At 45.2% G+C, this 115343-nt stretch carries 93 protein-coding genes, 6 pseudogenes and 2 riboswitches (1 of these 101 only partly in view); of the genes and pseudogenes, 56 read left to right on the top strand and 43 right to left on the bottom strand.

Features of this window, described 5'->3' with window-relative positions:
- Nucleotides 1-272 carry the 3' portion of a Uma2 family endonuclease gene (locus tag QUA24_RS05820; RefSeq protein WP_333161561.1) on the top strand. 352 nt of this gene lie to the left of the window's left edge, so 272 of the gene's 624 nt are visible here — the last part of the coding sequence; its start codon lies off the left edge, out of view; its stop codon occupies nt 270-272.
- Nucleotides 273-378: 106 nt separating this feature from the next.
- Here QUA24_RS05820 and QUA24_RS05815 read toward each other — a convergent pair whose 3' ends face one another.
- From QUA24_RS05815 to QUA24_RS05800, 4 genes are read right to left on the bottom strand one after another with little or no spacing between them, the layout of a single operon-like run.
- On the bottom strand, nt 379-714 hold the full coding sequence (locus QUA24_RS05815; protein ID WP_333227951.1) for a XisI protein: 336 nt from the start codon (nt 712-714) through the stop codon (nt 379-381).
- Entirely contained in the window at nt 702-1118 is a 417-nt protein-coding gene (locus QUA24_RS05810) for an element excision factor XisH family protein (protein ID WP_333227949.1), read from the bottom strand. Before QUA24_RS05810 ends, QUA24_RS05815 begins: the two co-directional genes overlap by 13 nt.
- 48 nt (nt 1119-1166) lie before the next feature.
- A complete protein-coding gene (locus tag QUA24_RS05805; protein WP_333227947.1) occupies nt 1167-1514 on the bottom strand; it encodes a XisI protein in 348 nt (115 codons plus the stop codon).
- Nucleotides 1490-1651 (bottom strand): hypothetical protein, encoded by a 162-nt coding sequence (locus tag QUA24_RS05800; protein ID WP_333227945.1) that lies wholly within the window; start codon nt 1649-1651, stop codon nt 1490-1492. Before QUA24_RS05800 ends, QUA24_RS05805 begins: the two co-directional genes overlap by 25 nt.
- Here QUA24_RS05800 and QUA24_RS05795 point away from each other — a divergent pair.
- Nucleotides 1642-2181, top strand: a complete 540-nt coding sequence (locus QUA24_RS05795) for a barstar family protein (RefSeq protein WP_333161553.1) — start codon at nt 1642-1644, stop codon at nt 2179-2181. The genes QUA24_RS05800 and QUA24_RS05795 overlap by 10 nt on opposite strands.
- Nucleotides 2182-2265: 84 nt before the next feature.
- Here QUA24_RS05795 and QUA24_RS05790 read toward each other — a convergent pair whose 3' ends face one another.
- Nucleotides 2266-5136, bottom strand: coding sequence for a zinc-dependent metalloprotease (locus QUA24_RS05790; protein WP_445242585.1), 2871 nt, complete (start codon nt 5134-5136; stop codon nt 2266-2268).
- Nucleotides 5137-5242: 106 nt separating this feature from the next.
- Nucleotides 5243-8767: a hypothetical protein gene (locus QUA24_RS05785; protein ID WP_333227941.1), complete on the bottom strand. Its 3525-nt coding sequence runs from the start codon at nt 8765-8767 to the stop codon at nt 5243-5245.
- 336 nt (nt 8768-9103) lie between these two features.
- On the opposite strand from QUA24_RS05785, the gene QUA24_RS05780 reads away from it, so the two are divergent.
- The 3 genes from QUA24_RS05780 (at nt 9104) to QUA24_RS05770 (ending at nt 14150) form a co-directional block, all read left to right on the top strand.
- Entirely contained in the window at nt 9104-9328 is a 225-nt protein-coding gene (locus QUA24_RS05780; protein ID WP_333227940.1) for a hypothetical protein, read from the top strand.
- A 425-nt stretch (nt 9329-9753) separates the two neighbouring features.
- Entirely contained in the window at nt 9754-12879 is a 3126-nt protein-coding gene (gene ppc / locus QUA24_RS05775) for a phosphoenolpyruvate carboxylase (protein ID WP_333227939.1), read from the top strand.
- Nucleotides 12880-13013: 134 nt separating this feature from the next.
- Entirely contained in the window at nt 13014-14150 is a 1137-nt protein-coding gene (locus tag QUA24_RS05770; protein ID WP_333227938.1) for a phosphodiester glycosidase family protein, read from the top strand.
- Nucleotides 14151-14293: 143 nt separating this feature from the next.
- Here QUA24_RS05770 and QUA24_RS05765 read toward each other — a convergent pair whose 3' ends face one another.
- The 9 genes from QUA24_RS05765 to recN all read right to left on the bottom strand — a co-directional run bounded on the left by QUA24_RS05765 (nt 14294) and on the right by recN (nt 27668).
- The gene (locus QUA24_RS05765) at nt 14294-14851 is read right to left on the bottom strand and encodes an HPP family protein (protein WP_333165414.1); all 558 of its coding nucleotides are present in this window, start codon (nt 14849-14851) and stop codon (nt 14294-14296) included.
- A 395-nt stretch (nt 14852-15246) separates the two neighbouring features.
- Nucleotides 15247-15813: a diheme cytochrome C gene (locus QUA24_RS05760; protein ID WP_333227935.1), complete on the bottom strand. Its 567-nt coding sequence runs from the start codon at nt 15811-15813 to the stop codon at nt 15247-15249.
- 20 nt (nt 15814-15833) lie between these two features.
- Nucleotides 15834-16742 carry an MBL fold metallo-hydrolase gene (locus QUA24_RS05755; RefSeq protein ID WP_333227933.1) on the bottom strand — a complete coding sequence of 303 codons (909 nt, stop codon included), beginning with the start codon at nt 16740-16742 and terminating at the stop codon, nt 15834-15836.
- Nucleotides 16743-17255: 513 nt separating this feature from the next.
- Nucleotides 17256-17768 (bottom strand): inorganic diphosphatase, encoded by a 513-nt coding sequence (locus tag QUA24_RS05750; RefSeq protein ID WP_006634582.1) that lies wholly within the window; start codon nt 17766-17768, stop codon nt 17256-17258.
- Between the two features lie 245 nt (nt 17769-18013).
- Nucleotides 18014-19519: a serine/threonine-protein kinase gene (locus QUA24_RS05745; protein ID WP_333227931.1), complete on the bottom strand. Its 1506-nt coding sequence runs from the start codon at nt 19517-19519 to the stop codon at nt 18014-18016.
- A gap of 142 nt (nt 19520-19661) precedes the next feature.
- Nucleotides 19662-20969: a serine/threonine-protein kinase gene (locus QUA24_RS05740; protein WP_333227929.1), complete on the bottom strand. Its 1308-nt coding sequence runs from the start codon at nt 20967-20969 to the stop codon at nt 19662-19664.
- A gap of 159 nt (nt 20970-21128) precedes the next feature.
- Complete coding sequence (locus QUA24_RS05735; RefSeq protein ID WP_190656946.1) at nt 21129-21677, bottom strand: inorganic pyrophosphatase; 549 nt, start codon at nt 21675-21677, stop codon at nt 21129-21131.
- A 454-nt stretch (nt 21678-22131) separates the two neighbouring features.
- The gene (locus QUA24_RS05730) at nt 22132-25317 is read right to left on the bottom strand and encodes a GAF domain-containing protein (RefSeq protein WP_333227925.1); all 3186 of its coding nucleotides are present in this window, start codon (nt 25315-25317) and stop codon (nt 22132-22134) included.
- A 596-nt stretch (nt 25318-25913) separates the two neighbouring features.
- Complete coding sequence (recN, locus tag QUA24_RS05725) at nt 25914-27668, bottom strand: DNA repair protein RecN (protein ID WP_333227923.1); 1755 nt, start codon at nt 27666-27668, stop codon at nt 25914-25916.
- A gap of 157 nt (nt 27669-27825) precedes the next feature.
- On the opposite strand from recN, the gene QUA24_RS05720 reads away from it, so the two are divergent.
- Nucleotides 27826-29157: a TAXI family TRAP transporter solute-binding subunit gene (locus tag QUA24_RS05720; protein WP_333227921.1), complete on the top strand. Its 1332-nt coding sequence runs from the start codon at nt 27826-27828 to the stop codon at nt 29155-29157.
- A 135-nt stretch (nt 29158-29292) separates the two neighbouring features.
- On the opposite strand, the gene ruvB is transcribed toward QUA24_RS05720, so the two are convergent.
- On the bottom strand, nt 29293-30390 hold the full coding sequence (ruvB, locus tag QUA24_RS05715; RefSeq protein WP_333227919.1) for a Holliday junction branch migration DNA helicase RuvB: 1098 nt from the start codon (nt 30388-30390) through the stop codon (nt 29293-29295).
- Between the two features lie 71 nt (nt 30391-30461).
- Between ruvB and QUA24_RS05710 the strand changes: the two genes are divergently transcribed.
- The 13 genes from QUA24_RS05710 to QUA24_RS05650 all read left to right on the top strand — a co-directional run bounded on the left by QUA24_RS05710 (nt 30462) and on the right by QUA24_RS05650 (nt 52427).
- On the top strand, nt 30462-31001 hold the full coding sequence (locus QUA24_RS05710; protein ID WP_333227917.1) for a hypothetical protein: 540 nt from the start codon (nt 30462-30464) through the stop codon (nt 30999-31001).
- A 181-nt stretch (nt 31002-31182) separates the two neighbouring features.
- Nucleotides 31183-32034, top strand: coding sequence for an ABC transporter permease (locus QUA24_RS05705; protein WP_333227915.1), 852 nt, complete (start codon nt 31183-31185; stop codon nt 32032-32034).
- A gap of 134 nt (nt 32035-32168) precedes the next feature.
- A complete protein-coding gene (locus QUA24_RS05700; RefSeq protein ID WP_333082265.1) occupies nt 32169-33581 on the top strand; it encodes an ABC transporter ATP-binding protein in 1413 nt (470 codons plus the stop codon).
- Nucleotides 33582-33596: 15 nt separating this feature from the next.
- The gene (locus tag QUA24_RS05695; RefSeq protein ID WP_333227913.1) at nt 33597-35117 is read left to right on the top strand and encodes a methyltransferase; all 1521 of its coding nucleotides are present in this window, start codon (nt 33597-33599) and stop codon (nt 35115-35117) included.
- A gap of 46 nt (nt 35118-35163) precedes the next feature.
- Nucleotides 35164-40491 (top strand): glycosyltransferase, encoded by a 5328-nt coding sequence (locus QUA24_RS05690; RefSeq protein WP_333227911.1) that lies wholly within the window; start codon nt 35164-35166, stop codon nt 40489-40491.
- A 138-nt stretch (nt 40492-40629) separates the two neighbouring features.
- A complete protein-coding gene (locus QUA24_RS05685; RefSeq protein ID WP_333082268.1) occupies nt 40630-41358 on the top strand; it encodes a class I SAM-dependent methyltransferase in 729 nt (242 codons plus the stop codon).
- A gap of 80 nt (nt 41359-41438) precedes the next feature.
- Nucleotides 41439-42719 (top strand): glycosyltransferase family 4 protein, encoded by a 1281-nt coding sequence (locus QUA24_RS05680; protein WP_333073645.1) that lies wholly within the window; start codon nt 41439-41441, stop codon nt 42717-42719.
- Nucleotides 42720-43015: 296 nt separating this feature from the next.
- Nucleotides 43016-43180: an AAA-like domain-containing protein gene (locus tag QUA24_RS05675; protein ID WP_333227910.1), complete on the top strand. Its 165-nt coding sequence runs from the start codon at nt 43016-43018 to the stop codon at nt 43178-43180.
- 216 nt (nt 43181-43396) lie between these two features.
- Entirely contained in the window at nt 43397-44185 is a 789-nt protein-coding gene (locus QUA24_RS05670) for an SAM-dependent methyltransferase (protein ID WP_333227908.1), read from the top strand.
- A gap of 87 nt (nt 44186-44272) precedes the next feature.
- Nucleotides 44273-45130 carry a tetratricopeptide repeat protein gene (locus QUA24_RS05665; RefSeq protein WP_333227906.1) on the top strand — a complete coding sequence of 286 codons (858 nt, stop codon included), beginning with the start codon at nt 44273-44275 and terminating at the stop codon, nt 45128-45130.
- Nucleotides 45131-45195: 65 nt separating this feature from the next.
- Entirely contained in the window at nt 45196-46593 is a 1398-nt protein-coding gene (locus tag QUA24_RS05660; protein WP_333227904.1) for a tetratricopeptide repeat protein, read from the top strand.
- Between the two features lie 97 nt (nt 46594-46690).
- Nucleotides 46691-46969, top strand: a complete 279-nt coding sequence (locus QUA24_RS05655; RefSeq protein WP_333227902.1) for a hypothetical protein — start codon at nt 46691-46693, stop codon at nt 46967-46969.
- A gap of 112 nt (nt 46970-47081) precedes the next feature.
- Complete coding sequence (locus tag QUA24_RS05650) at nt 47082-52427, top strand: AAA family ATPase (protein ID WP_333227900.1); 5346 nt, start codon at nt 47082-47084, stop codon at nt 52425-52427.
- A 448-nt stretch (nt 52428-52875) separates the two neighbouring features.
- Here QUA24_RS05650 and QUA24_RS05645 read toward each other — a convergent pair whose 3' ends face one another.
- Complete coding sequence (locus QUA24_RS05645) at nt 52876-54309, bottom strand: ABC transporter substrate-binding protein (RefSeq protein WP_333227898.1); 1434 nt, start codon at nt 54307-54309, stop codon at nt 52876-52878.
- Between the two features lie 901 nt (nt 54310-55210).
- On the opposite strand from QUA24_RS05645, the gene QUA24_RS05640 reads away from it, so the two are divergent.
- Both QUA24_RS05640 and QUA24_RS05635 read left to right on the top strand, forming a co-directional pair.
- The gene (locus QUA24_RS05640) at nt 55211-56122 is read left to right on the top strand and encodes a heme A synthase (protein WP_333227896.1); all 912 of its coding nucleotides are present in this window, start codon (nt 55211-55213) and stop codon (nt 56120-56122) included.
- A 119-nt stretch (nt 56123-56241) separates the two neighbouring features.
- Nucleotides 56242-57219, top strand: a complete 978-nt coding sequence (locus QUA24_RS05635; protein WP_333215046.1) for a heme o synthase — start codon at nt 56242-56244, stop codon at nt 57217-57219.
- A gap of 165 nt (nt 57220-57384) precedes the next feature.
- Here the strand turns inward: QUA24_RS05635 and QUA24_RS05630 are convergent, their stop codons facing one another.
- Complete coding sequence (locus QUA24_RS05630; RefSeq protein WP_333227894.1) at nt 57385-57966, bottom strand: antibiotic biosynthesis monooxygenase; 582 nt, start codon at nt 57964-57966, stop codon at nt 57385-57387.
- 107 nt (nt 57967-58073) lie between these two features.
- Nucleotides 58074-58238 carry a DUF433 domain-containing protein gene (locus QUA24_RS05625; protein ID WP_333215038.1) on the bottom strand — a complete coding sequence of 55 codons (165 nt, stop codon included), beginning with the start codon at nt 58236-58238 and terminating at the stop codon, nt 58074-58076.
- A gap of 171 nt (nt 58239-58409) precedes the next feature.
- Here QUA24_RS05625 and QUA24_RS05620 point away from each other — a divergent pair, with 171 nt between their 5' ends.
- From QUA24_RS05620 to QUA24_RS05600, 5 genes are all read left to right on the top strand, one after another.
- Entirely contained in the window at nt 58410-58619 is a 210-nt protein-coding gene (locus QUA24_RS05620; protein ID WP_333227892.1) for a hypothetical protein, read from the top strand.
- Entirely contained in the window at nt 58609-58809 is a 201-nt protein-coding gene (locus QUA24_RS05615; protein ID WP_333215034.1) for a DUF2283 domain-containing protein, read from the top strand. Before QUA24_RS05620 ends, QUA24_RS05615 begins: the two co-directional genes overlap by 11 nt.
- 104 nt (nt 58810-58913) lie before the next feature.
- Nucleotides 58914-59150 carry a DUF433 domain-containing protein gene (locus QUA24_RS05610; RefSeq protein WP_333227890.1) on the top strand — a complete coding sequence of 79 codons (237 nt, stop codon included), beginning with the start codon at nt 58914-58916 and terminating at the stop codon, nt 59148-59150.
- Between the two features lie 186 nt (nt 59151-59336).
- Nucleotides 59337-60083 (top strand): uracil-DNA glycosylase family protein, encoded by a 747-nt coding sequence (locus QUA24_RS05605; protein WP_333227888.1) that lies wholly within the window; start codon nt 59337-59339, stop codon nt 60081-60083.
- Nucleotides 60084-60227: 144 nt separating this feature from the next.
- Nucleotides 60228-60419 carry a hypothetical protein gene (locus tag QUA24_RS05600; RefSeq protein ID WP_333227886.1) on the top strand — a complete coding sequence of 64 codons (192 nt, stop codon included), beginning with the start codon at nt 60228-60230 and terminating at the stop codon, nt 60417-60419.
- 292 nt (nt 60420-60711) lie between these two features.
- Here the strand turns inward: QUA24_RS05600 and QUA24_RS27290 are convergent, their stop codons facing one another.
- Nucleotides 60712-60834, bottom strand: a complete 123-nt coding sequence (locus QUA24_RS27290; RefSeq protein WP_445242584.1) for an IS1/IS1595 family N-terminal zinc-binding domain-containing protein — start codon at nt 60832-60834, stop codon at nt 60712-60714.
- A 72-nt stretch (nt 60835-60906) separates the two neighbouring features.
- Nucleotides 60907-61584 (bottom strand): DUF2834 domain-containing protein, encoded by a 678-nt coding sequence (locus QUA24_RS05595; RefSeq protein WP_333227884.1) that lies wholly within the window; start codon nt 61582-61584, stop codon nt 60907-60909.
- Nucleotides 61585-61839: 255 nt separating this feature from the next.
- Here QUA24_RS05595 and QUA24_RS05590 point away from each other — a divergent pair, with 255 nt between their 5' ends.
- Genes QUA24_RS05590 through QUA24_RS05580 form a run of 3 tightly spaced genes read left to right on the top strand, consistent with a single transcriptional unit; the run spans nt 61840 to nt 64144 of the window.
- Nucleotides 61840-63003: a baeRF3 domain-containing protein gene (locus QUA24_RS05590; protein WP_333227882.1), complete on the top strand. Its 1164-nt coding sequence runs from the start codon at nt 61840-61842 to the stop codon at nt 63001-63003.
- Between the two features lie 33 nt (nt 63004-63036).
- Nucleotides 63037-63714 carry an SRPBCC family protein gene (locus QUA24_RS05585; protein ID WP_333227880.1) on the top strand — a complete coding sequence of 226 codons (678 nt, stop codon included), beginning with the start codon at nt 63037-63039 and terminating at the stop codon, nt 63712-63714.
- A 55-nt stretch (nt 63715-63769) separates the two neighbouring features.
- Nucleotides 63770-64144 carry a signal peptidase I gene (locus tag QUA24_RS05580; protein WP_333227879.1) on the top strand — a complete coding sequence of 125 codons (375 nt, stop codon included), beginning with the start codon at nt 63770-63772 and terminating at the stop codon, nt 64142-64144.
- Here the strand turns inward: QUA24_RS05580 and galK are convergent.
- A complete protein-coding gene (gene galK / locus QUA24_RS05575) occupies nt 64134-65213 on the bottom strand; it encodes a galactokinase (protein WP_333227877.1) in 1080 nt (359 codons plus the stop codon). The two genes, QUA24_RS05580 and galK, sit on opposite strands and share 11 nt — an antisense overlap.
- 270 nt (nt 65214-65483) lie before the next feature.
- On the opposite strand from galK, the gene rsmA reads away from it, so the two are divergent.
- Nucleotides 65484-66305 carry a 16S rRNA (adenine(1518)-N(6)/adenine(1519)-N(6))-dimethyltransferase RsmA gene (rsmA, locus tag QUA24_RS05570; protein WP_333215018.1) on the top strand — a complete coding sequence of 274 codons (822 nt, stop codon included), beginning with the start codon at nt 65484-65486 and terminating at the stop codon, nt 66303-66305.
- A gap of 244 nt (nt 66306-66549) precedes the next feature.
- Here the strand turns inward: rsmA and QUA24_RS05565 are convergent, their stop codons facing one another.
- Nucleotides 66550-68076, bottom strand: a complete 1527-nt coding sequence (locus QUA24_RS05565) for an ATP-binding protein (RefSeq protein ID WP_333227875.1) — start codon at nt 68074-68076, stop codon at nt 66550-66552.
- Nucleotides 68077-68166: 90 nt separating this feature from the next.
- Between QUA24_RS05565 and ispE the strand changes: the two genes are divergently transcribed.
- The 8 genes and pseudogenes from ispE (at nt 68167) to QUA24_RS05530 (ending at nt 73910) form a co-directional block, all read left to right on the top strand.
- Nucleotides 68167-69144 (top strand): 4-(cytidine 5'-diphospho)-2-C-methyl-D-erythritol kinase, encoded by a 978-nt coding sequence (gene ispE / locus QUA24_RS05560; protein WP_333227873.1) that lies wholly within the window; start codon nt 68167-68169, stop codon nt 69142-69144.
- A 183-nt stretch (nt 69145-69327) separates the two neighbouring features.
- Entirely contained in the window at nt 69328-69681 is a 354-nt protein-coding gene (locus QUA24_RS05555) for a DUF3082 domain-containing protein (RefSeq protein ID WP_333215012.1), read from the top strand.
- Nucleotides 69682-69756: 75 nt separating this feature from the next.
- Nucleotides 69757-70383, top strand: coding sequence for a DUF488 domain-containing protein (locus tag QUA24_RS05550; RefSeq protein WP_333227872.1), 627 nt, complete (start codon nt 69757-69759; stop codon nt 70381-70383).
- On the top strand, nt 70361-70813 hold the full coding sequence (locus tag QUA24_RS05545) for a DUF488 domain-containing protein (protein WP_333215009.1): 453 nt from the start codon (nt 70361-70363) through the stop codon (nt 70811-70813). Before QUA24_RS05550 ends, QUA24_RS05545 begins: the two co-directional genes overlap by 23 nt.
- 58 nt (nt 70814-70871) lie before the next feature.
- Nucleotides 70872-70955, top strand: a complete 84-nt coding sequence (locus tag QUA24_RS27285; protein WP_445242586.1) for a dual OB domain-containing protein — start codon at nt 70872-70874, stop codon at nt 70953-70955.
- A 180-nt stretch (nt 70956-71135) separates the two neighbouring features.
- Nucleotides 71136-71552 (top strand): annotated as a pseudogene (locus tag QUA24_RS05540) (dual OB domain-containing protein); the annotation flags it as partial.
- A 105-nt stretch (nt 71553-71657) separates the two neighbouring features.
- Nucleotides 71658-72392, top strand: coding sequence for a hypothetical protein (locus QUA24_RS05535; RefSeq protein WP_333215005.1), 735 nt, complete (start codon nt 71658-71660; stop codon nt 72390-72392).
- A 358-nt stretch (nt 72393-72750) separates the two neighbouring features.
- Nucleotides 72751-73910 (top strand): annotated as a pseudogene (locus QUA24_RS05530) (ISAs1 family transposase).
- A 368-nt stretch (nt 73911-74278) separates the two neighbouring features.
- On the opposite strand, the gene queC reads toward QUA24_RS05530, so the two are convergent.
- Entirely contained in the window at nt 74279-74953 is a 675-nt protein-coding gene (gene queC / locus QUA24_RS05525) for a 7-cyano-7-deazaguanine synthase QueC (protein ID WP_333215003.1), read from the bottom strand.
- A gap of 239 nt (nt 74954-75192) precedes the next feature.
- Nucleotides 75193-76533 (bottom strand): cytosine deaminase, encoded by a 1341-nt coding sequence (locus QUA24_RS05520; RefSeq protein ID WP_333227868.1) that lies wholly within the window; start codon nt 76531-76533, stop codon nt 75193-75195.
- Nucleotides 76534-76945: 412 nt separating this feature from the next.
- Between QUA24_RS05520 and QUA24_RS05515 the strand changes: the two genes are divergently transcribed.
- The 3 genes from QUA24_RS05515 to QUA24_RS05505 all read left to right on the top strand — a co-directional run bounded on the left by QUA24_RS05515 (nt 76946) and on the right by QUA24_RS05505 (nt 80609).
- The gene (locus QUA24_RS05515) at nt 76946-78193 is read left to right on the top strand and encodes a GTP cyclohydrolase II (RefSeq protein ID WP_333227866.1); all 1248 of its coding nucleotides are present in this window, start codon (nt 76946-76948) and stop codon (nt 78191-78193) included.
- A gap of 89 nt (nt 78194-78282) precedes the next feature.
- Nucleotides 78283-79365 (top strand): adenylate/guanylate cyclase domain-containing protein, encoded by a 1083-nt coding sequence (locus QUA24_RS05510; protein WP_333227864.1) that lies wholly within the window; start codon nt 78283-78285, stop codon nt 79363-79365.
- On the top strand, nt 79362-80609 hold the full coding sequence (locus QUA24_RS05505) for a URC4/urg3 family protein (protein ID WP_333227862.1): 1248 nt from the start codon (nt 79362-79364) through the stop codon (nt 80607-80609). Before QUA24_RS05510 ends, QUA24_RS05505 begins: the two co-directional genes overlap by 4 nt.
- Before the next feature lie 98 nt (nt 80610-80707).
- On the opposite strand, the gene QUA24_RS05500 is transcribed toward QUA24_RS05505, so the two are convergent.
- Complete coding sequence (locus QUA24_RS05500; RefSeq protein WP_333227860.1) at nt 80708-81280, bottom strand: DUF4360 domain-containing protein; 573 nt, start codon at nt 81278-81280, stop codon at nt 80708-80710.
- 600 nt (nt 81281-81880) lie between these two features.
- Between QUA24_RS05500 and upp the strand changes: the two genes are divergently transcribed.
- A complete protein-coding gene (upp, locus tag QUA24_RS05495; RefSeq protein WP_333214988.1) occupies nt 81881-82516 on the top strand; it encodes a uracil phosphoribosyltransferase in 636 nt (211 codons plus the stop codon).
- A gap of 321 nt (nt 82517-82837) precedes the next feature.
- Complete coding sequence (locus tag QUA24_RS05490) at nt 82838-82984, top strand: hypothetical protein (protein ID WP_332946242.1); 147 nt, start codon at nt 82838-82840, stop codon at nt 82982-82984.
- 306 nt (nt 82985-83290) lie between these two features.
- Here QUA24_RS05490 and QUA24_RS05485 read toward each other — a convergent pair whose 3' ends face one another.
- Nucleotides 83291-85213 (bottom strand): hypothetical protein, encoded by a 1923-nt coding sequence (locus QUA24_RS05485; protein WP_333227859.1) that lies wholly within the window; start codon nt 85211-85213, stop codon nt 83291-83293.
- Nucleotides 85214-85247: 34 nt separating this feature from the next.
- Nucleotides 85248-86591, bottom strand: a complete 1344-nt coding sequence (locus QUA24_RS05480) for a glycosyltransferase family 4 protein (protein ID WP_333227857.1) — start codon at nt 86589-86591, stop codon at nt 85248-85250.
- A gap of 76 nt (nt 86592-86667) precedes the next feature.
- On the opposite strand from QUA24_RS05480, the gene QUA24_RS05475 reads away from it, so the two are divergent.
- The 8 genes and pseudogenes from QUA24_RS05475 to QUA24_RS05440 all read left to right on the top strand — a co-directional run.
- Complete coding sequence (locus tag QUA24_RS05475) at nt 86668-87138, top strand: tetratricopeptide repeat protein (RefSeq protein WP_333227855.1); 471 nt, start codon at nt 86668-86670, stop codon at nt 87136-87138.
- 150 nt (nt 87139-87288) lie between these two features.
- On the top strand, nt 87289-88236 hold the full coding sequence (locus tag QUA24_RS05470) for a glycosyltransferase (RefSeq protein WP_333227988.1): 948 nt from the start codon (nt 87289-87291) through the stop codon (nt 88234-88236).
- A 371-nt stretch (nt 88237-88607) separates the two neighbouring features.
- Nucleotides 88608-89216: pseudogene (locus tag QUA24_RS05465) on the top strand (SulP family inorganic anion transporter).
- Between the two features lie 4 nt (nt 89217-89220).
- Nucleotides 89221-90043: pseudogene (locus QUA24_RS05460) on the top strand (IS5 family transposase).
- Between the two features lie 1082 nt (nt 90044-91125).
- Nucleotides 91126-92256 (top strand): sodium-dependent bicarbonate transport family permease, encoded by a 1131-nt coding sequence (locus tag QUA24_RS05455; RefSeq protein ID WP_333227853.1) that lies wholly within the window; start codon nt 91126-91128, stop codon nt 92254-92256.
- 98 nt (nt 92257-92354) lie between these two features.
- Entirely contained in the window at nt 92355-92687 is a 333-nt protein-coding gene (locus tag QUA24_RS05450) for a P-II family nitrogen regulator (RefSeq protein WP_333227851.1), read from the top strand.
- 128 nt (nt 92688-92815) lie between these two features.
- Nucleotides 92816-93633: pseudogene (locus QUA24_RS05445) on the top strand (IS5 family transposase).
- A 142-nt stretch (nt 93634-93775) separates the two neighbouring features.
- Nucleotides 93776-94900, top strand: a pseudogene (locus QUA24_RS05440) (SulP family inorganic anion transporter); the annotation flags it as partial.
- Nucleotides 94901-95107: 207 nt separating this feature from the next.
- On the opposite strand, the gene QUA24_RS05435 reads toward QUA24_RS05440, so the two are convergent.
- Together QUA24_RS05435 and QUA24_RS05430 are read right to left on the bottom strand one after the other, a co-directional pair.
- Nucleotides 95108-95587, bottom strand: a complete 480-nt coding sequence (locus tag QUA24_RS05435; RefSeq protein WP_333227986.1) for a DinB family protein — start codon at nt 95585-95587, stop codon at nt 95108-95110.
- A gap of 80 nt (nt 95588-95667) precedes the next feature.
- Nucleotides 95668-95949: an antibiotic biosynthesis monooxygenase gene (locus QUA24_RS05430; RefSeq protein ID WP_333227849.1), complete on the bottom strand. Its 282-nt coding sequence runs from the start codon at nt 95947-95949 to the stop codon at nt 95668-95670.
- A 205-nt stretch (nt 95950-96154) separates the two neighbouring features.
- Here QUA24_RS05430 and QUA24_RS05425 point away from each other — a divergent pair, with 205 nt between their 5' ends.
- Nucleotides 96155-96853, top strand: a complete 699-nt coding sequence (locus QUA24_RS05425) for a diacylglycerol/polyprenol kinase family protein (protein WP_333227847.1) — start codon at nt 96155-96157, stop codon at nt 96851-96853.
- A 571-nt stretch (nt 96854-97424) separates the two neighbouring features.
- Complete coding sequence (locus tag QUA24_RS05420; protein ID WP_333227845.1) at nt 97425-97994, top strand: dihydrofolate reductase family protein; 570 nt, start codon at nt 97425-97427, stop codon at nt 97992-97994.
- A gap of 3 nt (nt 97995-97997) precedes the next feature.
- Here QUA24_RS05420 and QUA24_RS05415 read toward each other — a convergent pair whose 3' ends face one another.
- The 13 genes from QUA24_RS05415 to QUA24_RS05355 all read right to left on the bottom strand — a co-directional run bounded on the left by QUA24_RS05415 (nt 97998) and on the right by QUA24_RS05355 (nt 112361).
- The gene (locus QUA24_RS05415; RefSeq protein WP_333227843.1) at nt 97998-98846 is read right to left on the bottom strand and encodes an ABC transporter ATP-binding protein; all 849 of its coding nucleotides are present in this window, start codon (nt 98844-98846) and stop codon (nt 97998-98000) included.
- 136 nt (nt 98847-98982) lie between these two features.
- On the bottom strand, nt 98983-99849 hold the full coding sequence (locus QUA24_RS05410; RefSeq protein ID WP_333227841.1) for a methyltransferase domain-containing protein: 867 nt from the start codon (nt 99847-99849) through the stop codon (nt 98983-98985).
- Between the two features lie 19 nt (nt 99850-99868).
- Nucleotides 99869-100309, bottom strand: a complete 441-nt coding sequence (locus QUA24_RS05405) for a hypothetical protein (protein ID WP_333227839.1) — start codon at nt 100307-100309, stop codon at nt 99869-99871.
- A gap of 157 nt (nt 100310-100466) precedes the next feature.
- Nucleotides 100467-100611, bottom strand: a riboswitch (cobalamin riboswitch).
- A 38-nt stretch (nt 100612-100649) separates the two neighbouring features.
- Complete coding sequence (locus QUA24_RS05400) at nt 100650-101228, bottom strand: Uma2 family endonuclease (RefSeq protein WP_333227837.1); 579 nt, start codon at nt 101226-101228, stop codon at nt 100650-100652.
- Nucleotides 101229-101476: 248 nt separating this feature from the next.
- Entirely contained in the window at nt 101477-102898 is a 1422-nt protein-coding gene (locus QUA24_RS05395) for an ABC transporter substrate-binding protein (protein WP_333227835.1), read from the bottom strand.
- 193 nt (nt 102899-103091) lie between these two features.
- The gene (locus QUA24_RS05390) at nt 103092-104567 is read right to left on the bottom strand and encodes a leucine-rich repeat domain-containing protein (RefSeq protein WP_333227833.1); all 1476 of its coding nucleotides are present in this window, start codon (nt 104565-104567) and stop codon (nt 103092-103094) included.
- A gap of 69 nt (nt 104568-104636) precedes the next feature.
- A complete protein-coding gene (locus QUA24_RS05385; RefSeq protein ID WP_333227831.1) occupies nt 104637-105851 on the bottom strand; it encodes a leucine-rich repeat domain-containing protein in 1215 nt (404 codons plus the stop codon).
- Nucleotides 105852-105905: 54 nt separating this feature from the next.
- Nucleotides 105906-106568 (bottom strand): leucine-rich repeat domain-containing protein, encoded by a 663-nt coding sequence (locus QUA24_RS05380; protein ID WP_333227829.1) that lies wholly within the window; start codon nt 106566-106568, stop codon nt 105906-105908.
- A 99-nt stretch (nt 106569-106667) separates the two neighbouring features.
- A complete protein-coding gene (locus QUA24_RS05375) occupies nt 106668-108761 on the bottom strand; it encodes an SPFH domain-containing protein (protein ID WP_333227827.1) in 2094 nt (697 codons plus the stop codon).
- Nucleotides 108762-109161: 400 nt separating this feature from the next.
- The gene (locus QUA24_RS05370; protein ID WP_333227825.1) at nt 109162-110265 is read right to left on the bottom strand and encodes a DUF2207 domain-containing protein; all 1104 of its coding nucleotides are present in this window, start codon (nt 110263-110265) and stop codon (nt 109162-109164) included.
- A gap of 243 nt (nt 110266-110508) precedes the next feature.
- Nucleotides 110509-111309 (bottom strand): cobalt ECF transporter T component CbiQ, encoded by an 801-nt coding sequence (gene cbiQ / locus QUA24_RS05365; RefSeq protein WP_333227823.1) that lies wholly within the window; start codon nt 111307-111309, stop codon nt 110509-110511.
- Nucleotides 111306-111638 (bottom strand): energy-coupling factor ABC transporter substrate-binding protein, encoded by a 333-nt coding sequence (locus QUA24_RS05360; protein WP_333227820.1) that lies wholly within the window; start codon nt 111636-111638, stop codon nt 111306-111308. Before QUA24_RS05360 ends, cbiQ begins: the two co-directional genes overlap by 4 nt.
- A gap of 6 nt (nt 111639-111644) precedes the next feature.
- Entirely contained in the window at nt 111645-112361 is a 717-nt protein-coding gene (locus QUA24_RS05355; protein ID WP_333227984.1) for an energy-coupling factor ABC transporter permease, read from the bottom strand.
- A gap of 61 nt (nt 112362-112422) precedes the next feature.
- Nucleotides 112423-112569, bottom strand: a riboswitch (cobalamin riboswitch).
- A 174-nt stretch (nt 112570-112743) separates the two neighbouring features.
- Between QUA24_RS05355 and QUA24_RS05350 the strand changes: the two genes are divergently transcribed.
- From QUA24_RS05350 to QUA24_RS05340, 3 genes are read left to right on the top strand one after another with little or no spacing between them, the layout of a single operon-like run.
- Nucleotides 112744-113442: a Uma2 family endonuclease gene (locus QUA24_RS05350; protein ID WP_333227819.1), complete on the top strand. Its 699-nt coding sequence runs from the start codon at nt 112744-112746 to the stop codon at nt 113440-113442.
- A gap of 20 nt (nt 113443-113462) precedes the next feature.
- On the top strand, nt 113463-113681 hold the full coding sequence (locus tag QUA24_RS05345) for a hypothetical protein (protein ID WP_333227817.1): 219 nt from the start codon (nt 113463-113465) through the stop codon (nt 113679-113681).
- Between the two features lie 9 nt (nt 113682-113690).
- Entirely contained in the window at nt 113691-115265 is a 1575-nt protein-coding gene (locus QUA24_RS05340; RefSeq protein ID WP_333227815.1) for an FAD-dependent oxidoreductase, read from the top strand.
- Nucleotides 115266-115343: the final 78 nt, after the last annotated feature.

Raw genomic sequence — 115343 nt, 5'->3', positions numbered from 1 at the left:
AAGTTGTCAGTACGAATTGGCGGGATGATTACCGCATCAAATTGAATGAGTATGAAACTTTAGGAATCCTGGAGTATTGGATCGTTGATTATGCAGGGTTGGGAGGCGTTCAGTATATTGGTTCTCCAAAACAGTCTACCGTGACCATCAACCGCTTAATCGATGGTGAATATCAGGCACAGCGATATCAAGGAGAAGCCATTATTGTTTCTCCAACGTTCCCTCAGTTGGTATTAACCACCGCTCAAATCGTTGCGATGACAGAAGTTTAGCGTTTGCAAATTATTTGTAGGGTACTCTGTATTGCCCAAAAAATTATTAAGGTGCGATATACGCTACCAAGCTGATATTATCTAAAATCTCGGTCAAGACGAGAAGCTATGCGATCGCATATCCAGTGTACTCTCGGACTTCCGGTGGATGAAAAGCCAGAACAATGTGGTCTTTGGGCACACCAGCCGCGACGAGTTCAACGGTGATGCCGTCTTCGATGCCGTCATAGTGAATCCAAATTTTTTCTCCGATAATTTGGACATGGGTGACGCAACCGTGAACGCGCTTTTTACGATCCCAACCTTCATTGAAGAGTAGAAAATGAGCTCGATCGGCATCAATGATGACATATTGCTGAATGTCGCCATGACTATAAGAGATAGCAGCATGATCTTTAAGAATTTTCTCAATTGTATCTTGATAAAATTTTAGTCTATCCATTGAACAATCTCCTCTGTTTCTGAATCAAAAATAATCAGGTTAATGCTTTTTTTACGAAGTACCATTTGACATATCTCTTCTGAGAAAAAACCTGCAAATACGGTTTGGGCTATCGCTAGGTAAAGGACTCGTTCTGGATCTTCATCCTCCATAATCAGATAATACAAATCGTATTGACCGAGTGCCTTTTCTAACTCGCTTACAAGTGATGGATCGAGAAAGCTTTTGATTTCTACGGCAATTTTGCGCCCTTGCTTCTCGGCTGCGAAGAGCTTTTTTGCGCCCAAATCAACGTAGACTGAACGTCCGCCAACTCTGAGCTTGAAAGGATCGTTAGTAATTGTCCAACCGTCTTTGATGAGGGCGGTGCAGACAGTATCGTGATAAAAGTCTTTGGCAGGCATAGGGGCTGTTATGTTTATCTATCATATACCACATAAGTTCCGCAGAGGTTACGCGATCGCATATCCAGTGTACTCTCGGACTTCCGGTGGATGAAAAGCCAGAACAATCCGATCTTTGGGTACGCCAGAGGCGACGAGTTCACCAGTGATGCCGTCTTCAATACCATCATAATGAATCCAGATTTTGTCATTGCGAATTTCGGCATGAACCACATAGCCATGAACTCGCAGATGATTTTCCCAACCTTCATGTATCAGTATAAAATGGTTGCGATCGCGGCTGACCACCACATAGGTAATCACATCCCCATAAGTATAAGGAATATCCGCATAGTATTGGAGAATTTTCTCCAACGTCTCACGCCATTCGTCTACGGGTTGATTTGCGGTTGCCATTGAATAATCTCCTCCGTGTTTGGGTCAAAAACTATTGAAAGTTCGATCGCTACATCCTCAACGCCCTGCAAGAACGCCACCAACCTAGACTTCCAACCACCCAACCTACTGAAAAAGGTTTCAGACAATGGCATCATTTCCATTTCCCCCGCAATCTCTCAATGAGTGGTGCCCTCTCGACGAGGCGGGCCGCCGATCGTGGCTCACCTATGCCTCGCAACGTTTTTTCGACATCGGCGGTGTGTTAGTGTCAAAAGCTCCTGGTCGCGTAATCGTCCTCGATGGAAGCCTTTTCGATACACTTCTTGGCTTCTATTGTGCGATCGGGGAAGCTGTGAACGGGCCGGGTGGCTACTTCGGTAATTCGATGATGGCTTTCGATGACTGTCTCTTCAGAGGCTTCGGACTGGAATACCCGTACACCATCGTTTGGAGGGAGTCCCAGCGTTCCCAGTGCGTTCTCGATGTGCTAGCCCTGCTGAAATACCTTGACGACGAATGTTCCTGCGACTGGCCCTTTGAGCGTTTCGCAGACGACATAGGCTTGCGCGAACAAAGAAGAAGGGAGGTTCTCGCGGGCGATCAAACAATGTTCGACGAAATCGCAGAGACTATCCGAAGCGTTCCAGACCGTAATGGTGGATCGGTAACGCTTGTACTTGAGTAGGGTAAAGTCGCCATTAGATTAAGCCTATGGTAGTTCGCCAACGACAATGAACAATTAAAGCTGTAAAAGGGAGTTTAGACCAAATTAATTCGACTGAATTTGCGAATTCAAAACCTTAGAAATTCGATCGCGCGTTTCCTCCAAATGAGCCCGCGTATAAGCATCCGCATTCCGATCCAAATTCCGAATACTCTTGCTCAAACCCTCCCGCAACTGTCGCAACTCGTACCAAGCCAAACTCCGCGCATCCTCTGGAACATTCGTTTTTCGCAGCACCATTCCGATCAAAATTGCTAAATGTTCCCGCTGCAAAGAACGCCGAAAAGTTGAAATTTGCATCTTCTTTTCCGGCTGCAAAACCTCTTGCCAAATATCCTTTTGCACAGTCTCCAACACTTCCGGCAACCTCAAAGCAGTTTCCGGCGCTGATTTTAACTCGGCATCCCGCAGCCTCGCCAAGCGCGTCGGAGATAGCAAAACTCGCAACACAAACCGCTGCAAAAAAGTAATTCGATCGCCGATCGGGTAATCTAGAGGAAACACCAAAGCCGGACTTCCCCAGTGTTCCCAGCGCGAAGGCGCCAATTTATTCAGCAACTCCGGCGCAAAACTAAACGCATCCGGTGCAAAAACGTACTTTTCAAGGGTTGCTAAAGCTTCTCGCTGCTGAGAAAGTTCGATCGGCACAAACGGCAACTTCGCATTAGTATCTCCAGGGCGAATCCGACTAAACGACTGTCCCCCCACATACAAAGTAGCATTCATCACTTGGTTGACATAATACCCGAACACCGAATCAAACATCACCCGCAGTTCGTTATAACCGTCTTCCCCAACCGGAATTCGCTTTTCCAAACGCTTCCACATCGCCCTAGCATTATCCAATTGCCATTGCGAATACCTCAGCATATTGGCGCTGAGATCAAAGGTATTTGCAGCGGGATCGAGATCGACAGAATCCTCATCCGGCGCGTAAGCTAATTGGGCTTGGGCAGCGCGGCTGGCAATTTGTTGCAGCGCTGGTAAGTCGCTGTTCGGGTTTACGCCGCCAATCACCTTGTAACCGTACTCGATCGCCCAATCGTCATAAGGCCCTACAATCGTTGGATAATAGTCGCCCTGCACAGTTCCGGCAGGTGCCAAATTAATCGGTACATAATCCATCACCGACGCAATCATACCTTGCGTGCGAGTTACCTGAGTATTGTTCAAATCCTCCGGTTGCAGCATCGTACTCCCGTGAAAATTGTGCCTCAAACCAAGAGTGTGACCGACTTCGTGCGCCGCCAAATATCTGATATATTGATTAACATAATTGTCAATCGCCCCACTGCTAGGCGCTGCATTTTCCAACAGATCCATCGACATTGCCCCCATCGCAAACTGGCGGCTCGATTCCAACCCAAAACACATATCCGAACTCGACATCAACCGCGATAAAGGCGAGCGCTTTTGCTCTTGGTATCTTTCTACCAAAGTCGGCAAATCATCAGCCATTCCACCTTGAGCATTTTCCCCGTTGCTTTTTCCTAAATCCCCATTTTCTAGCACATTCAAATAGCGAGAATACATCCCGAACTGACAGGGATTGGTATTAGAACCGTTTCGCCCTTGAAAACTCTTAGATAGCGATCGATTTTGTTCCACCAAAGACCGATAACCCTGTTTGATTTCCCGGACAACATTAGCATCCAACAGAATGTCAGCATCCAAAATTTCCCCCGTCAGCGGGTTAGTGCGAGACGGCCCGATGCCGGCAAACTGAGGCTCAAAAGAACTCGACCAGCGGATAGTATTGTAGCGAACATCAGCCGGGTCCCATTTAGCATTGTCCGGCATTTGTTTAACCTGAATTGCCTCAGTAAAGCCTGCCTTTTCAAAAGCTTTGTTCCACTCCAAGACTCCCTCGCGAATTGCATTTCGGTATTCGGGAGGCACATTATTTTCAATCCAAAAGACGATCGGCTGCACCGGAGGCGACATCGGCGCTGTCGGGATTTGCTTTTGCAAATGCCAGCGATTGATATAGCGCACAAAAGGCTCCCCGCTACTCTTGTCAGAAAAGTCCTTATATGCTGTGAGAAAATAGCCCACTCGCTCGTCCGCAAGTCTGGGGCGGTAGCCGTTATTTAGCGGCACTTCCGAGAAACTATAGTGAATGCGGAGGTTAAAAGCCCGACTGTCAGGAATCGAAGGTAAATAGTTAAGTTCACTGTCATTATCGCTAGAAAAACCATAGACAGAAGCAATCTCCACATTCAGCGGAAACGCTTTAACATCTTTAAAAGAAGACTTGTCTGCATCGATCGAGTACGAAGCGCCCAAAAGCATCGGCAAAATCGCTTTTACCCCTGGTAAATCGCGTTTTTCGCTCATCAGCAAATCTCCTAAATCGATCAGCAGAGTTTGTCTTTGCGGATCAATGCTTTTGAGAGGCAAAGAATAGAGAATCGAGTCGCTAAATCCCCGTGCTACTGAACCTGCTTGCGGGTCGCCCGGACTTGTGCGAAAATTTATATTTGGGATCACAAACTGCACGTTATTTTGGACGCGCCGCAGTTGAAACAAGAAATCGCCGATCGGCATTCCGCTCAAAATGCCTGCTTCCCCCAAACCCGATGCCAATGTCACAAAGCACAGGAACTTTTTGTCGAGTTGTTGCGGTTTAATTTCCAGATATACTTTATCAGTTGCTTGATTGCGGTAAAGAGTAAATAGTCCCTCTAACTTTTTCGCATCTTTGACAACCTCTTCAAAGGGTGCCAGAGTTTGCTGTTCGCTACTTTGTTCGTTGCTGGGCGGCCCAGATGATAAAGCTACAGGTAAGAAGAAACCTTTATACAAACTGAAACAGAAAAATGCTAAAGATAATATAAAAAATATCAAAGGCAGATTTTTTCTAGGCTTTTTTATCTGTGTATTTTTGCTATTTTCAGGAAATATCAATCTTTTCATTTTCAGTATTTAGCCGCAGGAAAGAATAGTTTTGAGATAGTCGCGCCGCACTCGCAACGTTAGGATCATTTAACTTCTAAAATAACTCAAAACTCAAAATTAAAAACTATTGTTTCGCTGGCCAGGGAATCATGGGATCTTGAGCCAACCGTTTAGACACTGCAACAGCACCGTAACGGTTGAGGTGGCTGGGGTCGGAAAAAGATTCTCGCGCCTGGGGCCACAATAAACTCTTATCTAGGAAAATTAGTCCGCTTTGAGCTGCTAATTCTTGCATATATTGGCGGAATTCTTGTTCGTAACCTGTCCGCACCGGGTCTAAATAATCTTCAGTCAGAGGCATATTCACAAACACGAGATTGATGTTGCGAACCTTGGTAAATTCGATCAGATTTTTGAGTGCTAGAGCTTGTTCGCCTACTAATTTAAAATTTTGATAGTCGGAGTCGTAATAACCAGATACTTTCGGGTGCTTCTGAAAGTATGTTTCGGGATTGAAGCGTATATCGATCGGCAAAAAGCCATTTGGTTGATACTCGCTGACTGGTTTACTCGCAGCAGTGGGCTGAACGTTTTCAGTTGTTTGTTCACCCAGGGCTGCGGTTTGGGGGCTGTCGGTGGCAACAGGGGCTAATGAGGGATTAACGATCAATCGCAAAAACCCTTTAAGTCGATCGCGTTTTTTGTAAGTTACAGAACCCTCAACCAACTTTTGACTCACCAATTGCTGAACATTAGCTTGAGCTTCTCCCAAATTGTTCACCAATTCAGTCGCAGTCGCCACCGGATTGTTGGCGCTTTCCTTCGATGTTTCGGATTCTAATTGATTGGTGCGGATCAGAAAACTACCCCGGCTCAATTGCCTGTAACCTTCCGAAGAAGCGATCGCACTAAAAGTCAAATCCGGCCGCCCGCTGTTGAGAGCCCTCGCCCCGTCAGCCAACACCAGCAATTTCGGCAGTTGTTGCGGCGGCAAAATCCGGCGGATGAGCGAATCTACAACTTGGAGAGTAGCTCCATTAACCCCAAAATTGTAAGCCCTCAGCCCCGGATAGCCCGAAGCTGCCAAAGCGGTTTCCAAAACCGCCGGGTCGATACCGCGCAGCGCCCTCGAACTACCGACAATTAAAATATCCGGCGGTTTTTTGTGCAGGTGGATATACTCTTGATAGCGCGCTATTTGGTCGTCAAGCTGCTCGCTCCTCAAAGTCGGGAACACCGGAGGAGCAGAAACATCAGCTACAGGAACGCTAGTATTGCCCGGTTTCGTAAACCCAGAGCCATTAAAAGCTTCTTCCCGGTTGGCTTCCGGCGACGGCTGCAACGGAGTTTGAGGCAAATTCACCTCCTCAGCAGGGGGAACTGGTTTCGGGGTTGCCTTCGGAAGTGGGGCTGTAACGTCGTCCACAGCCTTGGGGGATGAATTTTGACAATTTGGGCCGCTGCAAACTTCGGAAGCGCTAGGAGCTTGAGTGACCGTCGCAGATTGCAGAAATTGACCGAGGAGCCAATCGGTATTGAAAGTCAGCAGACAGCCGGCGATCGCCCAAATCAAAGCCATTCGCGCCGCGCGATCGGCTCTCACACCCCCCGGCGCAGCAGCATTCGTTGATAAACCATCGTTGGGAACAAACAAACCCGAAGCTACAAGCGGTTGCACCGCAGCTTGAACTAATTGCTCGCCCAGATTGTATCCGGGGAGTCTGATTTTGAAGCGGGGCCGCCAGGAGTTGGGCGCCGGAGCATCGAACACCAAATTGTCGCCCAAACCCGAAAAACTCCCATCCTCCGCCGGCGCAAACTCCGGCACCGGTTCCTTTTCCAACACAGCCACTTGGGAGGGAACTGGTGCGGGTACCGTCGCTGATTCCTCGTCAACAGCCGTTCTGAGGTCGATTGCGTAGCGCCACAGGGGCAGTTTCTGGCCGGCACGGCGTCCGTAGACTCGCAGCCCTACCACTCCCGGAATTTGTAAGTGTCGCAAAAATTTCGCCACCGGCGGCCCGACCTTCGACTGAGAAGGGCAAGTCAGAGCTTCTGTCATGACGTGCAGCACGTTGGCTTTTTGCAGCACGACAGCCCGAATTCCTCCTGTTTCCAGCTTGCGTTTGAGATTGGGGTTGAGCAACCTGTTCAATAAAAAAGTCAGAGCCAATTGGTCGCCCTCGACTGCCAGCGTTCTAGCGTTTGCAGCCAAGTCGGGGTGGTGGGCTGCAGGCAAGTCCACCCAGTCTATCCACACGGGGGACTCAGGCGCCGCCTGAGAGTCCTTGGCTGGTTCTACGCCGTAGATAGTAGCTGCGCGGATGCCTTGGGGCGCAAAGGAGGCTAACAAAGGGGCGATCGCGTCGGTGGTTTGCTGCTTGTCGGGGTATTCTTGCCGTTTAGGCTTTTGTCCTTTTTTGGCAGTTTTGCTGCAAAACAGGTGGAGGGTTGCTTCTTTGAGGGTGGCCCGCACTTCGACTCTTGATGCAGCCAAGTGTTGATTTAGCAGTTTGGCGATCGACTGTACGTCTCCCCACCTGGCCCATTCCTTGAGAATTTTGTCCGGCGAAGTCAAATCCACCCGCAGCAGCCAGTCCGGTTTCGCTTCGCCGCTGACTTGGCTGGCTATCACTGCTTCCCGGAAATCCTCTAGTTGCAGTTTCCGCAGCCTGCCGGCGATGGGTTCTGCCAGCAAGGAGGGGTCGGGGCTGTAAGCTGACTCGCACAGCACTAGCAGTCGCCGTTCCTTGGGCTTGATATTTTCCGGCCCCACCGGCAGGGTTTCTCCGCTGCTTTTGAGTTCTTTTTCGCGAATGCTGACTTTCACCGAAACTCCCATCGGCCCGAGGATTTCGCTGAGATAGCTGGCGATCGCATCTGGATAGCCCCGGCGCGCCAAAGTTTCCGGCGAAACCGTCAATGTTCCATCGCGATCGCCCTCGCCTGAGCCGGCTTCGGGGGATTGAATCAAAGCCACCGCGCCACGGTTCGCTTTCTGCTGCGGGGGAACGGCGGAACCGACAACTTCCCGCATCGCAGCAGCCGAAGTGTCGATCGTCACGGGGGAAGTTTCAAAAGCTTCTGGGTATTGAATGCGGGAGGCGATGGGCAGACTTTCGGCGTCAAAATCCAGTTCTTCCCGTACTTGCGGCGGGTGGGCTGCTGTTTCTATCGGTTTTGGTGTCTGTTTGAGTTTCTGGTTGTCATTCTTAAATTTGCCGAAAAATCCGCCTCTTTTAGGGCTTGCTGGCGGTTCGTCGGGGGAACTCGCTGGCGGCGGTACTTCGGCAACTTTTGGTTCCGGTTGCTGTGGCTGTGGCTGTTGCTGTCGCTTGGGACTGCTGCAATCGAGCCGGACTGTCCAGTCATTTTGTCGGGAACCGATTTTGCGGCCGCACAGAAACAACTGGTAAATTTTAGGTCGATCGGGCAGCAATCGCGTTAAATCAGTGTGTTCGAGGGCATTGGTAAATCTCGCCGTCACCAATTCTTGAGACGGACACTGCGCTGCTTCGCACAAAATGTGCAGATGATTTCCCCGCAAACGCGCTTGTACTTGAACTTCGGGAAGCCCTAAAGCTTCTTGCGCCCACTGCGAGGCGCTTGATGGATTGTCTGCCAATATGCTCCCGTTCGCATTTAACATGAAACTCTAAATTTTGCCAAAGCTGGTTTTGTTTTCTAGAAATAGCACAGTTACAGATTTTACGGACAATTATTGGATTTGCCGAGCCTAACGGTTTTGTCTGGTTTAAGCCATGCTGGACTTAGAGTCTTGCCTTTTATCTCCTCGGCTTCGAGCCGTTGGGGAATATTTTTTTGATAATACCTCGACATTTTGGCACAGATAAGTCCAAATTAAGCCAAGCCACAAGTTATTCGTCACCGGATTTGATCTCAGAAGTTATTAGTCAGAAAGCAGCGGTCAAGATCATTATTTGGCTTGTAAACTGAGGATTATGGATTGACACAGGAGGAATTTATGCCGTCGGAAAACCAAGACTTGCTCAAAAATCAAACACCTGAGAGTCCAAAGTTGCCAGTTCCCTCAGACATTTTATTGAGCTTCGTCGCCTTACCCATGCTGGGCGGGTTGGTGGCGGCTAAAGCTGCTGCTGAGTTTGTTGCGTCGATCGGCGTTGAAAGCGAAGAAGTCTTTCGGGGTTCGCGCCTTCCCGTACTCAACTTTCCTCAATCACAGGATTAGAAAGCCCAAGTCCGGATGCTGCAGCTAGAAGTTAAATTTTGTGACCCCGCCCAAAAACGGATACGGTGCCACGTACTCCTTCCTGTCGGGGACAGATAAAAATTTTCGACCCTAGTTCAACATCCCAGATTCATCTTTGGAGTAAATCTCAAATTGTTCGACTTAGCGCGACTCTACTGACCGCTGGCCGATCGTCTCACGCCGATCGTCTAAAATCTAAAATCGCAAGTCAAGTGATATGAAAGCTTGACAATACGTACAATCTGTGGTCTAAGAATTAATCTCTCCTTATACTTTGTACATAAGTGCCTTCTACTTTCTACGTTGCAAGAAGTTGTCTCAAATTTGACTGCAAACAAAAGTGTTTTAGGCGAAACTAAACCATACAATTTTCTAGACACCCGCAGCTATTGAGGAACAGCCCGATGAGTTCAGTCCTCCAGTCTTCAGAACAGGCTATTGATACAACATCTATTTCCCATTCTCCCGCTTACTCAAAATCAGACCTGTTTCTGCGAAATCGCCTCAAAGTAGTAGAGGACTTGTGGGAATCGGTGCTGCGACAGGAGTGCGGGCAGGAATTGGTGGATTTGCTCCAACAAATGCGATCGGTCAATTCCGCCGAGGGACAGGCCACTCACTTTCGCGAGTCGAATGTCGTACAGCTAATCGAAAAGCTCGACCTCAACGCCGCCATCCGCGCCGCTAGGGCTTTTGCACTGTATTTTCAGTTGATCAACATTGTCGAACAGCACTACGAACAGCGAGACCAACAGCTAGCTTACGCTAGCAGCAACGATGCTGGTGGGCGGATGTTTTCTAAGCTGCCAGGACAAGCAACTGATGCCCCCGATCGCCCACGCCACCGGGAAGGCCCAGTCCCAGCCCAAATGGCTTTGAGCAAGGCAGACAGCAACGAGATGATCACTCGTGATGCCGGCACTTTTCACCAACTGTTCCCGATGCTGCTGCGCTTGAACGTGCCCAGCCAGCAAATCCAGCGCTTGATCGATCAGTTAGACATCCGCTTGGTATTCACCGCTCACCCGACGGAAATTGTTCGCCACACGATCCGCACCAAACAGCGACGAATGGCGAAGATTCTCCAACAGCTAGACCAAGTTGACGAGAAATTTCAGGTACTTGGGGCCGACTCTCAAAGCCCCTACCCGGTGTCTTGCTGGGAAGCAGCCGCTCTCCAAGAGCAACTGATGGAAGAAATTCGCCTATGGTGGCGCACTGACGAACTGCACCAGTTCAAGCCGACTGTACTTGACGAGGTGGAGTACACTCTCCACTACTTCGAGGAAGTTCTGTTTGATGCTATTCCGGAACTCTACCACCGCTTAAAGCAAGCTCTGCACGCTTCTTACCCTTATCTGAAACCGCCTAGTTACAATTTTTGCAAGTTCGGTTCTTGGGTGGGTTCGGACAGGGACGGCAATCCTTCTGTGACTCCGAAAGTTACTTGGCAAACGGCTTGCTATCAGCGCCACTTAGTGCTACAGAAGTACATCGCTGCAGTGAAGCGGTTGAACGAACTTTTGAGTTTGTCGCTGCACTGGAGTGACGTACTGCCGGAATTGCTCGAATCTCTCGATCGCGACAAATCGGAATTCCCGGAGGTTTACGAGCAATGGGCAATCCGCTACCGCCAAGAACCTTATCGGTTGAAGTTGGCCTACGTGCAGCAGCGACTGGAAAATACGCGCGATCGTAATTGGCGGCTCTACAAAGGAGACGAGTTGCAGCGGGAACGCGAAGCTTTGTCAGAACATCCCGGAATGACCGGTCTTTATCGATCTGGTACTGAGTTTTTGACCGAGTTGCAGCTCATCGAGCGCAATTTAGTGGAAACAGGTTTGAGCTGTCGGGACTTGGAAAATCTGCTGTGCCAAGTAGAAATTTACGGATTTAATTTGGCTTACCTTGATATCCGCCAAGAGTCAACAGTACACTCCGACGCTTTGAGCGAAATTGCTGAATACTTGCAAATTTTGCCCAAGCCGTACAATCAAATGTCAGAATGCGATCGAATTATTTGGCTGGCAACGGAACTGCAAACTCGTCGCCCTTTAATTCCAGCAGAATTGCCCTTTTCTCCCAAAACTTGCGAGACCATCAATACCTTCCGAATATTGCGGCAAATGCAGCAGGAGTTTGGTCCTGAAATTTGCGAAACTTATGTCATTAGCATGAGCCACGATGTCAGCGATTTACTGGCAGTTTTGCTTTTAGCAAAAGAAGCAGGACTTTACGATCCGGCGACAGGAATTAGCAGTATTCAAGTAGTTCCCCTGTTTGAAACAGTGGAAGATTTGAAAAAAGCGCCGGAAGTTATGCAGCAAATATTTGATTTGCCACTTTATCGAGCTTTGCTAGCAGGAGGATACGCGCAGGAACTAGCGGTAAAAAATGCAGAAGATCTCAAATGCCCAATCGAAAATATCAAATTGCAAGAGGTGATGCTCGGCTATTCCGACAGCAATAAAGATTCGGGTTTTCTCAGCAGCAATTGGGAAATCCACAAAGCTCAAAAGGCTTTGCAAATGGTTGCGGAAAAATACAATGTAGAGTTGCGGATTTTTCACGGCCGAGGCGGTTCAGTAGGGCGCGGCGGCGGGCCTGCTTACAAGGCAATTTTGGCTCAGCCTGGAAAGAGTATTAGCGGGCGAATTAAGATTACCGAACAAGGCGAGGTTTTGGCTTCTAAATATTCTTTGCCGGAGTTGGCGCTTTACAATTTGGAAACAGTGGCGGCGGCGGTAATTCAAGCTAGTTTGCTGCATACTGGTTTTGATGGCATCGACCCTTGGAATGAGATTATGGAGGAGTTATCGGCGAGATCGCGATCGCACTACCGCCATTTAATCTACGAACAGCCGGATTTAGTCGATTTCTTCCACCAAGTTACTCCGATTCAAGAAATCAGCCAGTTGCAAATTAGTTCTCGTCCGGCCCGGCGTGGGGGTAAAAAAGACATCAGCGGTTTGCGAGCAATTCCGTGGGTGTTTAGCTGGACTCAAAGCCGCTTTTTGCTGCCTTCTTGGTACGGTGTCGGCACAGCTTTGCAAGAGTTTTTGCTGGAGGAACCGGAAGAACACATGAAGCTTTTGCAGTATTTCTACTTAAAATGGCCATTTTTTAGAATGGTAATTTCTAAAGTGGAAATGACTTTATCTAAGGTGGATTTGCAGATTGCAGAACACTACGTGCAGGAGTTAGCTTTGCCTGCTGACAAGGAGCGTTTTAAGGCTTTATTTGATCAAATTGCTGCCGAATTTCACTTGATTCGCGATTTGGTTTTAACGATTACCGGACACCAACGTTTGTTGGACGAAGATCCATCGCTGCAGCGATCGGTGCAGTTGCGAAATGCGACGATTGTGCCTTTGGGTTTGTTGCAGGTTTCGCTGCTGAAACGCTTGCGGCAGCATGGTAGTGGCGGGGTTCCGGGGGTGATTCACTCGCGTTACAGCAAGGGTGAATTGTTGCGGGGAGCTCTGCTGACGATTAATGGAATTGCTGCGGGGATGCGGAATACGGGCTAGGCAAATAGTTTTGAGTTGTGAATTAGTGGTGAGGTGCGCGATGGAGCACCTTGCTACTGGTAGTTTCCGAATTCGCGCGCCCATTGTAGTCACAGCCATAGGAAACTGTTCCCTATCCTAGCTGAGATTTTTGTATGTTTAAACGCAAACAGTCTAAAGCTTGTCGCCCGATGCTGCGGCGAACTTTTTTATTTTTAACGGGCATCGCTTTGGCGCGGGCTGCGGCTGACTATTTTGCGATCGCCCACAACCGAGATAGTTTCTTGACTCTCGCGGGTCAAGTGTGGCAAAAGTCACTCGCTTTTTTATCAAGTATACAATCAAATCACACTCCTCAACCTCTCCCTAACAATCCCATTGTAAAATCGGGAAAAAACAATCAACCTCTGCCGACTAATCCTATTGTCAAAGCGCCAGAAAATTATCCTGCTACGCAACCGTCTCAACCTCAAATTATCAAACGTTCTGCTAAGCAAGCAAAACCAGTACAAGTCAGCCGCCAAAAGGTAGCTGGCGCAAGTTTTTATTTAACAACTATTGACCTCGCCGATCCAGAAATTTATCTCACAATTGGGTTAGCTAATAATGCAGATTTTGCAAACACTTCTAAAGTCACGCGGGGCGATGAACCTTTTGAAAATATGGTGGCGCGTTACCGGGCTGCTATTGTTGCTAACGGGACTTTTTTTGGTAAAGATGAGCAGAAATCAGTGCTGGGAAATATGGTGGCGGGGGGTAAGTTTCTGAAATACAGCCGATGGGAAAATTACGGCACGACTTTGGGAATTAAAGCGGGAAATCAATTGGAAATGGTGACGGCTAGAACTGAAGGTAAGCCGGATTGGAGTCAATATTGGTTTTCTCTGACTTGCGGGCCGAGATTGGTTAAAGGGGGGAAAGTTTGGCTGTCTCCTTTGTCGGAAGGTTTTAAAGATTCTCATGTTTTGGGCGTGGGTTCGAGAACGGCGATCGGCTTTCCGGCTTCGAGAGATAAGTTGTTTTTGGTGACTTTTCTTGATAGTTTGTCTTTGGAAGCAGAAGCTAAGGTTATGCAGGCGATGGGCTGTTTTGAAGCGATGAATTTGGACGGGGGCGCTTCCGTGGGTTTGGCTCATCAAGGGGAGATTTTATTGCCGCCGGGACGGAATTTGACGAATGTGCTGGTGGTTTACGATAAAGAATATCCAGCGCCGGCTCAGTTAAAGGAGTCCTGGGAACGCTTTCAACAGGGATTTCGACCAACGCCTGACAAATCAGTGTTTTTTGATTGATCTAGCAGAAGGAAGTTCGGCAACTCGCAGTCAATCGGGATGTAACGGATGGCAGAAAGAACGAAAAAGGAAGAAGGAATCGAGGGAGCATCCAGATTTTGGGTAGTGCTCCCAAGGGAAGGATGAGAGAATTAGAGACAATGCTATAACCAGTGGTTGGGATACGTCCTTTCTGCCGCTAAATTATTAAAGATGACGGCGCACAAGACCAAGATTATTGATCCCTCAAAAGCAGGTGTTAGCAAAAATTTCCAGTCTGGTTGGGTCATCATGACGACTAAGGCAACTGCTCCCGAAGGCGGATGTAGAGTTCGGGTAATCTGCATAATGCCGATCGCACTAGAAACAGCCATTCCCATCGCCCAGGGAGAAGAACCGACAAAATGCAGAATCATTAAACTGGTGAGAGCAGCTAAGAAATTGCCCCCAATGACATTCCGGGGTTGAGCCAAAGGGCTGTCAGGGACACCAAAGATCAGAACGCTTGTAGCGCCAAACGGAGCCATTAGTAAAGGAGAATTAGTTTTTACGGCAAGATAGGACGTTGCAGTAATTGCCAAAAAACTGCCAATCCAACTCCAAAAAATATGTCGAGGATGAGGTCTGTCTACGGGGCAGCTCAATGGACACGATCGCCATCTTCCAAAGGTTTTAAACCAATAACTTTCCCATTTCAGTTGAATTTTTTTAGGGTCAATCATAAATCAGGTTACTTGATAACCAGGCTTCTTAAATTGTCTGAACTAGCCTCCGGTAAAGTTAAGATATCATAACAATTGGTCAAAAGGTAGTTAAAAGCACAGATTTTTTACTTCTATGCCACTAGATCAGCTAACCACTCGGTTGGAACCGACTAGCAAGTTTGGTCGGTTTGGCAAAAGACGTTATCGGCAGTGGCACAACTTCACCGTTAGCCGTCAGAGTTATTGATGAGGGTAAAGCGAGAGGTTTTTGTAAGGTGCGATACCCAGTAAGAATGAATTGAAAGATCGCACCCACACTTTGGATAAGTCTCTAGTGGAGAATGCGATCGCCGTTTTCTGGTTAGTGCGAGCGAGACGATCACACTTGGATATAATTACGAACTTAATCTGCGCTAGGGAGAGTTTTCCCACTCGGCGGTAAGCTTGCGGAAATTGTATTGAGATGCGCCGGGGTGACAAGTAACGCAACTGCTGATATTTGCGGGTTGCGACATTTTGACTTTGGGGTGCAGTGCTTTGAAATAACGAGAACTGGCGACTCGGTAGGCGATTTCTTCCTCTTTTGCTTGGGAACGAGAAAAAGTTTGCAGGTAGTTCCAGACTAGCAGGCGGGGCGGGTCTACTAGCAGTTTGATGGTTTGTCCGTAATGTTGGGGATCTTGCAGCAATCTGCGCCAAGTTTCTGTAGGTAATACTTGCGGCGGTAAAGCGATGTGACAGGTGGCGCAGTTTTCTAGGTACAGTTGCTGTCCGAGTTGGTAGCGTTCGGGGATGCGATCGACCGTACCAGTATCCTCGATCGAAGAAACCTGAGCAAGTCGCGCGGGAGTGCGAGAATAGGCAGTCTGAGCTGCAACCCATCCGCCACAGGTACAGCAGATAATTATCAACACTAGCAACGTTGAGTAAAGCCCCCGCAAGCCTACTCTGCGACGTTTGCGGGGTTTTTCCTGTTTCATAATTCTGAATTTATTTTTGGTTAAATTACTGGTATGCTCATGCCTTCGCGGGCTAAGCAGCTATTGGCGAACGCTGCCTGAACCTCTGCTTCTGTATGATCGAGAAAATTGTCGTCGTGGCCCGGATCATGGTGAAACATCACGATTTTTTTGACTCCAGCAGCTTTGGCTATTTCTACTCCTGCTTGCCAAGTCGAGTGTCCCCAGCCGACTTTTGGGGTTTTGAAGTCGTAATACTCTTCGTTGGTGTAGTTAGCGTCGTAAATCAGCACGTCGGCGTTGCGAGCTAGGTGTAATACGTTGTCGTCGAGGCGATCGGGAAAATGTTCTGTATCGGTGCAGTAGACGGCTGTGTGTCCCTCCCAAGTGACTCGATATCCGATCGCGGTATTGGGATGGTTCAGCAGTGCCGTTTCGATTTTCACATCGTCGAGTTCGAGAATATCCCCAGGGGTCAAATCGTTGAATTTCAGGTCTGACTGCATCACTTGGATGGGGACGGGAAAATTGGGGTGCACCATTTGGTCAGCAAGACGGTGTTTGATTGTAGTGCCGTTGGGGGCGATCGCACCGTAAATGTGAAAGCAGTTCCCTGGGATAAAGGCGGGAGTAAAGAACGGAAAGCCTTGAATGTGATCCCAGTGAGTGTGGCTGAAAAACATATGGGCTTCCACTGGCATTTGCCGCAGCAAGTTTAGGCCCAGAACTCGCAGACCGGTACCGCCGTCAAAAATCAGGCGTTTTTTGCCCAAGCGCATTTCTACACAGGAGGTGTTGCCTCCGTAGCGCAGTGTTTTGGTGCCGGGGGTGGCGATGCTGCCCCGCACGCCCCAAAACTGAACGACAAACTCGGTCAAAGGACTATTTTCCATAGTGGGTTTGTGATCGGAAGGCTGTGGATTGGGTAGAGAGGGTGCGGAATCTGGCATTTTTTTTAGTTTTGGCGGCAGGAACTTGGGAGTTGAAATCTTAGTTTTTACTTTTTAGTTTTTAGCAATCTGTACTATAATAAAGCCCTTGATCGGGAAACTATTCGAGTGCCTAATACTTGGGCTGTTAGAATTCTCAACCTTACCGATTCGTGTAGGAGACGTCACGCTTAAGAGATTATTTTTTGCATCATGCGGGCTGCCCGCCGTGTTATGTGTTCTGAGATTAAGATAGCGCCGAATAAGAGTGTTCGGGTAGAACTTCCTCCACCGTATAACTCATTCTCCAGAGGTAGAATTTGCGCTTCATCTTACTCTATGAGTAGTATTTTTTTCAAGATTGGGGCCGGGGCGGGGTTTTCAGGAATGCTGTTCCGGTGACTCGGCATTTACGAATGATTTGACATTCTACCCATCTGTTCCTCGACTGCATCGCCTCACGTGCAGCATCGCCTTAAGTTCTGCCCCCTGAGTTTTTAGTGGGGTTGCAGTCGAGGAGTGCGGGCTAGGAGCTTATTTGCGATCGGCTGCGATGCACTTTTCCACTAAGGGCATTACTTGATCGACATCTTGCCAACCCAGAATTTCCGTGACTTTTTTCTCCAAATTTTTGTAGGTTCTAAAAAATTCGGCTATTTCGTCCAAGCGGTGGGGTGCTACGTCTTTGAGGGACTTATAGTGAGCATAGCGGGGGTCTTTGTCGGGAACGCACAAAAGTTTTTCGTCCCTGTCGCCTCCATCGATCATTTCCAGCATTCCGATCGGACGGGCTGCGATAATGCACCCTGGAAATGTGGGCTCATCCATCATTACCATGCCGTCGAGGGGGTCGCCATCATCGGCTAAGGTATTGGGTATGAAGCCGTAGTCGCATGGATATTGGACTGAGGAAGAAAGCACCCGATCGAGAGCAAAGGCTTGCAAGTCTTTATCAAATTCGTACTTGTTTTTGCTACCGGCGGTAATTTCGATGAGGACGTTGAGCAGTCCTGGTTTCGGCTGTGCCGGAATTAGCGATAAGTCCACAACAATATCTCCAAGTTAACAGATGATTGGGATGAGTGCTACTTGCCAAATCCCTTTGATAGCATTTTACGGGCGATCGGGCTCGATGCTCCATGAGATTGACCGAAAGCGGGGGAGTCTGTCGCCGGCTGGGAGAATAAACTCGACGGGCGAGACGCCCATCCCACACAAGAGAGAGGGGACGGGCGGGACGCCCATCCCACAGTTTGACAGGGGAATGCTTTGTTTGGGCGAGGGAGATATTTTCAGAACCATTTATTCTGTTTACCGTCTGTCAAAATTATTTTAATTTTCAAACCCAACCACTGGCTCAGTTCTGTTGCTAACCACTTGATTTCTGATTCACTTAGTCCCTCCTTCTCTCCTAACTGATATTTGTGGTTGCCTGCTTGAACTATCATTTGATAGACTTTCCCTAATCTCACTTCCGAGTGGCTTTCCTGCATAAGTAATGATGCCGTTTGATATAACTCTCTAGGGATTGAAAAAGCAAAAATCATAACTTTTATAACTTTTACACCAATACCGCTGTTTCTATATTCACGTTGTTGAATTTCCAACTGGCAAATCTCGTTCCTGGGAGATGGCTTGGCATGATTCCATCTCAACCCCAGTAGATGGCTGCTACAGGAGATTTGCTGGCGATCAATTCTGAGGCGCCTTTCCCTAAATAGTGCAAATATCAACTTTAGTCCTGCCATACATAACAAACTTCCTGATATTATTATAAAAAATTGGGAATTTATCTTTAACGCATCGCTCAACATATCCCTTGCTATAAATGAGACAGGACTCGCAGATACCACAGCCGAAAGCGTGGCAATTAAACCAAAACCGATGCCTGGTGGCGGAATTACAATTTCTATAAACTCCGAATTTTTTGTAAATTTAATATCGCTGCCTTGTGGCTGCAGCACCACCATAGGATTTTTGTTGATAAGGCGGGGATTTTTAAGCCCTCGCCATGCTTCCCCAGCCGAAGATAACCGTTTGGAAAAACTTGGTTCTGTCATCCACTCCAGCCAATCTATTAAATTAGGATTGAGCTGCGGTACCCGATCGGCAAATTGAATTTTCAAATCCTGCTGCGACAGTTCGGTGGGATGCAAACCCGTTACCAAATAAATTAAAGTTGCACCTAAACCGTAGAGGTCAGAAGCCGGAACTGAGCGCCCGCCAAATTGTTCCGGTGCCATATACCCGTAAGTTCCCACTACTGTAATTGTGCCGCCAAATTTTGCCGCTTGGTTCTGCACCGAACCGAAATCAACTAAATAAACTTGTCCGACCGAGTTACCTGATCTGCTGTGCAGTAAAATATTACTGGGTTTAATGTCACGGTGAATAACAGGCGGATTTTGCTTGTGCAAATAATTCAAAATTGCTAACAGCGATTTAGCTAATTGTTTTACCTCGCTTTCGCTAAAAGTACGCCCCGATCGCAAATGCTCTTGCAAAGTTTTTCCCTCTACATAAGTCTGTACCAGCGCAAAGCTTTTACTATTTAGTTCGTCAATTTCCAGGTAATCGAGGTAGCGCGGAATTGCTGGGTGAGAAAGTGCTTTTAAAGTTTCCGCTTCCCGTTCAAATAGCTTGAGGTCTTGCCATTCAAAATCGCTGCCGAGGAATAGCTGTTTGATGACAACTAATTCTTTAGTTTGTAAGTCACGAGCCAGCAGCGTTTGGCGACCAGTTTGTTTTCCTAGTTGTCGCTGCACTTCGTAGCGTTCTGCTAATATTTTGCTGGTCATATTTTTTTACATTAATTTGAATTTGAGGGGAGCGTCGGGGTTCAGAAACCGGGTTGTTTAGCGAGTCTGGCGGTTGTAATGCGTCTTTTCGTAAAAACCAAGTTTATTTGCTCGGAGTGCATCCATAACTGTAAATTTTAGATTACAGTCCACTTTCTTTTTGATACCACCGGGCAATAGACTTGCTACTTGCCCCCATTGACAGTCCTGCAATTAGGGACGGTGCTAGCACGAAAATAATCTCAACACTCAAGTCGTTTAGCTTATTCCAATCCACTATCCGAAAGTAGACGATGCTTATCGAGGTACAGAGTACGATACTAATTGCAGTTAAAACCTGTCGGTGAAGTTTGGGATTAGTTAGGGGAAAAAACCACAAGCGCGTCACAATTCCTACGATTATTCCATTCCCCAACCCCAGCAGCAAGCCGAGAAAAAGACCGATAAATCCTCCTAAAATTGTCGCCACTACCGGAAAAATAAAGGTTCCGTAAATTGCTGCACAAGATCCTACGCCTAGAGTTCCCATCCAAGTGCTGCGCCCGATCGCATTCTTGAACAACCTAGAGGTATCTAGCGTTTTTCCCAGTCTCAATGTCTGGGAATATTTATTTATTTCCTGTGGTTTTTCTAGAACTTCTTTGGCTATTTGGACTGAGGCGGGACGGCATTCTAAACTCGGATGCGTCAGCCACTTCAGCCAATTGGTAAAACCGGGACTTAATTTGGTCAATTGCTCGAATTCAATCTGCAAATCTTGCTGTGGCAAATCGGCAGGATGCTGCTTGGTAATTAAGGCGATTAATGTTGCTCCCAAGCCGTACAAGTCGGAAGCGGGAACCGCCCTCCCGCCAAATTGTTCTGGTGGCATATAGCCATACGTGCCGACAACGGTGACTGTTTTCCCTTGTTGGGTTGCTAGGGTTTGAACTGCACCGAAATCGACTAGGTATACTTCGCCGACGCTGTTTCCCGATCGATTCTTGAGTAAAATATTGCTGGGTTTAATGTCGCGATGAATCACCGGGGGCTGTCGCTGGTGCAGGTAGGCGAGGATGTCTAATAATGCTGTGGCTAATTGTTTGACTTCGCTTTCGCTGAAAGTGCGGCCGTCTGAAAGATATTCTTGTAGGGATTTGGCTTCGATGTAAGTCTGAACTAGGGCGAATCCTTTGCGGTTGGGGGTGTCGATTTCAAAGGAGTCGAGATATCGGGGAATTGCGGGATGGGATAGGGATTTTAAGGTTTCGACTTCTCGCTCGAACAGTTTTAAGTCTTCCCAGTTAAAGTCGCTGCTGAATGAGAGGAGTTTGACTACTACTTGCTGTTGGGTTTTTAAGTCGCGGGCGAGTAAAGTTTGCCTTCCTGCTTGCTTGCCGAGCCGCCGATCGCACTGATAGCGATCGGCTAATATTTCTTTTGACAAATCGCCGATGTTTTGTCCGCTCATGTTCTCTTGCCCTAGAACCGATTAAACCTAGTGTAGTTGACAAAAGTGCAATAATCGGAAATGTTCGGGATACGGCAAAAAAATTTTATGTCAAAGAGCAACTGCCTTTAAGAGCCAGCAATCTGGCACAATAAAGACGCCCCTGAATAAAGCTGGAATTTAATTTTGGATTTGCTTGTAAATTGACTGCACTACGTCGAGTAGGCTCAAGACTTGCTGCCATTCGGGGGCATCGGGGTTGTAGCTTTTGGCGCGCTGAGTTTTCAAACTGTGGTGCAATAGGGAAAGCAGCGCATCTGGAGACTGTGAAGAATTGTCATCTTCATCTGCTGGGGTTTGGGCTGCATTTTCTTCGATATCTTCTTTAATTTTTTGTGCTCGATCTGCCAGGGCTAAAGATCTGCCTGCAAGGTTTTCCGGCATTTTGGGCTGTTCGGACAAAGACGCGCTGGTTAGTTCTACCAATAGTTGGCAGACTCGATCGACCCATTCGTGATCGTTTACTGAAAAGGAACCAGATTTGAACACTTGCCCATCAGGTCTTTGCTGAATGCTTTGTACCTTCTGGATCAGAGGGATAGCCTTAACAGTGATGTTTTCCGGGATTCTGGGGATATCTGACAGGGAGCTTCGAGCAATCTCCAGCAATAGTTGGTAAACCTGATCTACCCACTCAACATCTCCCGATTGCGAATTCCAATTATTCATAACTGACGCTAGTGGTTTTTTATATCTAAGACTAGAACATTGACTATCTGCGAAGTCAGCTCTTTTCAGGAGCCACTAACGCTATGAAGACTTACGCGGGCGGGGTGATAAACCCGGTTTTTGAGCGGATGTTTCGTCGCCTTTCTCCAAGATTTTTCTCAGAAACCGGGTAACGCTGCCGCCAGTCATAACTATTTTTAAGCGCTTCAAATAATAGAAGTGCTAAGTTTGTTGCGGTAGGTAGTGCGAACGAAACACCTAGGGCGAAACCGCCGGCATCTCGCTGGCCAATTCAAATCCGGTTATATAACCATAATACCTGTTGGAGCTTATTTACAATTACCTCAATAGGATATTCAGGTTAATTGGTGGTGGGATGGGAGGCGCACCCCCGATCGCGATCGCCCCCACCTGGAACCCTGACACCACCGCGAGGATTTGCTGTGGGCCACTGCTATTTTTCTGTGAGATTCCACACCCCATCCCAGTTGAGTGCGTCTGAAAACCCATGCTGAAATAACATACAGCGATCGACGTGCAATTTAGCTGCCTTATTTTTCGGGTCAACATCCAGAACGGCGTTAAATTCGCGAGCGGCGTCTGTAAAAGCTTGCTTGGCTTTTGGTTCTAAGGCTTTCTTAAACTCGTTCAGCACTTTTTTAACTTGATCTAGTCCCAGATTTTCAAATTCCTCATCTAACATTTCTGCAACTGTCTCCGAGGCCCGACTTTTAATTTTAGCCTGCAATAGCCGCCTGATCTCTGCGGCTTTCAGCCTCTTGATTTTGGGATTTGATGGTTCTAAGATGTCTGCTTCCAACAGCTTTTTGACTTCGCCTTCTTGCAAGTATTTAATTTCGTCTGCTGATAGCGGCTTGATTTTTGCTTGCAGCAGCATTTTGGCTTCGTCTTCCGAGAGATTTTTGATGCCTTCCAATTTCAACAGTTGGATTTCTGTCTGCAACAGTACGATGAGTTTGTCTGCTTCGGACAGGTTTTTCGGGTCGTACTCTGACAGCTTTTTCAGTTGATGTAACAGGTTCTTGAGCTCGTGTTCCAACTGTTGCTCGACATTGTATAAGGGCAGTTTTTTAATCTCTGCCTCTGGCATTTCGGCGACCTCATTTAAGATGTTTTTTACCTCACTTTCTGAGAGTCTTTGGGTGACTGGAGTTTTGTAATGTTCGCGCCCCTTGGTGTAATGTTCTATAATTTTTTCCTGTTTTGCGGTTAGTGACTTGCCCACTGGCGAGCATCCCTCGCGGATGCCGACGAGTTCGTAAACGATTACGGGTTCGCTTTTGCCTTTTACAGTAATAAAGTCGAGTTCTCGCACGTAGAGTCTATCTTTGTATTCTCTGTAAGTATTGTCGCTGATGATCAAGTCGGTGCCGTACTGCTTGCTGGCGCCTTCTAAGCGAGAGGCGAGGTTTACGCCATCTCCGATCGAAGTCAATTCCATGCGTTTGCTACTACCGATGTTGCCGCTGACAACTTCATCGGAATGTACGCCCATACCGATGCCGATCGGCAGTTCGCCATTTGCCACGCGATCTCGATTAAACTCAGCCAATTTTTCCCGCATTTTCACCGCCGTTTGCATGGCGCACCAAGCATGATCCTCTAGGGGCGCTGGAGAGCCAAAAACTGCCATCAGAGCGTCGCCGATGTATTTGTCGAGAGTCCCACCGTACTCGAATACGACATCTACCATCACTTCAAAATATTTGTTGAGCATCACTACCACTTCTTCGGCTTGCAATTTTTCCGTAAGTGTGGTATAGCTGCGAATGTCTGAGAACAGCACCGAAACGTTTTTGCGCTTACCGCCCAATCCAGTATCCCCTGAAGCTAACAAAGCTTCGGCTACTTCTGGAGTCATATAACGGTACATCAAGTTTTTGACTTGCTTGGCACTGCTAATATCTTCCATGACAACTAACGCCCCGTTGACTTTGTTGGGGTCGGTAGCGTCAGTCATTGAATTAATCGAGAGATTGATACTCTGCGATTCTCCTTCCAAAGAAAGCAAAACTTGATCTGGGTAATACTGCTGGCGGTCGTTATCGTCTTCGGGAGACAAAGACGCATCAAACCACTTGGCAAAATCGCCTTTTTCTAACTTAATTAACTCGCGCAAAGATTGACCTTCGGCTAATTCTGCATCGCTGACACCCAGTAATTTTTTGGCACTGGGATTGGTCGCTACTATATTGCCTTTTTTATCTGTAGAAATCACGCCGTTAGTCAAGGCGTGCAGCATATCTTTTTGTCTTTGTTCTTGCTGTTTGACTTCGGCAAACAGTTTGGCGTTTTGTAGGGCGACTCCTGCTTGGATGTTAAACGCCTTCATAAATTCCATGTCATTGCGATTGAAACTCGCTTTCCACTGTTCGGGGGCGTGAGGCCAATCTTGGGGGTTGTAGGGGGGGAATTCTCCTTGTCGTTTTTTATTAACTAATTGGGTGACGCCAATCAATTTTTTGTCCGAGTTAAAGACTGGCATACAAAGCATACTGCAAGTGCGGTAGCCCGACTTTTGATCTACTTCTTTGGAAGTGGCTGCGCGGGGGTCGTCGTACACGTCAAACGGAATCAGCAGCGGTTCGCTAGATTGGGCGACGATGCCTGCAAAACCGGCGGTTCTGGGTATGCGAATTTCTTTCAAGTTGCCCGCCATCGGGATTTTCGTCCACAGTTCGTCTTTCTCTTCGTCGATCAGCCACAGGGTGCTGCGATCGGCGTTCATGAGTTCTTGGGCCTGATCCATCACCCTTTTTAGGGTATCTTCTAAGTCTAAACTGCTCTGAGAAAGAGCGTTGACGGCATTCATCAGCGCCGTTGCTGCTCGTTGTCTCTGAGTTGCTGCGTAGAAAGATTTGGACGATTCTAGAATTAGGCGAATCGAGGGAGCAAATTCTTTAAAAACTTGTTCGTCTTCTTTAGTAAATCCGTGCCTGTCTATTTGTTCGTCTAAAGTTGGGTATTTTTCGTGATTTGGTCTTAATTTATTAATCAGTTGAACAACTGCTACTAACTCTTTTGTGTCTTCATTAATCAGGGGCATTGCCAGCATTGTATAAGTGCGGTAGCCCGTTTTTTCGTCAAATTTTTTGGCGTTAGCCGATCGTTCGTCGTTGTAAAAATCGTAAGGGATATTAACCACTTTTTGGAACGTGGCTACTTCTCCGGCAATGCCTACATGGGCGGGAACTCTGATTTCTAGGTTTTTGCCATTTTCGTCTTTAGCAACGATCGCCCAGAGTTCATTTTTTTCGTCGTCTAATAAAAATATCGTGGTGCGATCAGCATTCAGCAATTCCCCTGTTTTGAGGGTAATCGACTGCAACATCTCGTTGAGTATGGCATCAAATCCCTCGCTCTCCAGGATATTGTCGAGCATTCCCAGGGTTTGATTGACAACCTTAAGTTTGTCTTCTACTTCCTTAACTACTACTGTGAAACTTTGCTTATTTAGAAGGTCAAGAATGCCAGAGAGGTTTCCTTGGCGCGGGATAATTGCACTGCTCCTAATTTCCGGGGGAGAATAATGTTCCTGATGATGATTTTCACCGCCGACAACAGCGACATCAATCACGTTGTCCAGAGAAGAGTAATTGGTGGAAGATGCAGATTTCATAGACCTTTACAGAAGCTTAAGTGTAAGGGTTAGTCTCTAAGCCAAGAGAGCGGGGAAGTTGATTAGTGAGTCACTTGTCGCACAAGACTCAAGTATGTGTGAAAGTATTTCCCAGTTTACAGAACTCCGGCCACAAGACAAGGGAAATTCAGTTGACCTTGTTGCTGAAAGGAGGGTGGGAGAGTAACGAGGCGGTGGGAGTGCTGCAATCTTTTTACAGAGCGCCAATCTTGTTTAAAAGGTTTATTAACTGATTTTGACATTGTGCGTGCCTGGTTTGAGTATGTTCTACCGAGCTTTGAGCCGATCGCCCGCAGAAGAATGGGTACTGGCGGGAAGACTGCTGAAAGAGGGGTAGCCTTGTGGGACTAGCCGCAATTGTGACACTACCAGTTGCTAGTGATGTGTGCCCTTCTCTACACAATTGTGGTTTTTAACTAGAATTTCTCTCTATTTTGCTGCTGTTAGCTTTTATCCCACTAAATTCACGGGGTTTTCAGCTTTTTTTTGTAAAATTTGCGGTTGATATTTTTAGTGTAACCTCCGACTCTGAAAAAACTCCGCCTTTTGGCCCCCCGATCGGCTTGAGGGTGTGATCAGGGTTGAGCCGACTGAGTTTGGCGCAATCCGGCGGCTTCGACAAGCAGGGATTCGGCGAAGGCGATTGCTTCTGTTGCTGAGCGGCCACTGGCGAGTTGGGCGAGTTCTTCCCGCCGCTGCTCACTGTTGAGGGCGGCAACTCTGACTACTGTACGTTCGACAGGTTCGGAGTTGGCTGCGGGTTCCTCGATACTTGGTTCTGCTTCGATCGTCTGTTTGTTGACGCGAAAATGAAAATCAGCCATCGCGGCGATCAGTGGCTGGTGGGTGACACAGAGAACTTGGTGTTTGTCGGAAAGTTGGTAGAGTTTTTTGGCGATCGCCCCGGCGACTCTCCCGGAGACTCCGGCGTCGATTTCGTCAAAAATCAGCGTACCGGCACTTTCTATTTGGGAAAAACAGGCTTTGATAGCGAGTAGAAAGCGGCTCATTTCTCCCCCGGAGGCGATCGCCCCCAGGGGTTGCAAAGGTTCCCCCGGATTCGGGCTGAAACAAAAGGCGATTTGGTCGGCACCAGTAGCGGTTGGGGTACAAGGCGATATCTCGACTTGAAATTGCACTTTTTCCATTGCTAACGGCTTAAGTTCTCCTACGAGGTGCGTTTCTAGTTTGAGGGCTGCTTCGCGTCGCAGGGTGGTGAGGTGGCTGCAAGCATCTTTTAATTGCTCTAAAGCGTTCTGATATGCGAGTTCTAAGGCTTCCATTGACTCGCCTCCTTCTAAAAGTTCATTTAGTTCGTTTTGAATGCTTTGGTAGTAGGCGATCGCTTCTTTGAGCGGCCCGTATTTGCGACAAATTTGTTTGAGTTCGCGAATCCGATCTTCTACTTCTTCGAGTCTTTCGGGATCTGCTTCTAATTGTTCGCCGTAGCTGCTAATTTGCCTGCTGGCTTCTGTGGCTTGAGCTAAAGCATCGCTGACCATTTCTAGGATTGGTTGCAACTGCACATCGTAAACGGCCATGTCGCTTAAAATTACTTCGGCTTTGCTCAACAAGTCGGCGGCTGATGCGCTGTCGCCCTCGTTTTGGTACAGGGCTTGGTGGACTTGGTAACTCTGCTGCTGCAATTCGACTACGTGGCCCAGCCGGATTGATTCGTGTTCTAGCTGTTCGAGTTCGTCGGCGTCTTCGATCTGGGCTTCGCCGAGTTCTCGGACTTGGTATTCTAACAAATCAAGTCTTTGCAGTCGCTGCTGTTCCGACTGACGCCTGCGTTTGAGGGCGGTTTTTGCGCTGTTGGCTCCCAGCCACGCGGAGGTGATGCTCGATCGCGCTTCAGTGAGCTTTTTGCCGCCGTATAAATCGAGCCATTCTCGCTGGAGGGTTTCTTGTCCGAGGTGGACGGTTTGGCCTTGGGCGGTAATTTCGACAAGCTGATCGCGCAGTTGATCCATTAACTGGCGGTTGACCAGAATTCCGTTCAAGCGGGATCTGGTGCGTAGAGCACCGCTCGATGCGTTAATTTCCCGGCTGCAAACGGCTAAATTTCCGTCTATGGGTTCGATTTCTTGCTCGCCCAGCCACAAAGCTGCGGCTTTGTCCAATTCAAAGGTAGCTTCCAATATTGCTCGCGCTGCTCCGGTGCGAATTGATCGGCGATCGACTTTCCCGCCCAAAACTGCATCGATCGCATCTAGGATAATCGATTTACCAGCGCCGGTTTCCCCTGTAAATACGTTCAAACTCGGGCCAAATTCTATATCCAGGCAGTCAATTAAGGCAAAGTTTTCTATTCTGAGGGATATTAACATAGGGGATTAGGAATTGGGAATTGGGAATTGGGCATCGGGCATCGGGCATCGGGCATTGGCTCCTCCACTATCGGGCGCGTCGAATTTCCGGAGTCCAATTTTCATTTTCAACTACAATACTTTTGATTTTGCCATTATTGATGGAGTCTCAACCTTAATGCAAAATAAATTTCTGTTTCCCATTGCTCTATTAAGTGTTGTCTTGATTGGAGCTTTTGGGTGGAATCTGCACCAAGACAAACAGCGAGTCCATGAATTAACCCTGGCGACTGGAACGAAAAGCGGGAATTATTATCCTTTCGGGCAGGCAATTGCTGAGGTAGTTACCCAACAAAATCCGCGTCTACGAATTCGAGTTATTGAGACTCAAGGTGCTGAGGAAAATATGCGCCTGCTTCAGGCAAATGAGGTGCAGTTAGCGATCGTGCAGAACAATACAGAGGGGGGGCCTTCTGCGAGGGTAGTGGCTGCTTTGTTTAAGGAGGTTTTTCACTTAATTGTTTCAGAAAAGTCTGGTATTCAAAATGTTGCTGATTTACAGGGAAAAAATATTGCGCTGATGGCTGAAGGCAGCGGTTCTTACACTTCTTTTTGGTTGGTCAGCAAACATTACGGTTTGAAAGAAAGCGATTTTAAGTTTACTGCTGGCTCTTGGGATGACGCTACTAAGTTGTTTGCTAGTGGCGAGGTTGATGCTATTTTTAGGGTGCTACCTCCGGGGAGCAATGTTGTTAGCGATTTGTTGCAAAATACCCTGGGCAAGTTGGTGCCGATTGACCAAGGAGCTGCGATGAGAATTAAAGTGCCTTATCTGGAAGCTGATGTGATTCCCAAAGGTACTTACAAGGCAGATCCTGCGGTTCCCGATGCGGATTTACCCAGCGTTGGAGTGCAGGCTAATCTGCTGGCTGGGGAGGATCTAGATCCGATAATCGTCAAGGAAATTACGCGAATTTTGTTCGAGCATCGCCGCAACTTGGTAGCTGCTAATTCCCTGGGAGCTATGATTAGTCAGCCGGGAGGCAGCGGGAGTTTGTCTTTGCCCGTTCATGAGGGGGCTCAGGCTTATTACGATCGCGAAAAGCCGGATTTTGTTGCTGCTAATTCTGATGCTATCGGTTTGTTTTTGTCCATCGGCACTCTTTTGGCTTCTTGGCTTTGGCAGTTGCGATCGCGCTTTTTGCAGAAACAAAAAAATCGAGCTGATAAATTTAATTTGGATATTTTAAGTTTGATCCAACAAATTCGCCAAGCGCAAACTTTGGAAGAAATCGATCGGTTGCAGGCAGAGTTATTTAATATTTTTAATCAAGTGATTGTGGATTTGGATGAAGATCGGATTGATTCTGAATCTTTTCAATCTTTTACTTTTACTTGGGAAACTGCGATTAAGATTGCAGGGGAACGAGAAAAAATTCTGCGGAATGTGCAGTTTGTTTCCAATTGTGTAGAATCTGATGCCACTATTATCAAAGAGCGGGAGATTTAATTTATATTCCTCGTTGGCACTTGGGCTGGAACGCCGAGAGGTTCGTAGTTGCTATCTTTGCGCCCCAAAGTTTGTAGTTGAGATCAAGTCCTAAAGCGCAACTACAAACGGAATGGCTGCGTAATTCAGCAATTTCTACTCCTTTGAGCCGATGAAGCCTAAGTGTTTCCAAGCAGCGGCTGTAGCAATTCTGCCGCGACTTGTTCGCTGCAAAAATCCGATTTGCATTAAATAAGGTTCGTATACATCCTCAATTGTTTGAGTGTCTTCTCCTGTGGAAGCTGCGAGAGTTTCTAAACCCACCGGGCCGCCGTTAAAGTTTTCGATCATTGCTGTCAAAAGGCATCGATCTGTCCAATCCAAACCTAGCGGATCGACGTTGAACAATTCGAGGGCGACTGATGCAATTTCGGCATTAATTGGCTTTAAATTTTTGACTTCGCTGTAGTCTCTAACTCGCCGCAGCAAGCGGTTAGCGATCCGGGGGGTTCCGCGGGCTCGGCGGGCAATTTCTGTGGCTCCTTCTGGGGTGATTTGAGTGTCGAGAACTTGGGCACTTCTTTGGACAATTAGACTAAGTTCGTCTATTTCGTAGTACCGCAATCTTTGGATCAATCCGAAACGATCGCGCAATGGAGATGTCAGCGATCCGACTTTTGTAGTTGCTCCTACTAAGGTAAAGGGTTTGAGGGGAATGCTGCGAATTTTGGCACTTTTGCCTTGACCGATCGTAATATCTAACCGACAGTCTTCCATCGCCGGATAGAGGATTTCTTCTGTAACTTTAGATAAACGGTGAATTTCGTCGATAAACAGCACGTCGCCTGCTTTGAGGTTGATCAGCAATCCGACAATATCTCGCGGTTTTTCTAAAGCTGGGGCGGTGGTGATTTTGCATTCAACTTCCATTTCTGCTGCTAAAATTAGCGACATTGTAGTTTTTCCCAACCCTGGAGGCCCGTAGAGTAACAGGTGATCCATAGGTTCGCCGCGAGATTTGGCTGCTGCAATTGCGATCGCCAAAACTTCTCTCAAGTCTTTTTGCCCGATGTATTCAGCTAGCCGTTGGGGTCGGATTTTGTCGTCTTGTTTACTGTTGATTTCGTCGGGTAACTCTTGCGATTCTAGCAAAGATTCCGCCTGGGGTTTGGCGGCTTTTTTGCGACGGGCCGGGGCTATGTCTTCAGGTAGATTTGGATCGGGAGGCTGTTGTTTGGAGGATATAATAGCCATATTTATCTGCGTTCGGGCAGCGGGAATTGTTTACACTTGTTAGCAGAATCTTTAAAATTATTGAGTTCGTTATGAGTATTCCATCTTCTTTATTAGCATCCGAAAGCATAACTTTTGAGGGGGCGATCGAGCTGACTCAATCTTTACTGTCGTTCATGGAGGCCGATCGACTTTTACAAGCCGACATCCAGCAAGCTGTTACATCTCTGGTGAAAACACAGAACGGTGCTAGGGGGTTTTTTGTCACCTATCTAACGGACGATCGACAGGAGGCAGATCATCCGTCACCCGGAGTAGTCGAGGCGCTGCGATCGGCTCCTGAGATCGTAGCAGAACTGCTGGTGAAAAATTTGGCGATGTCGGCGGCAATGGTTGTGCATCATTCGCGCCAGCAAAAGCAGGAAATGGCGGCCGATTCTGCTAGAGTGCAGGAGCGATCGCGCAATTTAATTCAAATGCTGCAAATGCCAGCCTGTCAAACTATAGCGTCGCAAATGCTAGAAAGTTTGCAGAGTGCCAACGGCGAGTATGAAAAATTTTTCCAGCGGTGGGGGTACGACGACGAGCAAAAACTAGCGATCGGTTCGGCAGTTCGATCGGCGATCGGCTAAAATAACCTCCGAAGGAAGGGGAAAGAAGAAAGAAGGAATAAGCCCAAGCCGGGGTGGCAGATGCTTGATCAAAACGACGGGGCTGTGGAATAATTGCGGTTTAACAAAAGCTGCACAATTGTAGCTTGAGTTGATTTAGGTGTGAAGGTAGTGAACGAGGGCGAAAAAATTGCTGAGAACGGTGAAAGGAGTTGCCCAAAAGGCCCGAAGGGTGCGCGGCCGGCGGCCGGCAAGTACGCCCCGGCGGTGGGCGAAGCTGAATCTGCTGGCAACACTGGTGCGCCGGGACTTGGAATCTCAATACAAAGGCTCGATTCTGGGCAATTTGTGGCCGCTGCTGAATCAGCTATCGCAATTGGTGATTTACACATACGTATTTTCGATCGTCCTCAAGGTAAAGCTCAGCCTTGCAGGCTTCCCAGAAAACAGCGACATTACATTTGGAGTCTGGTTGTTTGCAGGTTTGCTGCCTTGGACTGCCTTCACCAGCGGTTTGATCAAGTCGGCAGTATCGGTGGTTGGACAGCCGAATTTAGTCAAAAAAGTGGTATTTCCTCTCGGTTTACTGCCGCTAGTGCCGATTTTTACAGCTTTTCTTGAAAGTTCTCTGGGTTTAGCAGCTTTGATTGTGATAGTAGCAGTGTCGTCGCAAAAGCTCAACGCTACTTTATGCTTGCTGCCGCTAGTGTGGATACCTCAGTTACTGATAACTGCTGGTTTGGGATATTTGACAGCGGGCTTGACTGTATTTTTGCGAGACATTCCTCAGACATTAGGTGTTATTCTAAATTTTTGGTTTTATTTGACGCCGATCGTCTACCCAGCATCAATCATCCCCCAAGATTGGCGAGTGTGGATATTTTGGCTGAATCCAATGGCCACCATCTCGGAGGTTTATCGAGACCTCATACTGCTTGGAGAAGTTAAGCATTGGGGCGAATGGGGTGTCGCCACGCTAATTTCTGCGGCTATATTTTGTGGAGGTTTGGCGGTTTACCGGCGTTTGCGTCCCGCTTTTGCTGACGTGCTGTAAATTTGTTTGAGATCTACAGTCAATCTAAAATCTAAAATCTAAAATCTAAAATCGATTGTGCTGTAAATATGTTTGAGATTTCAAGTCAATCTAAAATCTAAAATCTAAAATCTAAAATCGATTGACTGCCGCCAATGACAGAAAATGTAATTTCACTAAAAAATGTTTCCAAATGCTTTAAGCGGTACGATCGTCCAGGAGACCGCTTAAAGGAAATTATTTACCCCAGCAAAAAACTGGCTGACGAATTTTGGGCCCTACACGACATCAATCTGGAAATCCCTCAAGGACAAACTCTGGGAATCGTCGGTCGCAATGGTTCGGGAAAAAGCACTCTCCTGCAAATAATTGTGGGGACGCTCACACCTACAACAGGAAGCGTCGATGTTAAAGGCCGAGTATCCGCTTTGTTAGAACTCGGGAGCGGGTTTAACCCGGAATTTACTGGGCGACAAAATGTGTTTTTTAACGCTCAGTTACTGGGATTCAATCAAAAAGAAACTGAAGAAAAGTTTGACGATATAGCTGCTTTTGCTGATATTGGGGATTTCATTGAACAGCCAGTCAAGACTTATTCTAGCGGTATGTTTGTCAGGCTAGCTTTTGCCGTTGCAACTAGCGTCGAACCCGATATTTTGGTGGTTGACGAGGCGCTTTCGGTGGGCGACGAAGCTTTTCAACGCAAGTGTTTTGCCCGCTTGCAAAGCATTCAGGAAGGTGGCGGAACAATTTTATTTGTTTCTCACGCTGCTACTTCTGTGGTGCAACTTTGTACCTCGGCCATTTTAATGGATAGCGGTGAATTGCTGCTCGCTCACACGCCGAAGGTGGTAATTTCTAAGTATCAAAAGCTGATTTATGCCGATCCGGATCAGGTTTTGGGGTTGAAGTCAGATATTAGAACTCTGAACCAACTGACAAAACAGGAAAGTCAAGACCAGCTTCAGGATGCTAATTTAGAAAGCACAAAGAGGGAAGTTAAACCGGAGCAACATCTTTCTAAACCCCAGGAATATTACGATGAATTTTACGATCCGGGGATGATACCGTCGAATACGGTAAGGTATCCGTCTCGTGGAGCGGAAATTATCAACCCCCACATCGAGACGCTGAAGGGAAAGGTGGTAAATCACTTGCTAGGTCGTCAAGATTATATTTATACTTACTCTGTCACTTTCTCGCGGTCAACTTCCAAGGTTAGGTTTGGAATGTTGATTAAAACAATTAGCGGTTTTGAGTTGGCGGGTGCTTCTTTGAAGGCTTCTACTCAGTCAGTTAGGTACGTGGAAGCAGGAACGACAATTGTAGTAAAGTTTCATTTTAAATGTTTGCTGAATCCCGGTGTTTATTTTCTGAATGCTGGAGTTGTGGGAACGGTAGATGGAGATTTAACTTATCTGGATCGCTGTGTTGATGTGGCGATGTTTAGAGTTCAGTCTTGTACTGAGTCTTGCGGTAACGGCATCGTTGACTTGCTGATCGAACCGTGTTTAACTGTTGTTAATGCTGATGCTCTAGTAAAAGAGCAGTCAACAGAGGTTATCTAAAATTCTGTAAAAACAATGAGCGATATCAATTTAGATTTAGTCGAAAATCCCGTAATCAAAGCATTTATTCAAGATCAAACTAAGTTTCCTGAAAATTTTAAACTGAATATCTGCGAAGACGATGAAATGTATTTGTTCAGCTTGAACAACGTCAAAGACGATCGCGATCGCGCTTTGGTGCGCTATTACTCGATAGGGCGTCGCATCTTGGATACGGTTAAACAAGTTGTGGAATGGCATTTTGGCAGTTTTGAAAAGGTACCCTCTTTTCTAGATTTTGCTTGTGGTTACGGTCGATTTACCAGATTTTTGATTCAGGAAATACCGCCGGAACAAATTTGGGTTTCTGATATTTATGCTAACGCAGTCAAGTTTCAAACTGACTACTTGGGCGTCAACGGTATTGTCTCAACTGGGAAACCAGAAAATTATTTAATTGACCGCAAGTTTGACTGTATTCTGGCTAATTCTTTTTTCAGCCATATGCCGGAAAGAACTTTTACAAGTTGGTTGCAAAATTTGTACGATTTGTTGACTCATAACGGCATTTTGATGTTCAGCGTACACGATGAGTGTTTGCGCCTAGCCAATATAGAAATGCCGGCTAATGGTATTTTGTTTAGTCCTCAAAGCGAAAGCCAGTCTTTAGATAAGGAGGAATACGGCACAACTTATGTAACTGAAAAGTTTGTGAGAGAATGTGTCGAGCGAGTTAGCGGAGGCAAAGCTTTTGTTCACCGCATCAAAAAAGGTATATGCAGATTTCAGGATTTGTATGTTGTCACAAATGAGCTAGTTAGAGATTTTTCGGAGTTGAAATTCAATCATCACCCGGAAGGATATATTGATGTTGCTGCTTTTACGAATAAGGAGAATTTGTATCTGGAAGGATGGGTAGCTGATGTGAATCTCGACGGTCGAATTGAGGAGCTGCAAGTGCTGGTAAACGGCGAGGTTGTACAGAGGTGCGAGCCTTTTTACGATCGCCCGGATGTGGCTGGATATTTTGAAAATGATGGGGCTTTGCAGTCCGGGTGGAGGTGTTATTTACCCAAAAACACTGTAGCGCTGCAGGATGTGTTAATAGTCAAAGCAATCAATAACTATGGTTTGGCATGGATTCTGGAAACTTGCACTGTTAAATCGCTGATTAACCAAAGAGAATCGCAGTCTTTATTGGGTTCTAATCAGACAAAACTAAAATTACTTGAGACTCAGTTAGAGTCGGCTAGGATGGAATGGGAGCAAAATCAAAGTAAGTTAATGATTACTCAAACAAAGTTGGAAGAATCTCAAACAAATTTGCAAGAATCTCAAACTCAATTAATTTCCGCTCAAATGCAATTGGAGCAAACTCAAAATCAGTTACTAGCTGTGCAAACGCAGTTAGAGAAAACAGAAAATCAGCTAATTAATCTCAAGCAAGAACTAGAGCAAGCGAAGTGTCGGGTTTTGGCAATGGAAAGCAGCAAGTTCTGGAAGATTAGAAGCGCGTGGTTTCAAGTCAGGCGCTCCCTGGGCTTAGCGGGAGATTAGTGAGTAAATTTGGTTGGTGTGGGTATTAGGGCGAGGGAGATAAATTGTGAGTACTAATGACAGCAAACCGTCGGTTTTTATTGTTACCGGAATGCACCGTTCCGGTACGTCTTTAACAGCTTCTTTGTTTCAGAAAGTTGGGGTTGATATTGGCAAAAAGTTAGTGGGCCCGGCCGACGGAAATGTGAAAGGTCATTTCGAGAATGTTGATTTTGTGGAGTTTCACAAAAGTGTTTTACGATCGCACGGTATTGATGAACTCGGCTGTACGTTTGAAAAAACGATTCCGGTAGCACCAGAATACGTCGAAATCGCCAAAAGGGCGATCGACCAAAATCAACAAACTCACAAACATTGGGGTTGGAAAGACCCGCGAACAGCCCTTTTTTGGGATTTTTGGCTGAATTTGCTCCCTGAAGCTAATTTTATCTGTGTTTATCGATCGCCCTGGGAAGTAGTCGATTCCCTTTATCGCCGGGGAACCGATGTCAGCTTGCTGCAAAATCCCGAAATGGCAGTAAAAATGTGGATTCACTACAATCAAAAAGTTTTAGAACTTTACGAACGCTTTCCCCATCGCTGTCTCCTCGCCAACGTTTACCCCATCGGGAACACTCCTGAACTTTTCCTCGATCGAGTCAACGAAAAATTTAATGTTAACTTAGGTACGATACCGGGCGACAATTTTGAAGAATCTTTATTAGTCAACGATATTGTCAAAAGTCACAGACCAAGTTTAATAGAAAAATATTTTCCCGAAGCATTAGAACTCTATGAACTTTTGGAAACCCAAGCTGGGAATCTCAGCAGCGAATCGAAAGGTGCGATCGATCAAGTTATTCATTTCCCAGCATCTCCAATCTGGCCATTTGAAGATTGGCTAAAAATCCGCTTGCTGGAAAAACAGCAAAAAACTAGCTCTTCCGAACTCAAACAGTGGCAAGAACAATTTCACCAGGCCCAGGCGAAAGTGTTGGGATTAGAGACAGAATTAGGAGCAACTCAAGTACAGCTTGCAGGCAAAGAATCAAATTTTCAAGAAGCTTTAGCAAAACTCCTGGGATTAGAAGCAGAATTAGGACAAACTCAGGTACAGCTTGCCGGCAAAGAATCGCAATTTCAAGAAGCTTTAACAAAAGTCTTAAAATTAGAAGCAGGATTAGGGCAAACTCAGGTACAGCTTGCCGGTAAAGAATCGCAATTTCAAGAAGCGTTAGCGAAACTCCTGGGATTAGAAACAGAATTAGGACAAACTCAGGTACAGCTTGCCGGCAAAGAATCGCAATTTCAAACAGCTTTAGCGAAAGTATTAGAATTAGAAGCAGAATTAGGGCAAACTCAGGTACAATTTGAAGAGACTGAATTTATATTGCAGCAAAAGTTAGCTGAGTTAATTCAGCTAGAAACAGCACAAAGTCAAACTCAGGAAAGATTAGAAAACTCCCTCCAGGAAAATGAAATTTTTCGGGCAGAACTTGCTATAATCAAGTCTTCAATATGGTGGCAAGTGAGAGAAAAGTTGTGGGACGTTCAGCGAAAAATCCGCGACTTGTTCCCTAAATTTATTTTTTCGTTAGATCAACCCACTACTTGGCAAGTTTGTGATTCCAACCTGCTAATTGTTGGCTGGGTTTTTAACCAAAAAAGAGAGACTACAGCAGTCCGCGTCAGAATTAAAGACCAGAGTTTCGTAGGCGTTTACGGCATAGAGAGAAGTGATATAGCGCTAGCACACTCTAATATTCCCGCTGCGAAGAAATCTGGTTTTACAATTCAATTGGAAGCGCCTGCCGGACGACACGAAGTGCTACTGGAAGCCCAAGACGATCGAGGTAAATGGCATCTTTTGGCAGCTTATCCGTTGTTAGTTTCAACGATTCAAGCATCGTTAGATGTACCGGTGGTGTGGGAACAGCGTCAGGGCCAAATTTTGTTTGCAGGTTGGTGCTGCCACCACGATCGCAAAATTGCTAAATTAAGCTTGTTGTGCGGCGATACTTCTGTAGAATGCGCCTACGGTTTACGACGAAAAGATGTCGGGGAAGTGTTTCCCGACTGGGTTAACAGTTCGGAAAGCGGTTTTGAGGCCCTTGTGGATTTGCCGCCAGGGGAATGGCACGTTTCTCTGCAAGCTGAGTTAGAAACCGGGGAAATTTTGTCTTTTCAAGCGCCGAAAAAATTGACGGTGCGGCGCTACCATCTCTGGCAGCGAAGTGCAGATAAATTTGAGGAGTTATCAAGGTTTACAGCCGCAATTCAGCAGCGGGCCAGGGAAAGAAAACAGCGTCTTGGTAGAATTGTGCCCTTGCCCTGGGAAATTGTGAAAGTGCTCCGCCAGTTGGGGAAGATTTATCGGCAGCAAAAACAGTTTAGTGCGCCGGGAGATTTACTGCCACCGGCGGGTTTTGTGGTGCCTCAACCCATTGATAGGTATGACGCTTGGCTGGAGGTGAATCAGTGGAACGATCGCGCGCGCGATTATTTGATTTCTCGGTTAAAATCCTGCCGGGAACCGCTGCCAAAAATTTCCGTGGTGATGCCAGTTTACAATCCGCAGATAGATTTTCTCGAAAGTGCGATCGACAGTGTAATCAATCAAGTTTATCCAAACTGGGAACTCTGCATTGCCGATGATTGCAGCACCGAATTTACTGTTGCTGAAAATTTGAAAAGCTGGGTTCAAAAGGACGATCGTATCCGCATCACATTTCGTACAGAAAACGGCAACATCAGCGCAGCTACCAACAGCGCCGCCGCCCTAGCAACAGGCGACATCATCCTGTTTTTAGACAACGACGACGAACTCACTCCCGACGCCTTAGGCGAAGTCGCCCTATATTTTGCCACCCATCCAGCCACCGATTTTCTCTATTCCGACGACGACAAAATCGACACTAAAGGTCGCCGATTCGCCCCGCAATTCAAACCGGAATGGTCGCCGGAACTGCTGCTTTCCTATATGTATCTCGGTCATTTGTGCGCTGTCAGAAAACACATTTTTGAACAAATAGGCGGTTTACGGATAGGTTTTGAAGGCTCGCAAGATTACGATTTTGCCTTGAGAGCCACCGAAATTTCTCGCCACGTCGCCCACCTGCCGCTAGTGCTGTATCACTGGCGAACCGCACCCGGTTCTACAGCCATATCTGGGGCCGCGAAACCCGCCAGTTTTTCCGCAGGTCAAAAAGCCATTCAAGACGCACTAAACCGCCGCCAAATTAACGGTAATGTCGCTCAGCACGCATGGGCGATTAAAGAAAATTTGGGGATATTTGCCCAGGATTTCCCTGATAACGGCCCATCAGTAACGGTAATTATTCCTACTAAAAATCAGCTCAAATTGCTGAAAGCCTGTCTGGATTCTCTACAAACTACAACATACAAAAATTATCAAGTTGCCGTCATTGACAACGAAAGCGACGACCCGAAAACTCTGGAATACTTAAAGGAATTAAGTTGCCAAGTTTTGCGGATAAAAAATCCTGGCGGCAAGTTTAGTTTTGCAGCAATTAACAACCGCGCTGCGGAACAAGTTGACAGCGAATATGTGTTGTTTTTGAACAACGATACTGAAGTAATTAACCCGCGCTGGCTGAGTCAAATGGTGGGATACGCTCAAATCGCAGGCGTGGGTGCAGTCGGCGCGCGGCTGTTATATCCCGACGGCAGAATTCAGCACGCTGGCGTAATTCACGGGCTGCATCACGGTTTGGCTGGTCATGCTTTTAAGCTGATGGACAAGAATAATCGAGGCTATCTTTCTCAAGCGATGGTAACGCGAAATTACTCTGCGGTAACAGCCGCTTGCACGATTACTCCGCGTCAATTGTTCTTAGAATTGGGCGGTTTTGATGAGGATAATTTTGCTGTTGCTTACAATGATGCAGATTACGGATACCGATTGTTAGAACGCGGTTATCGGTGCGTATATTGTCCCGATGCGGAATTGTTGCACAAAGAGGGAACTTCTAGGGGTTTTACCGACAATCCTCAAGAAGTGGCGGCTTTTAGGCGCAAGTATGCGGGGAAAAATGACAGTTTTTACAGTCCTCACTTGTCTTTAGAAGATGAGTATTTTCATATTCAACCTCGACGGGTTTTTATGAAGGAAGAAGGTTCGGCAACGGATTTTGTAACGGATGTAACGGATGTAACGGATAAGGAAGAAGTAAAATTTAATAATTCTGGTTTGTTGGTAGCAGAAGCAGAGAATTTGATTCATCCTATCAGAGTTTTGATGTGCAGCAATTCGCTGGATTTTACGGGGGCACCGCTGCATCAGTACGAAATCGCGGTGAAATTGGCGGCAGAGGGTGTGATTAAGCCGATCGTACTTTGCGTAACAGACGGGCCCCTGCGTCAAGCTTACGAACAGCAGGGAATTGAAGTCATTGTGCGCGACAATCCTCTCGAACACATCTATCAGCGCGATGCTTATGATGAAGCCATCCGCAGTTTTAGCACAGAAATTGCCAGTTTAAAAGTAGATGCAATTTATGCCAATACTTTAGAAAACTTTTTTGTAGTTGATGCCGCGCGGCAACTCGAAACTCCTACAGTGTGGAACGTGCACGAAAGCGAACCTTGGCAAACTTATTTTAACAGATTTGGTTCGGAGATTGCGGCGAGAGCTTTAGAGTGTTTTCGCTTTCCTTACAAAGTGATTTTTGTGGCCGATGCCACGCGGGACAGGTATTTGCCTCTCAACAGCCACCACAATTTTACAGTGATTCACAATGGCTTAGATTTGAGCAAACTGGAAAATTATGAGAATTCTGAATTGGCTAGAAAAACTTTAGGTGTTGCAGCGGAAGATGTGGTAATTTTGCTGCTGGGAACGGTATGCGAACGCAAAGGTCAGCAGGATTTAGTTAAGGCACTTTCACTTTTACCTGATAAATGGCACAATAAGATTAGGTGTTTTATTGTGGGCGATCGCCCCAGTATTTACAGCAATAAATTAGCCGAGTTGGTGGGGGAATTACCAGAAGAGTTGCGGCAAAGGGTGACAGTAGTCCCGGAAACTGGGGAGACGGGAAAATATTACAAAGCTGCTGATATTTTTGTTTGCACTTCTCGCGTCGAAAGCTTTCCCAGAGTGATTTTGGAGGCGATGGTCTGCGATTTGCCAATTGTTACATCGCCGGTTTTTGGAATTAAAGAACAAGTGCGGCCTGGAATTAATGGTTTGTTTTATACGCCCGATCGCCCGGACGAATTAGTTGCAGCTTTGATTAGTTTACTGGAGGACAAATCTTTGCGGCAGCAGTTGGCTGAAAATGCTAAATATGTCTTGGATTCACTTAATACTTTTGAGGAAATGACTCAAGCTTATGCAGAGATTTTCTGCGAAGCATATTTCAGCCGTCATTAGTCATTTTACAGTGCCAGCGTCCCCGCCCGTGAAGGGCAGTAACTCACATCCTAAACTTTTGGCAGGATTTAATATAATTGGCCAAGAATTGCGGAACATATTGAAAATTGAGCCATCAATACTATAAAATAATCAAAAATGAACGATGATAAAATGACCGATCGCCCAAGAGTAGATTATGAAAGGGCCTGGGACAGTTACGCCCAACAGTGGCAAAAAACTAATGCCGAACTTGCCCATATTGGCGACGAATGGATAGGTAAAGCTGCCGGTGCCGCCAACTCCTTAGCCGAATACGAAGCGCTGATAGAACAGCAATTTATTGCACCGTACATCAAAAAAGAACATACGGTTTTAGAAATTGGTATCGGCGGGGGAAAAACTGGTTCGCTGCTGCTGAAATATTGCGATCGACTAATTTGTGCAGACATTTCCAGTCAAATGCTGCAAGCGGCGCGATCGCGCTTGGGAGACGATCGCGTTTCTTACGTCAAACTCGACGGTTTAACATTAGACGGCATCGCTCCAAGTTCAGCCGATGTCTGCTTTTGTTACGATACAATGGTACACGTAGAGCCGGTAGATATATTCAACTACCTGACTCGAATTCCCAAACTGCTGCAGGGCGATCGAATTTGCGTGTTTCACCACACAAATATTTTTAGCGAATTAGGGTGGCAAAAATTCGCCAGCGAGTGGGACAAAAACTTGCTAGGACACAGAGACGGCACAGCATTTTCAGTTATGACTGATACAATTATGGAAAAATTTCTCCATCATTTAAACTATGAAATTATCCTGAAAAATACATCTTCAGTACCGCGAGATTGTGTCTGGATCTGCAAAGCACCAACCCCCAATGAATAAAACTCAAGCTTTTTAGTGCCTCAAGATATTCTCTTTCAACTAACAACAGTCAACAGTCAACAGTCAACAGACAACTGACAATGAAAGCATTATTTCTCCATCCCAACTTCCCCGCCCAATACCGCCACATTATCACGGCTTTAGGCGCAGATCCCAAAAATCAAATTGTCTTCGGCACTAAAAACGAGCGCCCAGAGTGGAACATTCCGGGCGTTCGCAAAGCAGCATTTACCCCCAGCCGGGAACCCCACGCACAGACTCACCAATACGTCCGCCCTTTAGAAAGTGCCGTCATCTACGGACAAGCCGTATTTAGAATGGCAGAACAACTCAAAGCAGACGGTTTCGTACCTGATATTATCTGCGGACATTCCGGTTGGGGTCCGACATTATTTGTCAAAGAAGCTTTTCCAAATACGCCGCTTTTGTGCTATTTCGAGTGGTTTTATCATGCTATTGGTTCCGACGCAGATTTTGATCCAGCGGAACCTTTAACAGTTGACGATATGGCCAGAATTAGAATCAAAAATGCGCCGATTCTGATCGATTTATACTCTTGTGATTGGGGTTTGTCGCCCACTTATTGGCAGCGATCGCAATTTCCGCCAGAATTACAACAAAAATTATCCACACTCCACGACGGCGTAGATACCGATTACTTCAAACCAGACCCCGGTGCTAAACTGGTTTTGCCTAACTTAGACTTGTCTGGCGTTGATGAAATTGTCACCTACGTATCGCGGGGAATGGAACCTTACCGGGGTTTTCCTGAATTCATTGAGTCGATCGCCTATGTACAAGAACGCCGCCCCAATTGTCACGTCGTAATCGTTGGTTCAGAAAGAGTTTGTTATGGGCGTTCTTTACCAAACGGCGAGTCTTATAAAGACTATATGCTCAAAAAAGTACCCCTAGATTTGTCGCGAGTTCACTTTGTCGGGCCCCTACCTTACGGACTGTATCTAAAAGTAATTCAAGCATCCGACGTACACGTTTATTTGACCAGACCTTTTGTCCTATCTTGGTCTATGATTGAATCTCTATCAACCGGATGTTTAGTAATCGGTTCCGACACAGGGCCAGTCAGAGAAGTTATCCGCGATGGAGAGAACGGTTTGCTGGTCGATTACTTCTCACCGAAACAAGTAGCCGATCGCATTGATGAAGTTTTAGACCATCCTACCCGCATGGCAGAAATTCGCATCAAAGCCCGGCAAACCGCCCTAGAACGCTACAGTTTAGCTAAAATGCTGCCGCAACATCTACAACTAATTGAGCAAGTAGCAAATCGTTCCATGCCGCCTACAGTTGGTATGGAACCAGAACGGGAATTAGCAGCATCTTTTGCAGTGAGAATTTAGCAATAAAGTTGGTCAGGACTAAACCCCGGTTCACAACATCTCCTGTGCGACTACACCGCACAGGAGATGGTTGTTTCATTCTCTTGTAGGGGCTGCCCCCATGTCTGAAACGCCGTGAAATCGTCTGTGGGAGGGTAGGCATTCTTGGCACTACAAGAGTCAAAATCGCGATTTTGGTGAGAATGAAACCGTCCTGCTGATTGTTGGGGGACGTAAGAGTAAGTTCTTGTCCCCCCCTTTTTTAAGGAGGGGGGCTAGGGCGGATCGAGCTTAAATGAACCGTAATGGAGCCATAGTTGCTGGCAGCATTCATGCGAGTGGTAAAAAGCAGCACACCTGTAGAATTGGATGTAGTGGAGGCATTTAAGTTGGAAAGTATGGGGTTGGTAAATTTACAAGCCAATCTGGCGACGGTGAGTTGCGAGTTTTATAGGCAGTATTTTGGCGATCGTTTGAAGTAGCAGTCGATCGGACTTTTCAGGAATACCGAGCCAGCAACGATAAGTTGTCATTTGTATCATGCTACGTTGTTTTGCTTGCTTTGCTTTTATCTGAGCTGCAATAACAGCTAAAAGAGCGTAACAACTTACCTCTTAGCAGCTTTAATTATATTACTAGCAATTTGCGTTACTACCATAACTGAAACACATTTTGCGATCGCATTGAGGAAGTTACATTTGAAAACGGGATCTTTAACTGTTGTCGGGACGGGGATTCAATTAGTTGGTCATCTGACCTTAGCAGCGAAGGCGTCGATCGAGCAAGCTGACAAAGTTCTGTTCGCCGTAGCCGATCCTGTTACTGCTAAATGGCTACAGACACTCAATCCCACCGCAGAAGCCTTGCCTTACAATACCAACAATCAGCGGCGCAGAGAGACATACCGGGAGATGGTCGATCGCATTTTGGCTGAAGTTCGTCAGGGGTTGAATGTATGTGCAGTTTTTTACGGTCATCCCGGTGTTTTCGCTTACCCCACCCATGAAGCGATTAAACAGGCGCGTCGGGAAGGTTTTAGGGCGCAAATGTTACCAGGAATTTCAGCGGAAGATTGCTTATTTGCTGACTTGGGTCTTGACCCAGGACGCAACGGATGTCAAAGTTTTGAAGCGACAGATTTTCTGATTCGGCGACGGAAATTTGACCCGACCAGTGCTTTAATTTTATGGCAGATTGCGACGATCGGCAATCTGGGTTTTTATCAAGAAGAGATTCAATTGCGCGGTATAGCTGTGTTAGCTGAAGTGTTAGAAACATACTATGGTTCTGACCACGAAATAATTGTTTACGAAGCAGCGGTTTATTACCCGGTTTGCGAGCCAGTTATCCAGCATATTCCTGTGTCCAAACTGGCTGAAAGTCCTGTTACTCTAGTTTCGACACTTTATGTTCCGCCTCAAGCGCCTGCACCTGTAGACAGTGAAATGATGGCACGGTTGGGTATGTCTTTTGTTAAAGAAACTTAAGGTATTTTGCCAAGAGAATGTAGTTTTTACTACATTCTTTTTCCAGCAGATAAAAAGTGTATGTGTTAGAGGAGAAAAAATGTGGTAATGTCGCTTTATATAGAAGAAAATCCTGACGATGGGAAGGCTCTGGCTCATCGGGGTGAAACTCATCGGCTGACGGGAAATTTTGAAGCTGCGTTAGATGATTTCAACCGATCGCTCGACTTGGAACCTGACAATGCTTGGGCGATCGCACACCGGGGCGAAACCTATTATTTGATGAAACGCTATCAGGAGGCATTCGCAGATTTCAACCGCGCCATTGAACTGAACCCTGATTATAATTGGGCGATCGCTCACCGAGGCGTAACCTACCGCTTTCTGGGAGAAGCATATTACCCAAAGGCGCTGGCTGACTTGGATCGAGCAATTGAGCGTCAGTCGGATTACGTTTGGGCGATCGCTTATCGCTGCCGCGTTTATGAGTTGATGAAGTGCTACAAGCAATCCCTGATTGACTTCGATCGAGCGATCGCCCTTGACGAAACCATATTTGCAGGGAAAAATCAGCACACAGAGAAAGGGTTGATCTTTTGCTATGACGGTCAATATTTTGAGGCGATCGCCTGTTGCGAACAGAGGTTGCAACAGGTTGCTGATGACACGACAGCTTTATACTGTATCGCAGTATCTAAGGCGCGTTGGCAGGGAGTGGACCAAGCAGCAAGCGAAATCGAGCGATCGCGAACAGCATTGCTTTCTCAATGGGAGACAGGGGATCGGGGAGATATTCTCTACCGACTCAGCGGTTTAGCAATCTTGACAGGTAACTGCGAACAAGCATGGGAATATCTGCGAGAAGCTATTCCTATCAACGATGAAGCCATTGAGTTAGTCGGTCACGATCCAGCTTGGTTGGATTGGCGGGACGACCCGATAACTCAGGCATTACTCGCTAGTTAAGTGTTTGAGAAAACAAATTTCAAGTAATTAAACATCAAGTGTCTTTTCAGGATAATTTTATGCAGATGGATACCAGCGATATGATGATGGCTCAACAAGCAGAAACTCTTCGCTTGTCAGGGGCTTACGAACAGGCGATCGAGATCTTTGAACAACTCCAAATGTATCCTGACAATGCTTGGGTTAATGCTCACTTAGGAGCAACCTATTACCATTTGATGGATTATGGGAAAGCAAAACATTATTTAAAGAAAGCGATCGACAAAAACGATAGGTATTTCTGGGCTCATGCACAGCTAGGTGAAACCTATCGTCTTCGAGCAATTACGGAAAATAACAGAAGGCCAGAATATGTTGAAAAGGCGATCGAGCATTTCCAAAAAGCGCTTGATGCTAAATCACCAGAAGACAGTAACTATGCCTGGGCATTAGCTCACTTGGGGGCAACCCATCGCCTGTATATAACTAAAGGTATCATCCAATTCCTGAAGGAGCCGATATCTCAGCAACCTAATCCAGAGAATTCTTGCGGAAAAGAAAACATAAAACACCACGCAAAAGACGCTTTGAAATGCCTTAACAGAGCGATTGAACTCATGCCTACATACGCTTGGGCATGGGGTATGCGATCGACAGTTTACAGATTGACTCAACACTACGAAAATTCATTCTGGGATGTGGAAGTTGAAGCTGTAATAGCTCCGAGTATGCAGATTCTGCAACAGTCTTCTTCTCCCGTTCCATTCTTAAAAAGTGGCAGGGTAAGTCTTTACGAACACGCTTTCTTGTCTTTTTATTTGACAAAGAAACACTCAGACCCAGAGGATAAAAAAAGCCACTACATTAGGGCGATCGCTTTTCTCCAACAAGCTTTGATACTTAGTCCAGGTGACTTGATGGCTAAGCTAATTCTCACCATAATTGAAGCTAACCAAAAGAAGGAAGAAAGGGGGTCATTAAAACCCAATGACATTAAAAATATTCAAAGAAAATTAGAGCAGTTTTTTGCAGATACAGAAGTGGAGTTTTGCCAACAATGTAAAAAGCTATTGCGACATCAAATTAATGTTCCAAAACCGTCAGTTAGTATCGAGCAGTTGAAATGGATAAATAGTCATGCTGAGGAGGGACATAAATTAAAGAAGCTTATTTTGGAAGAGGTGATAAAGAACCCTACATCAGGTGTTGAAAAAGAGCCTCAATTATGGCTATGGAAAAACTTTGAGGTGACAGAGATGTGGAGTTATATTCTTTTCTTTCTTGGTGAAATAAGCCATCTTCTGGGAAACAAAAGTAATATTGGTACAGAAACGGCTTATCTAGAGCTTGCATTCCTCATCAATCCTTACTACGTTACAGAAAGGCTTTATCAAACTCCAGTGTTTTCACATGAACACAGAACAAAGATATTTAAAAAGTTGCACGATGATGGAATAGTGTTAAAATTTTCTGAACCCAATTAATGAAACCCTTAATTGCCAGAAAATCAACTGAAAAAATTAATGACGATTAGTTTAGTTTTTCACTGTTCGTGACCTTAGAGATTTAGGAGAATATCCCATGAGTAACCTATTGGATTTGTTAACAGATTTAGCACTTGACACGAACAAACAAAGTGCTTTCCTCAACAACCCCAGTTCCTTAATGGAAGAAATGGGTTTAACTGAAGCAGAACAGACTGCAATGATGAGTGGTGAAAATGCTAAAATTGCCGCAATCTTTGCAGAGGAACGAGTTCCGTTTGCTATTACTTTTATCGACCCCGGCCCCGACCCCTTGCCAGATCCAGACCCTTTTCCTCCTTCTCCACCGCCCGACCCCGAACCTGACTCTGACTAGGATGTGGATTTGAAGTCAAACCACTAATAATTTTCTACACTTGGGAAAGTAGATTGATATTTCATCATCTCAAACCGCACTTGTTGCGGTTTTTTATCATAAAAACCTAACTATGCAAAATTACCAAATTACTGAAAAACTGCATGAGAGCAGTAACTCGTTAGTCTATCGCGGATATCGGCAAGCAGACAATCTGCCTGTTATCCTCAAAATGCTCAAACAAGCCTATCCTTCACCTGAAAAAATTGCCTGGTTTAAGCGAGAGTATGAAATAACCCAAAACATTAAGTTACCAGGCGTAATAGATGTTTACAGCTTCCAAAACCTAGAAAATCAGTGGGTAATTGAGTTAGAAGATTTTGGTGCCGAATCCCTCAATCAGATAATCGCTAAGAAACAATTTACAATTGCTGAATTTCTCCATCTGGCAATTGAGATTGTTGACATTCTCGGTCAGGTTCACCAGCAGCACATTATTCATAAAGATATTAACCCATCAAATATTGTTTTCAATCAGCAGACAGGTAAGCTGAAGCTAATTGATTTTGGAATTTCCACAACACTGTCGCGAGAAAACCCAACCTTTCTTAACCCGAACATATTAGAAGGAACGCTGGCTTATCTCTCGCCAGAACAAACAGGTCGCATGAATCGAAGAATCGATTACCGCACTGATTTTTACTCGCTGGGGATAACTTTTTATGAATTACTAACCGGACAGTTACCTTTCCCCACGGATGATGTTTTGGAATTAGTGCATTGTCATATTGCTAAACAACCTATCGCACCGCACGAAGTCAAACCAGAAGTTCCACCTATTATTTCAGCGATCGTGTTGAAATTAATGGCAAAAAATGCTGAGGAACGCTACTTGTCAGCATATCAAATAAAGGCAGATTTACAAGAATGTCTCAGACAATGGCAGAGCAAAGAGCAAATTGACCCTTTCCCAATCGCTCGGCACAATATTTCCGATCGATTTCAAATTCCCCAAAAACTGTACGGGCGAGAGCGGGAAATTTCTGCCTTATTAGCTGCTTTTGAGCGAGTTAGCCAAGGAGCCAGTGAAATGATGCTGGTTTCTGGATATTCTGGGATTGGAAAAACAGTATTAATCCAGGAGATATATAAGCCGCTGACTCAACAACGCGGTTATTTTATTTCTGGTAAATTTGACCAGTTTCAACGAGATACTCCCTACGCATCCTTAATTCAGGCATTTCGTTCATTAGTACGGCAGTTACTAACAGAAAGCGATGCCCAAATTAGCAACTGGCGAGATAAAATCCAAGCAGAATTAGGGGAAGCTGGAGGGGTAATCGTTGAAGTTATTGCTGAATTAGAACTAATTATTGGTTCGCAACCACCCTTACCAGATCTGCCTCCAGCAGAACAGAGGAATCGCTTTAATCTGGTTTTTCAAAAATTTATTAATATATTCACTCAGCCCGAACATCCGTTAGTAATTTTCTTAGACGATTTGCAGTGGGCAGATGGAGCCTCGCTGGAATTAATTCAACTGCTGATGACAGTAGCAGATCGTAAATATCTATTTTTTATTGGCGCCTATCGCGATAATGAAGTAAGCTCGGCACATCCGCTAATTCATACATTGGAAAATATTGAGAAAGCCAAAGCAACAACAATTAATAAAATATTCTTGACGCCTTTAGCCTTAACCGATATTACGCAACTTTTAGTTGATACACTTTTTGCGGAATCAAAAAATGCTAAATTGCTTGCCAAATTGCTCCAGCAAAAAACTGGTGGTAATCCGTTTTTTATCAATGAATTCTTAAAATCCCTGCATTCTGAAGCATGGTTATATTTTAACTACGAATCTCAGAAATGGCAGTGGGACTTAGAACAAATAAAAGCGCAACCGCTTACAGATAACGTTTTAGATCTGACGAGCAAAAATGTAAAAAAACTCCCGACAGCAACTCAGGCAGTATTAAAATTAGCAGCTTGCGTGGGGAATCAGTTTGACTTGAGAACGCTGGCGATTATCTATGAAAAATCCCTCCAAGAAACAGCAACAGATTTACGGTCAGCACTTCAATCCGGTCTAATTATACCCCTCAGCCATGCCTATCAGTTGGCGGAACTTGATGTAGCAGGTTTGTCCGATCGGTTGGTTGCAGAATACAAATTTGCCCACGATCGCATTCAACAAGCAGTTTACTCTCTCATCTCCGAACCTGATAGACAGTCAGTACATCTGCGCGTGGGCAGGTTGTTACTGGAAAATACACCATCTGAAGAAGTGGCAAAGAAGCTGTTTGATATTGTCAATCAGTTGAACAAAGGCCGAGCGCTGATAGATCAACAAATAGAGCGATACGAGTTAGCTCAATTAAACTTACAGGCAGGTAAAAAAGCCAAATCTTCAGCGGCTAGTCAACCAGCTTTCAATTACCTTCAGATTGGCTTAAGTTTGTTAAATAACAAGAGTTGGTCGCAGCAGTACAACCTTACCTTAGATTTGTATTTAGAAGCAGCAGAAACAGCTTATACAATTGCTAACTACGATGAAATGGAGCGCTTATCTGGGGTAGTTTTGCAAAAAGCCAAAACGCTGTTAGAGAAAGTAAAAATATATGAAATTAAAATGCAAGCTTATTGCGCCCAAACGAAATTTATGGAGGCGATCGACATTGGGCTAGAAGTTATGAAATTACTAGGGGTAGAATTACCGGAACGACCGAACCAATCGGATCTGACACGAGAGATAGAGCAGATAAAATTTGCCTTAGCAGGTAGGCAAGTCCAGGAGCTAATCGACTTACCCCAAATGGTAGATCCGCATAAACTGGCAGCTATGAGGATCATGAACTACTTATTTGGTCCTGCGTTCATAGCAATTAATCAACTGAGCTTGGTAAATTGGTGCAGACAGGTCAATTTATCAGTTCAGTATGGTAATTCCGCTGATTCTGCTTTTCCATACGTAGGTTATGGGCTAATCCTATGCCTAACAGGAAAAATTGACACTGGCTATCAGTTTGGTCAAATTGCTTTGAAGCTACTAGAACGGTTCAAAGATCAAACATTCAAAGCCAGAACTTATGCAATGTATCATCTATTTCTCAAGCATTGGAATGAACCTCTCAAAGATACATCATCTTTTTGTATGGAAGCTTATCAAAGTGGCATAGAAACAGGAGATATTGAATATGCTGCTAGTGCTATAGCTAGCCATGCTTACGCTTTGTACCTAAGCGGTATGGAGTTGATGGATGCGAAGAAAAAGATGGCAAAAGCAATTGAAGTTACTTATCAAACTAAACAGGAACCTTACCTTCATTGGACTCAAACTTATATGCAGGCGATCCTAAACTTGATGGGACAAGCAGAAAATCCCTGCCGTTTGATTGGTGAAGTATATGATGAAGAAAAGATGATACCAATTCATCTAGAAAGTGGCGATAGAACTGCGCTCATGCAAGCTTATTCACATAAAGTTACTCTCTGTTATATTTTTGAGGAATTTCAGCAAGCTGTTGAGAATGCCGACTGCTTTGAAGAATACTCAGCTAATGCAGGTTCTTCGTATATTCTCCCTCCTGTCTATTTGTATGATATGTTAGCCCGATTGGCGCTATATCCTAATTCCTCAGAAACGGAAAGAGAAGAAATCCTGACAAAGGTGGCTGCTAAACAAGAAAAAATGGAAACATGGGCAAAGCAGGCTCCCATGAATTACCTGCACAAATTCTATCTAGTGGAAGCGGAACGCGATCGCGTATTAGGCAACGATAAAGATGCCAGAGAATATTACGACAAAGCCATCATCTTAGCCCGCGAAAACGAATATCTCAACGAAGAAGCCCTCGCCTACGAACTAGCAGGCAGGTTTTATTTAGCCAGAAATCAAAATCATGTTGCCCGTCACTACCTGCAAGATGCCCACTATGCTTATCAGCGCTGGGGGGCTGTAGCTAAAGTCAAAGATTTGGAAGCGCGATACCCGCAATTTTTAGCCATTCAGTCGCTTGGTTCAACCCGAACAGCTACTGAAAATAATACCATCAATCCAATCACCACAACTGGTAGCAATTCCGGCGAAGCGCTAGATTTTGCCGCAGTAATGAAAGCATCCCAAGCTATTTCCGGTGAAATCGTTCTCGAACAATTGTTAAACCAGGTGATGAAAACTGTGATTGAAAACGCAGGCGCCCAAAAAGGTTTTCTCATTCTGGATAAAGGCGGAAATTGGGCGATTGAAGCGGAAGCAGCAGTAGAATGCGATCGTATTACCATTATGCAATCCATTGCCGTAGATTCCGTAGATACTGCAACTGGAATGCCCCTGCTGTCAACCGCCATCGTTAACTACGTCGCTCGCAGCCACGAAAATGTAGTATTAAATAACGCCACCCATGAAGGACTATTTACTGGCGATTCTTACATTACCGCTACTCAACCCAAATCGATTCTCTGCACTCCCCTACTCAATCAAGGCAAACTAGGTGGAATTCTCTACTTAGAAAATAATTTGGCGATCGGCGCATTTACCTCGGAAAGAGTGGAAACTTTAAAAATCATTGCCGCTCAAGCTGCGATATCGATTGAAAATGCAACTCTCTACGAAAAATTAGAAGATTACAACCGAACTTTAGAGCAAAAAGTAGAAGATCGCACCGCACAATTAGCCCAAGCTAATGCAGAAATATTGGTTTTGAACGATCGGCTAAAAGTAGAAAACCTTCGCATGAGTGCCGAACTAGACGTAACCCGCCGCCTGCAACAAATGATTTTGCCTCAACAGCAGGAATTAGAGTCAATTGAAGGGCTAGAAATTGCTGCATTCATGGAACCCGCTGATGAAGTTGGCGGCGACTACTACGACGTACTAAATTACGGCGGTAAAGCCACAATTGGCATCGGCGATGTGACAGGACACGGTTTAGAAAGCGGCGTGTTAATGATTATGGCACAAACAGCAATTCGCACTTTGTTAGTTCACAATGAAACCGACCCAGTTAAATTATTGCAGACAGTCAACCAAACGCTTTTTGACAACGTAGAGCGCATCAATTGCGGTAAAAGTATGAGCCTTTCTTTGCTGGAATATCGGGGGGACAACATCCTGCGTTTGAGCGGACAGCACGAAGAGGTAATTGTCGTGCGTTCCAGTGGCGAAGTAGAGCGGATTGATACGATGGAGTTAGGCTTTCCCATCGCCTTGGAACCAGATATTGCCGATTTCATTGCTACTACTGAAATAGAGTTAAATTCCGGGGATGTTGTCGTACTCTACACAGATGGAATTACCGAAGCTTTTGATATGAATCAAAAGGAATACGGTATTGAGCCAATGATTGAACTTGTTGCCATTAACAGGGAAAAGTCAGCAGCAGAAATCAAGCAAGCTATTATTGACGACGTGCGGCGATACATCGGGGAGCAAAAAGTATTTGATGACATTACTTTGGTTGTAATCAAACAGAAGTAAGTATGGGAGAATTTAGTAGTCCGACTGTCCCACAGTCCGACAGGGAATGAATTCCCTGCCTCAAAGCTAAAGTCCTCTAAAGAGGACTAATGAGTTTAAAAATTTTTATTCTCAGTCCTCTTCAGAGGACTTTTGCTATTAGACAGGGGTTTCAACCCCTGGCGGACTGGCGGGTAGGCGGGAGGATTGATGGACTAAAAGCTTAAGTTGACACGCCTTGGGCAATGCCGTTTCCCTACGCCCAAATAATCAAGAACACTTAATGAGAGATGTAATTCTCACCCGATTAATTGTAGGGAAATGGCACTGCCGTTTCCTGATTGTGCGTAATATTAATTCCGAGGCAAGCGGATTTGATATAACTACTCATTTCGTAAGCCTTTCTGCTTGACCAACCCTAGAAATTACCAATGAATAGTATAACCGAAATTGGGCGATCGCCAATAGTTTACAAACCAGATATCGGCACAAAATCGTAACCGTAACTGGTGCGATTTCCGGGTTTAACAGTTACTAACTGAACTGCGCGATTACGATCGCCCGAAGGTAAAAACCGAATCGGGCCCGATGCTCCATTTGCGGAAAAATCTGACGCCGATAACGCTTGTTGAATACCTGTACGAGTCGGATTGCGCCCTAAACCGGCAATTAAGGCGATCGTCGCATCGTAGGCTAAAGCTGTGCGCCAACTTACTTCAGCATTCCAAAGTTGTTTGGATGTTTGGCGAAAGTTTGACTGCGGATCTGCGAGAATGTGCCAAGGAACAGCTAGCACCATATCTGTTGCGGCTGCGCCACCGATTTGCAGTGTTTTAGCAGTATAAGCATCGTCTCCTGCTAGTAACGGCAGGCGTTTGGCGTTTACTTGCACTACTTGCAAAGCTTGGTCGAGCGTGGCGGTATTGGCTGCTAAAACAATCACTTCTGCTCCCTGGGCGATCGCACTTTTAAAGCTCTCGGCAGCATTAAAATTACCCTTAGCAAAGTCAAATTCCGATACTACTTGTCCGCCATCTCCGTAAAGAGCAGTAGTGAATTCACTTTTTAAAGATTTGCTATAATTGCTAGCAGAATTGAAAAATACAGCAGCTTTTTGCTTTTGCAATTTTGTCAGCATATAGCGGGAAATAGCATTAGCCGCAAACCGATCGCTCGGCACTGTCCGAAATATATTGTTGCCAACTCCTGAAAGCTGCACCGACGTACTTGTGGGAGAAATTGCTACTAATTGTTTTTGCTGGTAAATCTTGCTGGCTGCTAGCGTTGCGTCAGAACTAAAATGCCCGATCACTCCTAAAACTTCAGAGTTATTTGCTAAAGCACTGGCAATTTGCGAGGCAATCTCTGGGTTGTTGTCGTCGTTAGCAACTAGCACTTTTAATGGAGTACCGCTAATGCCGCCACTTTGGTTGATTTCATTTTGAGCTTGAGCGACGCCCCGCAGAATTTCTTGAGCACCATTGATATCGCTGCCAATGGGAACTGCGGCGGCAATTGTGTAGGATTTGCGATCGCCGATGCGGGCGTTGTTGAGGTAAATTAGTGCTTCGGGATCGTTGCGATTCGTTTTCAGCGAAGCTTGTAAGTCGGAAATAGCTGCGTTATAGTTGCCAGATGCGATCGCCTGTACTGCTGCTTGTTTGGTTGTTGTGGCTTGATCTGGAAGTAACAGTTTTTCGCCAGCACTCAGACGCTGCCCAATTGCCTGCTCTGACTGGGGGGAATTCCCCGTCGCCGAGTTGGGAAAAGTCGGATTTTGGGGTGATAAACCCCCGACATTGATGCCGCCTCGGCTTGTCAGCCACCAAATACCTGCACCGGCTAGCCCGATCGTAATTAGGAGCGATAATACCAGAACAGCGGTTTCGTTTTTTTGGGACATAATTTTACCTTTTTAGATTTTTGAAATAACGAAGTCATTAGTCATTAGTTATTAGGAGCGAGTCAAAAACATTGAACCAGGAGAAAAAGTGATTTTAACTTGGCGATCCCGAATTGATATAGATTGCATCAGATAGAGTGATTGGATCTATCAATTGATGATTTCGGAGCTGAGACACCCTGCAAGCCTAAAATCCAGTAGTCACTATTCCCTTATTATATGCGATCGCCCGGATCTGATATAATTCAGTAACATTGGCATAGTCAAAATAGCGATCGCACTCTTTAGTCTGAATGCTTTCAAGGTGGTTCCACCAGAAAAATGCAGGAATTTTTATAAGTTACCGCATCAAAGATTAGTGAACCCTACCCTGCAAGAGCGCCACTTCCTCCATTCCAAATTTAGTTAAGCAGGCAAGAAATGATAACTGGTGAATTAGATAAAACGCTGAGTGTTGGAACTGAATTATACAATCTGACGTGAGTACACCTGAGAACTACCTTGAAAAACACCTAGGGGCTAACTCTTCAGTCCTGTATTTAGTTACAAATTTTTACGTTCAAAGTTGGATATATATCATAAACCTTTGAAAAAAAGCTTTTCTTAATCATATCTTTATTTTTCTCCGCGAGGGGGACAGGGAGGGAGGCTGTAACAGCAAAGGGTTCGGTAAAATAATTAAAGTTTGTTGAAATTTATAAAAATAGCTGCAATACTTTGTAATGTAAAGAGGAAAGTTGAAAAATATCTAAAGACAAACTAATTGGATTGCGATGTCGCTAAGGTAGTATATATGACGGTTTGTCACAGAAAAAGAGTGTTAAGCTCCGCTAAGCTCAGCAAAAGTAAAAGCTCGCTATTTCATTAAGTTCGATCGATAACAAAGGCTAAGGTAAAGTTCATGGCAAACTCAGTTGTAAATCAGCCAAACGCAGCAGGAGTGCAGTGGCAGCCACAAGATATTATCCGCGGTCTAGTGTGGAAAATTGCGATCGCAACCTGGCTGTTAATGGCCGTAGGCAGCGCCACGCGAGTCATGAATGCGGGGCTCGCTTGCCCCGACTGGCCGCTGTGCTACGGTCAATTAATACCCGCAGCGCAAATGAATTTGCAGGTATTTCTGGAGTGGTTTCACCGGTTGGACGCAGCGGCAATTGGCTTGAGCGCGATCGCACTTTTAGGACTATCTTTGTTTTACCGCAGCCGCCTGCCAAAATGGCTGCCTTGGGCGAGCGCTGGGGCAGTATTTCTAATCGTTTTTCAGGGCGTATTGGGCGGCTTGACAGTAACACAACTGCTGAGATTTGACATCGTTACCGCTCACTTGGGAACAGCTTTACTATTTTTTGGCACCCTGCTAGTCATCGGTTTCATGCTGACTCCCTACCAAGCTACAGGAAATGTCGGCAAATTAGCTTGGGTAAGTTCGATCGCAGCATTATTAGTTTACCTGCAAAGTTTGCTAGGAGCATTAGTAGGCTCTAGATGGGCACTGCACCAATGTTTAGACTCCTCAGAATTGTGCTCGGTAATGAACAGCCACATCGCCGGTATCGTACCAGCTACAGCAGCGACTTTAGCCGTAGCAGTCATGGCTTGGCGGCAGCCTGCACTGAGTCCAAACTTGCGAAAACTGGCTAACTGGGCGAGTGTTTGCCTAATTGCTCAATTAGTTCTGGGATTAGCAACATTCCGGCTGCACCTTCAGGTAGAACCGCTGACAGTCGCCCACCAAGCAGTCGGTGCTGCTTTGCTGGGAACCCTGATAGCTTTTAGTGTTTTAGCTTGGCGCGATCGAGTTTTATCAGCTTGAGAGATAAGTAAGATGGGGCGGGTTTATTAATCCTTGTAGCTACAGCAAATATTTATCCTAAAACCCGCCCATACAACCTAATGACGAATTCGCAAATAATTACTAACAGCTTACAACCGATGCAAGAAATCCTTACCAACGACAGCCCCCGCCTCCACGAAAACTTTTCGCAAGTGGTGAAAAGTTACTATCAACTAACAAAACCCAGAATTATTTTACTGCTGCTAATCACCACATCAGCAGGAATGTGGATGGCGGCCAAAGGAGAAGTAGACCCGCTATTACTGGTATCAACTATTACCGGAGGCGCTTTAGCTTCTGCGTCGGCGAATACGATTAATTGTGTCTACGACAGCGACATCGATTATATTATGGAGCGCACCCGGTGGAGGCCGATTCCTTCCGGGCGTGTCAAGAAGCGGGATGCTTTGATATTTGCGATCGCCCTAGCTACAATATCCTTTACATTGCTGACAGTTGTTGCCAACTTATTAGCGGCATTGCTAGCAATGTCAGGCATCGTTTTCTATGTCCTAATTTACACCCACTGGCTGAAGCGTCACAGCGTGCAAAACATCGTCATTGGCGGTGCAGCAGGGGCGATTCCGCCGCTAGTTGGGTGGGCTGCGGTGACGGGAGATTTGAGTTGGGGTGCGTGGCTGCTGTTTGGGATTATCTTCCTGTGGACACCGCCGCATTTTTGGGCATTAGCAATGATGATTCGCGACGAATACAAGGAAGTAGGCGTCCCGATGTTACCCGTAATTGAGGGCGACGAAGAGACAGCCCGCCAAATTTGGATTTACACGCTATTGATGATTCCTGCAACTTTGCTGCTAGTTTATCCCCTGCATTTAGCGGGCGCGGTGTATGCGGGTACAGCTATTTTCCTGGGTGCTATTTTTGCCCAAAAAGCTTGGTTGCTGTTGCAGACTCCAGAGGATAAGATTGTTGCGCGATCGCTCTTTAAATACTCTATTCTGTACCTGATGCTATTGTGCGCCGGAATAGTGGTTGACAGTTTGCCTGTGACTCATAATTTTACTACTGCTGTTGTACAAAATGTGCAAACTTTGATTAGTGCAGTTGTGATGTAGTTAGGACTTACGCAGAAATACCAAAGAAACCGGGTTTTTCACCAGTATTAAAGTCTCAAATCCACTATTTCGCTAAAAAACCCGGTTTCTGCCTAAGTCATAGTAGTGAGTTAAATTGCAATTCTTAAAATTCAGCCCGCATCTAGCGGGTTTTGTTTATTTAATTTAGGGAATGGGATATAACCATTTGCGAAATAATTGTGTTAAGCGCGGCATGATCAAATAGGTGAGCAGGATAACAGTGAGGCCTGTGATCATCAGAGATATGAGCAAGGCAGGAAGCCCTGATAGTAGCGGTACCAGCAAACGATTGAGAATAGAAATGGTAAAAAACACTCCCAACCATGTAACTAACGCCATTTTGTAGCGAGGGGGTGGAGCCTTCATCGATTTATTGGGCAGCGTAAACCAGGTTTCCAATCCGGTCAGGGTTTGAATATCTTCTGGCCTTTCAATCAAGGGCTGTAATCGCTCAATCCACTCTCGCCGAACATCAGATTCTAGCCATGTCTTGAGATTGTCGTAGCAATCGAACTTGAGAATGACCACGTACTCAGGATGAGCGTGATGCTGGGGTCGAATAGTGCTGACACCCAGATGTCCCTTGAATTTTCGTGCATCTGCAGCGATGCCATGAAACCATGCTTCGTAACCTTGGTCGCGCCCCGGTTTCACTACATGAGAGATCACAGCGGTGACTAGAGAGTTTTCTTCACTGGTATTGCTCGCCAACGGTTCTTCCAACATAGAATTTAGAGAATTAACTGAGAGAAAAGTTTTATTCAGAACAACCGCCCTAGAGACACCAAATTACTCGGCAATTTTCGGCAGCACGTCTGGAAACAGAAGGGAGATTAACGAATGCGATCGCAAATCTCTTCAGCATTCAATCCTCGCTTGTACCAGGTTGCGATGCGGCGAACGGTAATGCCTTTACCAACGATGTGGGGACATCCACCATGCAGTCCGGGAGTGTGTGTAATGAGCTTACCAATGTCAATAGATACTGCTGTGGTCATAAATTTTATAATCTTAACTATACCTATAATAGATGAAAACCCTATAGAGGCGTTAGAATTAAAAATGCAAAATCCAAAATGGAACCTACAGAGGAATCGGGAGTATGAGGATATATGCAAATTGTTTGGACAAAACACGCCCAGGAGCGTCAGTAACAATGGGAGGAGCGATTGAGAATTACCAGGGAAGAGGTTGAAGCGACTGTCACCAATCCTCAACAGATTATCGTGGAAGAGGATGTTTTGGTGGCTCAAATTAAACGAGGCAATGGTCTTCTGAGAGTACCCTTTGTTGAAATTGGCAAAACCAGGCGAATTTTAACCCTGTACTGGACAAATCAAGTCAAGCGATATTGGCAGGAGAATCCCAATGAAAGTTAAATACGATGCAGAAGCAGACATTCTGATTTTTATTTTCCGTGATGCGTTTCCAGCTAATGCTATCTCTGAACCTGGAGGCGTGATTGTCAGTTATGACGAAAGTGACGAACCAGTTAGCATCGAATTTCTCAATGCCTCCAAACGTAAACTGTTTAATGCTCAAGAACTCATACTAACGATCGCAACTTAGTTGATGCGCTTTATCGAGGTGGCATCGCAGAATTATATCGCGGTATGAGTGTGGGGCGATAAATGAAGTAAGCTAGAGACAAAAGTTTCAAACAATTTTAACCAATGCCAGCATCCGTTGCTTATCTGTTTGACAGAATCACAGTGAACCCCAGACAATGTGGCGGTCGTCCCTGCACCCGGGGAATGCGGATTCGAGTCATCGATATCCTAGAGTTGCTAGCTGCGGGTAAGCAAATTTTTAAGTTTCTCGAAGAATTGCCAGACTTGGAACTTGAGGATATTAAAGCTGCGCTGTTGTATGCAGTCCGCAAACTCGACCATCCCGTTTTAGCCGCATGACAATTTGGTTGAATTCTCATCGCTCGCCAGCAATTGATGTGTGGATTACTGGCTACCTTTGGTGAAATACATCAGCGATCTGCGGTATTTTTCTCTTCTCTTGGGTATTGTACCGCAACTGCGATACAATTATAAGTTCGACTGCTAGATTTTCGTAAACTCGTAATCAGTTGATATATTTCGGGAATGTCTGAAAAAACTCTGCTAAGTGAAATTGTTCATTGTCCCCATGCACGAGAGTGTCAAGAAGATATTTCTGTTGAAAATCCATGTCGTAAAATTGTTGACTCTCAAAATGCAATTGGGTTAGAAAAATTTCAAGTGCCTGAACCTTGGAGTGGACAGATAGAGCAAGCACCCATTCTCTTCCTGAGTTCAAATCCATCAATTGGCTCTGATGAAGATTACCCAACTTGGGATTGGTCATGTAGCGAAGTACACGATTATTTCAATTACCGTTTTGGAGGAGGACGTAAGCACTGGATCGTTGATGGTACAAAATCCTTGCTAAAAGACGGGAAATATAGTCGCTCTACTCGATTTTGGGCAGCGGTTAGACAACGTGCGATTGAGCTACTTCAACGGAACGTTAGTCCAGGCATTGATTATGCGCTTACCGAGATAGTGCATTGTAAGTCTCGTGCCGAAACTGGTGTAGAAGAATCACAGGAGCAATGTGTGGAAGCCTACTTGTTGAGAGTTTTAGAACTAGCAAGAGCAAAAGTGATAGTGGTACTGGGGGCACGCGCAAAGCAAGTGATTCAAAGCCAATTCAATATCTCTACAGCAAATTCAATATCCGAGTTCGTTGAGATAGGGAATCGTGAAAGATTTTTTGCTTTTCTCCCCCATCCAAATGCTCGGATCCACCGTTCTTTTGCTAAGTGTTTACAGGGTGATGAACTTGAAAAGTTACGCGCTTTTTTGCGGTAGCATCAAAATACGGCAAGAGATGCGCGCACTCGAACAACGCCAATGCACCCGACCGTCGAAATCCTGTCGGTGGCAGTCTGAGGTAATTTGCGGCGGGTGATTGGCAACGTTAGACCGCTAAATCTGAGTTGGGTAGTGGCTTGAATGTATCTATCAAATTCCAACCCAAAGGTGAATGTCATGCAAGCTAAACTTCAAGAACAACTTTCTCCTGATGCCGAAGTTATTTTGGGACGTTTGCCAGAACGAATTAAAGCTGCTCTAATTGCGCGTGCTGCGAAAATTGAATATCCGATCGCCATTTCGATGCCAGTTTTCTCGACACAGAAGCGTTAGGTTTCGTAGATTGCAAACCAGGACGTGGGCAGTAAAACGGAGAAGCGGACGTTTTGTCAATTGATCGGCGATCGCTATTATTTTAAGTTGACTGAGATTATAAGAAACCCGGTTTTTGAGCAAATCTGCGATGCTCTAACGAAATATTATCATAAAAAACCCGGTTTCTCGACCCGCAATTAATTCGACTGAATCTGTGCATTCAAAACCTTAGAAATCCGATCGCGCGTTTCCTCCCAATGAACCCGCGTATAAACATCCGCACTCCGATCCAAATTCCGAATACTCTTGCTCAAACCCTCCCGCAACTGCCGTAACTCGTACCAAGCCTAACTCCGCTAAATCGCTGTTTACCGTTGTGGATGCGACCATTTTTGACGGTTAGGGAAGAGGCACAGGTTGGACAGGCAGGCATCAGCAGAGGAGAAGGAAATCAACTTTACTCCTATATCATTACATCTTGAACACTACCAAATTTTTCAATGTTTCAATTTCGGGCTGTGAGTGGGAAAGTGGCGATTTCTGTTGCAGATTCTGGCAGAGGAGGGCGCAGACAAAGATAAACTAGCGGCCCTAACAGCGGAACTAGAGACACTGCCCAAAAAATGCGATCGTCCGAGAGTCCGCGACGTGCCATGTCGTCTCCCAAAAGTGAGGGAAATATTACAGCCATCAAGCAACAATCCCAAGTTATTAAATGCACAAAAGGAATTGACTGCCACTGGCTGACATAATCTCCCCAATCTCCATTTAACCAAGCCCAAGCTAACAGCCAGATTGTTGTTAGTAAAAGTAGAATCCCTGTCCAGCGGGAGTCTGATATTTTGATCAACATATCTTTGCCACCGGAAAATTGTGGCTGAGGCTGGCGGAGGAGTAAATAGGGAATTAAGCCGATGATGCCCGCGCCGTTGGAAGCGATGAAAGCAGGCCAAGCGGATATATTTTGGGTTTTCTCATCAATGAATAAGAGGCAAGCGTAGACCATCGGCCACACTCCCATGAGAGCGAATATGGTGACAAGGTAGGGGTTAATTCCTTCTAGCTGCAACTTGAGCATTTTTTCTATAACTGTTAGCGTTCCGGGCTGATCGAGAGGAGCTAGCAGTAAGGTATAGGCAATAAATGTTGCCCAGAGCAACCCCAGAAAATTTTTTGTTTTCATTATTATATATAACGAGTATTTGAACCAGACTAAATTAAATTATGGTAAAATATTGCCCGATTTAGGCGCGTCTATCTTAGGTCATAAGCAGTTTGATTGAAACAGCCGCTGCAAACCCCGTTTTAGTTCGGCGAGGAAATGCTCTACAGCAGCCGATCCTTACTTTAGGCAGACGCAGGGGCCACGTCAGGAGAGATACATTTTAAAGAATCGGTTGTTTTCATTACATAACCCCTTAGCAAAGGAGTTTCAGCGGTGAACTTAATATCTGTAGAGGAACTCAAAGCGCTGGTACAACAATCTCCTGGATTGTGCGTCTCTATTTATATGCCAGTCGCTCAAGGAACAGAAATTCAACAAAACCCGATTCGGTTCAAAAATTTAATCAGAGAGGCTGAAGACAAAATTGTAGAGTACGGATTTGACAAAAAAGAAGCTGCCCAATTGCTAGAGCCAGTCCGAGCAGAAATTGACCAGGAAAACTTTTGGGAAAATCAAAGCAACCTGCTGGCGATTTTTGTCGGTTCGGGATTTTTCCGCTACTATACCTGTCCGGTGAATTTTGATGAATTAGTGGTTGTTAGCGACAATTTTCACGTCAAACCGCTGATGCCTATGCTGACAGGAGATAATTTATTTTATGTTTTAGCTCTCAGTCAGAAGGAAGTGAGGCTGATTGAGTGTACGCCTTACAGTGCTCGGGAAGTTGAAGTTGAAAACTTGCCGAAAAGCCTTGATGAGGCTCTGCAATATGACCCGACTGCTAAAGATGGTCAGTTTCGGATTGCTACTTCCAAAGGAGGCACTAATAATTCTTTTCAGCAGCCGGGAAGTTTTCACGGTCAAGGAAGTCCAGATCAAGATGAGCGCCAGCATGAAATATTGCAGTATTTCCACATAATCGATGCGGCGCTGCACAAATATTTGCGGAATAAAAAAGCTCCTTTAGTGTTAGCTGGAGTTGAGTATTTGCTCCCGCTTTACCGAGAAGCCAATACCTACCAGCATTTAGTTGAAGAAGGAATTACAGGCAATCAGAAACTTCTCAAGCCGGAAGAGTTGCGGGCAGAAGCTTGGCCGCTGGTGGAACCTTTGTTTTTGCAGGCTCAGTCAGAGGCGATCGCACAATACCACGATCTGACAGGAAGCGATAAAATTTCTGCTGATTTGAAAGAAGCTGTTTCGGCTGCTTATTTTGGACGGGTAGATCGACTATTTGTTGCTCTTGGCGTTCAGCAGTGGGGTAGTTTTAATCCCGATACGAACTCGGTGCAAATCCATCCCGATGCAGAATTGGGTGACGAAGATTTGTTGAATGTCGCAGCAATTCAAACTATTCTCAACGGCGGAACTGTTTACGCGGTGCCACCGGAAAAAGTGCCGAACGAGGCACCTTTAGCTGCTATTTTTCGCTATTAATTTACCAGGTTGAAAGCAATGGAATCTAGTTCAATGACAAATTCCGACAAACAAAACCAAAGTAGCAGCGGTGATACCGAACGCTGGGCATCTTTAATAGGCGGTGGGGCGCTGGTGCTTTTTGGTTTGTCGCAGCGTTCTTTGCGAGGTGCTTTGCTGGCGGTTGCCGGTGGCAGTTTAGCAGCCCGTGGTCTGGGGGTTGTGGAGGGTTTGCAGTCGGCTGCCGATCCGAATCAAAGCATTAAAGTTGAAAAGACCGTGACGATCGACAAACCGGCTGAGGAATTGTACCGTTTATGGCGCAATTTTGAAAATTTGCCTCGGTTTATGAAGCATCTCAAACACGTTACGGTAATAGATCAAACACGTTCTCACTGGATTGCCAGCGCGCCGATGGGCAATAGTGTGGAATGGGATGCAGAGATTGTCCGTGAAGAAGAAAATCGCTTAATTGCTTGGGCGTCGGTGGAAGGAGCTGATGTTGACAATTCAGGCTTTGTGCGTTTTCAACCGGCATCAGCGGGACGGGGTACAGAGGTAAAAGTTGTCATCGAATACAACCCTCCGGGCGGTGCAATTGGTGCTGGCGCGGCTAAACTATTTGGCGAAGCTCCCGAACAGCAAATTGCCAATGATTTACGTCGCTTTAAGCAGTTGATGGAAGCTGGGGAAATAGCGACTACGGAAGGTCAACCTTCGGGCCGCAAGTAATAAGTTAGAGGGTGTCCCCCGATCTAAGCATCTTTGTTGTTTACCTGATTAATTGATGTCATCTCAAGTGGTTTTCGGAAATGCCGGCGCTAAAGGTGCAAGTCGGGGCGGTTGGTTTGCGGGTCACTTTATGACTCCTGAAGATGACCCGCGATCGACTTCTGTTTTAGAAGTAAAATGGGGCGCTCACCCCGCCGGAGATTGTAGGACTCAGTGGGCGGTAAATGCGGAAGCCACGACGCTTTCTATCCTGGTAAAAGGGCGGTTTCGCCTGCAATTTCCAGAACAAGAAATATTGCTTTCTCGCGAAGGAGATTATGCTCTCTGGCTGCCGGGAGTGCCTCATTATTGGTCTGCCGAGGAGGATTCGGTAATCCTGACTGTGCGGTGGCCTTCCCTACCGGGAGATAGTTCTGGAGTTAAGAAGTAACTTTAACTTCAGGAACCAAAACGCGGCCGCTATAACCTGCGCGCTGGTAGCGATCGATCGCCTCGGATGCGATAACACCCGCTTTCCCAGTCTCCACCAACGCTACGCAAGCACCGCCAAAACCTCCGCCGGTCAGCCTTGCGCCGAAGACTCCGGGGATTGACTGCAAGATTGCCGCCAGCGTGTCTACTGCAGGCACCGAAACTTCGTAGTCGTCGCGCTGACTGGCATGGGAAGCATTCATTAACTCGCCAAAACGTTTGGCTGGCAAAGATTTTACCGCTTCGAGTACGCGGTTGTTTTCAGTAACCACGTGCCGCGCTCGCTTTCTGAGGGGTTCCGGCAATACTTCGACAGCTTGGGGATCGGCGATATCCCTAAGAGCTTTAACTCCCAATAGCCGCGCGGATTCCTCACACTCGGCGCGCCGCTGGTTGTAGCCGCTTCCTGCTGCCAGTTCGTGGCTTTCGCCACTGTCAATTATTAAAATTTCTGTGTTTGTGGGAAAAGGTATCGGGCGGCATTCGAGGCTGCGGGTGTCAATCAATAGCATGGTGTTGGTGTCTGCTAAACTCGACGCCATTTGATCCATGATGCCACAGTTCAAGCCGGCATACCGGATTTCGACTTGCTGTCCGATTTGAGCTAGGCGCACGTCGTCTAGGGGGAGGTTCAGCAGCGTGCGCAGTCCTCTGAGGGTGGCTATTTCTAAAGCGGCGCTGCTGGACAAACCGGCTCCGATCGGCACAGTCGAGGTAATGTAGAGATTTATTGGCGGTATTTTGTATCCTTCTTTTTCTACAAGTCTCAGGCAGCCACAGATATAACTGACGAATTTTTGCGGTATGGTATCGTCGTCTGAAAAATTTATGAGTTCGTCATATTCTGCTGAATAAACATGGTGTCGATCGTCGCTGCTGAAGCCGATTTGTACTGTGGTGCGCTGGGGAATCGCAGTTGGAAGTACAAATCCATCGTTGTAGTCTGTGTGTTCGCCCAGCAGGTTTACTCGGCCGGGGGCGCTGGCTGTGGTTTTGGGTAATGTACCAAATATCCGTTGGAATTTCATTTTTGGGGAAGTGGTAATTGGTAATTGGTTATTTGTTATTGGTTATTGGTTATTTGGAAAAATAGCTATCCCTGTCTCCGTGACTTAGGTGTTGTGCTGTTGGTAATTGGGAAGAAATAAATGTATTTTTTATCGTTTGTCCTTATTATAGTGCCCAAGTTTTTTGCTTAATTCAACCCTTGTTAACAAAAATAAACATCACCGTATGTTGGGAAAAGATATTAAGCTGTGATAGAATGACAGGCTAAGATTTCTCCAAAAATTCAAAAAATGCGATCGACCAGACCCCGGAAACAGTTTGCTCAACATTGGCTCAAAAGCGAGAAAGCCTTAGATAAGATTGTGAAAGCGGCTTCTTTGGATCGCGATCGCGTCCTGGAAATTGGGCCGGGTACGGGGATTTTGACTCGGCGCTTGCTGCCTGCGGCTGAGTCTGTTGTTGCTGTGGAGATCGATCGAGATTTGTGTCTCAAGCTAGCCAAACAACTCGGCAAAACCGACAATTTTTTACTGCTGCAAGGCGACTTCTTGGAAATGGACTTAGAGGCTGAATTAACGGCTTTTCCCAAATTCCACAATCCCAATAAAGTTGTTGCCAATATTCCCTATAATATCACCGGCCCGATTCTGCAAAAACTGCTGGGAACGATATCTGTTCCTGCTGCTAAACCCTTCGATGCGATCGTGCTTTTAGTGCAGAAAGAAGTAGCCCAAAGGCTTTACGCTAAACCGGGTTCGACAGCGTTTGGCGCGCTGTCAGTGCGTGTGCAGTATTTAGCAGAATGCGAGTTAATTTGTGATGTGCCGTCTAAAGACTTTTTTCCGCCGCCAAAAGTCGATTCCGCCGTGGTGCGGCTGCTCCCCAGAGAGATAGAAACTGCGGCGGTTAATCCGCGCTATTTGGAGAATTTAGTTAAGTTGGGATTTGGTAGCAAGCGCAAGATGCTGCGAAATAATTTGAAAGGGGCTGTGGACTTAGATAAACTCGTTCACTTGCTAGAAGAGTTACAGATAAATCCTCAATCTCGCGCTGAAGATTTAAGCGTGGATCAATGGGTAAGTTTGAGTAATAATATGCTCTCAGATGTTTAAACTTCAAGATTTTGTTAGATACCCGGCTTCTTAAATAAGTGGCGCATTTGGGAATTCTTTTTTTATCAGGACTTACGCATCGGGGCCCATAAACCTGGTTTTTTACCGAATCTGCTGTGTACAACGAGTCTTTTCGTAAAAAAAATGTTGCTCAACAATCGGGCGTAATTCCTATTTAAGAAAAACCACTCTTTGGTCTGACTACTAACAGTTGAATTGAGGTTTCATGGGGATTTTTAAAGGTTTATTGCAGGTTAATCGGAATTTTAATAATAAATTCTGCACCTTTCCCCTGTGCAGAAATACACTGCAATTCGCCTTGATGTCTTACTGTGATAATTTGATAGCCAATTGATAAACCTAATCCCGTGCCTTTACCTACTGGTTTAGTGGTAAAAAATGGATTAAATAACTGGTTCCTCACCGATTCTGTGATTGCTGGCCCGTTGTTGCTAATTCGGATTTCTACGACTTCACTTTCTAAAAGTTTAGTAGAAATTTTGATGATGAGGGGATTAGCTTCATTGGCTGCAATCGACTCGCTGTGGCTGTCATCTTCTAAAGCATCAATAGCATTAGCGATGATATTCATAAATACTTGATTTAGCTGTCCGGGATAGCACTCTATTTTCGGTAATTCGCCATATTCTTTGATAACTTGAATATTCGCCAAACCGGGATTAGTGTTCAATCTGCTTTGCAAAATCATCAGTGTGCTGTCAATTCCTTCATGAATGTTGGCTAGTTTCATTTCTGCTTCGTCATGGCGAGAAAAAATTCGCAGCGACTTGACAATACCAAAAATCCGCTCAGCGCCGTTTATCATAGAAATTAATATTTTTGGCAGGTCAGAGATGATAAAGTCTAAATCTATATACTCGATTTTTTCTTGAACTATGGGTATGGGATTCGGATACTGCTCTTGATAGAGATTCACCAGTTCTAGCAAACTATTGGCATACTGGCGGGTGTGAGTAATATTGCCGTAAATAAAGTTAATCGGATTGTTGATTTCATGAGCAACCCCAGCGACCAATTGCCCTAAAGATGACATTTTTTCGCTGTGAATTAGGTTGGATTGAGCTTGCTTCAATTCAAACAAGGCTTGTTCGAGCTGTTGAGTTTGACATTTTAACTCTGCGGTACGTTCCTCAACGCGAATTTCTAATTCTTCTTTAGCTTTTTTTAGGGCAGCTTCTGCTAATTGGCGCTCGACAATTTCTGATGCTAGGAGTCGGTTAGCAAATTCTAGATGTTGCGTTTGAGACTTTAACTCTGCGGTGCGTTCTTCAACGCGAATTTCTAATTCTTCTTTAGCTTTTTTTAGGGCGGCTTCTGCTAATTGGCGCTCGACAATTTCAGCTTCTAGGAGTCGGTTGGCGGATTCTAACTGTGCGGGACTGGGAAGTGCTAGGGCTTGAGGCATTAAGTCTACCAAAAGTATGGCTGTAGCTAATGAAATAAGGGCAGTAATTGCTTTGACTGTTCCTGAAAGCCAATAGTTAGGATGCCAAAGTGTCCAGAGTTCAAATATGTGAGTGATGCCACAGGCGACGATAAAGGCTCCAAACAGGGCAAAGATCCAATCAAAAGGCAAATCTTCGCGTTTGGAAATAAAATAAACCAATGTAATCGGGATGGAAAAATACGCGAGTGCAATAATAGAATCTGAGGCAATGTGAAGCCCGACTAAGGGGGTATGCCAGAGATAGCAGTGGCCGTGAGGAATAAATGGCCCGGAAGTAAAAAAAGTTTTCCACATTTCCTGCATAATATTTCCTTTGAGTTGTGAGAAAATGGACTCGGACTGGTGTCAATAAATTTCAACCAGGGGTTTCTTTCACCTGCGGCTTAATCACCTATGCGTTCATATTCTCTGCTAGCTTCAGCAAAAATCAATCTGTATCTGGAAATCATAGGCGATCGCCCCGACGGATATCACGAACTGGCGATGGTACTTCAAAGCATAGATTTAGCCGATCGAATTGACTTGCGCGCGATCGGTACGGACACGATTCGCGTGCGCTGCGATCACCCGCAAGTCCCTCCTGATAAGAATAACCTGGCCTACCGGGCGGCGGATTTGTTGGCGAAGCAATTCCCCGATGCTTTGGCGAAATACGGCGGAGTCGAGATTGCGATTCACAAACAGATTCCTGTGGCGGCGGGGCTTGCCGGGGGTTCTGCAAATGCGGCCGCGGTTTTAGTGGGGATGGATTTGCTGTGGCAATTGGGACTTACTCAGTCGGAGTTGCAAGAGTTGGGGGGAACTTTGGGTTCGGATGTGCCTTTTTGCATTGCGGGAGGTACGGCTTTGGCAACTGGTCGCGGGGATAAACTGTCGCCATTGCCCGATTTGGGGGGCTTTTCTGTGGTGTTGGCGAAGTACCGCAATCTCAGTATTTCTACTGCATGGTCGTATCAAACTTATCGCCAGCAGTTCAGTAGTTCCTATTGTGCAGCGGAAGATTTGGCGTGCCGCCGGGAACGGCTGCATTCGGGCCCGATGGTGGCGGCGATCGCCCAAAAAGATCGATCAAAAATTGGTCAATTGCTGCATAACGATTTAGAAAAAGTTGCTTTGCCCGTGTACCCGCAGGTGTTGCAGTTGCGGGAGGCTTTTGAGTCGGCGGGGGTTTTGGGGACGATGATGTCGGGTTCAGGGCCGACGGTGTTTGCGCTGGCGGAGTCTCCAGAGCAGGCTCAGCAGGTTGTGGAACGGGTTAAAAGTGCGATCGCTTCTCCCGATTTGGATTTTTGGGTGGCACAGTTTAGCAATACTGGGATTCGGATTTTTTCGGAGGAAAATGATGTAAAAGCGCCGATTCCGAGGGTGTAACTCGAAGATGGTGCGATCGCGATCGCCCCTTAAACCTGTCTAACAGGCGAGGGTCAAGATTAATCTAACTTTTCGCAGAGTCTATTGAGATCGAGGAACTGATAATATGTGATTCAACACCGATTTTAGTTGTGGTGAATTAACCAGAAATCTAAAATCTAAAATCTAAAATCTAAAATCGCCATGACTGATTTAACTAATCCAAATTCTACTTCTAAACCTCTGAGTTCCGCTGGAGATGCAACCTCTGCATCTTCCACGCCACCGACGATTTTGCGGTGCGTGATGGGTTCCCTGATCGCGGGCGGCTTTGCGGCGGCTTTGTACGCGCTAACTTTGTCAATCGTCCAAACTTTTGCAAATTCCCCGATTCATTCTGACAATGTGACTGCGATTAATATTGGCGCGGCTGTGCGAACTTTAGTTATGGGGATTGTGGCTTTGGGTGCGGGTGTTTTTGCTTTTGCATCTTTGGGTTTGATGCTGCTGGCTGTGCAACTTTTAATTCAAAAGTTGCTTAAAAAACCCACAGGTTGAAGTTTACAGGTTGAAACCATCTGGATACACAAATTCTCCTCCGCAAGGCAAAGACTGAATAGTAAGATCGAAGCAATGGAATTATTTACGATCGGACACTCCAATCTGAGTATTGAAGCGTTTGTTTTGCTGCTGCAACAACACAGAATTACGGCGGTTGCGGACGTGCGATCGCATCCTTTTAGCCGCTATTTACCTCATTTTAATAAATCCGAAATTAAAGCTTCTCTGTCAAGTGTTGGCATTCAATATATTTTTTTAGGCAAAGAGTTGGGCGCGAGACCAGAGGATTTAACCTGTTACGATACTAGCGGCAAAGCTTTATACGATCGCATAGCAGCAACTCCTCTATTTTCCGCAGGAATTCAGCGCCTGCTAAAAGGCGCCGCCAATTATAAAATCAGTTTAATGTGTGCGGAAAAAGACCCGATTACTTGTCATCGGACTATTTTAGTTTGCCACAAGTTGAAAGATTTTAACTTGCAGATTAATCATATTCTGTCCGATGGCAATTTAGAAGCGCACCAGCATTTAGAAGAAAGACTTTTGAGCAAGTTTAACAAAGGAAAAAAAAATAATGAGCCAATTCAGCTAAGCTTGTTTGAATTAGAGCCTCAAGTTAAACAGGAAGTAGTTGATTTAGAAACCGCTTATTATCGTCACGGATTGGAAATCGCTTATGTCACAAAAGAAAGCAATTAATTTATTTACAATTGGTTTTACTCAAAAAAGTGCGGAGGAGTTTTTTGGGATTTTGATGAAAGCGGGAGTCCGCAGGGTAATCGATACACGGCTGAATAATGTATCACAGTTAGCAGGTTTTGCTAAGCGGAAAGATTTAGAATATTTTCTGCGAACCATTGGTAATATTGAGTATGTTCATGTGCTGGATTTAGCGCCGACTCAAGATATTTTGGATGATTATAAAAAGAAAAAGGGAGATTGGGATGTTTATGAAAAGAAGTTTTTGGAGTTGATGGGCGATAGACAAATTGAACACAAGGTTTCCTCGGATATTTTAGACTGCGGGTGTCTGCTTTGTAGCGAACCAAAACCTCATAATTGTCACCGCCGCTTAGTTGCTGAATATCTCAGCGATAAGTGGAAAAATGTCACAATTAATCATCTTTGATTTAGTGAAAATATTAGATAATTGTGAGATGAATCTAAAATCTAAAATCTAAAATCGAATGATTCGGATAATTTGTCTCGCTAATTCCTGGAAACGCGGCGACAGGTGCATCGGCGGAATTAATGAACTTCAAGGTAAGTAGGTGCGTCCGGTTTCCGAATTACCAGATGGCCAAATTCCTAAAGAAAAGCGGCAGATAGATAGACTTGAACCCGCGTTGTTAGAAGTTCTAGAGATTCCTCTGGCAAAGACGGGGCCGGACTTTGGCTTTGAGTGTGAAAATCTTTCTGTTTTACCGGGAAAATGACGGCAAGTAGGGAAAGTTCCGCCAGCATATTTCCTGAAATATTGCCAGAGGAAAGAATATATTTTGCACAACGATTTGCGATATGTTACGGTGGAATATATGCAGTCTTTGCCAATGTGCGATCGCCTAACTTTGCAATTAGTCAAAGCAGTAAGATTTACGGTAAAAAAGTTAAGTCAAAGATTTGAAGGTGGTAATAAATGGGAAGGATCTATTGTCACGCATCATGATCAAAGATTGACTGCAACAATTACCGATCCGGTGTTTATTAGAAAGTTAGAATTGGGGTATCGACCGCAAAAAGCTTGTTTGGTAACAGTGAGTTTGAGTATGCCTTGGCGACCCGATAATTGGGAAGGAGATGACCCTTGTTGGAAGTTGATTGCGGGTGTGGTAGAGTTGCCGGAAGATGTTGTTGAGGATGAAATTTAGTTTTGATCAAAATGGGCGATCGATTATTTATTTCTTTTTATTTACCGCAAAAACTCTGTTCGTGGTATAATTCTGCGGGACTGTAGCAGGAAGGGGTGCTTTTTGATGAAAGCAGAATTTTATTTTGACTGTCAAAAATATATTTGCAGTTTAGTTCAAGTAGATTTTGTCAAAGAATTAAAAATAAAAAATCATCAAGGTTTTGTTTTGGCTGTTAAGCAAGGACAAAAGATTGGACTTTTGGGAAAAAGTCGCCATAATGCTAAACAAGTTGATGTATCTAAGCCGCATTTTTATAATGTAATTAAAGCGGCTATGAGCGCTTTGGAATTAGAAACTAAAAATGAGGTGATATTAGAGAGAAATCGAACTCTTGCTGATGCCGAAGAAATGATTCAGCAGCAAAACCGAGAAATTCGCGTTCTCAACGAACAGATTAGAATGCTTGGAACTAAGGTTGAGGAATTGTCAAGGGAAAAGCAGCAGTTATCCATGCAGCTAGTAGAGAAAGAAATCATAGAAACTGAAATTAGTCAAGAACTTGAGGATTTTCCTGCTTTCGACGAAGATTTAGTGGCGGCGGAAATTGAGCAGGAGCTTGAAGAAACTGAAATTAGTAAAAAAATCGAAGAATTGTCGGTTCAAACTTCTGGGTTGGACGTGCAGTTAATAGAAAATCTACCGGATCATAAGGGAATTGATGAAAAGGAACTAATGACCGAAAGCGATGTTAAAAGTGTCACTCTAGAAATTAGAGAAGAAGTAGAATTTCAAGGAGGCGAAACAGAAATTAAGCGGCTGCCTAAAAGAGGTTCCCAGAGAAGGATGAGAAAGAAATAATGAGGATATATATTTTCTAGAGTGTGAGGCGCTATTTATAGCGAAAATGTGCGCCATATACACGCTAAATATAGAGTTTATGCGTATCTATTGTACATCTTTTATTCCTCGCTCTGTGGCAAATTTTTTCTAATTATTGTCGGAAACCAACTGACGGCTGCTCTTTGTCCGATTGCCCTGCTTTGTTCAATAAATCCGGGTACTTCTGCGATCGCCGAAAATGGAAAAGCTAAACTTTGAGCAGCACTATAGTATTTTCCATCAGGGCGAACGCATCTAGATTTTATGTTAACAGAATATCGTATATTGGAGCAGAGTTATTGAGTATATAAAAAATATTTAATTAGAGCTTAGCATTATGAAACTCAAACCTAAAATCACCATTGCCTATCATTTTCCCGACTTAGAATATCCCAGAATTGAGCAAACGAAGCATCATCAATTAATTGATATTATCACCCTCTCAATTTGTGCCGTGATTTGTGGTGCTGATACATGGGTGGATATCGAAAGTTACGGGCGTGCTAAATACGAATGGTTAAAGACAATTTTAGAATTGCCGAATGGCATCCCTTCGCATGACACAATTGCGCGAGTATTTTCTCGCCTCAAACCTGAGCAATTTCAGAAATGTTTTTTGAGTTAGATTCAATCTATTAGCTGCTTCAATCCCAGAGAAGTAATCGCAATTGATGCCAAAACTCTTCGCCATTATTACTCACGGGGAGGAGACAAAAAAGCGATTCATCAAAAAAGCGATTCATATGGTCAGTGCTTGGGCGACCAGTCAAAGATTAGTTTTAGGACAAGTTAAGGTTGATAAAAAGTCTAATGAAATCACAGCTATTCCGGCTTTACTCAAAGTATTAGAATTGAAGGGAAGCATTGTCAGCATTGATGCTATGGGCTGTCAGAGGTCAATTGTGAAGTCAATTGTCGAACAAGGAGGAGATTACGTACTCACCTTAAAAAAGAACCAATCATCCCTGTATGCCAGAGTAGAAGAGTTGTTTAAACAAGCAATTCTACAAGGATTTTCGGGATTTACACATACAGCTCATGCGACGAAGAAAGAGAATAATCACGGTCGCTCAAAAATCAGACATTACAACCATGTTAAGTGACATCAAAGAGCGGATATATCCCGACAATCTATGGGAGAAGCTTCATAGTATAGTTCTGATAGAATCCGTGAGAATAGTGAAAGGAAAAACAACTATTGAAACTCGTTATTATATTAGTAGTTTACCAAATAATGCTCAAAAATTTGGTGAATCAGTCCGCAGCCATTGGGGAATTGAAAATTCTTTACATTGGGTATTAGATGTGGGTTTTTGTGAAGATGATTGTCGAATTAGAAAAGATAATGCTCCGCAAAACTTTGCTAGGATTAGACACATCTCGCTTAATCTTTTGAATCAAGAAAGAACCTCAAAAACCGGAGCCAGAAATAAGCGACTTCCAGCAGGGTGGGATGATGACTATTGGACTAAGATTCTCGCTGTTACAGTTACCTAAATTCTCACAAATAACTAATTAATAACAATTATACAACTTGTAAACAGTGGTTGTAATATTTTTATTGTCTCAAACTTAGCATTAAGTAAAAACCACCATTGATCAGTTCATATTTTATCTAAAGAGTCATTACAAAGCGTGTCGGTAGCTTCTAAGAATGGTGAATTTATCTCAAAATATACTCACCACTGATGAACAGTGTTCAATAAGATGCGTTCCCCCTGAGTCAACCGGAAGTTGAGGATGAGCCGGAAGCTAAATAAGCAGCCTGAATTTTAGTCTTGTTTGTAAGGTGCGTCAGGCTTGAAGCGAGTACGAAATAATTAGGTTTTACCTCTGACGCACCCTACGAAATGCGTAAGTCCTGTTTAAGCGTAAGGCACCGGATCTTTCAGCCCCAATTCCTCAAAAGCCACCAGCCGCAGGCGACAAGAATCGCAAACACCGCAGGCATTTTCCCCGCCTGCATAGCAAGACCAAGTTTGCTCCCAAGGTACTCCTAATTTGTTGCCTAATTGAATAATTTCTGTTTTTTTAAGTTCGATCAAAGGTGTTACAATATTAATAGGTTCTCCTTCTCTTCCCTGCTTTGTTCCTAACCGAAATACTTCCTGCATTGCTTGGATGTAATCGAGGCGGCAGTCTGGATAGCCGGAATAATCTAAAGCGTTGACGCCGATGTAAATGCGATCGGCTTCTAGAGTTTCTGCGTAGGCGAGGGCAAAGCTGAGAAAGATCGTATTTCTGGCAGGAACGTAGGTAATGGGGATGTTTAGAGACATTTCTGCAAGATTGCGCTCGATCGGCAATTCCATCTCATTATCCGTCAAAGCCGAACCGCCCCAAAGCGTTAGGTCAAAGTTTACCACCTGATGTGCCTTAACTGCGGCCGAAAGTGCGATCGCCTTTGCTGATTCCAACTCCCGCCGATGTCTTTGCTTGTAGTCAAAGGAAATAGCGTAACACTCGCAGCCGTCGGCTTTGGCTTGATACAAAACTGTTGAGGAATCCAGCCCTCCCGACAATAAAATAACTGCTTTCACTTAAAACATCCTCACTCGAATTAGCTTTTATATTTATATCAAAATAGTGGCGAATTGACAATATACTAATGCTAAATGCTTTTTAAAACCTACATATTACACCATTGTCAAGAACGGGATCTTGCCCGTTCCACAAAACTCAATTAACTGTTTCCCGGCTCTGCATACTAACGAGTAGAAAGAAAATTCATCTTTTGTGGAACAGGCATCTTGCCTGTTCTTGATATTCGTACAAAATGTCAGATTTCCGTTGCTAACAAGTCGTCTAGTTCGCGGTAATCGGGCAAAGTTGTCTCAATTTTAATGCCCTGCCGCAAAACTGTGCGATCGCCCTGCGCTCTAGATAACAATTCGCTGAAATTCCGCGCCTTAAACAAAATCAAATCAGCAGGTAAACCCACTGCAATTCGTCCTAAATTCGGCAACCCCATTAAATCTGCTGGAGTCTTTGTCACTGCACAGGACCAGTCTCCATAAGGCCTATCTAAATGAGCGATACGGACTGCCATATTAAAAACTTCTAAAACATCGTGATCGCCAAATCCGTAAAACGGATCGCGACAATTGTCGCTAGCAACTGCAACGGGAATTCCTGCTGATTTGAGTTCGTGCACTAGCGTCACTCCCCGCCAGCGCGGTGTATGCTCAGATTCTCGGTCTTGCAGGTAAAGGTTGCACATCGGCAAGCTGACAATGCCAATATTTGCTTCCTTGACTAATTCGATAGTTTCTGTTACTAAATCTGAGGGTTGTACGGCTAAACTACAGCAGTGTCCGCAGATAATTTGACCGGAAAATTTATGGCGGATGGCGGTTTTTGCGACTTCCCGCAGTGTTACTGAATCTGGATCGTCGTTTTCGTCAGTGTGGAAGTCGAGGTTTAAATTTCGTTCTTTGGCTAAGGCAAAAACTTGATCGAGTTGTTTGTCTAAGTCGGGATTCATATAGGCGACGCCGCCGAGAATCCCGCCGATTTGGGCTATGCGATCGGCTAATTTTTCGCCGGCGGGTGTCAGGTAATAGTCGAGGGAAACCAAGGAAACTGCTTGCAAGATCAGCCGATCACCCCATTCGGCTTGCAGCGCTTCAAATACTCCCAAACTAACAGTTCCCTGTTCGCCCGCGCTGTCGATGTGAGTGCGGATAGCCTTGGTTCCGTGGGCGTAGCTGCACTTTAGTCCGAACTCCATTCGCCGGTAAACATCGTCTGTATTCCAGTTTTTTTGAGCGTCAGCGCCTACCGCTTCGATCGCGCTGGCAAAAGTTCCATCGGGATTGGGCGATCGTTCCCAAATGTGACCTTTGTCTATATGGGTGTGCATATCCACAAAACAAGGCCAAACTAAGCCGCCCTGCAAATCTATAACTGGGATATCTCCAGAGGGGGATACAGGTTTTGTACCTGCTGGAGTAATGTGGGCGATCGTCCCTGCTGCAATTTCCAAATCCACCAAACAAAAATTGTTCTCACTCCCCGTTGTCGACACAGTAGAAGCTGAAGGCGCGATCGATTTCATCTCTAGAAGAGACGCGGGCACGCGAGCATTTTTGAGCAAATAATTAGATGTACTTGGCAACATTAATTTTGTGAGTTAGTATTTTGTTGATAATTACCGACTACCAGTTGTAACTATAACAACCCTTGCAGAAATTGTGAACATCTCTTTTCCTCTCTTTCACTCTTTTCTAGATTCTATACGCCCTCTGCGCCCTCTGCGGTTAGTTAAACAAATATCATGCAGAAAGAAAATATAAAGGCTAGAGAAATTAGGATTAAATAGGTAGTTTTGCTGTTGGTACTCCAGCCCTAATCACTGAAGCACATATGCAAAGTTGTTATATTTTCAGGACAGCGCAAAAGTCAGCGTCACGAGTTTGGCTATGCCGGATACTTCCCGGTCCCGAATCCTTTTGCTATCATAAATCACTGCTTCAAATTGCAATTTCACTTTCAACTAACAGCAGCATCCATAGTAAGAGCCAAAAACAACTGTGTCAAAACCCAAGCATATAGTTTTAACATCCCATCCCGACAGATCCGGCACAAAACCTCATCCCATCCACTGGGGAGAAATCGATCCGCTGAAACGGGGGCCTGTGATTGGTAGCCTTACCAAATCGTCTCACCGGAATGCGATCGGCACTCATTCGGGTTCCTACTCAGTTTATCGCGCGCTAGCAGTTGCTTCTGGCGCACTCCAAGCAGATCACCGCCCCGATTTTACCAACACCTCTCCGGCCGCACACATCGGGCCACACGCGAGTTGGGGCGATCACAATTTGATTGTTTCTCTCGATCCCTTTGGGGGTTTGGTTAGCGAAGTTTATACTTCATTTCTCCAGCAGGGATATGATATTCGACCGACAATTGCTGTCACTAAAGCTCACATTAATATGCCGGAATTGCAAGATGCCATCGCTAAGGGGCGAGTGCACATTGATGGCAAAATAGTCAAAGCAGGTGGCAATTTAGCAGTAACTAAAGTTGCGATCGACCCGGTTTGGTATTTGCCGGGAATTGCTCGGCGGATTGGGGTTCAAGAAAGCGTTCTCCGCCGTGTTCTGTTCGAGCAAACAGGCGGAATGTTCTCGGATTTAGTGACGCGGCCGGACTTACACGTTTTCTTGCCACCAATTGGCGGAACTACGGTTTATATTATTGGCGATGTCGCGAATATTTCTGACCCGGATAAGCAGTTGGCGGTACGTGTACACGATGAATGCAACGGTTCAGATGTCTTCAGTTCCGATATCTGCACTTGTCGCCCTTATTTGGTACACGGGATGGAAATTTGCATCCAAACGGCCCAATCAGGCGGTTCTGGGGTAATAGTTTACTTCCGCAAGGAAGGGAGAGCTTTGGGGGAAGTGACTAAGTTTTTGGTGTACAATGCCAGAAAACGGCAGGAAGGCGGCGATCGCGCTGATGCCTATTTTACACGCACTGAATGTGTGGCGGGAGTTCAAGATATGCGGTTTCAAGAACTAATGCCAGACGTGCTGCACTGGTTGGGGATCTCTCGAATTGACAGTTTAGTTTCGATGAGCGATATGAAATACAATGCGATTATCAATTCTGGCATTCAGGTGGTCGATCGCATCCCCATTCCTGAAGATTGGATTCCCGCAGACGCACAAGTCGAAATCGTCGCCAAAAAAGCCGCCGGCTACTACACGCCTGACCCTGTGCCAGATGCTACAATTCTTGCAGAAGCGATCGGACGCGATTTAGGAGATTAAGAGGGCAAAGACGCGACCGATGGGACGCGAACAATCGCGTCTTTGCTAAATAAAATTTATTGCTGGTTTTTGATCAGTCAGGGTAGGTTATGGCTAATTTGCGTTCTAGTGTGATCGTAAAAACCGATATTTGTGGATATACCGCCAGAGTCAAAAAATTATCTCAGTCGGACTTAAGTAGTTTGTTAAACGAGCATAAAACTTTTGTTTCAGATATTAGCGCCAGAAATGAAGGCAGCGTGATCAAAGGGGAAGGTGATTCATTTTGGATAATTTTTCCCAGCGTCACAGCAGCGGCGGTAGCAGCCATAGAAATGCAGCAAGAATTGAGAGCGCAACAATCTAGCAAGGCGAACGACGAACGATTGGCTATTCGCGTGTCGATTACATTAGGAGATGTCTTGCATCAAGATAAAGATATCTTTGGCGATACGGTGAATTTAACAGCGCGCATAGAATCTGTAACTCCGCCGGATGAAATATATTTGTCCCAAGCAGCATGGCTGGCGCTCAACAAAGCAGAAGTGCAAACGTCTTTTGTCAACGAGTTTTCTTTGAAAGGGATGAGCGAACCTGAAAAAGTATACAAAGTTGACCAAAGTTACAAAACGCGAATCATCAAGAATCAAGCAATCATTAAAGCAGATTTGAGAGGTTTTATAGCTTATCAAGAATCTAATTCTATCAAAGATGTGGAATATTTGCTCACCAACTTTGATACTTTTGAAAAAACTATTTGCGAAGAATACGGCGGCACAATTCGGAGTATTGTTGGGGATTCGCATTTGTTGACTTTCCCGGAAGCTCACTCAGCCTTAGCGGCAATGGAAAGTCTGTGCGAGAATTGGAAACTTTTTATTGACGCCAATCAAATACCTTGTGGCTTGTCGGTGGGAGTTGCTAAGGGAAATTTATATATATTTCGGTCTTGCACTTACGGAAAAGATATTCACATAGCCGACAGACTGGAAGATTTAAGTAAAATAGTAACTCCGGGTAGGGAAAGAAATTCAGTCATAGTTTCCGATCACATAAAACGCGAAGTCAGCGGGTCAAAGTGGGAATATAAGCTGATCAAAATCGATAAAAATGTGATTTTAGATAATCTTTTAGATTACACTCAGTTTGACTTTTTTCAAGAAAACGATGTTTATAGGTGTTTGGTTACATGAAGTTGCACAATATTGAACTTGAGATTGTAGAATATCTGAGAACGCCGGCTGCTATTCGCCAAAAGTGCGATCGGCTTTTTGATTTAGCCCGCCAAGACAAACTCCGCTACTTCCGCGTCGATTTATCCCAACTCGACAAAGCAGCAAATTATGTAATTGACACAACGCGCCAACAGTATCCCGATTTTAACATTCCCTTTCACAGTCGCTGGCGACATTTTGAAGCTGGCAACTTGTCACGCCTCGCCGAATTGAATGCAGCTTTAGCAGAATTTGAACTCATAGAGCAAGCTAAGATCAAATTTGATTTAGCAATTATCAGCGTTTTGCTCGATGCCGGTGCTGGTGCAGATTGGCAGTATTGCGAACCTGAAACCGGACAGGTTTACCGCCGTTCTGAAGGGTTAGCAATAGCCAGCTTGCGGATGTTTTGTCAAGGTGTTTTTTCCAGCAATCCCGATTTTCCTTGGCAAGCTGATTTTCGCGGACTTTCTCAATTAAAACTTGAAACCTTAGCTGCGGGATTTCAGGTAAGTCGAGACAATCCGCTAGTTGGTTTAACAGGCAGATTAGAATTATTGCAGCGCTTGGGGAATGCGATTTGCCAGCATCCATTATTATTTGGCAGCGAAAACCCGCGTCCCGGCAATTTAGTCAAATACTTGCTCGACAGTCGGGTTTCAGTATCCAAAACAGTGAAGACTGCTGATGTGTTGAGCGCTGTTTTGACAGGTTTTGGGGAAATTTGGCCGGGAAGGTATGCAATTGGTGGTGTTAATTTAGGCGATGTTTGGCGGCATCCGGCTTTAACAGGAGAAAATCTGGGAGATGAATTAGTGCCGTTTCACAAACTCTCGCAGTGGTTGACTTATTCGCTGTTGGAACCGCTGCAAGAACTTGGTTTAGAAGTTGCGGGATTGGATGAGTTAACGGGATTGCCGGAGTACCGCAACGGCGGTTTGTGTTTGGATATTGGGCTGCTGCAGGCAAAAGATTCGGCTATTTTTGAGCAGAGTTACTTGCCGGATTCGGAAGTTATAGTAGAATGGCGATCGCTCACTGTCAATCTTTTAGATAAAATTGCCGGATCTATGCGAGAAAAGCTGCATTTGAGTGCGACAGAATTGCCGCTGGTGAAGATTTTGCAAGGAGGAACTTGGGCGGCGGGGCGGAAGATTGCGGGCGAATTGAGGGCTGGTGGAGGGCCACCAATTCAGATTGAAAGTGACGGCACTGTGTTTTAGAAGCAAGAAGCAAGAAGGAAGAGGGAAAATTATTCCCTCTTCCAACTTAAAATTCAAACCTGAAAACAATACCTCACACTACACTCCCAACAAGCTGCTTAGCGGCAAGTGCGATATTTGACGTGATAAACTAAACCGCGATGAGCCAAATCGAAGGAGTCAACGGTGGCCATGCCGGCACCGCGGGCTGTCATCGAAGCATTTACTCGCATATTTACACTGTCGCCGCAGCGAGACCAAACATTAGCTACAGTGGCTAAGCTATCTCGAACATTGTAGTTAGTTTCGCCGCTGAGATTCCGATTAAAAACTGGGCCGCGGGCTCCAGCGAAAAAGTATTCTGCTCGCAGGTTGCCTGTGGTTTTGGGAGCAACGTAGCCGCGATAATCAGCATCGTAGATAGAAATTTGGTAGCCTTGGGGTACTTGGATAGGAATGCTCAGATTGCAGCTTTTCCGGCTTTCTGTTGAGACATTTCCCAGGGCTGCAAACTTATCAAATAGGATGGTGAGTTCTTGACCGTCGGGGCTGACGCTGACGCTGGCGGAGCGATCTGGGCAACCGCTACCGCCGTAGCTTGCACCTAAAATTTTAACAGCAGGATTAGCCAAGGTGGGGCTGATAGAAGCAGTCATTAATGCCGTAGCTAGCAATAGTTTTACAAACTTCATGGATGTTCTCCTTAATAAGTTCAGTGGTGTGTTAGGAGCACCCTAAAAAAATAGAACTGAATTTAGGTAATGTGTTTTCAACTTGGATATTGCCGCTTTCATGTTGCAAGATGAAAAGCCAGTCAAGCCAAGCTTATAACCTCATGTGCAGTTCCTATTCAGGTTTTTTCGATTAGTGAATTAATCGAAAAAATAGGTTTTATGTTGATACTTCTTAAGATTCATATCTGTTGGTAAAAGTTCCGGAAGATTTCGGTGCGAAACTCCGGATCTGTGTTATTGGGTTGGGATGGAGCGCGAGACAACAAAACCAGTGGGGAGGCTTTTGGGCCCGGATCTGCGTTCTTAGGAAGAGTGCGGGAAGGAGAGGAAACGAGATAATGACATATTTGTGTATTTTCAAACCTCGCATACTTAGTGTCGCACTGGGCGGATGAAAGGCAATTGTCGGAGCGAATTTTATGCGCGCATTCGTGTTTTCAATAGGGGCTTGATATAAGTATTCCTGGAGGGAAGGGCGGCAGAGATCGGTTTTTTTTCGCGTCAAGAATGCCTCGATGGCTAATAAGTTAGAATAAAGCAAATTAATTATTCAAAAAAATGAGTGCTAAAGTTACTGTCATCGACCATCCTTTGATACAGCACAAGTTAACTCTCATGCGGCAAACTCAAACGAGCACGGCGAAATTTCGCCAACTGCTGAAAGAGATTGGAATGCTGTTAGCCTATGAAGTGACGCGAGATTTGCCACTAAAATACGAACTAATAGAAACGCCGATCGCCAAAATGAATGCACCGGTGCTGGCTGCAGAAAAGAAAATTGTTATTATTTCGATTATGCGCGCCGGTCAGGGACTGTTAGATAGTATTTTAGAGCTGATTCCGTCTGCAAGGGTAGGACATATTGGTTTGTACCGCGATCCGACAACTCGGATGGTGATTGAATATTATTTCAAAGTTCCCCAGGATATCGAACAGCGAGATGTTTTAATTGTCGATCCGATGCTGGCTACTGGTAATTCAGCAGTGGCGGCAGTGGATAGGCTGAAAGAAGTTAATCCAAAGTCTATTAAATTTTTGTGCTTGCTGGCAGCGCCGGAGGGAGTGGGGCACTTTCACGAACAACACCCTGACGTGCAGATTTATACGGCTGCTGTTGACGAGTGTTTGGACGAGCACGGCTATATTGTACCCGGATTGGGAGATGCGGGCGATCGACTTTACGGCACTATGTGAATTAAATAAAATTATTTTCTGCTGTATATGCCAATACATTCATTTAAAAATAAGTTTACTAACATAAGCAGTGGTTTGATAGTGCCATACAATGTAAGTTGTAAAATTTTAATGTCAGGAAAAGCCTATATATAACAATGGTTGTAGGGTTTTCTTACATTAAATTCGTAAATTGCATGATCTAGATGTATTTACTGCATTTGATGGTTAAATTCTCTGCCTTTAGTGTAATTAATTGCAAGAATTAGTTATTAAAATAGATGTATGATGCTAACCGTTTGCTATCGACTACTAACATTTTTTTGACGAGGGAAAAAAATAATGGAGACTACAGCACAGAAAGAAGCCCCAACTCAGCCTGTTGAGGAAGTGAAAATTCAGAATATCAACAGTTTGGAGTTTGAGCTTTGGGCTAAAGCAGTGAAACGGCAGATGATTGCAGCACTCTCTAAAAAGGGCGCGATTTGACATCTCTGGGTTTTTTGTGTACAGGTTGTGTTAATTAATTCAATTAACAAAATTTTTGTCTGCATTGTTGTCCGAGTTCGAGAGGAGTAAGGGTAAGAGTTTGAGATTGCGCTGCTTTCGTAGTTGCGGGAGGGGCAAAAGAAAGAATTTTCCTTTTTCCTAGTTTTGGACGTACAGGTGGAAGGAAGCCGGGTTTTTTTACGAAAATACTTCTGTTGCAATCGGCAGAAATGGTAAAAAAACCCGGTTTCTTTGTTTCTAGAGGGCCTCCGGGACTGTTCTATCTGGCGAATGCTTTCGACCAGATTACGATCGCTTGTCAACCGCCGCCAGCAAGCGCAGACTTCCGTCTTGAATCTGCACTGCTTTCACCGTTCCCACAGCAACTCTTTGTTGACCGTTAGCCATCGCTACCTCAATTTTAATCTTGGGGTCAGCCTGTAATCCTAGCCGCCCCCAGAGCCACTTGACTTGAGTAGCAGGAAAAGAGCTCACTTCTACATCAGAAAATGGCGAATTAACCCAGCGGCTACCGTCGTAAAAACTCGCTACCTGCACCTGATACCAAACTTGTTCTCCTGCCAATTTTAACTCATTGTTCGGTTCTGGTTCCAGCCACTCAGCGGGATTGACACTGTTAATTAAAGTAGCAGAACCCATAATTTGACTCTTGTGGTCTTCTAAACTTTCCGCCTGAGAAACTACTTCCTGAAGTTTGTTGACCAAATTCCGAATTCGAGTTCTTGTTTCGCTGTCAGTATCTGATTGCTGGTCGAGCCAATTCATCGCCTCACGAGTTCCGTCTTGAGACGCTACAATCAGGGCGCCCCAAGCTTTGACATCGGCGTCAGCGGCATTCACTCTCAAGGCTGCGTCGATGCGGTTCCAGATCCGCCCGCTGTCATTTTTGAGGGTGGTGGCTATTTCGTGACTGTTACTCGGATCGGCTTCAAATACTTGCAAAGCTTCGGTCCAGCGGCCGTCGATTAATTCTGCGAGAACTTGTTGACCGGGACTGGCCCAAGATGCGATCGCCTGAGCACGAGTAATTTTAGCGTGAAATTCGATCGTTTCTAGCTGAGCTTGTGCGACAGCAGGCCAATTTTTGCCAGCTTTCCCCTTCGCCACACGCATGACATTTAATGCTGGAGACCACAGGCCGCTTTTGGCAAGTCGCAGCCCATTTTTGTAAGTCTCGTCATTGAAGGCAAATTCTTCTAAAGAAATCGCGGTTAACTGAACTGGGTTGGGCAAAAATTTGCGCGGGCCAATTTGATAAAGGGTAAATTGTGGCTCTAAACCAACTGTTTGGTCGATCGCCAACTGCGGGTTTTCGCCCTTAACAATTTGCTGCCAATTCGGCGGTTGTCCGGCCGCACTGGCCCACTCCAACAGCGGCATTAAATGATTTTGGCTGGGGTTGTAGCGAACGACTTGTCCGTAGGGAATTTTCTTGTCGCCCTGCTTTAGTTGACCGCTGACATTAAACCAAATGCCGGAGGCGGGGGGCTTTCCGTCAAAGCGCCGCAGTTGTGTTAGGGGTAGCGACTGATTCGAGGCTTGATTGTCAGATGTAGAGTCAGCTAAAGAAGCAATGACAAAAGATTCTGCCGGGCCTTCTACGTTCACAGAACTTGCTAACTGAAAATACTGCTCTTTTTCGGAACTGCGATCGGGAAGTTGCACGCGCTTGTACACCCGAAGTTCGACAATTTGGCGACAAGGATTTGTGCAAACAGTAGAAGCATTAACAGTTCTTTCTACCATCACCGGCAAGAGCAAATCGGAAATAGAATTATCGCGGGATTGATCGACGGGAAGAGGCAGGGGTTCTCCGGTTACGAATCCCAATTTGCGGATGCTGGCTTTGATTTGATCGAGAGTTTGGATCGAATCTCTGCTACCTGTAGGCAGGCGCGACCATTCCGGCACAAACTGAGAGATCAACCTGTTGCCATTGGGATCGACGATGAGCTGATAACTCAGCCAAGCGCCGCCTCCCATTAAAGCTGCACAGCCAGCCAAGATGCTGAGGGCTGTCAAATTAGCTATCAGTCTTTTCCAGGGATACCTGGCGCGAGTTCGGGGAGTAGGTATTGGACGCTGGGACTCTTGAAGATTTTTGGGGCGTCGGGTTTGGCGCCGGCGTCTTGTCGGAGGAGGAGCAACTTTGGGATTTTCTGGGGGTTTGGCTCGATTTTTTGAGGGGTTAATTTTGTGTTCCATCATGCCATTTTAGAATTTAGATTTTAGAATTTAGAGTTTAAAATTGCAATAGCCGATCGTACTGCCGACCTATGATATCCCAAGTGTATTGGCTGTCAACGAGCGATCGCGCGTTGACAGATATCTCCTGTCTTAGCTGCTGATTTTCAAACAAACTGGCGATCGCCTCAACATACTCCTGAACTTTGTTCGCCCGCAAGGCCCTTCTCAGTTGTGGGCCGCCATCGACGGCTAAACCCTCCAAACCTCGATCGCTAGCAACCACGGGAGTTCCCGCAGCCATCGCCTCCAAAGTTTTATTTTTAATCCCAAAACCAATCCGCATTGGCACCACACAAACAGCAGCTTGATGCAAATATTCTGCCACCCTTTGCACCCGACCTACTACTTGAATTCCCGGAAGTTCCCCCAAGGCGATCACTTCCGGGACTGGCGAAGCCCCGACTAGGATGAGGGTAGCATCGGGATACCGCTGCTGCAAAGGCGGCATTATTTGCAAACTGAGAAACCTCGCCGCGTCAATATTGGGCAAATTGTTCATTGCGCCTGCAAAAATTAAGGTGTGTCCTCCCGGATCGATCGATCGATACGGAAATTGAGTTAAATCCACGCCGTTAGGAATTACATCGATGGGAGGTACAAAACAATCTTGTTTTCCTCGCACTCGAACCGGAGGCAACAGTAATTCAAGGAGTTGCTCTCTGTCTGTGGATGTTGTCGCGACAATGCGGGAGAATTTGGAACAGTAGCGTTTTTCGTAGCGGGCGAGTAGCGGTAAATTTAGTCGATCGCGCAGGGGTTTTTCCGAGGTGCCGGTTGCTAACATTTCCCTGCAAGTTCCCCAAACGGAACTGTGAATGTTTGCCACTGTCAGCAGTTTTTGCCGCCATTCTGGACGCACGTAAATCTCGTTAACGGTGTGTTCGCAGGTGACAGCATCGCATTTGTTTGCTGTTACCAATTCATCGGCCCAATTCTGCATTGCTTGGGAGTAGCTTGAGAGTACGTTTGGAGGTGTCCCGGACAACAAAAATCGACTGAATCTGTGGAATTTTCCTATTATTTCAGAGAACCCCCCCTCAGTCCCCCCCTTATTAAGGGGGGGAGGTAAAAATCCTTCCTCAGTCTCCTGCTGGAGTCTTAGCCCCCCCTTAGCAAGGGGGGGTTGGGGGGGTGTCTGCGGATGGGGAAAAACTGCCAATTCTGCAACTTGCTGGCGCAATGTGTCGATTTGTGCATCGGTGACATCGGGCGATCGTACAGTGCCGAGAATTACCTTATGCCGCTGGCTTAAGTATTGTAATAAATTAAACGTCCTTACCTGAGTTCCTCCGCGGCTGGGCGGATAGGGAAAAGTCGAGGAAAGCATCAAAATCTTCATGGGATGTGGAATAAATAAAGTTGCCGCTTGCGCGATAAAATTGATTGATTAAATCTTTTTAACAATCTTCGCACCTATGGACGAATTATCTGTTAAGGCGCTGCTCGAAGACTTGAAAAAGTCCGACGAAATCGTGCGGGATCGGGCAACTACAGAACTCTGGCGCACTTGGTTTAACCAGAAAGGTGACTATGGGATGCAAATTCTCAGGCGATCGCAAGTTTCGCTGGATGCAGGCGATGTTCACCACGCTTTGGATTTGCTGACGAAACTGATTGCGGAAGCGCCGGATTTTGCTGAAGCTTGGAACCGGCGCGCCGTACTTCACTATACCCAAGGAAATTATAAAAAGTCGATCGAGGACTGCGAAATTGTCCTCAAACTGAACCCGGTACATTTTGGGGCGTTGCACGGTCTAGGTTTGTGCTACGCTGCCTTGGGAGAATACATAAATGCTATTCAAGCTTTTCGTCGCGCTTTGGAAATTCAGCCTTTTGCTTTGGTGAATCAAAAGTTAATTCTCGAATGTACGGCTCGTTTGAGTTAAAATCAACTATGGAGTGAAGGAAGAAGGAAGTTCGGCAACGAGCAATGTACAGGATGTAACCGATGTCAGGAAGAAGGAATAAGGAAGAAAATCAATGGTTTCAGGATTTTTTTGCAATCTTAAATCTCAAATCTCAAATTGTCTAAGTTAGTGCCGAAAATTAGCGTTTGCATTCCTACTTGCAATCGAGTGCATCTACTGGCTTGTGCGATCGCCAGCGTGCTAGATCAAACTTATACAGATTTTGAATTAATTATCTGTGATGACGGTTCTACTGACAGCACTCCACTGTTGATGTCGGAATTTGTCGATCGCGGGATTCGCTACATTCGCCACCCGCAGAATATCGGCAAGAGTAATAATATGCGATCGGGCTTTGCCGCAGCAAGGGGTGAGTATTTTATCAAGTTTGACGATGACGATCGCCTGAGCGCGCAATTTCTAGAGCGCACATCTGCTATTTTAGATAAAGACCCCAGCATCGATTTTGTCAGTACCGATCACTGGGTGATCGACATTAACAATTATATTGACGAAAACCAGACGAAACTCAATTCGCAGCGGTGGGGGCGCACCGAGTTGTCGGCGGGAATTATTGAAGATTTGCTATCTGCTGTTTTTCTCAGACAAAGTTTGCAAATAGGGGCAACTTTGTTTCGCCGCCGCGCCTTGGAAGAAGTAGGATTTCTGCGGCCGAATTTGCAAAATTGCGAAGATAACGATTTGTTGGTGAGACTTGCGATTGCGGGCAAAAAATGCTATTACTTGCCGGAGCTGTTGATGGAGTATCGAGTTCATGCAGGACAGCAAGGAGTCGATCGGGCAATTCCGTATTTAAGCGATAAATTGCGCTATTTGATGGGCTACGAATTTGATTCCGAGAAGTTGGAAAAAGTCAGGCTCAAAAGGATTGCAGAAACTCAATTAGCGCTAGGTTTACGACTGATTGAGGTTGGTGAAACGGCAAAAGGGCGCCTGATGGTGCGAGCGGGAAAGTCTGTTTCTGTGGCGAAGATGTGGGCGGGTTTGGGATTGTCGTTGCTGCCCGTCGAGTTTCGTCCCAGGGCGTTTGAACTTGTGCGAGAGTTGATGAAATAACTATCAATAATAATTATTAATTCTCAGCAGCAGATAATATATTAATTTTAATTACAGTACGGGGTTTTGTCTGGCCTTGAGATTTGCTCAGATTGTGCTATAGCAAGAACTTGCCGGGGATTGTTCCGAGAGTTTGCAAAAAATAAAAATTCGATATGACACGTTTTACATTAAATTAATAAATTAAGAAATACTGAAAAATTAAGTATTTACGAGTTTGACATCGATCGGGCACGAGCACAGACCTTTCCTTGGGTCTGCCGTGTTTGTGCTATCTGTCAGGCGATTAGGGAAAACTTTTGCCCTGACATTGGGTAAAGGGATCAAAGCCAGCATTGTTAAATTTTGTCTAGTTTATTAATGCACCACTCATGTCAATCACTAATCGGATTAGTTTCAATAATCTCCAGGGCGACATCTTCGGCGGTGTCACGGCTGCCATCGTCTCGCTGCCCCTTGCCCTCGCCTTCGGGGTCGCTTCGGGAATCGGGCCGATCGGGGGACTGTACGGTGCCCTTTGCGTTGGCTTCTTTGCGGCGCTGTTTGGTGGCACCCCAACACTGATTTCTGAACCCACGGGGCCGATGACTGTGGTGATGACTGCGATCGTCGCATCCCTCACCGCCAGCAATCCCGAATAAGGGCTAGCAATGGCGTTTACCGTTGTGATGCTGGCGGGGTTGTTTCAAATCATCTTTGGTATTTTCAAGCTAGGGAAATACGTCACCCTGATGCCCTACAGCGTGATTTCCGGCTTTATGTCGGGAATTGGCGTGATTTTGATCATTCTGCAAATTGCACCATTTCTGGGTCAAGCCCCTCCCAAAGGCAGTGTTTTGGGCACTTTTATGGCAATTCCGCAGTTGCTAGCGAACATAAATCCGCCGGAAGCAATTCTGGGTGCCTTGACTGTGGCAATTATGAGACCTCTTGCGAAAGTGCGATCGTTCTCGGTAAAATATAATAAAAAATTAGCTTAATAATATGAATTACGAACAATTACAAAAGTTAACCCCCAAAGACTTTAAACGCTACTGTGGAGTACATCAAGAGACATTCAAAGAGATGGTAAAAATAGTCAAAGCGGAAAAAATAATTCAAAAAAAATCAGGAAGACCAAGTAAATTGTGCGTATAAGACCAAATCTTAATGACATTATCCTATTTGCGAGAATATCCTACTTTTTTCATCTGGGAATTAAATGGGGTATTAATGAATCAAATGCTTATCGAATTGTAATTAGAACTGAGAAAGCTTTAATAAATTCAGGTTTATTTAATTTGCCTGGCAAAAAAAATTTATCCAAGTCAAAATGAGAGAGAAACTGTAGTGGTGGATGTGTCAGAACATGAAATTGAGCGTCCCCAAAAAAAGCAAAAGAAATATTATAGTGGCAAGCAAAAATATCATACAATAAAATCGCAAGTTTTAGCCAACACAAAAAGTACCGAAATAATATGTACAGCTTTTAGTAACGGGAAAACGCATGATTTTAGTTTGTTTAAAAAAAGCAAGCTCGGGATGAATGAAGAACTTGAACTTTTAGGTGATAAAGGTTATCAAGGAATCAAAAAAATTCATACTAATAGTAGAACACCGCTCAAAAAAATAAAAAACTGAGTCAAGCCGAAAAAGTTTTAAATTGGCAACTAGAAAAGACAGAATTATTATTGAAAATATACATCGAAGTTTAAATATATTTAGAATACTTTCATCAAGATATCGAAATCGAAGAAGACGCTTCGGATTAAGATTTAATTTGATCGCTGGTATTTATAATTATGAACTTTATTTGACAACAAATTAGCGCTCGCCTGAGACTTTCGCAAGAGGTCTACTCTATGGTTTTGCCTTGAACCATATCTTTAAGTTTATGCCAAAGATCGGCGAATTCACTACCCTCTGTTGAGAAAGATTGACTCAGATTAACTGAAGCATTTTATAAAAAACACTTATCCTTTTGGCGCTATGACCACCATTCAACCAGCAAATCTAAGTATAAACTTAAGAATATCGTTCAAGGCTAAAGCATAGATGTCTGTCTTCTGTTGGACATCAATGTCAGGTTTGAGCGACCCAGTCTCTCTCCTTGAGGCACTCTCCATTCACAGATAAATTTCTGACAGGTATTTCCGTAGCGGCGGGCAAGTGCCCGCCACGGCCACACCCATTCGAGCAGCATGGAGCGTACACAATGAACAAGTTTGACTCAACTAAACTGCGGACCAAATTTGACAACACCAGCGAAGGCTGGCTAGTGCAGGTGTATAGCGGCGATCGCCACCTGCGTGCTCGATTCGTCTCACGCCTGGACTTTTTTGTTGGGCTGTGGGTTCGGTCTCCTACTGGCGGTGGGGTGGTTTAACCTCGCCAGTTACAGTCCGTCCACGACTTATGAACCGTCAACAGCTCCTCCTGAAATGTGGATTGATTAGCTCAGTCATTGCTAGAAGAGTGGTGTCCACGAAACTCTTCCGATTTGGCTGATCCCATACCGTCCTCTGTGCAATATCCCTGTAAAGAGAAAATTCTGTGATCGCAATTTACACTGACCAGAGATATACGGGTTTTCTGAATATAAAGGGAAAACTTATGATTTGAATTTGAAATTACTTGGCATATCAATGTAAAGCGATCGCAAGTTTGTGCAAATTTAAGGATAGACTTAACTACATAGAATTTTGGGTCTTAATAGATATTGATCTATAGAAGTTACTGCGGGACAGCGACACCTTCTAGCCCCATTCGGAGAGCAGCCATCTCTGAACCCCCTGCCGAGATGTGTTCGCGTAACACCTCTCGGCAGGGTTGAAGCGCTGCACCCTTACTTCTTAAAGCTCACCGCTCACAATAATCGCTCTTTTTTAGAGGAGGCAGAAGGAGGTATTCATGGATTTTTTGTCCTTGTTTTTAATAGACTTCGTTAAGCAGTTGCAGTCCCCAACACTCAGCTTTCTGATTGGTGGTATGGTCCTTGGCGCTCTCGGTAGCGAATTAATAATTCCAGAGGCGATTACTCAGATCATCGTCTTCATGCTGCTCACCAAAATCGGTCTGACCGGTGGTCAGGCGATCCGCAATTCCAACCTGACGGAGATGGTGTTACCCGTACTGTTTGCTGTAGCATTAGGAATTCTCATTGTATTCATCGCGCGCTATACGTTGGCCAAGCTGCCGAAGGTTAACACCGTGGATGCGATTGCGACCGGGGGGTTGTTTGGTGCCGTGAGTGGCTCTACTATGGCCGCCGCCCTGACGGTACTGGAGGGACAAAATATGCCATACGAGCCATGGGCCGGCGCACTCTATCCCTTCATGGATATCCCAGCGCTCGTAACTGCTATTGTGATAGCCAACATTTATCTCAACAAGAAGAAGGGTAGTGCAGCAGCCCACTCTACCGTGCAGGAGTCTTTCAGCAAGCAGCCTGTTGCAGCAGGCGATTATCCCGATCAGCAGGATTATCCCCGCAGCCGGCAAGAGTATCTCAGCAAGCAGCAGAAGCCTGCGGATAATCGGGTCAAAATATGGCCGATCGTGGAGGAAAGCCTCCGGGGTCCTGCCCTATCGGCAATGTTGTTCGGCCTTGCTATTGGCATAATCGCCCAGCCGGAAAGTGTCTATAAAAGCTTCTACGATCCCGCCTTTCGCGGCTTGCTTTCGATCTTGATGCTGGTCATGGGTTTGGAGGCTTGGTCAAGGATTGGCGAACTGCGCAAAGTGGCCCAGTGGTACGTCGTGTATAGCGTAGTGGCACCGCTGGTGCATGGGTTCATCGCCTTCGGTCTCGGCATGATTGCCCACTACGCCACAGGATTCAGCCTTGGTGGCGTAGTGGTTCTGGCCGTCATCGCCTCCTCCAGTTCAGACATCTCCGGTCCGCCCACGTTGCGAGCCGGTATCCCGTCGGCCAATCCCTCCGCCTACATCGGTGCCTCCACAGCTATCGGTACACCCATTGCGATTGGCGTGGGAATACCGCTCTTCCTCGGGCTTGCCCAGGCGATAGGCGGCAGCTAATCCCAGACGGGTCGCGGTCTGTCGGCGCTCCCTTGACCCGGCAGACCAAGCGACTCAATATATTAAGATCAACATACGTAGGTAAGGAGGTAACCAATATGCCCAAGCCAGCCAAAAAGCTTGTCATCGTCACGGAAAAGATTTTGCTGAAAAAGATCGCCCATATCATCGAAGAAGCCGGGGCAACCGGTTATACGGTTGTGGAAACCGGCGGTAAAGGCAGTCGCAACGTGCGCTCGTCGGGACAACCCAGCGTTTCTGACACCACGGCGAATATAAAATTCGAGGTACTCACCCCGGATCGGGATATGGCCGAGAATATTGCGGATCAGGTCGCAGTCAAGTTTTTCCTCGATTTTGCGGGCATGATCTATCTCTGTGACGCGGAGGTACTGTACGGGCACAGTTTCTGTGGACCAGACGGCTGTTGAATCGAGGCGACACAGACCTCAAAAGCCGGGGCATGACCCCGGTTTTTAGTAGCCGTATTTCTTGCCTGCGGGACTTGGGTCTCAGTTGCAGTCCCCAATGCTCGGCTTTATGATAGGTGGTATGGTCATTGCCACTTTATCAAAATTTGAAACCGGAGCAATTTAAAAGGAGATTTGGTGTCCAGATTCAAACGTTTAAAGAAATGGTTAACACTTGAGAACAATTCCGGGAATGAAAATCCTCAAGATAAACGAGGACGCCTTGATCGCTTTAACTATTGAAGAACAAGTTTTAGTAGCCTTGGAATATTGGTGAGAATATCGAACCTATTTTCATATGGGGACAAATTGGGGAGTATCCGAATCAACGATTTGCCCAATTGTAACTAACATTGAATCAACTTTAATGAAAACGGGAAAGTTTGGTATTCCTGGGAAAAAAGCATTGTTCAAAGGTTTTGGGCGTCAGCAAAGTTGTGGTAATGGATGTCACAGAAACAGCTATCGAACGAAAAAAAAATAGAAAAAATACTATTGAGTCAAGAAAAAACACCACAGCCTAAAAATGCAAGTGGTCATTAATCAAGAAAGTAAACAGATTATTTGCCTAAATTTTGGACCGGGGCATTGCCACGATTTCAGCTTGTTTAAAAAAAGCAATGTTCTTTTCCATCCCTCAACCTATAGTTTACAAGATAGTGGCTATCCAGGGATAAAAGATTATCACTTTAATAGCTCGACTCCTAAAAAGAAACCTAAAAAGGCGAATTTTTCTCTTTTAGAAAAAGACTACAATCGAGCTTTAGCCCAGGGGCGAATAGTGATTGAACATGTTAATAAAAGTCTAAAAGTTGTCAAAATTTTGTCAAGTCGTTATCGAAATCGTCGCCGCCGTTATGGTCTCCGTTGTAATTTGTTGTCAGCACTTTACAATTATGAGTTATAGCCTTTCTCTCTCAGAAAGATGAGGTACTAATGGCCTCCGTGGCCTCCGTGGGCATACCTCACTTTTTTGAGAACCGCTATAGCTCTCAGGTCTAAAATTCAAAACCTTTAATTATAACATAGATTTTTTTTGCAAGAGGTCTATTTTCCTGATGCCGAAACAGGTGAAGAAAATCGTGCCCCCGCAATTGATAGCGCTGATTGTCGGCACGGTAATTTCCATGACTGTGTTTCAGGGCGCGGATATTCGCCGGATTGGCGAAATTCCGGTGGGACTGCCCCCCTTGCAATTGCCGACTTTTTCCGCCGGTCAAATCACGCTGATGTTTGTGGATGCGGTGATGCTGGGGATGCTGGGCTGTATCGATACCTTGCTGACGGCGGTGGTGGCGGACAGTCTGACGCGGACCGAGCACAAGTCCGATAAGGAGTTGATCGGTCAAGGGATTGGCAACATCGTATCGGGGATCTGCGGTGGCTTACGGGGCGCCGGGGCAACGATGGGAACTGTGGTCAATATCCAAACAGGCGCGACTTCGGCGTTGTCGGGTTTAACTCGGGCGTTGGTGTTGCTGGTGGTAGTTTTGGGGGCGGCGAGGTTAACTGAACCGATTCCGATGGCGGTGTTGGCGGGGATTGCGCTGAAGGTGGGGATTGATATTCTTGACTGGAGTTTCCTGAAACGATCGCACAAAGTGTCTGTTAAGGGTTCCCTGATCATGTACGGGGTGCTGTTTTTGACTGTGTTTGTGGATCTGATTGTGGCGGTGGGTGTGGGCGTCTTTATTGCCAATATCCTGACTATCAAACGGTTGAGTAGTTTGCAGTCTGCGGGAGTGAAGCTGATTTCCGATACGGATGATGAGGTTCTCCTCAGTCAGGAGGAGAAGCAACTCTTGGATCAGGGTAGGGGGCGCGTGTTGCTGTTCTGCTTAAGCGGCCCGATGATTTTTGGGTTGTCAAAAGCGATATCCCGCGAACACAATGCTATGAAGGATGCGGATGCTTTGGTGATGGATTTGAGTGCTGTGCCCATGCTGGGGGTGACGGCTTCGCTGGCGATCGAAAATGCGATCCGCGATGCCTGCGATAAGGGTTTGCAGGTTTACATCGTCGGTGCCAGCGAGAAAATTCAGCAGCGCTTGCAGAAGTTGGGATTGTTGGATCTGATCGCGCCAGAGCATGTCATGAGCGATCGTACTGCAGCCTTGCGACAAGCCGTCGCTGTGGTTGACAACAAAGGCATTCCCTTGGGAGTGCCGGTGTAACAAGCCGCGAATTCGCCAAAATAGTAGTGGTTTAGCAGGAGTGCCAGTTTCTCCTGCTATTTCTATGGCTTGATCGCCCCTTTCATATCGTTTCCAGTTGCATCAGTATTGTTCAAATGTCGAAACAGTCAGTTGTCCCGAAAGCATAATTTTAGTCAACAGCCAACAGTCAAAAGTCAACAATCATTTCGCTCGTGCGTGCAGAAATTATCCCAATGATATAGCGGGTAGCGACGGAATATCTGTAATGCCTGGGTCGTAGCCAAGTTGTTTGAGTAGTGTGGTAATTTGCCCTCTATGGTGAGTTTGATGATTGAACATATGTGTCACCAAAACCCACGTCGGTAGCACGCGGTATTTACCATCTACATTGCTTGTGTACTCAAACGGTTGACTCAACCAGTCAGAATTAAGGTGTCTAGACCATTCTATAATTTGCCGATCCATTGTCTCCCGTTCTGCTCTCAAAACCTCAAATTCAGCATACAGTTCTTGACCGATAACGGTACCCGAAAATGGGTGAAGAGTGAAACGACCCATCCATGCTTTGTCACCATACAGTAAGTGATTCAAAGTGCCATGAATCGATTTGAAAAAAGCACCCATATCCTGTTTGCGCTGTTCATCAGGAATAGCCGAGCATACAGAATATATCTTTTGGTTCATCCAGCAATTGTACTCAGCCATTAGCTGGTAGTAGCTACCGTCGTACATACTCAAAACATAATCACATAGTTTGAACAACTTACATTATACAAATATGTCTTTCACAAGACTCCTGACTCTAATTGGTCTAGATAAATAAATTCAGGAGCTTTAACTCCCGCTTCCTCTCTAATTTTAACCAGTGCAGACGACTCAAAGAACGCTCTGGCATCTGTTGTTGATGTCCACGCGGAGAAATGAACGATTTTGTTGGGTGCATTGTCATACTTCAAGACCTGATAGGAGCGCTCGCCAGCTTCTTTTCGGATGCTTTCAGCACGATCGAATACCTGTTTCCAAGCTTCATAATTTTCTACTTCATGAATAATTAAGACATACTGCATAGTAATCAGATTCTCTGAGCCTCTCAAAACTTCAAAGGACTAATTTTATTAGACTAACTCACTTTGTCTCCAAAGCCGACCACAGGAGAGGAGTAAATTATACCGTAGCGACGGTTGAAAATCCTCCCAACACCGAACAGAGCGATCGCGCTTTCCACTAAAGTAGTAAAGAGTGCCTGATGTAAATAAGTTTTTCCTAAATATCGTGTCTATATTTTCTGAAATTCCGACTGTGTGGCTGCAAATTTCCCTCGTGGGAGTCTGGTTGGGCTTGATTTTACTGGTAGCTGAGGGCTTAAATCGCTTTACTTCTGTCGATGCTGAGGTATCGCGGAAGGTGGTTCACATCGGTACTGGGAACGTGATTTTGCTGGCGTGGTGGCTGGAAATACCCGGTTGGGTGGGGATTTCGGCAGGGGTTTTAGCAGGTGCGATCGCCCTAATTTCTTACCAAGTTCCGATTTTGCCCAGTCTTAACAGTATCAACCGGAAGAGTTTGGGGACTTTTTTCTATGCTGTTAGTATCAGCGTTCTCGTAGCTTGGTTTTGGCCGATGCAACATCAGGAATACGCTGCTTTGGGCATTTTAGTCATGACTTGGGGCGACGGATTGGCTGCTGTCATCGGGCAGAAATACGGCAAACATATTTATCGAGTTGGGGGAATTAAGAAGAGTTGGGAAGGTTCTGCAACTATGTATTTGGTGAGTTTTGCTGTTAGCAGTTTGATTTTGTTGGCGGTTCAAGGCGCAGTTTGGCAAACTTGGGCTGTGTCGGCTGTCGTAGCTTTAGTTGCTGCTACTTTGGAGTCGGTTTCCAAGCTGGGAATTGACAATCTCACTGTGCCGATTGGCAGTGGGGCGCTCGCTTTTTTCCTAAATCAATTTTTAATTGGTAATGTGTAATCTGAATTTACCCCAGGCGTTCCTGAATAGAGGTATGAATTCAAGATTTCTCAATTGCTATAAACCCGCTTGAGGGTAAGTTTTGTAACTGCCACTCAAAGGTGATTCATACCGTGAATCAGCAACGCCAATTATCAATTATCTAAGTCTCGTTAAAGCAGCCGACGTGCTTGTAAAATTTATTGTTGCCATTGCTCGAAAGCGGGGATTTTTGAGAGATAAGCTGCTACGCATTTAAATTGAATCCAGAGACGAGCAGGATGCCCATTCCACAATAATTGTAGAAAAATTGACTGTCAAATTAGATGCACAACAGCTTAGTCTGGGGGAAACATCGCCCTGATTTGCTCCCTAAGCTCGATCGCCACCAATACACAAAGCTGCTAGCCATTAGGGTGACGATCGCACCTCGTCACTCGTTCATCTCCTCACCAAATAAGGGGAAATGAAGGTGAAGAGTGCGATCGCTATCTTTCACTTTTTTAAATTATAGACAAGGCCTGCTTGAACGCTCTACAATAGAAGGCGTTTTGTCTTTTAATCCGTAAAGGCATTTTAGAGGTTATTTTTAATGAAAACTCAATATTACACCTCCGCCAGCTTAGATGGTTTTATTGCTGATTCACACAACTCTCTCGATTGGTTGTTTCAGTTCGGCGAGGCGGGAGACAGCTATCCTAATTTCATCCGCGAAGTAGGGGCAGTAGCAATGGGAGCAACTACTTATGAATGGATTCTGACCCATCAGATGGATGAAGGTGCCGATCGTCCCCAAGCATGGCCTTATGAACAACCGGCTTGGGTATTTACCTCTCGGACTATGCCTGCGATCGAGGGTGCAGATATTCGATTTGTGCAAGGGGATGTCTTAGCTGTCCATCAAGAGATGATCGCCGCGGCAGGAAATAAGAATATTTGGCTTGTAGGAGGTGGCGATCTGGTCGGTCAATTTTACGATCGCGGGTTGCTTAATGAGGTAATTGTGTCAATTGCATCGGTGACACTTGGTAGCGGAGCACCGTTGCTACCGCGCACGATCACAACACCCCCCCTAAGACTTATATCCGCGAAGGCTCATGGAGATGCCTTCGCGGAGTTGCGCTACGAAGTTCCTGTTCGGGCCGATGACACAACTGCTTAATCTTTAAAGCAGCCGGCGCGCTTGTAAAATCTGTTGTTGCCACTGCTCAAAAGTAAAGACTTTTGAACTACCATCTCTCTCAACGATCGCCTTTATTTGCTCCATCAGCTCGATCGCCAGTGGTACGCCAAGCTGCAATTGTTCCAACACATCCCGCTGAGCAAAAACGGTTTCCGGTGTTCCTTCTAAAATCAATTTTCCTCGATCCATTACAAACACCCAATCAGCCCAACGGTAGATGAAATCGAGGTCGTGACTTGCTAAAAGGATAGTGGTTCCAGCGCTGTGAATTTGTTGAAGTAAACCGATCAGTTGTCGGGTGTGACGCGGATCGAGATAGGCGGTAGGTTCATCTAGCAGCAGCAATTTGGGCTTGAGAACCATGATATCGGCGATGGAAACCCGCTTTTTCTGACCCAAACTGAGATTGTGAATTGGTTCGCGGGCGAGTTCGCTTAGATCGAATTGGTCGATCGCCTGTTGCACCTGTTGAGCAATTTCGGATTCTCTCAAGCCTAAATTGTACAATCCATAGGAAATATCTTCTTCTACCGTCGAAGCTACTAATTGATGTTCGGGATTTTGAAATACGAGTCCGATTTGTTGGCGCAGTTGCATCAAAGATTTGCGATCGTAGCGAAAGGGTTCACCTTGCCAGCTAATGATTCCCTGTTGCGGTTGATACAAGCCATTTGCTAACAGAAAAAATGTAGTTTTGCCACAGCCATTTTGACCTATCAGCCCGCACCGTTTCCCAGCGGGGACTTTGAGATTTAAACCCTGAATTGCGACTCGCGAACCGCAGGGATAGGAGTAGGAAGTGCCAGCGAATTCGAGAATCCATTCAGACATATGTGTTATTTGTTATTTTTTATAGCCTTGTTCCCAGGCTCTGCCTGGGAATAAATACCTGGAGGCTATGCCTCCAATTACCGATTACCGATGAATGATTACCAATTAGCGATTACCGATTTCCATTGTATTTGTATCAGCCTTGATCAGATTTTGACAACTGCCAAAGTTGAATTTCATAACACAAATGCTGCTCAAAAAGTTGACCCGCCTCCAATCCTTCAACCACCAGCTTCTTGAACCAGCGGCGAAATATCCAGCGCAGGAATTTGTGGACGGGCGGAACTGTTATCGCAATTAAATCTGCAACATAGATCATCGTATTCAGTCCATACCTGCGGAAAGTATCGACATACAAATCGATTGTTGGCAAAATATGTGCGGAAATATCCTCAGTTTTTACTAAAGTGAATCCAGCCTGCTTTAATGCTGCATGAAGTTCCGTAACAACATGACAATTAGAGAACATTCCCTCTTGATAATTAGCATCTGATCGCAGCATATCGGCCAGCAAAACGTAACCGCCCTGATTGAGGATTTTGGCGGCACCGTTAGCAATATCAACAGCCGACATATACTGGCTACTTTCGCTAAAGAGAATAAGATCGTAGAAATGAGTTGCTTTGAAGTCTTCAAACCTCGTGAGGTGGAAGATTGCCCGATCGCCCGTACACTTAAGAAAGCGCTGTTGTTGGAACGGATCGGGTGCGAGCCCTTCGACTGCAAAACCTCGATCAAGCAAATAAGCCGCATTGCCACCAATCCCGCAGCCCACATCCAGTATCGTATGAGTGCCTTTGGGGATAGCATCCAACAGTTTTACTGTATAAGCTTGCTGAGCGAGGCGCAATCGTGCGATCGTTAGTTCGTCAGCGGGGACAGGTAGGGTTTCCCAATAGCCGTAGTGAAGGTAGGGCGAATCTGTCAGGCCCAAATAGTAATTAAGCGCTGCATTTTGGTAGCGAGTTACCTTGGAAATTTCGATTGATTTTGGCTGCGGCATTCGGAAAATTTAGTAAGTTTTAGGATTTAGGGCAGAGTTGAAATTCTTCCCAGCGCTTGCATACTTGTTCATAGCACTCAACAGGAGAAATTGCCAAGTTTTGCAACAAATTGATATCAATCTGACCGTTGGCAATCGACAAAAAAATAATTGCTTCCTTGGGAGCGTAGCTAGCAATGATTTGGAGCAGATTTGAAACAGTGTTTTCCTCTAGTTCTAGTTGTTGCAAATAAGCAGTTGCGTGCAATTGGGAAACAAATTGCAGATCGTACTTGATAGTATCTACGCTCCAATTCACAGAGGAGTTAATGGGAGTATTGATTTTGCAAGCAACCAAGCCTCGTCCTTGATACAAAAAACCATTCCAAGCAGTATGCCCGATCGGCAAAATATTCTGATGAATAAACAAGTTTTGCCAGTAGCCAAAACTACCCTGCCAAACACTATCTTCGATTCGCATTTCTTTCCCATTAAAATAATATACGCTTCAGAACCCAGATCGAATTACATCAGCGTTCATCTGTGTTTATCTGCTGATATCTGCGGTTAAAAAACCCCAATCCAATAATTAAAAAAATAATAAACTCACCATCATCCATACCTCGCAGATGAAAAACATGATTGTAAACAAATCGGCGGGCATCCTGACTCAGAGATGCAATGATCTCATTACAGTTGCGGGACAGCGCCGGATTCGCACCGAACTTTCCCCCTTGCGTCTGATGTGTGTTTTTCATCAGAGCCGATCGATATACGGGGATATTACCACTATTTGGGATATTTGACAAAAAAGCGTCCGCCTATTCACCAAACTCAATATTTTCATACAAATCGGCCAGCAAAATTTCCACAGCAACAGATGTTAAACTGATCCGATCGCCCATACAGCTATATTCCGAAAAAATCCACTTATTCGCATCAGTTTTAGAATATTGCTCGACCTGTAGCCGATATTGGTCGATTAATAAATACTCCTGAAAACTAGGAATACTGCGATAGGCAGCAAACTTTTCATCGCGGTCATAAGCTTTGGTACCTTTAGACAGCACCTCAGCAATTAGCAGAGGATTGGTAATTGTATCCGTCCGTCCAGATTGCAGCTCGATCGGTTTCGCAACCACCATCACATCCGGATAAGTATAATTATTAAGCTGCGGAGCCCAAAGCCGCTGATCCGATGCAAAAATACTGTAAGGTTTACCCTTAAGACTCACCCTCAAAATAGCATTTAAGATGCTTGTAATTTCATTATGATTCGGTGCGCCACCAGCCATCAGAACAATCTCCCCATTGATAAATTCATGCCGATCCTGAGAATTGATTTCTAATTCTAAATATTCCTCAGCGGTGTAGGTTTTGGTTTCAACTTGCGCGATCATACACTACGCTCTCCTTTAATCTAGTCATTTCATTTTATCTTAAAAATTTTGCTAATTCAACAGAAAAGTAGATTTTAATCATGCTAAAAAACAGGCTTTCCGGCCTGTTCCACAAAGAGGTAATTTTCTGGTGGGGCGTGAGTTTGGCATCAAGAACAGGCTTTCCGGCCTGTTCCACAAAGATTGAATTTTCTTGGGGGGAGTAGGGTTGGGCATCTTTCCCGCCCGTGCGATCGCACTTAACAAAGTTACCGCAGCGGGACAAAGTTATAGCCAGTGCTTCCTCCTTGTTTAACTTGCACTAAAATCGGCTTACCAGCCCGATCGCCCGTGGGCAAAAACCTCACTTCTTCGCTTGCTCCCGGTGTCGAAAAACTCGGATTTCTGAGTGCTTGTTGCAACCCTTCCCGCGTATTGCTTTGTCGCAAGCCTGCGATGACAGTTTGAGTCGCATCAAAACTCGTTGCGGTTCGCCAATTTACTACTCCTCCCCAACGGCGGCTGGCATTTTGTGGAAAAGTGCTACCGGGATTAGTTTCAGGATGCCAGGGAACAGGCAAAACAAGCCCGTCAACGTCCTTTTGCCCATCTTTTAAACTTTGAAAGGTGTACATTGTTGTGCTGCCGTAGAGTGGCAATTTGCCTTGATTGATGCGTGCCAGAGAGATGGCACGGTCAATGCGATCGACGTGGGGGGCTAGCATCAATGCTTGTGCTCCTTTGCTGACAGCATCGGCGATCGCAATGTTGGGATTAAAAGAGGGTATTGAAAAGTCGCAAACAGTGGGAACTAATTTGCCACCAGCAGCAGTAAGAGCTGCCACAAATTCATCTTTAAATGATATATTATCCGGTGCTTGGGAGTCGTAACAAATAGCAATATTAGTTTTGCCTGCTGTTTTGACTGCATATTCTGCTAGGGGAGCAGCCATGACGCTAATATTGGGTACTGTCCGAAAAATGTAGCTACCAAATCCTGATAGATTATTGGCAAAGCTCGTCGGTGTCACCATTACCAGTTTTTCTTGCTGATATATCGGAGCAGCTTCGAGAGATGCGTTACTAGCATTGTGTCCAATTACTGCTAGTATACTTGCATCGTTTGTTAATGCTTTTGCAACATCTCTGACCACCTCTGGACTGTTGTCATCGTTGACAATTTCTACTTGCAGTTTGGCGCCGTTGATGCCACCGCTATTATTGACTTCATCCTGAGCTTGGGCGACACCTCGGAGGATTTCTTGCGCGACATTGGGGTTGCTACCAATGGGGACGCTGACAGCAATTTTTAAGGGAGAAGCATTGCTGGCTGTGGTCTTATTCAAATAAATAATGGCATTATTCAAATAAATAATGGTTTCGGGATCGTTGCGATTTAGTTGCAGCGAATCCTGAAAATTTTTGACGGCTGCTTGGTAATCTCCATTGACAAAAGCTTCAACGCCTGCTTTTTTTTCGGCTGTTCTTTGGGATGTCACCAATATCTGATTTCCTAAACTGATGCGATTTGCGATCGTTCCGGGTGCGATCGGTGCCGATGTAGATGTAGGTGTATTTGAAGTTTTAGCTGTCAATAAACCGGGAAGAAAGTTGTATGCGCCAAACCCAATTAAGCCGAGAGCAACAATAAAAAAGATGGGCGGTGGATTTTTTTTGTTATCTTGGGACATAGTTTTTCTCCTTATATAATTTCTACCGAAAACTCGTTAACTATAATCACTATTCAATAAATTGCGGTTAAAGTCAATTCATTAAATTCATTAATTAAGTTCATAAAAGTCATATTTGTATTTCTAGGGCGAGCCAGATGCCTTGCCCACAAGGGTTTCAGCAGAGTTGACTGTTTGGCTGAACAGTCGATTTTTAGAATACAAATGGTGTGTCCCAACCACAGATAGACTCTGGCTGGAGAGGGCAAGTTTTGGGTTCGATCGGATTTCCACTGAGGTTCAGTACACCCAGGCTAGTCAATGATTGCAACGGTTTGGTGTCAGTAATTTGATTGTCGCTGAGGAACATCCAAGTTAGTTTAGTCAAAGATTGCAAAGGCTTGATGTTCGTGATTTTATTGTTGTTGAGCAAAAGCGAATTCAGATTAGTTAATGATTGCAATGGCGTAATGTCGATGATTTTATTGTTGTTGAGTTCGAGAGCGGTCAGCTTAGTCAAGGATTGTAATGGTTGGATGTCGCTGATTTGATTTATGCCGAGGTTGAGTTCAGTCAGGTTAGTTAATGATTGCAAGGATGCAATATCGCTGACTTGGTTGCGTCTAAGGTCTAAATTGGTCAATTTAGTCAAGGATTGCAAGGGTTTTATGTCGCTGATTTTATTGTCGCTGAGGCCGATGGAAGTCAGGTTGATCAAGGATTGCAAGGGTGTGATGTCGCTGATTTCATTGTCGCTGAGACCGAGTTCTGTAAGACTCGAAAGTATCTGATTAGCGGCATCACACTCATCAATGTCAGCTTGCTTCAACAGCACCTCAATAGTATGTTGAGCTTCTGGACTTAAAGAAGCTTTTTCGCGACACAAATCACCAAATGTTCGACCATTATATTCTGGTTGCTTTTGGGCGACTGACGGGGAAGGTTCATTTGTAGATAATCTTAGGAGGGGAACCGCATTTCCGCTGAGGTTGACCTCAGACAAGTTAGTCAAAGATTGTAAGGGTTGGATATCGCTGATTTGATTTTTGCTGAGGTCTATCAGAGTTAGGTTAGTCAAAGATTGCAAGGGTTTGATGTCACTAATTTGATTTTTTTCAAGGTCTAGCAGATTCAGATTAGTCAAGAATTGTAATGGTGTGATGTCTCTAATTTTATTATTGCCCAAGAAGAGCACAATCAGGTTAGTCAAGGATTGCAATGGTTTGATTTCACTGATTTGATTGAGGTTGAGGGCAAGCACAGTCAGGTTAGTCAAGGATTCTAATGGTTTGATATCGGTAACTTGATTAGCGCTGAGGTAGAGATCTGTCAGGTTGGTCAAGAATTGCAACGATTGAATGTCGCTGATTTTATTGGCGGCGAGATTGAGCGCAGTCAGTTTAGTCAAGGATTGCAATGGTTTGATGTCGCTGATTTCATTTTCGCTGAGGTCGAGTTCCGTGATACTGGAAAGTCTTTGATTAGCTGCATCGCACTCTGTAGTCTCAGCTTGCTTCAACAGCACCTCAATAGTATGTTGAGCTTCAGGAGTCAAATCAGCTTTTTCGCGACACCAATCACCAAATGTTTTGTTTGCGCTTTGCGTTTCTGCTGCTAAAACAGAAATTCCCTTTCCAGATAATGCTACAGCGATGAGCGTACTACAAGTAATTGCGATCTGTAAATTCATGTGTTTTTCTCCAACTATAAATCTCATAATTTGGTGGCTCTAATTTTCAGAAATGTCAAGTTTGCGGATTTAAGGATAACCTAATGGTTCCCAAATACAGATAGACCCTTCCTGAAGAGGACAAGTTTTGGAAGACATCGGATTTCCGCTGAGGTAGACATAACGAAGTTCAGTCAAAGATTGCAGGGGTTTGATATCGGTGAGTTGATTTTTTTCTAGGTTGAGTGACATTAGGTCAGTCAAAGACTGTAAGGGTTTAACATCGCTAATTTTATTGTTACTCATGTACAGATTAATTAGCTGGCTCAAGGATTGTAATGGTTGGATATCGCTGATTTGATTGTTGTCCAGGTTAAGGGTGAATACCTTGGTCAAGGATTGCAATGGTTTAATATCGCTGATTTGATTGTTGTTGAGGTAAATCTCTTTGAGGTTAGTCAAGGATTGTAATGGTTTAATATCACTGATTTGATTGGTGTCTAGGTAAATCACTGTCAAGTTGGTTAAGGATTGCAATGATTGGATATCGCTGATTTTATTGCTACTGAGGGTAAGATTAGTCAGTTGGCTAAAGGGTTCCACTGGTTTGATATCACTGATTTGATTATTTCTGAGGGTGAGATTAGTTAGCTTAATCAAGGATTGCAATGATTGGATGTCGTTGATTTTATTGTCACTGAGGACGAGATTAGTCAGGTTAGTCAAAGAGTACAATGATTTTATGTCGTTGATTTGATTGTTGCTTAGGTCGAGCTTAGTCAGTTTTGTCAAAGATTGTAAGGGTTTGATGTCGCTGATTTTATTGGTATCTAGGCTAAGTTGAGTCAGGTTAGCAAAAGATTGTAAGGGTTGAATGTCGCTGAGAAGATTGTTTTGGAGATCTAGCCGAACCATTCTAGTCAAGGATTGCAATGGTCTGATATCGGTAATCTGATTGTCGCTAAGGTCGAGCCAAGTCAGTCTAGTCAATGATTGTAATGGTTTGACATCGGTGATTTGATTGCTACTGAGGACGAGATACGCGAAACTCGAAAGTTTCTGATTAGCTGCGTCACATTCAACAGTCCCTGCTTTTTCCAAAAGTGCTTCAACAGTCTGTCTAGTTTCTGGATTCAAAGAAGCATACTCGCGACACCAATCAGTAAATGTTTTGTTTGCGGGTTGGCTTTCGGCTGCTAAAACTGAAACTCCATTTCCAGATAATGCTACAGCGATGAGTGCACTACAAATAATTGCGATAGACTTTGGTAAATTCATGTGTTTGTGTCCAACTATAAATGTCATAATCTTGTGCCTGTCATTTTCAGAGTAGTAAAGTTTGAGCATTTAATTTATGAGTTACCAACTACAGATCGACTCTGGCATGGTCATCGGGCAAATTTGGGGAGTAATTAGGTTTCCACTCAGGGATAGATAACTCAGGTTAGTCAAAGGTTGTAAGGGTTTAATGTTGCTGATTTGATTGTTGTCAAGACTGAGATAATCCAGTTCACGCAAAGATTGCAATGGTTTGATGTCGCTGATTTTATTGTCGCTGAGTCCGAGAAAACTCAATTGGGTCAAGGATGCTAGCGGTTTGATGTCGCTGATTTGATTGTTATCGAGTTCAAGCAAATATAGTTGAGTCAATGATTCTAGCGGTTTAATATCGCTTATTTCATTTCTGCTGAGGTGTAGTTCAGTCAGTTGAATCAAAGATTGCAATGGTTTGATATCACTGATTTCATTGTTGTCGAGGTAGAGTTCCGTGAGACTCGAAAGTTTCCGATCGGCTGCATCGCACTCAGTAGTCTTAGATTTCCGCAACAACACTTCAACAGTATGTTTAGCTTCAGGGTTCAGAGAAGCTTTTTCGCGACACCAATCACCAAATGTTTTGTTTGCGCTTTGCGTTTCTGCTGCTAAAACCGACAGTCCATTTCCACATAATCCTAGACCGATCGCACTAAAAGCAACTACCACCATCAACCTTGACAAATTCACGTATTTCTGTATAACCATAAACGTCATAATTTTGCGCCTTTAATTCTCTGAATAGTAAAATCTTAGACAAAAAGCTTTCAGAGAGGACGGTTGTCCTCTCTACAAATTGCACTCAGATCAAATACCTAACAATTCACCAAATGCCGAATCAATATCAGTTTCATCAATAGCCTCATACTGAGGAAATGGTGAATGATTAGGAGACTCCGGCGACTCCAGCGAATGCACATTTACTACTGGTGATTCGGCCACAGGTTCCACAACAACAGACTTAGATTTCTTGACATTAATTACAGGTGATTGTGTTCCATTTCCTCCATTTTTACTGTTTTCATTCCGCAGCAACATTGCCATCAAACTGTCCAACAAACCCCCACTACCGCCATTACCATTGACTGTGACATCGGGAACAACGCGAACGCTACCATCCGAAACCGCTTGCATCAATTGCAGCAGCGTGTAACTTTGCGTACCCAAAGCGTTGACACCAACTTGATAAGCATCCGCTTTTGCTTGTCCCATCAGCCGAATTCCTTCTGCTTCACCGCTTGCGTGTTCGATCGCAGCAGTTGCACTCAGTTGGGCAATTTTCACCCCTTGTTCTGCCGCCACCACCTGATTTTGAATGTTGGCGATCGCAGTTGCGCGCACCAATTCTTGACGCTGCGACTCTGAAATGCGCTGTACGTCGTAAGTTTTTTCTTGTTCCTGAGCAATTTTGCGATCGGTCAATGTTTGCATCAACTCTGGTGGTGGCGAAATCAAACCGATCAGCGTGTCCACAGCTTGCACGTCGTAGGCCCGCAGGGCTTGACGAACGTGTTCTGCCGCCTCTGCTTGGCGCTGGCTGCGCGCGATCAGGAAATCGAGTATCGTATATTCTTGAGAGGAATTGCGGAAATAATTGCCCACAATTGGACGCAGCACTTGGTCGATCAGATTCTGCATCGAACCTTGCCGCGAAATCACTCTCGGTGCATCCAAGGTACCGACATGAATGATTTGAAAAACTTCTAACTCAAACGTAAATCCGTCAAAAGAAAGCAATTTCAGAGCACTTAATTTGGAGTCGTAGCCGTGTTCTCCACTGAACCGCGATGTGAAGTTTAAAACTACATCCGTAGTGGGAACAAGTTCTACTTTCATCACTTTTGTATTGATCGGATGTTTGCCGGGATAAAGCGGTTCGACCCACACGCCTTTATCGCCTTTATTGACAAGATTGCCGTGGGTAAAAGCCGCGCCGCTTACGTCTTGGTGCGATTTTCCCACATAGGAAATTACTACGCCTACATAGCCTATCGGCACTTCGGTCATTTTTACCTGTTCAACTTGCACAAACCAAGGATTCAGGTTCCAAGAACCCGATAAAATCACCTGTTCTTGTAAGCCCCTGCGCCCGCCACCTTTGATGAAAGATTGCGCTTTTTGGAAATTGTCGTGACCGGGAATTATCGGCCCGGCAATTTCACCTTCATCAATCGGAATCCCGTCTAGCACGTTCGCAATTCCCACGCGATCGGGAGCGAGTTTATATAGTTGAAGTTCCGCAGGTTCCATACCCTTTGCAGCGGCATTAGCTGAAGTAATCACCTCAAATACAGCCGTATTGATCCGATAAGTACCAGTGGTGATGATGGCTAGTTGCCGTCCTTTTTCTCCACCGTCGGTGAGGAATTTGCGGGCATTTTGAAAATTGTCGCAATCGACGACTTTGCCTAAAATGCGATCGGAAGGAATGGTAGCTCCGTCATTAGCAATAATTAAACCAATTTCATCTTGAGGAACGACAACAACTGGTTCTTTGCGAATGCTATATTGCCAGGGAAAATAACCAAAATGCCAGCCGGGAGGAAGGGTATCTGCTTGCAAACCTCCTTCGCCATCGAGAGCAATTAATCTATTGGAGGGCAAATTTTTGCCGGAGAATTTCTTAGTAACAATTCCCACTTCTCGTTCGCCGATCGCAATTAATCCCAAAGTCCAGCCAATCTTGGGTATAAAGATGAAAACTAGGAACATTGCTCCTACCGGATAGATCCAAATTGGAATGCTAAATCCTTCTGCTTGGGCTGGTTGAACTTCCTGGACTTGCGGTGGCGGATTGCTTTGAGCCCAAGTTGGCGGGGCAAAAGCGCCTGCTGCTGCGATCGCGGTTGCGAAAGATACCGCTAATGGTAAAAGCTTGCGAACAAAACCTAATTTAGTCATAGTTTTTAACCTGTTTTAAGCTCAAATGTACTGAAAAGTTGTTAACTACAATTACTATTCAATAGATTTCTTTGAACGTCAATTCATTTAATTCATTAATTATGTTCATAAAAGTCATATTTGGAATATGATTGGGCAGGAAGTGCGATTGGTTCATCTCAAAATGAGTGACTAAAATTTCCATCCAATATTTACAAGCGAGCGTACAATCTGTAAGAAAGTGCGATCGCCCTTATTCAAATCCTGCCCGCTAAACTAACGAGAATACGAAAATTATCAACAATAGTCCTGGACGCGCGGGTAGTCAGAAACCGGGTTTTTGGCGAGAATACTTGGTTACAACCTGCAGATTCAGTAAAAACCCGGTTTCTTTGCTTGTGATGCGTAAGTCTCGTTCATATTAACCGCCACCACCACCGCCGCCACCGCCGCCACCACCACCGCCACCACCGCCACCGCCACCACCGCCACCGCCACCACCGCCACCATTATTGCTAATGATAATGATTGGAATTACTTCTTCGTACTCGTTATGGTAAGAGCAGTTTCCACAGTTGCAGGTAACTCGCTGCTTTCCTGAAGTGCGAGTAGTTGCACGAATCAAAACTTGATAAGTCCGTTTGAGATTAAGCGTTTTACACTGAGGGCAGCGTCGATTATTGATTGCTTTCTTGATTTCTTGGTAAATAATGACGCTGACAATCCACACAAACAGAAGAATCATCAACGGAAAAAACCCTAAGGCTACAAACAATACCAAACCAAATAGCAAAAAACCGATTACACCCATTATGTTGTTTATGAAAGACCCTTCTCCTCCTTGGTTTCGAGTTTGTTGCCAGCCAGGTTGAGGTATATTCAGAATCGCCTGGGGAAATGCAATCTGCACTTCTAATTCTTGTTCGGGTGGAATAGGCTGACTCGCCACAAATTCAAATGTTTTCGGATTTACTTGACGAGGAACTGCTACTGCACCAAAATTCGTAAACGATACAACTTTCCCTGACAAAGCTTCTGGTAATTTCACCGTAACTTTTCCGCTATTAATCGGAGCTTTACGACCCGCTGCAATAGCTTTCCAATAAACTAGAGTATTCTCACCTTCTAACTGCAATCCACCTAGCACTCTATATTTGATGACAAAAGTATGTGATTCGGGCGCTTTTAATTTATGTTGCCAACGAATCCAAAGTTGATTATTTTCAGTTCCAGTGCTACTAGGAATTATTTGATTATTTTCGGTAACGGTCACATCTTTAATTTCATCGACTTTATCTAAAGGAATATAGCGATATCGTTCATTGGTGTAATCTGCTGTGAACAAATATTTTTGCGTTTCGGTAACTAACATATCTCCGTTGGTCTGAACGTCGATAATGACGTTAATATTATCCCAGTAGAATGGTAGTTGTTGGGCCGCTGCATGAGTCACTGTTACCAGTAATAGGCTTAATGAAGCCATTAATAAAAAAACTATTTTTTTGATGAGTCGTTTATTTATCATAGGATTTCCACAAGATAAGTGTTGACTACAATAATTCAACAGATTTCTTTTGAAGTCAATTCATTAAATTCATTAATTATGTTCATAAAATTCATATATTAAGTCCGGCGGCAGGGAATTTGACTGGTTCCTAAGCTCTGCCTGGGAACCAATTTCCAGAGGCTCTACCTCGTGTGGCGAAAGGGAAATTGGAGGTAGAGCCTCCGGTTCTGCGTTCCCAGGCAGAGCCTGGGAACGAGTAATTTAATGTTGAAATAGCACGTTTAACAAAGTTAAAACTGTGCAACCAAACAAAGCTTCAAATGTATATCTTCGCGAAGGTTTGTAAGGGTAAGAATTCCAAACACGCAGTTCTCCATTAAAGCCGCGCGACGCTAAACTCAAAGATACTTGACGGTAGTTTTCCAAAGTTCGCTGAAGCAATTGCCCGATTAAAATGCTTAAACTGTTCATTCCCCGTTTCCAAGTGCGGTAGCCACAGCGCGAGTTTTGGGCTATCCAAAGTTCATCGGCGATCGCCAATAAGCTAAAAATAAACCGATACATTAGTAATAGCAGTTCTGTGACTAACTCTGGACAGCGTAGTTGTCTAAGAATCTGCAAGATTTCGGTAAAGGGAACCGTCAAGAGGATGAAATACATACAACTTGTGGATGCGAAGGCGCGGGCAAATAGCAAGCTCACTTGGTATATTCCAGTGCGGCTCACATACAGATAAAAAGTGCCGACACTAATCCCCCAACCTTGGCAAATATCCCACCCAATTGCAGGGATACGATCGCCCGCAACCGCACCCAGCGCCAAAGCAGGCAAACTTGTCAGCAAAAACATCAACGGTAGCGACAGCAACCGCAAATACAGTTTCCCCGGAATACCCGCATAGATGACGATCCAGACGGCTAACCAAAGGGCGATCGACAATTGGACGATAGCCCCAGAAACTAGAGACAGAATTAAAAGGGCGAGCGCAAAGGATAACTTGTGAGATGGCGGCAACCCCCGCAAGCGATTTGTATAAGCGAGACTATCAATCTGATGGTTCATTCCGACGATTTATGATCAGACTGCTGCCGAGATTGCGATCGGCCTTTATACAACCCAATGACGTACCCAACTACGCCAGCCCCGATCGCCGCTTGAGACGCAAACAATAGACTGGAAATTTCGCTGCTAGCCGGCTCAAACAAATGATTAAACCAAGGTTTATAACCCGGTTGAATTTCAGTAATTGCTTTCTTAGCTTGGTCATCGGCACCGCCATATTCACCCCGCACAAAAACGAGAGGAAACGCTGCCAGAACAATCACAGCGCCAGCCAACAGCCAATTTTGCCGCGAAGTAGATTGGTGATTTTTTGTAGTTTTTTGACTCACGGCGCCTCACTCCTGTCTTAATAATTTCAAAGTTTCTAACTCCGGCTTCCCGTAAGAATGCAGCCAGTTCCAGACCAATAGAGTCAGCAATCCCTCACTGATAGCCAGAGGTACTTGAGTAATAGCAAAGATGCCAGCAAACTTGAGAAACGAAGCTATAAAACCGCCACTAGCTGCTGGGAAAGCTAATGCTAATTGAATCGAAGTCGTCACATAAGTCAGTAAATCTGCCAAAGCCGCAGCACAAAAAATTGCTGCCCGCTGGCTACCAGTTCGCAACAGCAATTGATAGATAAAATACGCAGCGAAAGGGCCGACAATCGCCATCGAAAACATATTCGCTCCCAGCGTTGTCAAGCCACCATGCGCTAACAGTAACGTTTGAAAAAGCAGAACTAAAGCCCCCAGTACCGCCATCACCGAAGGGCCGAACAAAATTGCACCCAAACCGGTACCCGTTGGGTGAGAACAACTGCCCGTTACCGAGGGAATTTTTAAAGCAGAAAGCACAAAAGTAAACGCACCCGCCAAAGCCAACAATAGTTTAAGTTCGGGGTGTTCTTTTGTAATACGAGTAATCGATCGCAAACCTACTGCAAAAAAAGGTAACGCCACCATCCACCAAAATGCAGCCCATTGCACCGGCAAAAAACCTTCCAAAATGTGCATAGCTGCGGCGGGCGTTGCTGAACCCAAGACAATATAACAACTCAAGCCAGCCATCAATCCCAAGCTGACCAATTTCCGATTTCTGGCCTTCACGCTGAACCTCGCAGATGAGACTATGTAAATTAACACATCGGCGGGCATCCTGGCTCAGAAAGCGACAAGACTCTCATTACAGTTGCGGGACAGCGCCGGACTTGCACCGAACTTTCCCCGTTTCCTCTAACGGCTGCTCCCCATTAGAACCGACTGGTTAGACATAGTTTAGTCGATCGCGTAAATCTCAGCAAATCTTTTACAAAAATTTATTCAGATTAACTAAATCAAAATTACCTATCATCTTCTCTTCTTTTCCTTCGCGTCTTCGCGGTTCGTTCAATAAATACTATCGCCAAACAAATCAACGCTATAATCTTATTGAGTTTTGAGGAAAGCCGCAATGTTAAAGTACAACTTGCCGAGGAACTTGCCCTCCGCCGATGAACTACCAGACTCTGATGAAACGCCTGTGGATAACGAACTGCAAGAACTAATACCAGGCTTGTTAAAAGCAATATTGCTCATACTTTGGGCAGAACGCATGGACTGGTTTTTTGGCATAGATATGGGTATTTATCATCACCCTGACGAACCGCCCATTGTCCCAGATGCTTTCTTAAGTTTAGGAGTAGAACGATTTTACGACGAAGAATTGCGCCCCAGTTACGTGCTGTGGGATGAAAATGTTTTGCCTACTTTTGTGCTAGAAGTTGTTTCCCCAACTTATCGCAAGGAATACAGCACAAAATTGGAGACTTATCAAGATTTAGGCGTACTTTATTACGTCATTTATTCTTCCCGCCGCCGTCGTAAACCTCATTTGGAAGTACACAAATTAGTCAATGGGAAGTACGAGTTACAGCCAGGAAATCCAGTTTGGATGCCTGAAATTGGTTTAGGGATTGGTTGTGAAAGGGGAAATTATTCTGGGGTGACAAGAGAGTGGTTGTATTGGTATGATGCCGATGGAAAACGTTATCTGAGTCCTGAAGAACAGGTGAAAGAATCCACGCAGCGCGCCCAACAGGAAGCCCAGCGCGCCGATCGACTAGCTCAGCGATTGCGGGAGTTGGGGATAGATCCTGATAATCTGGGCTGATGGCAATCAAGAGTACCAGAATGACCGACTCTAGACGCTCAGAAACCTGGTTTTTCAACAGAGTTCGATCGTCCTCAACAGAGGATTTTCTGGAAAAAACCCGGTTGCTGCCTCCAGAAATGTGTGAATATTTATCGCAAAAATCAGGAAAGATCGAGCTAGATTTGGGAAAAACAGAAAGTTGGACGGCAAACATTGAGATCCAGCTCGAAAACATGAAAATCAACAGAGGTTCTTAAATAATGGTCATGAATCTGCGTTCTTACGATATCATCTGTTTTGGTGATGAAGTTCCAGGAGTTCTAGCTGTTATCTCTGCCTCCAGAGAATATCTTCGCCGAACAAAGCGTTCTCCGCGAATTCTACTGATGTCGAAAGCAAGCTTGCAAGAAGGAATTGGCGGGCATTTGGTAAGAGGCGGTCTTGCTTATTTAGATAGAAGTCAGATTAGTGAAGAACTTCAACAATCTTTAAAGTTAGATACCTTTGGTTCACCGGCGACAATCTATAAAGAATTTTTACAAAAATCCGGCGTTAAGGCAATTGCACTTGACCCCCGCAAAGCCAGTGCAGCGCTGAAAGAAATGCTGGTAAAAGCTGGGGCAGATCTCCTCAGCAAAGTAGAAATTAAATCAGTCAGTAAAGAAGGTCAAAAAATTGCCAGTATAACCACCTCTCAAGGCGTAGTTTATGCCGGCAAGCAATTTATTGATGCCACTGTCAATGCCGAATTAGCTCAAGCTGCCGGTGTGAGAAAGCTGAAGGGATTTGAAACATTTGGTCTGCCTAATTCAGAACTTCCAGTCACCCTCGTTTTTGAAACCCAAGGACTCAGTGCAAGAGCACTGAAAGAATTCGATTACATTTATCTAAAACGCTTTACCAACCGGGCTGATGCAGAGAGTCAAAAATTTTTGCTGTACGCTGCCGACAAAGATGCCCAACTAGCAGAAGAACTCCGGCGGGAAATGACCGACACTAAAGGCAATCTCAAAACTCTGTGGGCGGGTAACGATTACATCGATGTTCGATCGCCAGCTCTATCTGTAGCTTACCACTCCTTTAGAGGAAGAAAACTATCTTTTCCTGAAACCGGCATAATTCTAGATGAGGGAAATATAGCCATACTTCCAAATGATAGACTTTCGTGGAATGCGCTGTTATTTGCAGTCACCGCCAGCGAAGCAGAAGCCTTAGCTAGAAGCGGTAGCAAACCCACGGCTAATATGCAAAAAGAGATGTTATTTATTACAACTTGGCTGAGGAGTTTGGGAGCTACTTCTGTTACTTATTCCTCAGAACTTTATATCAGACACGCTGGCAATGTGACGGGAGTGGTAGAACCTTTAACTGGCACACAAATGCTGTTAGGTGGCGTACCTGCTAATGAAGCCCTGGCAACATTTAGCTATCATTTTGATGTACGGGGAGGCATCCCGGGTATTCGCGATAAAGCAACTCATCTAGGATGGTTTAAAACTCTGAGTTTTAAACAACCTATCTTTAATGTTGGCATCCGCCACGCATTAATTAAAAACGTTCCTAACCTGGCAGTGGTAAGTCCCTGTTCTGGATTTGAAGGATTTGCCTGTTCTGTCGGCAGAATTGTTGAATTCAACGCCGCAGTTGGTCAAGGTGTGGGTATCGCTGCGGTTAATGCCATTCTAAATAACAAAAATCTAGCCGATGTATCTAACCGAGAAGTGAGACAAGTTCTCGCTGAAACAGGTCAGTTACCTAAAATTTTTGGAACTCCAAATAATGGTGAGGCAATGCTATTGGCGCAATTCGAGACTCTTGCCAGTTCGGATGCTATTGCGTAATATAAATTCCGGTTGCAGTCCTCATGATTGTTGACTGTTGACTGTTGGCTGTTGACTAAAATTATGCTTTCGGGACAA

It is taken from the genome of Microcoleus sp. Pol12B5 (genome assembly GCF_036701335.1).
Lineage (GTDB): Bacteria > Cyanobacteriota > Cyanobacteriia > Cyanobacteriales > Microcoleaceae > Microcoleus.
Note: the sequence above shows the minus strand (reverse complement) of the source record. Positions and strands in the feature narration are given on the sequence as shown.

Coding starts and splice junctions, on each gene's coding strand:
- QUA24_RS05815 (WP_333227951.1), bottom strand. CDS start 714: ATGGATAGACTAAAATTTTATCAAGATACAATTGAGAAAATTCTTAAA.
- QUA24_RS05810 (WP_333227949.1), bottom strand. CDS start 1,118: ATGCCTGCCAAAGACTTTTATCACGATACTGTCTGCACCGCCCTCATC.
- QUA24_RS05805 (WP_333227947.1), bottom strand. CDS start 1,514: ATGGCAACCGCAAATCAACCCGTAGACGAATGGCGTGAGACGTTGGAG.
- QUA24_RS05795 (WP_333161553.1), top strand. CDS start 1,642: ATGGCATCATTTCCATTTCCCCCGCAATCTCTCAATGAGTGGTGCCCT.
- QUA24_RS05800 (WP_333227945.1), bottom strand. CDS start 1,651: ATGATGCCATTGTCTGAAACCTTTTTCAGTAGGTTGGGTGGTTGGAAG.
- QUA24_RS05790 (WP_445242585.1), bottom strand. CDS start 5,136: ATGAAAAGATTGATATTTCCTGAAAATAGCAAAAATACACAGATAAAA.
- QUA24_RS05785 (WP_333227941.1), bottom strand. CDS start 8,767: ATGTTAAATGCGAACGGGAGCATATTGGCAGACAATCCATCAAGCGCC.
- QUA24_RS05780 (WP_333227940.1), top strand. CDS start 9,104: ATGCCGTCGGAAAACCAAGACTTGCTCAAAAATCAAACACCTGAGAGT.
- ppc (WP_333227939.1), top strand. CDS start 9,754: ATGAGTTCAGTCCTCCAGTCTTCAGAACAGGCTATTGATACAACATCT.
- QUA24_RS05770 (WP_333227938.1), top strand. CDS start 13,014: ATGTTTAAACGCAAACAGTCTAAAGCTTGTCGCCCGATGCTGCGGCGA.
- QUA24_RS05765 (WP_333165414.1), bottom strand. CDS start 14,851: ATGATTGACCCTAAAAAAATTCAACTGAAATGGGAAAGTTATTGGTTT.
- QUA24_RS05760 (WP_333227935.1), bottom strand. CDS start 15,813: ATGAAACAGGAAAAACCCCGCAAACGTCGCAGAGTAGGCTTGCGGGGG.
- QUA24_RS05755 (WP_333227933.1), bottom strand. CDS start 16,742: ATGCCAGATTCCGCACCCTCTCTACCCAATCCACAGCCTTCCGATCAC.
- QUA24_RS05745 (WP_333227931.1), bottom strand. CDS start 19,519: ATGACCAGCAAAATATTAGCAGAACGCTACGAAGTGCAGCGACAACTA.
- QUA24_RS05740 (WP_333227929.1), bottom strand. CDS start 20,969: ATGAGCGGACAAAACATCGGCGATTTGTCAAAAGAAATATTAGCCGAT.
- QUA24_RS05735 (WP_190656946.1), bottom strand. CDS start 21,677: ATGAATAATTGGAATTCGCAATCGGGAGATGTTGAGTGGGTAGATCAG.
- QUA24_RS05730 (WP_333227925.1), bottom strand. CDS start 25,317: ATGAAATCTGCATCTTCCACCAATTACTCTTCTCTGGACAACGTGATT.
- recN (WP_333227923.1), bottom strand. CDS start 27,668: ATGTTAATATCCCTCAGAATAGAAAACTTTGCCTTAATTGACTGCCTG.
- QUA24_RS05720 (WP_333227921.1), top strand. CDS start 27,826: ATGCAAAATAAATTTCTGTTTCCCATTGCTCTATTAAGTGTTGTCTTG.
- ruvB (WP_333227919.1), bottom strand. CDS start 30,390: ATGGCTATTATATCCTCCAAACAACAGCCTCCCGATCCAAATCTACCT.
- QUA24_RS05710 (WP_333227917.1), top strand. CDS start 30,462: ATGAGTATTCCATCTTCTTTATTAGCATCCGAAAGCATAACTTTTGAG.
- QUA24_RS05700 (WP_333082265.1), top strand. CDS start 32,169: ATGACAGAAAATGTAATTTCACTAAAAAATGTTTCCAAATGCTTTAAG.
- QUA24_RS05695 (WP_333227913.1), top strand. CDS start 33,597: ATGAGCGATATCAATTTAGATTTAGTCGAAAATCCCGTAATCAAAGCA.
- QUA24_RS05685 (WP_333082268.1), top strand. CDS start 40,630: ATGAACGATGATAAAATGACCGATCGCCCAAGAGTAGATTATGAAAGG.
- QUA24_RS05680 (WP_333073645.1), top strand. CDS start 41,439: ATGAAAGCATTATTTCTCCATCCCAACTTCCCCGCCCAATACCGCCAC.
- QUA24_RS05665 (WP_333227906.1), top strand. CDS start 44,273: ATGTCGCTTTATATAGAAGAAAATCCTGACGATGGGAAGGCTCTGGCT.
- QUA24_RS05660 (WP_333227904.1), top strand. CDS start 45,196: ATGGATACCAGCGATATGATGATGGCTCAACAAGCAGAAACTCTTCGC.
- QUA24_RS05655 (WP_333227902.1), top strand. CDS start 46,691: ATGAGTAACCTATTGGATTTGTTAACAGATTTAGCACTTGACACGAAC.
- QUA24_RS05650 (WP_333227900.1), top strand. CDS start 47,082: ATGCAAAATTACCAAATTACTGAAAAACTGCATGAGAGCAGTAACTCG.
- QUA24_RS05645 (WP_333227898.1), bottom strand. CDS start 54,309: ATGTCCCAAAAAAACGAAACCGCTGTTCTGGTATTATCGCTCCTAATT.
- QUA24_RS05640 (WP_333227896.1), top strand. CDS start 55,211: ATGGCAAACTCAGTTGTAAATCAGCCAAACGCAGCAGGAGTGCAGTGG.
- QUA24_RS05635 (WP_333215046.1), top strand. CDS start 56,242: ATGCAAGAAATCCTTACCAACGACAGCCCCCGCCTCCACGAAAACTTT.
- QUA24_RS05630 (WP_333227894.1), bottom strand. CDS start 57,966: ATGTTGGAAGAACCGTTGGCGAGCAATACCAGTGAAGAAAACTCTCTA.
- QUA24_RS05625 (WP_333215038.1), bottom strand. CDS start 58,238: ATGACCACAGCAGTATCTATTGACATTGGTAAGCTCATTACACACACT.
- QUA24_RS05615 (WP_333215034.1), top strand. CDS start 58,609: ATGAAAGTTAAATACGATGCAGAAGCAGACATTCTGATTTTTATTTTC.
- QUA24_RS05610 (WP_333227890.1), top strand. CDS start 58,914: ATGCCAGCATCCGTTGCTTATCTGTTTGACAGAATCACAGTGAACCCC.
- QUA24_RS05605 (WP_333227888.1), top strand. CDS start 59,337: ATGTCTGAAAAAACTCTGCTAAGTGAAATTGTTCATTGTCCCCATGCA.
- QUA24_RS05600 (WP_333227886.1), top strand. CDS start 60,228: ATGTATCTATCAAATTCCAACCCAAAGGTGAATGTCATGCAAGCTAAA.
- QUA24_RS27290 (WP_445242584.1), bottom strand. CDS start 60,834: ATGCCTGCCTGTCCAACCTGTGCCTCTTCCCTAACCGTCAAAAATGGT.
- QUA24_RS05595 (WP_333227884.1), bottom strand. CDS start 61,584: ATGAAAACAAAAAATTTTCTGGGGTTGCTCTGGGCAACATTTATTGCC.
- QUA24_RS05585 (WP_333227880.1), top strand. CDS start 63,037: ATGACAAATTCCGACAAACAAAACCAAAGTAGCAGCGGTGATACCGAA.
- QUA24_RS05580 (WP_333227879.1), top strand. CDS start 63,770: ATGTCATCTCAAGTGGTTTTCGGAAATGCCGGCGCTAAAGGTGCAAGT.
- galK (WP_333227877.1), bottom strand. CDS start 65,213: ATGAAATTCCAACGGATATTTGGTACATTACCCAAAACCACAGCCAGC.
- rsmA (WP_333215018.1), top strand. CDS start 65,484: ATGCGATCGACCAGACCCCGGAAACAGTTTGCTCAACATTGGCTCAAA.
- QUA24_RS05565 (WP_333227875.1), bottom strand. CDS start 68,076: ATGCAGGAAATGTGGAAAACTTTTTTTACTTCCGGGCCATTTATTCCT.
- ispE (WP_333227873.1), top strand. CDS start 68,167: ATGCGTTCATATTCTCTGCTAGCTTCAGCAAAAATCAATCTGTATCTG.
- QUA24_RS05555 (WP_333215012.1), top strand. CDS start 69,328: ATGACTGATTTAACTAATCCAAATTCTACTTCTAAACCTCTGAGTTCC.
- QUA24_RS05550 (WP_333227872.1), top strand. CDS start 69,757: ATGGAATTATTTACGATCGGACACTCCAATCTGAGTATTGAAGCGTTT.
- QUA24_RS05545 (WP_333215009.1), top strand. CDS start 70,361: ATGTCACAAAAGAAAGCAATTAATTTATTTACAATTGGTTTTACTCAA.
- QUA24_RS27285 (WP_445242586.1), top strand. CDS start 70,872: ATGATTCGGATAATTTGTCTCGCTAATTCCTGGAAACGCGGCGACAGG.
- QUA24_RS05535 (WP_333215005.1), top strand. CDS start 71,658: ATGAAAGCAGAATTTTATTTTGACTGTCAAAAATATATTTGCAGTTTA.
- QUA24_RS05520 (WP_333227868.1), bottom strand. CDS start 76,533: ATGTTGCCAAGTACATCTAATTATTTGCTCAAAAATGCTCGCGTGCCC.
- QUA24_RS05510 (WP_333227864.1), top strand. CDS start 78,283: ATGGCTAATTTGCGTTCTAGTGTGATCGTAAAAACCGATATTTGTGGA.
- QUA24_RS05505 (WP_333227862.1), top strand. CDS start 79,362: ATGAAGTTGCACAATATTGAACTTGAGATTGTAGAATATCTGAGAACG.
- QUA24_RS05500 (WP_333227860.1), bottom strand. CDS start 81,280: ATGAAGTTTGTAAAACTATTGCTAGCTACGGCATTAATGACTGCTTCT.
- upp (WP_333214988.1), top strand. CDS start 81,881: ATGAGTGCTAAAGTTACTGTCATCGACCATCCTTTGATACAGCACAAG.
- QUA24_RS05490 (WP_332946242.1), top strand. CDS start 82,838: ATGGAGACTACAGCACAGAAAGAAGCCCCAACTCAGCCTGTTGAGGAA.
- QUA24_RS05485 (WP_333227859.1), bottom strand. CDS start 85,213: ATGATGGAACACAAAATTAACCCCTCAAAAAATCGAGCCAAACCCCCA.
- QUA24_RS05480 (WP_333227857.1), bottom strand. CDS start 86,591: ATGAAGATTTTGATGCTTTCCTCGACTTTTCCCTATCCGCCCAGCCGC.
- QUA24_RS05475 (WP_333227855.1), top strand. CDS start 86,668: ATGGACGAATTATCTGTTAAGGCGCTGCTCGAAGACTTGAAAAAGTCC.
- QUA24_RS05455 (WP_333227853.1), top strand. CDS start 91,126: ATGGATTTTTTGTCCTTGTTTTTAATAGACTTCGTTAAGCAGTTGCAG.
- QUA24_RS05450 (WP_333227851.1), top strand. CDS start 92,355: ATGCCCAAGCCAGCCAAAAAGCTTGTCATCGTCACGGAAAAGATTTTG.
- QUA24_RS05435 (WP_333227986.1), bottom strand. CDS start 95,587: ATGGCTGAGTACAATTGCTGGATGAACCAAAAGATATATTCTGTATGC.
- QUA24_RS05430 (WP_333227849.1), bottom strand. CDS start 95,949: ATGCAGTATGTCTTAATTATTCATGAAGTAGAAAATTATGAAGCTTGG.
- QUA24_RS05420 (WP_333227845.1), top strand. CDS start 97,425: ATGAAAACTCAATATTACACCTCCGCCAGCTTAGATGGTTTTATTGCT.
- QUA24_RS05415 (WP_333227843.1), bottom strand. CDS start 98,846: ATGTCTGAATGGATTCTCGAATTCGCTGGCACTTCCTACTCCTATCCC.
- QUA24_RS05410 (WP_333227841.1), bottom strand. CDS start 99,849: ATGCCGCAGCCAAAATCAATCGAAATTTCCAAGGTAACTCGCTACCAA.
- QUA24_RS05405 (WP_333227839.1), bottom strand. CDS start 100,309: ATGCGAATCGAAGATAGTGTTTGGCAGGGTAGTTTTGGCTACTGGCAA.
- QUA24_RS05400 (WP_333227837.1), bottom strand. CDS start 101,228: ATGATCGCGCAAGTTGAAACCAAAACCTACACCGCTGAGGAATATTTA.
- QUA24_RS05395 (WP_333227835.1), bottom strand. CDS start 102,898: ATGTCCCAAGATAACAAAAAAAATCCACCGCCCATCTTTTTTATTGTT.
- QUA24_RS05390 (WP_333227833.1), bottom strand. CDS start 104,567: ATGAATTTACAGATCGCAATTACTTGTAGTACGCTCATCGCTGTAGCA.
- QUA24_RS05385 (WP_333227831.1), bottom strand. CDS start 105,851: ATGACATTTATAGTTGGACACAAACACATGAATTTACCAAAGTCTATC.
- QUA24_RS05380 (WP_333227829.1), bottom strand. CDS start 106,568: ATGGTTATACAGAAATACGTGAATTTGTCAAGGTTGATGGTGGTAGTT.
- QUA24_RS05375 (WP_333227827.1), bottom strand. CDS start 108,761: ATGACTAAATTAGGTTTTGTTCGCAAGCTTTTACCATTAGCGGTATCT.
- QUA24_RS05370 (WP_333227825.1), bottom strand. CDS start 110,265: ATGATAAATAAACGACTCATCAAAAAAATAGTTTTTTTATTAATGGCT.
- cbiQ (WP_333227823.1), bottom strand. CDS start 111,309: ATGAACCATCAGATTGATAGTCTCGCTTATACAAATCGCTTGCGGGGG.
- QUA24_RS05355 (WP_333227984.1), bottom strand. CDS start 112,361: ATGGCTGGCTTGAGTTGTTATATTGTCTTGGGTTCAGCAACGCCCGCC.
- QUA24_RS05350 (WP_333227819.1), top strand. CDS start 112,744: ATGTTAAAGTACAACTTGCCGAGGAACTTGCCCTCCGCCGATGAACTA.
- QUA24_RS05345 (WP_333227817.1), top strand. CDS start 113,463: ATGACCGACTCTAGACGCTCAGAAACCTGGTTTTTCAACAGAGTTCGA.
- QUA24_RS05340 (WP_333227815.1), top strand. CDS start 113,691: ATGAATCTGCGTTCTTACGATATCATCTGTTTTGGTGATGAAGTTCCA.